The organism is Dermabacter sp. p3-SID358, assembly GCF_025147465.1.
In the GTDB taxonomy this organism is placed as follows: Bacteria; Actinomycetota; Actinomycetes; order Actinomycetales; family Dermabacteraceae; genus Dermabacter.
The window spans coordinates 57,672-138,962 of the sequence record NZ_JALXOZ010000004.1 but is presented as its reverse complement, the minus strand read 5'-3'; the positions used below and the strand labels follow the sequence as shown (position 1 = coordinate 138,962).

At 61.9% G+C, this 81,291-nt stretch carries 75 protein-coding genes, 3 tRNA genes and 1 pseudogene (1 of these 79 cut by a window edge); 24 read left to right on the top strand and 55 right to left on the bottom strand.

Annotated elements, in window-relative coordinates; translation table 11 throughout:
* Window positions 1–20: 20 nt before the first annotated feature.
* Both M3B90_RS03460 and M3B90_RS03455 read right to left on the bottom strand, forming a co-directional pair.
* Window positions 21–377 carry an iron-sulfur cluster assembly accessory protein gene (locus tag M3B90_RS03460; RefSeq protein WP_055088151.1) on the bottom strand — a complete coding sequence of 119 codons (357 nt, stop codon included), beginning with the start codon at window positions 375–377 and terminating at the stop codon, window positions 21–23.
* 100 nt (window positions 378–477) lie between these two features.
* Window positions 478–1,851, bottom strand: a complete 1,374-nt coding sequence (locus tag M3B90_RS03455) for a dipeptidase (protein WP_259888649.1) — start codon at window positions 1,849–1,851, stop codon at window positions 478–480.
* Window positions 1,852–1,983: 132 nt separating this feature from the next.
* Between M3B90_RS03455 and M3B90_RS03450 the strand changes: the two genes are divergently transcribed.
* The gene (locus M3B90_RS03450) at window positions 1,984–2,583 is read left to right on the top strand and encodes a DUF3043 domain-containing protein (protein ID WP_259888648.1); all 600 of its coding nucleotides are present in this window, start codon (window positions 1,984–1,986) and stop codon (window positions 2,581–2,583) included.
* A gap of 75 nt (window positions 2,584–2,658) precedes the next feature.
* Here the strand turns inward: M3B90_RS03450 and aspS are convergent, their stop codons facing one another.
* Entirely contained in the window at window positions 2,659–4,470 is a 1,812-nt protein-coding gene (aspS, locus tag M3B90_RS03445) for an aspartate--tRNA ligase (RefSeq protein WP_259888647.1), read from the bottom strand.
* Between the two features lie 793 nt (window positions 4,471–5,263).
* On the opposite strand from aspS, the gene M3B90_RS03440 reads away from it, so the two are divergent.
* Complete coding sequence (locus tag M3B90_RS03440; protein WP_259888646.1) at window positions 5,264–7,180, top strand: DEAD/DEAH box helicase; 1,917 nt, start codon at window positions 5,264–5,266, stop codon at window positions 7,178–7,180.
* 135 nt (window positions 7,181–7,315) lie between these two features.
* Here M3B90_RS03440 and M3B90_RS03435 read toward each other — a convergent pair whose 3' ends face one another.
* A complete protein-coding gene (locus tag M3B90_RS03435; RefSeq protein ID WP_259888645.1) occupies window positions 7,316–7,669 on the bottom strand; it encodes a sigma factor-like helix-turn-helix DNA-binding protein in 354 nt (117 codons plus the stop codon).
* 149 nt (window positions 7,670–7,818) lie between these two features.
* Here M3B90_RS03435 and M3B90_RS03430 point away from each other — a divergent pair, with 149 nt between their 5' ends.
* Window positions 7,819–7,983 (top strand): hypothetical protein, encoded by a 165-nt coding sequence (locus M3B90_RS03430; RefSeq protein ID WP_259888644.1) that lies wholly within the window; start codon window positions 7,819–7,821, stop codon window positions 7,981–7,983.
* 14 nt (window positions 7,984–7,997) lie between these two features.
* Window positions 7,998–8,834, top strand: a complete 837-nt coding sequence (locus M3B90_RS03425) for an SDR family NAD(P)-dependent oxidoreductase (RefSeq protein WP_259888643.1) — start codon at window positions 7,998–8,000, stop codon at window positions 8,832–8,834.
* Here the strand turns inward: M3B90_RS03425 and M3B90_RS03420 are convergent.
* Window positions 8,831–9,571, bottom strand: coding sequence for a hypothetical protein (locus tag M3B90_RS03420; RefSeq protein ID WP_259888642.1), 741 nt, complete (start codon window positions 9,569–9,571; stop codon window positions 8,831–8,833). The genes M3B90_RS03425 and M3B90_RS03420 overlap by 4 nt on opposite strands.
* A gap of 511 nt (window positions 9,572–10,082) precedes the next feature.
* Here M3B90_RS03420 and M3B90_RS03415 point away from each other — a divergent pair.
* The 4 genes from M3B90_RS03415 (at window position 10,083) to pepT (ending at window position 14,381) form a co-directional block, all read left to right on the top strand.
* Entirely contained in the window at window positions 10,083–10,763 is a 681-nt protein-coding gene (locus M3B90_RS03415; RefSeq protein ID WP_259888641.1) for a hypothetical protein, read from the top strand.
* 34 nt (window positions 10,764–10,797) lie between these two features.
* On the top strand, window positions 10,798–11,424 hold the full coding sequence (locus M3B90_RS03410) for a hypothetical protein (protein ID WP_259888640.1): 627 nt from the start codon (window positions 10,798–10,800) through the stop codon (window positions 11,422–11,424).
* 108 nt (window positions 11,425–11,532) lie between these two features.
* Window positions 11,533–13,104, top strand: coding sequence for an AbgT family transporter (locus tag M3B90_RS03405; RefSeq protein ID WP_259888639.1), 1,572 nt, complete (start codon window positions 11,533–11,535; stop codon window positions 13,102–13,104).
* Between the two features lie 23 nt (window positions 13,105–13,127).
* Window positions 13,128–14,381, top strand: a complete 1,254-nt coding sequence (gene pepT, locus M3B90_RS03400; protein WP_259888638.1) for a peptidase T — start codon at window positions 13,128–13,130, stop codon at window positions 14,379–14,381.
* An 84-nt stretch (window positions 14,382–14,465) separates the two neighbouring features.
* Here pepT and M3B90_RS03395 read toward each other — a convergent pair whose 3' ends face one another.
* The 15 genes and pseudogenes from M3B90_RS03395 to M3B90_RS03325 all read right to left on the bottom strand — a co-directional run bounded on the left by M3B90_RS03395 (window position 14,466) and on the right by M3B90_RS03325 (window position 29,638).
* A complete protein-coding gene (locus M3B90_RS03395; RefSeq protein WP_259888637.1) occupies window positions 14,466–14,957 on the bottom strand; it encodes an LPXTG cell wall anchor domain-containing protein in 492 nt (163 codons plus the stop codon).
* Window positions 14,958–15,091: 134 nt separating this feature from the next.
* Window positions 15,092–17,119, bottom strand: a complete 2,028-nt coding sequence (locus M3B90_RS03390) for a S9 family peptidase (RefSeq protein WP_259888636.1) — start codon at window positions 17,117–17,119, stop codon at window positions 15,092–15,094.
* A gap of 136 nt (window positions 17,120–17,255) precedes the next feature.
* A pseudogene (locus tag M3B90_RS03385) lies at window positions 17,256–18,445 on the bottom strand (IS3 family transposase); the annotation flags it as partial.
* 242 nt (window positions 18,446–18,687) lie between these two features.
* Window positions 18,688–18,760: transfer RNA gene (locus M3B90_RS03380), tRNA-Ala, on the bottom strand.
* Between the two features lie 44 nt (window positions 18,761–18,804).
* Complete coding sequence (locus M3B90_RS03375; protein ID WP_259888635.1) at window positions 18,805–19,446, bottom strand: histidine phosphatase family protein; 642 nt, start codon at window positions 19,444–19,446, stop codon at window positions 18,805–18,807.
* Window positions 19,446–19,835, bottom strand: coding sequence for a ribosome silencing factor (gene rsfS / locus M3B90_RS03370; protein ID WP_259888634.1), 390 nt, complete (start codon window positions 19,833–19,835; stop codon window positions 19,446–19,448). Before rsfS ends, M3B90_RS03375 begins: the two co-directional genes overlap by 1 nt.
* A complete protein-coding gene (locus M3B90_RS03365; protein ID WP_259888633.1) occupies window positions 19,832–20,773 on the bottom strand; it encodes a hypothetical protein in 942 nt (313 codons plus the stop codon). Before M3B90_RS03365 ends, rsfS begins: the two co-directional genes overlap by 4 nt.
* Window positions 20,760–21,368, bottom strand: coding sequence for a nicotinate-nucleotide adenylyltransferase (nadD, locus tag M3B90_RS03360; protein ID WP_259888632.1), 609 nt, complete (start codon window positions 21,366–21,368; stop codon window positions 20,760–20,762). Before nadD ends, M3B90_RS03365 begins: the two co-directional genes overlap by 14 nt.
* 10 nt (window positions 21,369–21,378) lie before the next feature.
* On the bottom strand, window positions 21,379–21,588 hold the full coding sequence (locus M3B90_RS03355) for a hypothetical protein (protein ID WP_259888631.1): 210 nt from the start codon (window positions 21,586–21,588) through the stop codon (window positions 21,379–21,381).
* Between the two features lie 88 nt (window positions 21,589–21,676).
* A complete protein-coding gene (locus M3B90_RS03350; RefSeq protein WP_259888630.1) occupies window positions 21,677–22,957 on the bottom strand; it encodes a glutamate-5-semialdehyde dehydrogenase in 1,281 nt (426 codons plus the stop codon).
* Window positions 22,958–22,995: 38 nt separating this feature from the next.
* Window positions 22,996–24,168 carry a glutamate 5-kinase gene (proB, locus tag M3B90_RS03345; RefSeq protein ID WP_259888629.1) on the bottom strand — a complete coding sequence of 391 codons (1,173 nt, stop codon included), beginning with the start codon at window positions 24,166–24,168 and terminating at the stop codon, window positions 22,996–22,998.
* Window positions 24,168–25,706 carry a GTPase ObgE gene (gene obgE, locus M3B90_RS03340; RefSeq protein ID WP_259888628.1) on the bottom strand — a complete coding sequence of 513 codons (1,539 nt, stop codon included), beginning with the start codon at window positions 25,704–25,706 and terminating at the stop codon, window positions 24,168–24,170. Before obgE ends, proB begins: the two co-directional genes overlap by 1 nt.
* A gap of 149 nt (window positions 25,707–25,855) precedes the next feature.
* Window positions 25,856–26,110: a 50S ribosomal protein L27 gene (gene rpmA / locus M3B90_RS03335; protein ID WP_055088258.1), complete on the bottom strand. Its 255-nt coding sequence runs from the start codon at window positions 26,108–26,110 to the stop codon at window positions 25,856–25,858.
* Between the two features lie 33 nt (window positions 26,111–26,143).
* The gene (gene rplU / locus M3B90_RS03330; protein ID WP_016664727.1) at window positions 26,144–26,452 is read right to left on the bottom strand and encodes a 50S ribosomal protein L21; all 309 of its coding nucleotides are present in this window, start codon (window positions 26,450–26,452) and stop codon (window positions 26,144–26,146) included.
* A gap of 243 nt (window positions 26,453–26,695) precedes the next feature.
* Window positions 26,696–29,638, bottom strand: coding sequence for an Rne/Rng family ribonuclease (locus M3B90_RS03325; RefSeq protein WP_259888627.1), 2,943 nt, complete (start codon window positions 29,636–29,638; stop codon window positions 26,696–26,698).
* Between the two features lie 515 nt (window positions 29,639–30,153).
* On the opposite strand from M3B90_RS03325, the gene M3B90_RS03320 reads away from it, so the two are divergent.
* The 5 genes from M3B90_RS03320 to M3B90_RS03300 are packed head-to-tail and all read left to right on the top strand — an operon-like array spanning window position 30,154 to window position 37,568.
* On the top strand, window positions 30,154–31,728 hold the full coding sequence (locus tag M3B90_RS03320; protein WP_259888626.1) for a cytochrome ubiquinol oxidase subunit I: 1,575 nt from the start codon (window positions 30,154–30,156) through the stop codon (window positions 31,726–31,728).
* A 19-nt stretch (window positions 31,729–31,747) separates the two neighbouring features.
* On the top strand, window positions 31,748–32,836 hold the full coding sequence (gene cydB / locus M3B90_RS03315; protein ID WP_259888625.1) for a cytochrome d ubiquinol oxidase subunit II: 1,089 nt from the start codon (window positions 31,748–31,750) through the stop codon (window positions 32,834–32,836).
* 7 nt (window positions 32,837–32,843) lie between these two features.
* A complete protein-coding gene (cydD, locus tag M3B90_RS03310) occupies window positions 32,844–34,562 on the top strand; it encodes a thiol reductant ABC exporter subunit CydD (protein WP_259888624.1) in 1,719 nt (572 codons plus the stop codon).
* Entirely contained in the window at window positions 34,559–36,409 is a 1,851-nt protein-coding gene (gene cydC / locus M3B90_RS03305; protein WP_259888623.1) for a thiol reductant ABC exporter subunit CydC, read from the top strand. The genes cydD and cydC overlap by 4 nt, the downstream gene beginning before the upstream one ends.
* Window positions 36,387–37,568, top strand: a complete 1,182-nt coding sequence (locus tag M3B90_RS03300; RefSeq protein ID WP_259888622.1) for a sensor histidine kinase — start codon at window positions 36,387–36,389, stop codon at window positions 37,566–37,568. Before cydC ends, M3B90_RS03300 begins: the two co-directional genes overlap by 23 nt.
* Window positions 37,569–37,583: 15 nt before the next feature.
* Here the strand turns inward: M3B90_RS03300 and M3B90_RS03295 are convergent, their stop codons facing one another.
* A complete protein-coding gene (locus tag M3B90_RS03295) occupies window positions 37,584–38,174 on the bottom strand; it encodes a response regulator transcription factor (protein WP_259888655.1) in 591 nt (196 codons plus the stop codon).
* Window positions 38,175–38,579: 405 nt separating this feature from the next.
* Between M3B90_RS03295 and M3B90_RS03290 the strand changes: the two genes are divergently transcribed.
* Window positions 38,580–38,930, top strand: a complete 351-nt coding sequence (locus tag M3B90_RS03290) for a type II toxin-antitoxin system RelE/ParE family toxin (RefSeq protein WP_259888621.1) — start codon at window positions 38,580–38,582, stop codon at window positions 38,928–38,930.
* Window positions 38,931–38,935: 5 nt separating this feature from the next.
* Window positions 38,936–39,241, top strand: coding sequence for a helix-turn-helix domain-containing protein (locus M3B90_RS03285; RefSeq protein ID WP_259888620.1), 306 nt, complete (start codon window positions 38,936–38,938; stop codon window positions 39,239–39,241).
* 37 nt (window positions 39,242–39,278) lie between these two features.
* Here the strand turns inward: M3B90_RS03285 and mutM are convergent, their stop codons facing one another.
* From mutM to M3B90_RS03255, 6 genes are read right to left on the bottom strand one after another with little or no spacing between them, the layout of a single operon-like run.
* On the bottom strand, window positions 39,279–40,241 hold the full coding sequence (gene mutM, locus M3B90_RS03280; RefSeq protein WP_259888619.1) for a bifunctional DNA-formamidopyrimidine glycosylase/DNA-(apurinic or apyrimidinic site) lyase: 963 nt from the start codon (window positions 40,239–40,241) through the stop codon (window positions 39,279–39,281).
* A 7-nt stretch (window positions 40,242–40,248) separates the two neighbouring features.
* Complete coding sequence (gene rnc / locus M3B90_RS03275; protein WP_259888618.1) at window positions 40,249–40,998, bottom strand: ribonuclease III; 750 nt, start codon at window positions 40,996–40,998, stop codon at window positions 40,249–40,251.
* Window positions 40,995–41,618 carry a DUF177 domain-containing protein gene (locus M3B90_RS03270; protein ID WP_259888617.1) on the bottom strand — a complete coding sequence of 208 codons (624 nt, stop codon included), beginning with the start codon at window positions 41,616–41,618 and terminating at the stop codon, window positions 40,995–40,997. Before M3B90_RS03270 ends, rnc begins: the two co-directional genes overlap by 4 nt.
* Window positions 41,615–42,130 carry a pantetheine-phosphate adenylyltransferase gene (gene coaD, locus M3B90_RS03265; protein ID WP_259888616.1) on the bottom strand — a complete coding sequence of 172 codons (516 nt, stop codon included), beginning with the start codon at window positions 42,128–42,130 and terminating at the stop codon, window positions 41,615–41,617. Before coaD ends, M3B90_RS03270 begins: the two co-directional genes overlap by 4 nt.
* Window positions 42,131–42,139: 9 nt before the next feature.
* Window positions 42,140–42,721, bottom strand: a complete 582-nt coding sequence (rsmD, locus tag M3B90_RS03260; RefSeq protein ID WP_259888615.1) for a 16S rRNA (guanine(966)-N(2))-methyltransferase RsmD — start codon at window positions 42,719–42,721, stop codon at window positions 42,140–42,142.
* 2 nt (window positions 42,722–42,723) lie between these two features.
* The gene (locus M3B90_RS03255; protein WP_259888614.1) at window positions 42,724–44,973 is read right to left on the bottom strand and encodes an ATP-dependent DNA helicase RecG; all 2,250 of its coding nucleotides are present in this window, start codon (window positions 44,971–44,973) and stop codon (window positions 42,724–42,726) included.
* Between the two features lie 214 nt (window positions 44,974–45,187).
* Between M3B90_RS03255 and rpmB the strand changes: the two genes are divergently transcribed.
* Window positions 45,188–45,379, top strand: coding sequence for a 50S ribosomal protein L28 (rpmB, locus tag M3B90_RS03250; RefSeq protein WP_065247957.1), 192 nt, complete (start codon window positions 45,188–45,190; stop codon window positions 45,377–45,379).
* 148 nt (window positions 45,380–45,527) lie between these two features.
* Here rpmB and M3B90_RS03245 read toward each other — a convergent pair whose 3' ends face one another.
* Genes M3B90_RS03245 through M3B90_RS03235 form a run of 3 tightly spaced genes read right to left on the bottom strand, consistent with a single transcriptional unit; the run spans window position 45,528 to window position 48,317 of the window.
* On the bottom strand, window positions 45,528–46,178 hold the full coding sequence (locus tag M3B90_RS03245; protein ID WP_311199930.1) for a class I SAM-dependent methyltransferase: 651 nt from the start codon (window positions 46,176–46,178) through the stop codon (window positions 45,528–45,530).
* A gap of 18 nt (window positions 46,179–46,196) precedes the next feature.
* The gene (thiL, locus tag M3B90_RS03240; protein ID WP_259888612.1) at window positions 46,197–47,225 is read right to left on the bottom strand and encodes a thiamine-phosphate kinase; all 1,029 of its coding nucleotides are present in this window, start codon (window positions 47,223–47,225) and stop codon (window positions 46,197–46,199) included.
* Window positions 47,226–48,317, bottom strand: coding sequence for a GNAT family N-acetyltransferase (locus M3B90_RS03235; protein WP_259888611.1), 1,092 nt, complete (start codon window positions 48,315–48,317; stop codon window positions 47,226–47,228).
* A 66-nt stretch (window positions 48,318–48,383) separates the two neighbouring features.
* On the opposite strand from M3B90_RS03235, the gene M3B90_RS03230 reads away from it, so the two are divergent.
* Entirely contained in the window at window positions 48,384–48,914 is a 531-nt protein-coding gene (locus M3B90_RS03230) for a DUF3515 domain-containing protein (RefSeq protein WP_259888610.1), read from the top strand.
* An 18-nt stretch (window positions 48,915–48,932) separates the two neighbouring features.
* Here M3B90_RS03230 and M3B90_RS03225 read toward each other — a convergent pair whose 3' ends face one another.
* The 5 genes from M3B90_RS03225 to leuC form a co-directional block, all read right to left on the bottom strand.
* Entirely contained in the window at window positions 48,933–50,033 is a 1,101-nt protein-coding gene (locus M3B90_RS03225) for a D-alanine--D-alanine ligase family protein (RefSeq protein ID WP_259888609.1), read from the bottom strand.
* Between the two features lie 48 nt (window positions 50,034–50,081).
* Window positions 50,082–50,660: a hypothetical protein gene (locus tag M3B90_RS03220; RefSeq protein ID WP_259888608.1), complete on the bottom strand. Its 579-nt coding sequence runs from the start codon at window positions 50,658–50,660 to the stop codon at window positions 50,082–50,084.
* 33 nt (window positions 50,661–50,693) lie between these two features.
* On the bottom strand, window positions 50,694–52,010 hold the full coding sequence (murA, locus tag M3B90_RS03215) for a UDP-N-acetylglucosamine 1-carboxyvinyltransferase (RefSeq protein ID WP_259888607.1): 1,317 nt from the start codon (window positions 52,008–52,010) through the stop codon (window positions 50,694–50,696).
* 117 nt (window positions 52,011–52,127) lie between these two features.
* Window positions 52,128–52,739 (bottom strand): 3-isopropylmalate dehydratase small subunit, encoded by a 612-nt coding sequence (leuD, locus tag M3B90_RS03210; RefSeq protein ID WP_259888606.1) that lies wholly within the window; start codon window positions 52,737–52,739, stop codon window positions 52,128–52,130.
* Window positions 52,740–52,771: 32 nt separating this feature from the next.
* On the bottom strand, window positions 52,772–54,208 hold the full coding sequence (gene leuC, locus M3B90_RS03205; protein ID WP_259888605.1) for a 3-isopropylmalate dehydratase large subunit: 1,437 nt from the start codon (window positions 54,206–54,208) through the stop codon (window positions 52,772–52,774).
* Between the two features lie 146 nt (window positions 54,209–54,354).
* Between leuC and M3B90_RS03200 the strand changes: the two genes are divergently transcribed.
* Window positions 54,355–55,074: an IclR family transcriptional regulator gene (locus M3B90_RS03200; protein ID WP_259888654.1), complete on the top strand. Its 720-nt coding sequence runs from the start codon at window positions 54,355–54,357 to the stop codon at window positions 55,072–55,074.
* A 27-nt stretch (window positions 55,075–55,101) separates the two neighbouring features.
* Here the strand turns inward: M3B90_RS03200 and M3B90_RS03195 are convergent, their stop codons facing one another.
* The 11 genes from M3B90_RS03195 to M3B90_RS03145 all read right to left on the bottom strand — a co-directional run bounded on the left by M3B90_RS03195 (window position 55,102) and on the right by M3B90_RS03145 (window position 65,350).
* Window positions 55,102–55,920 (bottom strand): universal stress protein, encoded by an 819-nt coding sequence (locus tag M3B90_RS03195; RefSeq protein ID WP_259888604.1) that lies wholly within the window; start codon window positions 55,918–55,920, stop codon window positions 55,102–55,104.
* 126 nt (window positions 55,921–56,046) lie between these two features.
* Window positions 56,047–56,119: transfer RNA gene (locus M3B90_RS03190), tRNA-Glu, on the bottom strand.
* A 76-nt stretch (window positions 56,120–56,195) separates the two neighbouring features.
* Window positions 56,196–56,267 (bottom strand) — tRNA-Gln (locus tag M3B90_RS03185).
* A gap of 137 nt (window positions 56,268–56,404) precedes the next feature.
* The gene (locus tag M3B90_RS03180) at window positions 56,405–57,565 is read right to left on the bottom strand and encodes a hydroxymethylglutaryl-CoA synthase (RefSeq protein ID WP_259888603.1); all 1,161 of its coding nucleotides are present in this window, start codon (window positions 57,563–57,565) and stop codon (window positions 56,405–56,407) included.
* The gene (locus M3B90_RS03175) at window positions 57,562–58,623 is read right to left on the bottom strand and encodes a hydroxymethylglutaryl-CoA reductase (RefSeq protein WP_259888602.1); all 1,062 of its coding nucleotides are present in this window, start codon (window positions 58,621–58,623) and stop codon (window positions 57,562–57,564) included. Before M3B90_RS03175 ends, M3B90_RS03180 begins: the two co-directional genes overlap by 4 nt.
* A complete protein-coding gene (fni, locus tag M3B90_RS03170) occupies window positions 58,616–59,701 on the bottom strand; it encodes a type 2 isopentenyl-diphosphate Delta-isomerase (RefSeq protein ID WP_259888601.1) in 1,086 nt (361 codons plus the stop codon). Before fni ends, M3B90_RS03175 begins: the two co-directional genes overlap by 8 nt.
* Window positions 59,694–60,815 carry a phosphomevalonate kinase gene (locus M3B90_RS03165; RefSeq protein ID WP_259888600.1) on the bottom strand — a complete coding sequence of 374 codons (1,122 nt, stop codon included), beginning with the start codon at window positions 60,813–60,815 and terminating at the stop codon, window positions 59,694–59,696. Before M3B90_RS03165 ends, fni begins: the two co-directional genes overlap by 8 nt.
* The gene (gene mvaD / locus M3B90_RS03160; RefSeq protein WP_259888599.1) at window positions 60,812–61,804 is read right to left on the bottom strand and encodes a diphosphomevalonate decarboxylase; all 993 of its coding nucleotides are present in this window, start codon (window positions 61,802–61,804) and stop codon (window positions 60,812–60,814) included. Before mvaD ends, M3B90_RS03165 begins: the two co-directional genes overlap by 4 nt.
* The gene (mvk, locus tag M3B90_RS03155) at window positions 61,801–62,973 is read right to left on the bottom strand and encodes a mevalonate kinase (RefSeq protein WP_259888598.1); all 1,173 of its coding nucleotides are present in this window, start codon (window positions 62,971–62,973) and stop codon (window positions 61,801–61,803) included. The genes mvaD and mvk overlap by 4 nt, the downstream gene beginning before the upstream one ends.
* Window positions 62,970–64,397: a glutamate--tRNA ligase gene (gene gltX, locus M3B90_RS03150; RefSeq protein ID WP_396122445.1), complete on the bottom strand. Its 1,428-nt coding sequence runs from the start codon at window positions 64,395–64,397 to the stop codon at window positions 62,970–62,972. Before gltX ends, mvk begins: the two co-directional genes overlap by 4 nt.
* Before the next feature lie 161 nt (window positions 64,398–64,558).
* Complete coding sequence (locus M3B90_RS03145; RefSeq protein ID WP_259888597.1) at window positions 64,559–65,350, bottom strand: fumarylacetoacetate hydrolase family protein; 792 nt, start codon at window positions 65,348–65,350, stop codon at window positions 64,559–64,561.
* Window positions 65,351–65,543: 193 nt separating this feature from the next.
* Between M3B90_RS03145 and M3B90_RS03140 the strand changes: the two genes are divergently transcribed.
* The 6 genes from M3B90_RS03140 to M3B90_RS03115 all read left to right on the top strand — a co-directional run bounded on the left by M3B90_RS03140 (window position 65,544) and on the right by M3B90_RS03115 (window position 71,338).
* Window positions 65,544–66,464 carry a 3-methyladenine DNA glycosylase gene (locus M3B90_RS03140; protein WP_259888652.1) on the top strand — a complete coding sequence of 307 codons (921 nt, stop codon included), beginning with the start codon at window positions 65,544–65,546 and terminating at the stop codon, window positions 66,462–66,464.
* 107 nt (window positions 66,465–66,571) lie between these two features.
* The gene (locus tag M3B90_RS03135; protein ID WP_259888596.1) at window positions 66,572–67,405 is read left to right on the top strand and encodes an endonuclease/exonuclease/phosphatase family protein; all 834 of its coding nucleotides are present in this window, start codon (window positions 66,572–66,574) and stop codon (window positions 67,403–67,405) included.
* A 34-nt stretch (window positions 67,406–67,439) separates the two neighbouring features.
* A complete protein-coding gene (locus tag M3B90_RS03130; RefSeq protein ID WP_259888595.1) occupies window positions 67,440–69,998 on the top strand; it encodes an RNA helicase in 2,559 nt (852 codons plus the stop codon).
* Window positions 69,995–70,513 (top strand): PTS sugar transporter subunit IIA, encoded by a 519-nt coding sequence (locus M3B90_RS03125; RefSeq protein WP_259888594.1) that lies wholly within the window; start codon window positions 69,995–69,997, stop codon window positions 70,511–70,513. Before M3B90_RS03130 ends, M3B90_RS03125 begins: the two co-directional genes overlap by 4 nt.
* A 38-nt stretch (window positions 70,514–70,551) precedes the next feature.
* Window positions 70,552–70,791 carry a hypothetical protein gene (locus M3B90_RS03120; RefSeq protein WP_259888593.1) on the top strand — a complete coding sequence of 80 codons (240 nt, stop codon included), beginning with the start codon at window positions 70,552–70,554 and terminating at the stop codon, window positions 70,789–70,791.
* 82 nt (window positions 70,792–70,873) lie between these two features.
* Window positions 70,874–71,338: a hypothetical protein gene (locus M3B90_RS03115; RefSeq protein WP_259888592.1), complete on the top strand. Its 465-nt coding sequence runs from the start codon at window positions 70,874–70,876 to the stop codon at window positions 71,336–71,338.
* Window positions 71,339–71,350: 12 nt separating this feature from the next.
* Here M3B90_RS03115 and M3B90_RS03110 read toward each other — a convergent pair whose 3' ends face one another.
* From M3B90_RS03110 to ilvD, 9 genes are all read right to left on the bottom strand, one after another.
* Window positions 71,351–71,800: a hypothetical protein gene (locus M3B90_RS03110; RefSeq protein ID WP_259888591.1), complete on the bottom strand. Its 450-nt coding sequence runs from the start codon at window positions 71,798–71,800 to the stop codon at window positions 71,351–71,353.
* A 4-nt stretch (window positions 71,801–71,804) separates the two neighbouring features.
* Complete coding sequence (locus M3B90_RS03105; protein ID WP_259888590.1) at window positions 71,805–72,029, bottom strand: hypothetical protein; 225 nt, start codon at window positions 72,027–72,029, stop codon at window positions 71,805–71,807.
* A gap of 722 nt (window positions 72,030–72,751) precedes the next feature.
* Entirely contained in the window at window positions 72,752–74,365 is a 1,614-nt protein-coding gene (gene cimA / locus M3B90_RS03100; RefSeq protein ID WP_259888589.1) for a citramalate synthase, read from the bottom strand.
* 44 nt (window positions 74,366–74,409) lie between these two features.
* Window positions 74,410–75,492, bottom strand: coding sequence for a branched-chain amino acid aminotransferase (locus M3B90_RS03095; RefSeq protein ID WP_259888588.1), 1,083 nt, complete (start codon window positions 75,490–75,492; stop codon window positions 74,410–74,412).
* A gap of 42 nt (window positions 75,493–75,534) precedes the next feature.
* Complete coding sequence (locus tag M3B90_RS03090; protein WP_259888587.1) at window positions 75,535–76,590, bottom strand: 3-isopropylmalate dehydrogenase; 1,056 nt, start codon at window positions 76,588–76,590, stop codon at window positions 75,535–75,537.
* A gap of 50 nt (window positions 76,591–76,640) precedes the next feature.
* Window positions 76,641–77,663 carry a ketol-acid reductoisomerase gene (gene ilvC, locus M3B90_RS03085; protein WP_259888651.1) on the bottom strand — a complete coding sequence of 341 codons (1,023 nt, stop codon included), beginning with the start codon at window positions 77,661–77,663 and terminating at the stop codon, window positions 76,641–76,643.
* Between the two features lie 137 nt (window positions 77,664–77,800).
* Complete coding sequence (gene ilvN, locus M3B90_RS03080) at window positions 77,801–78,331, bottom strand: acetolactate synthase small subunit (protein WP_055088327.1); 531 nt, start codon at window positions 78,329–78,331, stop codon at window positions 77,801–77,803.
* A gap of 2 nt (window positions 78,332–78,333) precedes the next feature.
* Complete coding sequence (locus M3B90_RS03075; RefSeq protein WP_396122441.1) at window positions 78,334–80,103, bottom strand: acetolactate synthase large subunit; 1,770 nt, start codon at window positions 80,101–80,103, stop codon at window positions 78,334–78,336.
* A 203-nt stretch (window positions 80,104–80,306) separates the two neighbouring features.
* Window positions 80,307–81,291, bottom strand: the 3' portion of a protein-coding gene (gene ilvD, locus M3B90_RS03070) for a dihydroxy-acid dehydratase (RefSeq protein ID WP_259888585.1). The gene runs 848 nt beyond the window's last position; 985 of the gene's 1,833 nt are visible here — the last part of the coding sequence; its start codon lies beyond the right edge, outside the window; its stop codon occupies window positions 80,307–80,309.

Here is an 81,291-nt window from a genome sequence, read left to right as displayed (position 1 = left end):
TCGCTCAGAAAGACCGGCGCTCAGGCGAAGGAATCTCCGCACGCGCACGAACTCGACGCGTTGGGGTTGTCAATCGTGAACCCCTGCTTCTCGATCGTGTCCGAGAAGTCGATCGTCGCACCGGAAAGGAACGGGATCGAGTTCTTGTCCACAACGACCTCTACACCACTGAAGTCCACGGTCGCATCGCCTTCGAGGAGGCGCTCGTCGAAGTAGAGCTGGTAGATGAGCCCCGAGCAGCCCCCGGGCTGGACAGCGATGCGAAGGCGCAGGTCGTCGCGACCCTCCTGTGCGAGCAGCTGCTTGACCTTGTCGGCAGCAACGTCGGTGAGGGTCACGCCGTGGGCCGGAGCCGTCTGCGTTTCAGTCGTAGTCATGGTTCCTCCGTTGAATCGGGGTAGGTGGCGCTGAAGCAACCTTACGCGGGTAGGCCTCGCGCGGTCTATGCCGCGTGGGCGCCCCCACGTCGCGAGCCGCTCAGGCGGTTTCCTTGGGGTCGAGCTCGGCAGCACCGAGCAGGATGAGTGCTTCGGCGACGCATACGCGTTCGAAATCGCCGAGGTGGAGTGATTCGTCCACACCGTGCGCCCTCGAATCCGGATCTTCGACACCGGTCACGAGCACGTCCGCCTTCGGGAACAACTCGAGAAGGTCCGAGATGAACGGGATCGAGCCGCCGAGGCCCGTGTCCACGGGTTCGACGCCCCACGACTCGTGGAACGCGCGGCGCGCGAGATCCATTCCCGCGCTACTCGAGGGAGCGAGGAAGGGCTTGCCCGCGTCGACCTGGGTGAAGGTGACTTTGGCGGCGGCGGGAGTATGCGCTTCGACGTGCTTTTTCAGTACCTCGGCCGCATGGGCGGGATCCTCTCCCGGGGCAATACGAACGCTGACCTTGGCGCGCGCTTTCGATACGAGGGTGTTGGAGGCCTGCTGCACTGGCGGTGCATCAATGCCGATGACCGAGATCGCGGGCTTCGTCCACAGGCGTGACGTGATCGAGCCATCGCCCGCGAGCGGGAGACCCTCGGGAACTCCAGCATCGCGACGGAAGTCCGCCTCGTCCATGTCGACTTCGGGGGCGTCGGCTACGTGGAGTCCCTCGACGGCAATCGTGCCGTCCTCGTTGTGGAAGGTCGTGAGGATGCGCGAGAGCTGCGTGAGGGCGTCAAGTACCGGACCGCCAAACATGCCCGAGTGCACCGAGTAGTCGAGGACCTGAACATCGAGCTCGAAGGCCACGACGCCACGAAGGCTCGTCGTGAGCGCGGGGCGGCCTACGGCCCAGTTCGAGGAGTCGGCAACGACGATGATGTCGCTGCGCATGATGTCCTGGTGCTTCTCGAGGAACGGACGGAAGGTCTCGCTTCCGTATTCCTCTTCACCTTCGACGAACACTACGATACCCACACCCGACTCCTCGAGTTCATCCTTGAGTGCGCGAAGAGCGGTCACGTGCGCCATGACGCCAGCCTTGTCATCGGCGGCACCGCGGCCGTACAGTCGGCCGTTGCGCTCGGTCGCCTCGAACGGCGGCGTGGTCCATTCGGATTCATCGCCCACGGGCTGCACGTCGTGGTGGGCGTACAGCATGACGGTCGGCTTACCGGACTTTGCGGGGCGACGCGCGAGAACCGCGGGGGCGCCACCTTCGACGGACTCGATGCTCACCTCGGGCATGCCAGCATCCTTGAGGAGCGAGGCAACCTTCTCGGCACTCGCCTTCACGTGCGACTGGTCGTAACCGTCAAACGCGATCGAGGGGATTGCGACAAGCGCTTTGAGGTCCTCAAGCGCTTGCGGCTGAAGTGCCTTGACTTTGTCATTAATGGCGTCGACGTTGAGCGACATTCCTCTTCTCCTTCCGCGCGGCGAGCGCGTTACTAATCTTGGCTCCACCGTATCCCTGCAACCGTCGGAATTCCTCACGAAACCCCGTGCCAACCGCGCGAGTCCGAGTTGCGGGAGACTAGAATTGGCCGGGTGAATACCGAGACCCCATCCGAGCACTCCCCTAGCCCCGCACCCGCAGAGCACTCCGCGACAACCCCAAAGAAGGGGCGCCCGACCCGCTCGCGTAAGGAGGCGATTGCCGCGCGCCGCACTCCCCTTGTACCGAAGGACCGCAAGGAGGCGAAGCGACGCTCCAAGCAACAGGATCGCGCCGCCGCCAATCGCGAGCACCAGGCCCTTCTTGCGGGCGATGAGGCGCACTACCCCGTGCAGCACCGAGGCGCCGATCGTCGCCTCGTGCGAGATGTTGTCGATTCTCGCCACAACGTCGCCGAGTATTTCCTGCCGTTTGCGCTCATCGCGATGCTGTTTCCGTTTGCGATGCAGCTCATCGACCCGGTGAAGTTCCAGGTCGTCTCTATCGTGTTCCTCATCGTGCTTTGGGCCGGCATCCTCATCGTCGTGATTGACACGTTCCTCGTGCGCCGCAAGATCCGCAAAGCGCTTATTGAACGCTTCGGAGTGGTCCCCGCCGGCATGGTGTCGTACGGTCTGCTTCGTTCGACTAATATCCGCCCGTGGCGCATGCCAAAGCCGCAGATCAAGCACGGCGAGGATCCGCGTCCGTAAGTCTTCTTCACACGCGAAAAGCCCCCGGACCGAGCCTTGTGTTCGGTGACCGGGGGCTTCGCTGTCAGATTCGGTCTACTTAGCGGCCTCCGACGCCTGCTCAGCCGTCGCCGAGTCCTTATCCTTGGCCTTCTTTTCGGACTTGAAATCGACGCCCGCTTCCTTACGCTGCTGCGGCGTGATCGGCGCAGGGGCGGCGGTCAGCGGGTCGTAGCCGTTGCCGGTCTTCGGGAAGGCAATGACGTCGCGGATCGAGTCGGTCTTCGCGAGGATCGACACGATGCGATCCCAACCGAAGGCGATGCCGCCGTGAGGCGGAGCACCGAACTTGAATGCCTCGAGGAGGAAGCCGAACTTCTCCTGTGCTTCTTCTTCGCCGATGCCCATGAGCTTGAATACGCGCTGCTGAACGTCGGCTTGGTGGATACGGATCGAGCCACCACCGATCTCGTTGCCGTTGCACACGATGTCGTAGCCGTAGCTGAGGGCTGAGGCCGGGTCGGTGTCGAACGTGTCGAGGAACTCGGGCTTCGGCGACGTGAAGGCGTGGTGAACGGCGGTCCATTCGCCGTGGCCAACTGCAACGTCGCCTGCGGCTTCGGCGTCGCCCGCGGGCTCGAACATGGGCGCGTCGACGACCCACACGAACGCGAATTCATTGGGGTCGATGAGACCGAGGCGGTCGCCGATCTCGTTGCGCACAGCACCGAGGAGTGCTCGCGAGCTCTTGGCTTCACCCGCGGCGAAGAACACACAGTCGCCAGCGCTTGCGCCCACCTTGTCGGCAAGGCCGGACTTCTCCTCGTCGGAGAGGTTCTTGGCAACGGGGCCACCGAGCGAGCCGTCCTCCTGGAAGAGAACGTAGGCGAGGCCCTTCGCGCCGCGCTGCTTGGCGAATTCCTGCCATGCGTCGAGCGTGCGGCGGGGCTGCGAGGCGCCCCCCTTCATGACGATCGCGCCCACGTAAGGTGCTTGGAACACGCGGAACGGCGTGTTCTGGAAGTACTCGGTCATCTCGGTGATTTCGAGATCGAAGCGGAGGTCTGGCTTGTCGGAGCCGTAGCGCGCCATCGAATCGCGGTAGGTGATGCGCTTGATCGGGGTTTCGATGTCGTAGCCGATCTGCTTCCACACGTTCACGAGGACCTTCTCGGCGAGCGCGATGACGTCTTCTTGATCGGCGAAGCTCATCTCCACGTCGAGCTGCGTAAACTCGGGCTGGCGATCGGCGCGGAAGTCTTCGTCGCGGTAGCAGCGCGCGAGCTGGAAGTAGCGTTCCATGCCGCCGACCATGAGCAGCTGCTTGAAAAGCTGCGGCGACTGCGGTAGCGCGTACCACGAACCGGGCGCGAGGCGCGCGGGAACAAGGAAGTCGCGTGCCCCCTCAGGCGTCGAGCGTGTGAGCGTCGGGGTCTCGACCTCGACGAAGTCCTCGTTGAGGAGCACTTCGCGGGCAGCCTGGTTGACCTTGGAGCGCAAGCGTAGAGCGTAGGCAGTTTCCGCGCGGCGCATGTCGAGGTAGCGGTAACGCAGGCGCGCTTCTTCGCCGACCTCACTGTGCTCGTCGAGCTGGAAAGGGAGCGGTGAAGCGGGGTTGAGAACCTCGACCTCGCGTGCGATGACCTCGATATCGCCCGTGGGAAGGGCCGGGTTCTCGTTGCCCTCGGGGCGGCGCTCGACCTTGCCGGTCACCTTGAGCACAAATTCATTGCGAAGGTGGTGGGCATCCTCCTCGCGCACGACGACCTGGGCAATGCCGGACGCGTCACGCAGATCAAGGAAGGCCACGCCGCCGTGATCACGGCGCCTTCCGATCCAGCCGGTGAGAGTGACGTCCTGGCCGATGTGATCTGCCCTCAGATCACCGGCGCGGTGGGTGCGAAGCATGAAGAGTCCTTTGACTTCGAGAGGATCGGTCGTGTGCGGCAGCCGCAGGCCCACATGAGAGAGGAACATTGCGCAGAAGGCCGCAATCCGTCCTAGTCTAGCGCGAGCTCCGGAAGGGTGCAGACCGATGGCGCCCCGATCCCAAAAGTGGTGATTTTTGGCTCGAAAACCTCGTATAGAAGATGTGAGGTGGCGATTCTTCACCACTATCGGAGGCGTCCTTTACTGCCGCTGCGGCAAGGGAAGTTGTAAAAGGCGCAAAGTGCAGGGTGGATCGAGGCGGGTCAAGAGGTGGTTCGAGCAGAAAACGGGATGTGGCTCAAGTGAAGGTTGCGACGGCGGCTCAGTCCGAGGTTCACGGGGTGCAACTCGAGAGAAGCCGAGCTGCGGCTCGAGAAGTATGTCCCGACGGTGGCTCGACAATCGTCGGACCCCACGGCTGCTGATTGGTGAACAATCCCGCTCCTCATGATGAGGAAATTGGAATGGTGGAGCCCAAAATTCGGGAGCTAACAGCGTTTTCTTCATCCTTGAGAACGCGGTGAGGCGGGGCGTGACCATTCTCGCCCCGGAACGCCTCCCCGTCTGGCCATTTGTTCCGTATGGTGGTGAAAGCACGTGTGGGCGCTTTCGAGGCGCAAGGAGAGTGGCGCCGAGCCGGACGGCGCATTTTTGGTGTGCGGGAAATCCGCGGGGACGTGCTTGACAAGATGAGGGGCTGATCAGCGGCCCGCAAATGTTCACGTGCGTTATCCGGGGCGAGCGCGTGTGATGGCCCGGAAGGACCCGAAAAATGACGACCGACAACACCGACCGCAACGAAATTGACCTTGAGAATCGCGAAGAAATCGCGGAAGCTCTCGAGATGGACGGCATGGTGGCGCCTGACAACAACAGCGACGCCTTAGAAAGCACAGAAACCATCGACGACCCGAGCGCCGAAGCCGACCTGGAGGAGACAGCTGGCGGCGAGCGCATCTGCTTCGACGATCTCGGCCTTCCGCCCGAGCTTCTCGCCGCTGTACGCGATCTCGGATTTACGCACCCCTCCCCCATTCAGGAGCGTGCGATCCCCGCACTTCTCGAGGGGCGCAGCGTGCTCGGCGTCGCCCAGACAGGTACAGGCAAAACCGCAGCTTTCGGCCTGCCACTCCTTGCCGAGGTACGCCCCTCGGACCGATCGACGCAGGGACTCGTACTAGCGCCAACGCGTGAACTCGCTACGCAGGTGGCGGAGGCCATCCAATCATTCGCAGCAAAGCTCGACGGCGTAAACGTCGTAAGCGTCTACGGCGGCGCCCCCTACGGGCCCCAAGAGCGAGCCCTCGCGCGAGGCGCCCACGTCATCGTCGGCACGCCCGGGCGCGTCATTGATCACCTCAAGCGCGGCAACATCGTGCTCGACCATCTCGCAACGCTCGTTCTCGACGAAGCTGACGAGATGCTACGCATGGGCTTTGCCGAAGATCTGGACGAGATCCTCGGCTTCGCACCCAAAAACAAGCGCATGGCGCTCTTCAGCGCGACAATGCCGCCCGCAATCAAGCGCGTTGCCGAGGAACATATGCCTGACGCCGTAAGCGTCGCAGTTGCACGGCAGTCGACGACCGTCACGAGCGTCGATCAGAAATACGCGGTTGTACCGTTCCGTCACAAGACCGGCGCCCTCACGCGGATCGTGGAAACGACCGAGGCAGATGCGACGATCGTGTTCGTGCGCACGCGAAGCGCCGCAGAGGAGGTTGGCACCGCACTCATTGCCCGCGGGATCGTGGCCGCGACCATTTCGGGCGACGTACCCCAAAAAGAGCGCGAGCGCATCGTTGAGCGCTTGCGAGATGGCTCGCTCACAGTGCTTGTCGCGACCGACGTCGCCGCGCGAGGCCTCGATGTTGAGCGAATCGGTCTAGTCGTGAACTTCGACATCCCCTCGGAGCCGGAGGCGTACGTGCACCGTATTGGCCGCACTGGCCGCGCGGGCCGCACGGGCGAAGCGATCACGTTCGTGGCACCTCACGAGAAGCGCAAACTGCGCAACATCGAGCGCACGACGCGCCACGACCTCGAGGAGATTCAAATCCCCTCGCCGCTCGACGTCTCGCGCCACAAAATGAAGAAGCTTCTCGCGGAGGTTCCGGCGCGTCTTGAGAAAGGGCGGCTCAATCTCTACTTCGATCTCCTGAACGAGTTTCTTGCCGAGAACAACGTCTCGGTTGAGCAAGTCGCGGCGGCCCTCGGTGCGATGACGGTTGGCGACGACGGCCCACGCACGCACGAGGACGACTTTACGGGCGCAAGCTTCCGAGACAAGGGCGGCAAAGGTGAGCGTTCGGACCGCAAGGATCGTGGCGAGCGCAAAGACCGCGGGGAGAAGAAGCCGCGCCGCTCGAGCGCAGGTTTTACAACGTACCGCATTGCCGTGGGCAAGAATCACGGAGTGCGCCCGCAAGCCATCGTCGGCGCCATTGCTGGCGAGGGAGGGCTCAACGGTCAGGACGTTGGAAAGATCGACCTGTTCCCCTCGTTCTCGCTCGTCGAGCTTCGCGACGGTGTCGACGAGGCTGCGCTCGCACGCATCGGCCGCGCACGCGTGGGAGGCAAGCCCATGCGAATCCAGGTGGATCAGGGCCCCAAAAAGGGAGGGAAGTTCAAAACCCGCAAGGGTAAGCACTTCGAGGACCGCGGTGGGAAGAAGTCGAATCGCTGGTAAAGCGGCGATACTCGTCACAGCCTACTCAAACCCCTCTCTGGCTTAGGGTTTCAGGCAATCCTCGCCCTGGATTGTGCCACCCCCGTCGCGCGCAGCCACGTGGGTTTCGATGAGGGTTCCGATTCCGATTCGCGTCTAGTTGCTGAGCTGAGATACGCGTTGGCGCGAGATTCCGAGGATCGCACCGATGTCGTCCTGGCTGAGGCCGTCGGCGCGCATTCTTCGAATGATTGATCGGCGGATTTCGGAGGCCATTTTTGCCGCGGCTTCGGCTTCGGCGCTCGCCTGATCAGCGCCGCGCTTGGCGTCGTCGTACGCGGTTGTGACGAAAAGTTCCTCTTTTTCGCGGCCAGCATCGGCGAGTGCACGTTCCACAAGAGGCGTGATCTGCGCAAACGTTCGGGCGCGCATGCGAATGTTCTCGCCGCCGATCGTGAGTGTCGCGTCCCATTCGCGCCCGCTCCGTGCCGCTTTGACTTCTACCGCCATGCTTCAGTCTCCTTTTCGCGCTCGGCCAGGCCCATCCTGCCATAGGCCCTTGCGACTTAACCGCCATAAAACCTAGCAGTTCGGGGCCTGTGCGAAGCACGCCACCCGGTAGAGTGGAGCCATCACCCCTACCCACGAAGGAGGCGCACATGACCCCGCCAAAGTACGCACAAGCATTCCCGAGCGCGACCGAGTACCAGAACCTCACCGCCGCTAATGCCCGCGTCGAAGCACGAATCGCCGGCAAGGGCGCCATCACTCCCCCGCAGTTCGCTACCCTCCTGCAGGCGTGGCGCCTCCAAAAGCTCGCATGAAAGGCGCGCGGATCATGGGAAAGAAGCTTTCTTCACCGCAAGGGCTCCGCGGAAAAGTCGCGTTCATCACGGGCGCCTCGGGTGCGCTTGGTTCCGACGCTGCCCGGGCTCTCCATGCACGCGGCGTCCGCGTGGCGCTTCTCGGCCGCAACACCGATAAGCTCGAGACACTCGCACGTGAGCTCGGCGGCCCCGAGAAGGCACTCGCGATCGACATGAACGTTCGAAACCTCGCCTCCGTCGAAGCCGCGGCGAAGAGCGCAGTCGAGCACTTCGGCGGCATCGACATTGTCATTGCCGGGGCGGGCATGGTCACAACCGAACTAGTCGAGGACTACTCGGCGACGGGGTTTGTGGACGACATCGACACAAATCTCAATGGCGTGTGGCGCACCATCAAGGCGACGCTGCCCTGTCTTCGCGAATCGAAGGGACACGTGAGCATCATTGCGTCGCTCGCTTCGTTCATCCACATGCCAGAAATGTCCGCGTATTCCGCCTCGAAGGCCGGCGTTCTCGCGCTCGCCAATTCGCTCAGGCTTGAGCTCGATGGAAGCGGAGTCACCGTCGGAACCATCCACCCTTCCTTCTTCGAATCAGCTCTCGGCGACGCTCTTACGAACTCTCCGCTTCTCAGCCGTGCGAGCGGAAACTTCACTGGGCTATTCGCGCCGGTGAAGCGTGAGGACGTCGTCGCTGCGATCGTGAAGAATATCGAACGGCGCTCGCGCGTAGCGGTACTGCCCAGGGCATTTTCGTCTCTCTCACTTGCGCCAGGCCTTGGCCAGCGCGTGATCGAGCCCTACCTCAGCCACAATCTCCGAAGGGGGACCGAAAAGCTCGAGCGCTAATGCGGAACACCCCAGGTCTCATACGCATGATCAAACATTGCTTTTCCGGTTTTGACTGCACTGCGTTCTGACTCGACCCCGGCGGGAGAACCGACGGGGTACTCCACGAGCTGAACGATGAATTCCGGTTTCTTCGGGTCGGCATTCGGATTCATCCCCACGGTGATCACAACATCGACGCTTTTCGCGCCTTTAAAGCGGTCACCATCCGTTTCGGGATTCACCCTTCTCGTGATCCCGCACGCCACCGCATCGTATTCATCAAAACGCACCGCTCCTGCCGGAATTTCCTCGAGGAGCGCTTTGCGTTGCTTGTCCATCAGCGCGGTGTTCTCGATTTTGCAGACGTTGGGCGCTTCCATCCCTTCTTCCGCATCTCCCGTCGTCATGACGATTCTTGAGCCATTTTCTTCGTAGATGAACTGAACTGGCTTGCCCGGATCCGTCTCCTTCTGAGTCCAGCCTTCGGCAGGATCAAACGTTACGCCTCGTCCTATATCAATCGATCCGGAATGCGGTTCGGGGTTTGGTGACGGCTCGGGGGATGGCGTTGGTTCCGGTGCTGGGGTGGGTGTTGGCTCGGGAGCCGGTGACGGCGTCGCGGGCGGCGCGCTCTCAGAGGGTGCCGTGTTTGACGGCGGTTCCCTCTGCGGCGCACTCGCTGTCGCTGTTGTCCGCTGCTCCGAATTGGTGTCATCGTCGCCCATGAGCAAAGCGAAAACAATGCCGATGACCACCAGCGCGATGATGGCAACTATGCACCCACATCCGACCCCCAGCATCAGTGCAACATTGCTATGTTTTCGTTGACTGCTGCCTGACTACTGCACTGCGGCAAACTGATTCGAGCCAGGTTGATAGGTCATCAGCGCGCCCCTTCGTCGGTTTCTCTCACGCTACCAGCGCACGTCACGTTGCGGAGGCGGTTCGCACAATCTCTTGAAGTCCTTGCCCGTCATGATCGACTCTCAGCACGCGCGGGCTGAAACGCTTCCTTAGGGACACCTACGTCGGAGCCTGCCCGAGCCAGCCCTAATACAAGCCCCGTTCGACTAAGTAACTGAAGCACTTTCCCGAACGGGGCTCGTGTACTCCTTCCCCACATAAAGGCGATTGCGAGAGCGGTGTGAATTCAAGATGAGATGCTCCTTTGCCGGCATGGCGCCAATACACCCATCTGACTAGAATGTGATCTGGGCAATGCTTCGGGCCGCACTCGCGAGGCCGTCCATAGATATAGGAGAGACGATGCCAGAACCGCGATCACCTCAAGGACCACCGGGGCACGGGCAGCCGTCGCTTGGGCCTCACAACTCGGGCAGACGCCGCACGGGCCTCTTATGGGCATGCGCCGCCGCAGTCGGTCTTGTCTTCGTTCTCCTCGTGGTCGCGGCAATCGCGATTGCGATGTGGATTGATTCGAATAAAGATTCCGCTGCGCCTGCAACGCCTACTCAAACGTCGAATACCGCAAGCAGCCCAGCGCCGACCTCCGAGGCTCCCGCAGCAGCCACCGGCACCCCCACATCTCCCACGCCGAGCACCGAGGAACCGTCCGAACTGCCAGCAGGGAGCAACCCTCAAACTAAGGAAGAAGCAAAGAGCGCCTTTTACGCTTCCTTGCCTGAGAAAATCGAGAACTGGGAGATCACGGATGTTCGTGGTGACAAGATCTACAAGGACGGTGATCGCCAAATCAGCTTCCTATTCCTGAGTCTTTCCGAGGACTCGTCTAACCCTTCCCTGGGTTACGAGGGAGAAGAGGTGTTTGAACGTGGAAGTTGCGCGCCAAATACCCAGCATCCGGATGCCATCACCTGCCTCATTTTTCCACGGGCAACGGGCGACGCTGCGTACTTCATGACCTCAAGGTCTTCGGACATGGAGGAAATGATCCGTATTTCTCAAGCCGTAATCGCCGGCAAATAACCTTTTGAGGCCTGAACGAAAGCACAGGCTTCTCATGGCCTCATACTCTCAACAACAAAAGAAACCGCTGCGGGTGGTGGGCGTGGGGTGCGCGTGCATCTGTGCCATCATCGCGCTCGCCGTCGTAGTAGTCGGAATTCCCGTTGTGGCGGTCATTGTCAATCAGCCAAAAGCCACTTCGATACCGGATCACGCCCCAATCACGAGCTCGAAGGTAAGCGAGCAACCGTCGGCCCCTGATCCCGCGAACCCCAATCCCAACGGCACGGGGATCCTGAGCCCCACCCCGGGCCGTGCGACGGAAATCTCCGGCGAACCTGCTGAGGATGTGCTCAATCAGCGACTCCCCGACGCCATCGGCGAATGGCAGCTCGCACACATCGGAACGCGCCCCGTGTACCTGCGCGCCGAACAGCGAATCAATGTTTTGAGTATCACCAACACGGACAAGGTCGGCTCAGCAACAGCCGAAAACCCCGCCTTGGGACTCGATGGCGAGCAGGTGATTGAACGCGGCGTATGCGCCCCGCACCCAGGAGGCAAGGGCGGCTTCCAGTGCTGGGTATGGGCCCCGGACGTTCCAAAAACGGTTCTGACCGTCGAAACTCGCGATGCTTCTATGGACGATGTGATCGCTGTAGCCAAGGCGGTGCGAGGGTAAATCCTGCGGGCGAGCCAACAATCGGACACCTCCACAGATTGTCTACAATCAGGGTAGCCTTTCGCGTACCTGGTCTCACTCGGACCGGCGCCATGAAAGGACCCACCTGTGACTGCGAACGCCTCCTCCACTGCACCCCCGCCCAAAGAAGTTGAGCCGAAGGGTTTCCTTGGACTCATCGTGCGAGTTGGCAACAAAATCCCTGACATCACGACGCTCTTCGTCAGCGCCCTCGTCATCGTGCTCGCGATCTCAGCACTTCTATCGCTCGTGAGTTTTGACTACATCAACCCGGCGACTGACGAAAAGATCCAGATCGTCAATATGCTCGCGCCCGATCGCCTGGTTGAGCTCATGGCGACAGCCGTCACGAACTTCGCGACGTTCCCCGCTCTCGGCATGGTTATCGTCGCCACGATTGGCATTGGTATTGCGGACGGCTCCGGATACATCAACGCCGCGCTCCGCAAGCTTCTCGCATTCACGCCGAAATCGCTGCTCACACCGATGATCATCGTGGCGAGCATGCTTTCACACCTCGGCCCAGACGCGGGCTACGTCGTGATCATCCCGGTCGCAGCTTACATGTTCTATGCGGTAGGCAAGCACCCCCTCGCAGGCATCGCCGCTTCCTTCGCCGGCCTCGCAGGCGCCTTCGCTGCGAACTACACGCCATCAGCGATCGATCCTGTAATCCAAGGATTCACGGAGCCTGCGGCACGGATCCTTGATCCGAGTTACAGCGTCAACATTCTCGCGAACTACTTCTACAGCCTCGGTGCAACCTTCACGGTAATTCCCGCACTATGGATCGTCACGGAAAAGTGGGTCGAGCCTTGGCTTCAAAAAAACTTCCCCCTCGACGTCACGTCTGATGACATCGAAAATATCGACATTCCCCTTACCTCGCGCGAGAATCGAGCTCTCGTCATTTCGACGGCTATTTTCGTGCTCGCGGTTATCGGGCTCGTCCTTTCACTCATACCCGCGGATTCGGTATGGCGCGAGCCCGAAACGGGATCACTCACGGCGCCCGAGGCGCCCATCATGAAGTCGATCGTCATGATGATCTTCGTTCTCACGGGCCTCGTGGGGCTGCTCTACGGATTCCTTTCTGGCCGCTTCACGGGACCGAAAGATGTCTCGAAGGCCATGGAAACAATGACCGAGACTCTCGTTCCACTCATCGTTTTCTATTTCTTCGCCGCCCAGTTCATGTGGGTGTTCAACCAGAGTCAGATCGGTTCGCTTCTTGCAGTCTCCGGTGCGGAATTCCTCCAGAACCTCAACCTGCCCCCGCAGCTTACGGTTCTCGGCATCATTCTTTTCGTCGCGTGCCTGAACCTCATCATCACTTCTGCCTCTGCGAAATGGGCAATTCTCGCCCCGATCTTCGTGCCAATGCTCATGGGCGTAGGGATCGCACCCGAACTCACGCAGGCGACTTTCCGCGTAAGTGACTCCGCGATCAACGTCGTGACTCCGATGTTCGCGTTCTATTCGCTCATCATCACCTATTGCCAGCGGTACGTGAAGAAGTCCGGCATCGGCACTCTCTCTTCGATGATGCTGCCGTACTCAATCGGCCTCATGATCACCCTTACAATCACGCTCTTCATTTTCTGGGGCTTCAACATCCCACTCGGTCTCGACTCCAGTTACGTGTACCCGCGCCCGTAGACCACAAAAGAAAGGATTTCACCATGAGCACAAGCTCAATTCAGGACTCCCTCGCCGAGCGCTTCCTTCGCTATTCGGCGATTTCAAGTCAGTCGAATGCCTCGGCGACAACGGTGCCCACGAGCGAAGGCCAGTGGGAACTCGCGCGCCTCCTCAAAAGCGAGCTCGAGGACGCGGGCGCAGAAGAGATCCACCTGAGCGAGACGTGCGTGCTCACCGCGAAGATTCCCTCGACTCTTCCTCAGGGAAGGTCGGCCCCTGCGATCGGTTTTTGCACCCATCTCGACACCGTCGATGTGAACCTCTCCCCCGATGTCCGAGCCCGCGTCATTGACTACCACAGCGGCGACGTGTGCCTCAATGAATCCGAAGGCGTATGGCTACGCGAAAATGACCACCCTGAAATTTCCAGGTACGCGGGCGAACGAATCCTCGTGGCTGACGGCACGAGTGTGCTCGGCGCGGACGACAAGGCGGGGGTGGCCTCCGTCATGGAGGCGGCTGTGCGCCTACTTGAGGATCCGACGGCTCCCCGCGGCGACGTGTACCTCAGTTTTGTACCTGATGAGGAGATCGGGTTGAGGGGCGTGCGGACGATGGATCTCGCACGCTTCCCCGTTCAATACGCTTACACTCTCGATTCCTGCGAGCTCGGCGAGGTCGTGGAATCAACATTCAATGCGGCAAGTGCAACCATCGACATCGTGGGCGTCACAGCGCACCCGATGAATTCGAAGGGAAACATGGTGAACCCGATCCTCATTGCGCACGACATCATCGCGCAGTTCGATCGTCACGAGACTCCGGAACACACGGAAGGGCGCGAATCCTACATTTGGGTGAACGAGATCGAGGGGAACCAATCGACGGCGCGTGTGGGAATTTCGATCCGCGACCATGACCTCGATGGTTACGAAGAGAAGAAGCAGCGGATTCACGACATCGCCGCTCGTGTACTCAAACGTCACCCTCGCGCGAAGGTTACGGTCGAGATTGACGATGTCTACGGAAATATCGAAGACGCGAAGACCGAGGAGAACGCAGCCGCTACCGACAACATCGTGAAAGCCATGGCGGAGCTTGGAATTGACCCGATCAACCTCTCGATGCGTGGCGGAACCGATGGCTCATGGCTCTCGCGCCAGGGGATCTTTACGCCCAACTTCTTTACAGGCGCCCACAATTTCCACTCGGTATTCGAGTTCTTGCCCCTCAACGCATTTGAGAAGAGCTTTGAGATGGTAAATACGCTCATTCGCCGGGCAGCGCAGTCGTGATTGCGCACTCGGCAAGCTCAAGGGCCGGCGGCCTCCCGCGGGAGGTCACCGGCCCTTAGCCTTCACTTTTGTTGCTCGTGGCAATCAGCGATTGCGTGCGGAGCGGACAACGAGCACGCTGCCGACTCCAAGGAGTGCGAGTGCGCCCAGAGCCGCGGCGAGGTAGGCGCTCCCTTCGACGCCCGTACGCGGAAGCGCACCGTGCGGCCTCTGCTTCGCCGGGCTCGAAATGCGGCTCAGCTGAGTGGGCTTCTCGAAGTTTTGCGCGGGTTCTTCAGGTTCGGGCTGCTCATCTCCGCCGTCTTCGCTCACGGTCGAGGTCTCGGCGACTGTTTCGTAGGAGAGATCGATGCCCTCGGATCCCTCCATGTTCACCGGGAGGTTTACTGTGCGGGCGAGAGGGACCTTGACGTTCTCGTCGCCGTCGGCGCCGATGGCGGGAACGGCAAAGCCGAGGCCAAGCGAGCACACAAGGGCGCTCGCCGCGAAGATTGAGGAGGTACGCTTCACGTCAGTCACTTTCTTAGAGGTGAAATGCTGCGGGGTTTGACGGCGCGCCGGGGAAAGTTCACGCATTCCCCATCCTCTTCCTGCTTGGTGAACACCTAGTTACGCGGTGGGGAGCGTTTGCTGAATCAGCTCTCTTATCCGCACGACAAAGCGGCCCGACGGCATCACAGGAACCGTCGAGCCGCTGAGAGGAAGCCGCGCTAGCCGAGCAATTCGGGATACTCGGCCTCAACACCCTTGACGTGGCGATCAACGAAGGCGAGAACCGTCGAGTACCACGTGAAGGCATTATTTGGCGTGAGCACCCAGTGGTTCTCGTTCGGGAAGTAGAGGAAGCGGTGCGGGTTCTCCTCGGGACTCTTCCCACTCGCGCTCAGCAACTCGAACCACAGGCGCAGCCCCTCGCCGATCGGGACGCGGTAGTCCTTATCGCCGTGGATCACGAGCATGGGTGAGACGATTCTGTCGATTGAATCGGCGGGGTTGTACTCGGCGACGTGCGTATCGTCGAGGTGCGCTCCCCAATGCTGCGCCGCGTCGGTCGTATGGCGGAATTGGTCAATGTTCCACAGCGACGCGTGAGTCACGATGCAGTCGAAGAAGTCTCCCGTGTGCCCGGCGACCCAATTCGCCATGTAGCCGCCGTAGGAGCCGCCGAGTGCAGCCTTCTTCGTCTCGTCAATCTCGGGGCGCTCAAGAGCAGCCTTAGTGGCGCGCATGATGTCGTCGAAGGGGCTCCCGCCGAGCTGGTCCCAGCCGCGGTCGATCATCTGCTGACCGTAGCCGGTCGAGATCGCAGGATCGGGCAGCAGCACCGCGTAGCCGCGTGCGACGGCCGTCCACGGGTTCCATCGCCAGCTCCAGCTATTCCACGATCCGAAGGGACCGCCGTGGATCCAGAGCAAAAGTGGCGCGGGATTCTCGGCGCTTGCATCTTTCGGCAAGCACAGCCACGAACGCACGGGGGTTCCGTCCTCGGCTTCGATGCTGAACTCGGTGAGAGCGCCAGGCACCTCGGGAGCCTCGAGCGGGGCGTCGATGCTGCTCACGTCGCGCGTTTCGGGGTCGAGTCGCACGGGAAGCGGTGGCTGATCGATCGCATCCTGAAGTCCCACGAGCGTTCCGTCCCGCTCATCGAGAGCGAGGTCCGTGTAGTGGAATTTCCCTTCGGTGAGGAGTTCGACGGTTCCCTCTTCGACATCGAGCCTGAAGATTCCGCCGCGTCCCTCGTGGTCTGCCGTGAAGTAGAGGCTCTTTCCACACGGAGTGATCGCGGTATATCCGATCCAGTCGGAGAAGTTCGTCGCGGTCGTGGTGCATTCACCGGTTTCGAGGCGGTAAATCGAGTAGGTGAGCTTGAGCGGCACGGTGCGGCTGACGGCCTCCTCACGCGCGAGGAGCAGGTAGTCACCGGCGGGGCTCACTGCCTCGAGCATGTGGTGCACGCCCTCTTCTTCTGCGAGGGTCGTCACCTTCCCCGTTTCGACGTCGATCTTGATCACGGTGCCGAAGGCTTCGGTCCCGCGCACCGTACGAGTGAGCGTCGCGTATACCGAGGAACCGTCGGAACTAATCTGGGCACCCGAAACCCGCTCGTGCGGGGCAAAGTGAGTGAGCTGGCGAAGGTGGAGCTGCGCTTCGCCGTCCTCCGCGTCAAGCGGTTCGGCCACGAAGATCTGGTTCACGGTGGGGCCAAGATCGTGGTCCCAGGCGCGCACGGGGTGGCCGGTGTGCAGGATGCCCGTGAACTTTTTCTCCTCGCGTTCCTTCGCGATGCGAGCGTCGTCTTCCGCGTCTTTCGCGTGCGGATGAACCCCACTCACGAGGGCGATTCGGCCGCTCTCACGAGCGATGCTGAGACCGCCAAAGCCTGCGTGGCGCTTCGCAACAACGCGGGCCTCGCCACCACCGTTAGGGAGGAGGAAGAGGCGCTGTTCGCTATCGTCCTCGCCGGTTTCACGCTTCGCGGTGAAGAGGATGTCGCCCTCGTTCGTAAAGCCCGCGAGGGCTTCGCCCTCAAGCCCGCGGGTGAGGCGACGAGGCTTTGTTACGCTCCCCTCGCCGTTCGGGAGCTCCCACAGCGCGCTCACATATGCGTTGTTCTTCTTGTTAAGTTCACTGCGCACGGCGATGAGGCGGTCGCCCTTGGGCGAAAGCGCGAGTCCCGTAAGTCGCGGCTCTGCGACAAATGCGGTCAGGTCATGAAAAATTGAGTTGCTATCCGTCATGGCACAACCCTAGCCACGATCACCCACACATGTGCTGGGCGTCTCACCGCTCTCGTACGCTGCGAGCGTACGCGTCACGTAAAAAGGAACCCCAGGCTGATTTGAACTGGCCCCCGAAAGTTGGACTGGTTTAACTCTAGGCGGTTAGGGCTTCAAGGGCCTGATCTCGATATTGCATCGGGGTCAGGCCCTTGAGTCGTTGTTGGATGCGTTCGGTGTTGTACCACTGAATGTACTTGTCGATCGCCTGGTTGAACTCTGCGACGGTGGCGAAGACTTCTCCGTGGTACATCTCGGTTTTCAAGTGTCCGAAGAAATTCTCCATGACCGCGTTGTCGTAACAGTTGGCTTTACGGGACATCGACTGAACACCACCGTTGTCGCCGATCAGGTTACGCCACGAGGCGTGCTGGTATTGAAAGCCCTGATCGGTGTGCATCATCCACCCGGGTTCAGGTGCACATGCGGCGAGCGCCTTGGACAAAGACGCAGCGGTAAAGGCTGTCGACGGGGATGTAGCCACTGTGTGAGCGACGATTGAGCGGTCGAACAAGTCCATCACTGGCGACAGGTATACCTTGCGGCCTGCGGCTCTGAACTCGGTGACGTCGCTGACAAAGACGGTATTTGGCTTGTCCGGGGTGAACTTGCGGTCAAGCTTGTTGGCAGCGATGTGGCTGATCGTTCCAGCGTAGAAAACATACGGCCTGTGCTGGCGGATCTTGGCTCGAAGACCCATCTCGCGCATGAGTTTGTAGACGAGTTTGTGATTGACCACCCAGCCCTGGTTGCGCAGGTCTAGCAGCACCCGCCGATAGCCGTAACGATGCTTGTTACGCTCGAAACTTTCCCGGATCGCTTGCTTAAGTGCAGCGTGTCTATCCGGCACGCTGAGTCGTTTTTGATGGTAGAAGAACGTCGACCGTGGGATACCTGCGGCGTCTAAGAGGTGCTCCAAGCGGTGGTGCGACTTGAGGATGACGATCGCCTCGACCTTCAGGCGCGTCCCTGATTCCTCAAGTCTCGCAATTTTTTTAGATAAGCATTTTCGGCTTCTAACCGTGCGACCTGACGGCGCAGCTTCTCCTCTTCGGAGAGCTGCTTCGGCGCGGTCGAGCCCTTGGGTCTGCCCTTCGGCTTCGGTTTCAACGCCTCGTCGCCGCCTTTATGCCATTTCTGCGACCAAACATCTACGAGATGGTCTGACGACAAGCCAAACTCACGCGCAAGATCCATCTTTGTCTCGCCGGCGAAGTGGCGCTCGACAACTTCCTTCTTGATCTCGAACGAGTACTGCTGCTTTATCGGTTTCTTCACAAGACAAAGCCTGCCATGCAGCTGAAACCGCCGATAGAGGGTGCGCGTTGCATCTCTCGAAACCCCGACCACGTTCGCAGCAGCATTGCTCCCCATGCCCTGCTCGAAACACACCACCAACTGCTCGCGCTGATGCTCACTCAGCAAAATTCGTGTCCGCAATGAAAACTGCTCCCCACTAGTCGATAACTGATTTCTCAGTCCAACTAATGGGGAGCAGTTCAATTTTACCTGGGGTTACTTTCCAATTGTGGAGCTAACGGGATTCGAACCCGTGACCTTCTGCATGCCATGCAGACGCGCTACCAACTGCGCCATAGCCCCAAATTTTCGAGCATCGCCGAAGCGACTCCAGCAATATTACATGCTCAGCGGACGGCCGCGAAATTCGGCGGGAGGTTCAGTGACGTGAGCCTCACCCATCCTGCACCTTCACTACGGCGCATAACTTCGACGACCGCCCGGTGGCAGTTATCCATGCTCGCGAGTCCCCGAAAATCGCCTTCACCGGCGCCGATCATCGCGGCGAGGCCGAGCGAGATCGCTGCCCCGTGCGCGACAACGACGACCGTGCCGGACTCGTGACGCGCAGAAAACTCGCGGCAGGCTCCATCAAAACGGCGCGCGACATCGGCCCTGTGCTCAACTCGCGCCTTCTCGAGGCCACTCGATACGCCAGCGCGCCACAGCGCAAACTCGAACGGCCACCCCTTTTCGATCTCGTCGCGGGTGAGCCCTTCCCAGTCTCCGAAACCTCGTTCGCGTAGGCGAGCGTCGGGCACAACCTCGATCCCGTGATGGGTAGCGATCGCCTCTGCCGTGCTTTTCGCCCGTCCAAGCGGCGAGCTGTACACGGCTACAATGCTTTCATCTTTCGCGAGGGCCTCCCCCACGGTGCACGCTTGTGCGAGGCCAGTGTCGTTGAGCGGGATGTCAGAAGCACCTTGGATACGGCCGCTGAAGTTGTAGTCGGTTTGGCCGTGGCGCACAAGAATGAGGCGGGAAGCCATTACTTCTCCTGCGCCTCCACCTCGGGGCCGAGATCGAGGTCGAGATCGATCGTCGGAGCGTCACGCCACAGTCGTTCGAGCGCATAGAACGCGCGATCCTCCTCATGCTGGACATGCACGACGATATCGGTGAAATCGAGGAGGATCCAGCGAGCATCCTTCTCGCCTTCGCGGCGCTTCGGCTTGTAGCCGGCCTTGAACATTTCCGCTTCAACGCCGTTGACAATCGCGTTCACCTGGCGTTCCGAGTCGCCCGAGCACACGACGAAGACGTCGGTGATCACGAGCTGCTCGGAAACGTCGAGCGCGATCACGTTGCCCGCAAGCTTGTCGGCTGCGGCCTGCCCGGCGATTCGGGCCATGTCAATGGATTCCTGGGTCGCTGTCACGAAGCAAGTCCTCCGGCAAAGTCAAAAGTGGCAGTCTCAGGGGTTGCAGCGAGGGCGTTCACGATGCCCGGCCCGATCACTCCGGTCACGAGCAGAACCACGAGCGTGATCGCAATGGCCGCGACGATCAACCACGTGATCCACATACCGATTCCGCCGGACGTTCGGCTCGGGTTATTGAGCACGGTTCCCTCGAAGCGCGCGGCAGGCTTTGGCTCTGGCGCCTGATCGGCGGGAAGATCTCCCACTTCAAGCCATTCGGAAGCGTCAACCGGGTCGTCGCCCTCGGTCGTCTCGTACACCGGGGCGAGCTCGAGATTCGAATCGACAGGCTTGGGAGCAAGAGCCTCAGACGCGCTCGTGTCCTCGGTGTCCGGGTTCTCGTTCACGGAAATCCAAGCCGACGCTTGCGTGCCCTCCGGCGGTTCTGGCTCGGTGTGCTCGACGCCCCGCTCCCCCGATCCGCTTTGCTCGCTCTCGGTTACCGCCTCTGAAGCTAGAACGCTCGTCTGCGGTTCGGTCGGGGGTTCCGATTTTTCTCCGTCGCGGCCAAACAGGGCACCGGGCCACGATCCTCTCCTCGATCCGACGCTCGACGCGGGAAAATCACTGCTCAATGGATCAACGACTTCGACCGTCTCACTGCGGGGCTCAAAGCTTTCGGCGGGAGTTTCCTCCACAGTTACCGTGCTCGCCTCCGCCTCAGTGGCGGATGGCGCCGTCACTGTTGCGCCACGCTTCGCGCGCTTGCCCGTATAGTGCTTGAGCTCGGGGAGTCGATCGTCGGCGAGCGGGGGAATCATTGCCGTGCGGCGCGCATAAAGCGTGAGATTACCCGTCACGCCGCGAGTTGTCGACGCGTTCTGTTCGTCCTCGCTCACCGCTCGTGCGCGGCGTCCGTGACGACGCCCGGAAAGCTGCGGCTCAGTGCCCGTCATGCTCACGTCCTAGATAGAGCTTGTACTTGTTGATGTATTGCACCACGCCATCGGGAACGAGATACCACACGGGTACGCCTCGCATGACGCGAGTGCGACAGTCGGTCGAAGAAATCGCCATCGCGGGAACCTCAATGAGCGTGACTCCGCTTGGCGGAAGACCATCAGTATTGATGTCGTGGCCGGGCCGAGTCACACCCACGAAGTGAGCGAGATCGAAAATTTCGCTGTAGTCCTTCCACGTAAGGATATTCGTGAGAGCATCCGCACCGGTGATGAAGAAAAGGTCATCGCCAGGATACTGTGCGCGGAGGTCTCGAAGCGTATCGATCGTATAGGTCTGGCCCGGTCGGTCGATATCGACTCGCGAAACGGTGAACCTCGGGTTCGCGGCAGTTGCGACGACGGTCATGAGGTAGCGGTGCTCGGGATCGGAAATCTCCTTGCCCGATTTCTGCCACGGACGGCCCGTGGGCACGAAGATCACCTGGTCGAGACCGAAGACCGATTGGACTTCGCTCGCCGCAACGAGGTGGCCGTGATGGATTGGGTCAAAGGTCCCGCCCATCACGCCGATTCGGCGCTTTGCGCTCATACGATGATTCTCAACGAGAAGCGCCGCGGCGGTGTTCGCGCTCTACCTCGGCGACGGTCTTTGCGCTCGACGAGGGTTCCTGGTGAAGGCCGCTAAAGAGCGAGGTGACCACGAGCAAAAGCATGAGGATCACAAAAGCCACAACCCCGAATACTGCCGGGTGCGGACCGTGAGAGTGCGCGGCGGCCTCTTCGGCGAGGATCAGAAAATCAGCGTGCATGCCAGACCTTTCGCAATCGTTCATCCCATCGTGGGGCTATGCCATTGTTCCACAAGTTGCTCCGTGAGCGAGGGTGACGCAGCACAGCTCACGCTCGTACGTGGCCCTCACCTCGCACGATCCACGTCGTGCTTGTGAGCTCGCGAAGCGCCATGGGCCCGCGCGCGTGCAGTTTCTGGGTGGAAATGCCAATTTCCGCGCCGAATCCAAACTCCCCGCCATCACTGAAACGTGTCGAGGCGTTGACCATGATCACGGCCGAGTCGAGCGCGGCAATGAAAGCCCGCTCGCTCGCAATCGACGAGGTGAGGATCGACTCGGTATGCCCGCTCGTATGCTCACGGATGTGGTCGACGGCCTCCTCGAGGTCATCGACGACCTTGATCGAAAGATCCAGCGAGAGATACTCGGTGAAGAAATCCTCGTCATTGGCTTCGACCACACGTGCCTCACACCCATGCAGGATCGTGTACGCACGCGGCTCCGCGTGCAGAACAACAGCTTTTTCTGCGAGTGCGGACGAAAGACGAGGCAAAAACTCGTGCGCGACGCTTTTGTGAACGAGGAGGTTCTCGAGCGCATTGCACACCCCCACACGCTGGGTCTTCGCGTTCACAACGATGTCGATCGCACGTTCAAGATCCGCGCTTTCATCAACAAAGATGTGGGTGTTGCCCGTGCCCGTTTCGATCGTTGGTACGAGGCTCTCCTCGACGACCTGGGCAATAAGACCGGCGCCGCCGCGGGGAATTAGCACGTCCACGAGACCGCGGGCTCGCATTAGAGCCCTCGCACCCTCACGCTCGAACTCGTCGATCGAACTCACGAGATCCTCGGGAAAGCCTTCGGCTTGAAGGGCGTTTCTCATCGACTGAACAAGCGCTCGATTCGTCTCGAGCGCGGCGCTCCCTCCACGCAACACAACCGCGTTGCCCGACTTGAGAGCGAGGCCCGCGGCATCAACTGTGACATTGGGGCGAGCTTCGTAAATCATGCCGATCACACCGAGCGGGACACGAACCTCCGTGAGCGAAAGCCCGTTGTCGAGCACTCCCCCACGCACGACCTCACCGACGGGATCGGCGAGGTCTGCAGTGGCACGAAGCTGCCCCGCAATCGCCGCGACACGCTCCCTCGTGAGGGCAAGGCGATCCCTGAGTCCCGGTTCGATGCCGCTCTCGTCTGCGCGCGCCAGATCGCGATCGTTTGCCTCGAGGATGTGCACGGAATCATCCTCGAGCCGCGCGGCGATTGCGCGAAGAAGAGCATTCTTGCGGGCGGGGGTCTCGTGCGCGATCAGCCTCTGGGCGCGTTGCGCACGCGCGGCACGGTCGCGGACTGCCTCGGTTACCGTGACATTCTCATTCATAAGCACACTTTACAGCGCCTCACGAGAGCGACGAGGCCCTATTTCACGATGACGAGATCGTCACGATGCACGACCGCGTGCACCGCGATGTCGCTTTCATGCGCGGCAATCTCTTCAGACGTGAGCCCCATGATGCGCGAGATGGCGTCGGAAGAAAAATATGTGAGCCCGCGAGCCCGTACACACCCACGAGAATCAGCGATATCCACGGGCGAGCCGGCCGTAAACGACCCCTCCACGCCCGTAATGCCCACAGGCAGAAGCGAGCGCCGCTCCTCCACAACCGCCCTCACAGCGCCGTCGTCCAGCACGAGGGTGCCCTCCCCACGGCTCGCGTAGGTGAGCCACATGAGGCGCGAGCGCCGCCGTCCCGTGATGCGCGCGGGGAAGAACGTGCCGCAATCTTCGCCGGCAAGCGCGGCATCGAAATGCACTGGAATGGTCAGCACGCACGCGGTCCCCGTGATGGTCGCGTCATGCGCGGCGGAAAGCTTGGTGACCATCCCACCAGTTCCGACGGTTGACCCCCTCGAGCCGATTTCCACTCCCGGAAGTCGCGCCGCATCTTTCACAAGCGCGATGCGCTCGGCGCCCGGATCCCTGGGAGGGCGCGTGAACAGACCGTCGACATCCGTAAGCAGAACCAAAAGATCGGCTCCGGTCACTTGCGCCACGAGGCTCGCGAGTCGGTCGTTGTCCCCGAAGTGAATCTCGCGTGTCGCGACCGTATCGTTTTCGTTGACGATCGGAACCGCGCCCGAAGCAAGGAGCGCATTGAGCGATGCTCTCACGTTCCTGTACTTCTCGGGATGGACCATGTCATCTTCCGTGAGGAGCACCTGGCCCACGTGGACGTTGCTCATTCCAAAGGCCTGCGACCATTCACGGATCAACATGCCCTGCCCCACGGAGGCGAGCGCCTGGTTATCAGTGATCGATTCCGGGCGCTGCGAGAAGCCCATAGGGCGTAGCGCCGCCGCTATCGCACCCGAGCTCACGATCACGACTTCACGGCCATCGTGCACAAGTGAGGCGACGGAAGAGGCGAGTGCCCAGATCGCATTCCGGTTGAGGTCTCCCCCGGGAAGGGTGAGCGAGCTCGAGCCGATCTTCACCACGATCCGCTGGGCCGAAGAAAGCGATGCTCGCGAAGTAAGGCGCGCGGGATCGTGAACGCCGTGGCCGATGCGAACCTTGTTGATGCGGGGCATCAGTCGTCCTTCGAAGGATCGGCCCAATGGCCCGACTTACGCTCTGCCTCCATCGCACCGAGGCGATCCATGCGCTCTTTGACGCGAACGCGTCGCACCTCGCGCTTTTCTTGGCGCGTGGGGCGAGTACGCTCCTCGAGCCGCACGTCTGTGCCGCGTTGGCCGAGGAATTCAGCCCCCGTAACCATGGTCGGCTCCCAATCAAACACAACCGCATCCTCACCAGGACCGATCACGACCGTGTCGCCGGCCTTCGCTCCCTTGTTGAAGAGTGCGTCCTCGATACCGAGGCGGTTGAGGCGATCGGCGAGGTACCCCACAGCCTCATCGTTCGCGAATGACGTCTGGCGTACCCATCGCTCGGGTTTATCACCGCGAATGCGGTATACGAGCTGCCCCTCGAACTCCTCGGGGGTGATCGTGAAATCGCTCGAATCGTGATCTTCGGGCGTGAGAGTAATCGTGGGGCGGTCCTCACGCTCGAGTTCGGGGGTTTCCTTGCGCTGCTTCTCCACGAGCGACCCGAGCGTGAGCGCGAGTTCGCGAAGGCCTTTACGCGTAAGCGCGGAAACTTCAAGAACTGGAACGCCGCGCTCGCCCAATTCTTCGCGCACCATGTCCGCCATATCCGAACCATCAGGCATATCGACCTTGTTGAGCACGATGACCGTGGGGCGCTCCATGAGCGGCGGCAAACCGAGCCTGCTCGACTCGCTATCGAGCCTCTCGGCATACGTGCGAAGCTCGTTCTCGATCAGTTCGAGGTCGTGGAGCGGGTTGCGATCAGCTTCCATCGTTGCGGCATCGAGGACGTGCACGATCACGTGGCAGCGCTCGATGTGCCTGAGGAAGTCGAGACCGAGGCCCTTCCCTTCCGACGCGCCGGGAATGAGCCCAGGAACATCGGCCATTGTAAAGCGGAACTGCTCTTGCTCCACTACGCCAAGGTTGGGCGTGAGCGTAGTAAAGGGGTAGTCGGCGATCTTCGGGCGCGCCGCACTCATCGCGGCAATGAGTGAGCTCTTTCCGGCGCTAGGAAAACCTACGAGCGCTACATCGGCAATCGACTTCATCTCGAGAACGAGCGAACGCTCCTCACCCGGCTCGCCAAGAAGAGCGAAGCCCGGCGCCTTGCGTTTCGAGCTCGCAAGGGCTGCGTTGCCGAGACCGCCTTTGCCGCCGCGTGCCGCGACAAACCGTGTCCCTTCACCCACGAGATCCGCGAGGAACGTCCCCTCTTTGTCACGGACGACGGTACCTTCAGGCACTTTGAGTACAAGGTCCGCACCCTTCGTCCCCTCGCGAAAGTCTCCCTTCCCAAATCCGCCCGACTCCGCGCGACGGTGAGGGAGGTGGTGAAAGTCCATGAGCGTCGTGACATTGCGCGAGACCTCGAGGATGACGTTACCGCCGTCGCCCCCGTTGGCGCCGTCGGGCCCCGCGAGAGGCTTGAACTTTTCACGCTTGATCGAGGCGCAGCCATTGCCACCATCACCGCCGGTGATGTGAAGAACAGCGCGGTCAATGAAGGTTGCCATGGTGGCCTTTCGACGCGAGCGGATGCGCGAAGAGCGCTCTTGGCACCAGCCTAAGCTGATCCGCTCTGGAGTGCAGGGAGGTTAAACGTGAGGCGGGGAAGGGCCCCGCTGGGCACTTCCCCGCCTCACCTGTGAAAGTGGGACCGACCTCAGGCCGAGGCCACCACGTTCACCACGTTACGGTCGCGCTTGCGCGCGAATTCGACGACGCCCTCGGTAAGAGCGAAAAGCGTGTCGTCGCCGCCACGGCCAACGCCCTGGCCGGGGTGGAAGCGAGTGCCGCGCTGGCGTACGATGATCTCGCCCGCGCCGACTTCCTGGCCCGCGTAGCGCTTCACGCCGAGGCGCTGAGCGTTCGAGTCGCGGCCGTTCTTCGAGGAGCTAACGCCCTTCTTTGATGCCATGAGTCAGTACCTTCTCTCGATGTTTGAGATCGCTCAGGCGATCTTCGTGACCTTGAGCCGAGTCAGTTCCTGACGGTGGCCCTGGCGCTTTGTGTAGCCGGTCTTGTTCTTAAACTTGAGGATGCGGACCTTGGACCCGCGGAAATCCTCGATCTTCTCAGCGGTCACGGTGACCTTCTCGAGGTCTTCCTTCGCGGAGGTCACCTTGTCTCCGTCAACCAGGAGGACGGGAGCGAACTCTACGGTGTCGCCCGCCTCGCCGGCCACGCGGTTGATCACGATGGTGTCACCAACCGACACCTTCTCCTGACGACCGCCTGCGCGGACGATTGCGTACACCACGTCACTGCTCTTTTCTCGTTTGCTGACAAAATTTGCTCGGTACTTTTCCTCAAACCGCGCGGTTCACCGGGCGGGGCCACGCGACCGATGTCAAGCGTGAATCCGCGAGAACCGCTGCGGGAGGAAAAAGTCTACGGCACGAAATGCACCGACGTATAGCTTACGAAATACCTTCTCCAGATTCAACCGGCGCAGGCGCCACGACCTGGGAAAATAACCGGGAATGCTGTGGAACTCATCACGTCACTCGCGACCGGGATCCTCACTGTGATCCACAGCCGTGGCCCCCGTCTCAGTAGCGACAGAATTGGAAGCCTCGTGGCTCCCAGATTCCTCGCGCGCTTTTTCCGATCCGGGAGCCTTCTTCCCCTCTACCGGCGCGATGACCTGACCGTCAACCATCACCTCGGGAGCCGAGTGCCCCGTGCTCGCCGCGGCGATCGAGGCGATTGTCGCCCTCGCAAGGGCTCGCGATTCTTCGTTTTCCTCGAGCCGGTGCACATCCGATGCCGCTTTCGAATCCACGAGATCTTGGACGGCATCCTTCGCCGAGTTCGCCTTGTCGTCGGAGGAAGAACCCTTTGAGTCACGCCCTTTCGACCTATTCGAATCGCCCTCGGAATTCTTCGACCTTTTCGAGCGCCGACGTGACTTCTTAGGCTCATCCTCGAATGCGGGTGGTTCGTGGTGATGCTGACCGTCGAGATCAATCTGGATGCCACGACCGTTGCACGATTCGCACATGCTGGAGAAGGTCTCAACGAGTCCCGCGCCGACGCGCTTGCGGGTCATCTGCACGAGCCCGAGACTCGTCACTTCTGCGACCTGGTGCTTTGTGCGGTCCCGCGAAAGGCACTCGATCATACGGCGAAGCACGAGATCACGGTTTGCTTCGAGAACCATGTCGATGAAGTCCACGACAATGATGCCACCGATATCGCGGAGGCGAAGCTGGCGCACGATCTCTTCGGCTGCCTCGAGGTTGTTGCGCGTCACCGTTTCTTCAAGCGAGCCGCCCGTTCCCGTGAACTTCCCCGTATTGACGTCGACCACGGTCATCGCCTCGGTGCGGTCGATGACGAGCGAGCCACCCGAGGGCAGGTAGACCTTGCGATCCATCGCCTTCATGAGCTGCTCGTCCACACGGTACTTCGCAAAAGAGTCCTTCTCGCCCACGTGCTTCGTCACGCGTTCAAGAAGGTCGGGCGCGACCTCGCTGATGTACTCGTGGAGCTCCTTATAAACGCTCTCGCCTTCGACGATGAGTGAAGTGAAGTCTTCGTTGAAGATGTCGCGCACGACCTTGATCGCGAGATCCGGTTCTGTCGAGAGGGCCGTCGGGGCTCCCTTCCCCTTTGCGCTCGCCTTTTCGATCTTTTCCCACTGCTTCTGGAGGCGCTCGACGTCGCGCGTGAGCTCTTCCTCGCTCGCGCCTTCGGCAGCGGTGCGCACGATCACGCCGGCATCCGCAGGAACGATCGACTTGAGGATTTTCTTGAGGCGCGAACGTTCCTTATCCGGAAGTTTGCGGCTAATGCCTGTCATCGACCCGCCTGGAACGTACACGAGGTAGCGCCCTGGAAGCGAGATCTGGCTCGTGAGGCGCGCCCCCTTGTGGCCAATCGGATCCTTCGTCACCTGAACGAGCACGGGGTCACCGGCCTTGAGCGCCGACTCAATTCGACGCGGCTGCCCCTCGAGGCCCGCGGCATCCCAGTTCACTTCGCCCGCGTACAGCACGGCGTTGCGGCCGCGACCGATGTCTACGAATGCTGCCTCCATCGAGGGAAGAACATTCTGCACCTTGCCGAGGTAAACGTTGCCCACCATCGACGTGTGAGACTTCTGTGCCACGTAGTGTTCGACGAGGATGTTGTCCTCGAGAACAACGATCTGGGTTCTACCCGGGCGCTCTCGGACGATCATCGTGCGTTTCACGGACTCGCGGCGGGCAAGGAACTCCGACTCGGTGATCGAATGGCGGCGCCTTCCGGATTCACGGCCTTCACGGCGGCGCTGCTTCTTCGCCTCGAGACGAGTCGAGCCCTTGACAGCTTTCACCTCATCGCGGGCCTCGCGGACTCTCACGACGGTGTTGGGCGGATCATCCGGCTGGGGGTCATCGGAGCTGCCCGAGCTCCGGCGTCGGCGACGGCGTCGGCGGCTCGAGGTGCTCGAATCCTCGTCGTTCTCGCTTGAGTCATCCTCACGAGAAGGCTCACCCGAAGAGTCCTTCGCACCCTCCTCGTCGTTACCGTTCGAACTTGAGTCCTGGTCGCTCTTGCCGCCACGCCCCCTACGGCCGCGGCCGCCCCGGCGACGGCGCCTGCGCGAGCTGCGCTGCGAATCATCACTCTCGGAATCACCGGAATTCTCGGTGTCGCTACCGTTTGAATCGGTCGCGTTCTCTTCTGAGGTGTCCTCGTTGGCGTCGCGTTTCTTCGCGCGGCGTTCTGTTCGTGCTGCTTCGCGCGATTCTCGCTCCGCACGCTCGATTGCCGCGCGACGTGCCGCTTCGAGATCAGGCGCCCCGAAGGTGATGTCCACGGAAGCTTCGGCGAACGGGTCACCCGAAGCATCGTCGCCATTTGCCTCGCTCGCCTCGTCACTCAGCTCCGCGGTCGGGGTGGGGGCTTGAAACAGGAGGGAAGCAAAGTCAAGCATGTCGGGGGCCGACGCCTCCTCGCCTACCTCGACGCTCTGGCGGGAATCGGCGAGAGCCTTGAGGTCGCTCGAGAGATCGAAAGGTTCGGTGGTGAGCTCGTCAGGCGCGTCGGTGTCACTTTCGACCTCGATGCTGTCGGAATGAGGTGGCTCGCTCGGCGTCTTCTCGACGGATCCCTGCGGGGCTGCCTCCTGTTCGGGAGATTCGATGCCTGGTTCAGTGGGAGTGTCCACACCACTCGTCGCGGACGATGGCTCTGTAGCGGTCTCTGTTCCCTTCGCCTGTTCGCTTGCACGTTTCGCAGCGAGGCGACGTTCACGTAGGTTGAGAGGCTTTGCGTCGCTCACGACGGCGGAAGCTTGTGACGCGACGCTCGTGTGCGCCGTCGAGGTCGGCACCGGCTGCTCGGCACTCACCGTTGGAGCTCCCGCAGGGGCTCCCGCGACGCGCCGGACTCGTCGTCGAGGGCGCGCGGCGCCCTCTGTACTTGAGGATTCGTTCTGAGGATCCACTTCAGCCATGTGGCTGCTCCGTTCTAGAGCGGCCCAGCGCATCCTGGTGCCGCCATGTGTCATCGCCCGTAGGCGGAAGCCGAATAAACCTCCCCCTTCGCGCTGCTTTGATTTAGCGCTGCGACACCCGGTGCCTTGCGTCACGGCCAAAGCGTGGCCGGAGCGACACCCGAGTAACGGAGGATCCTTTACGCCGGATGCGTCGACGTAAACATCGCCCCCAAGTATCGCATACGAAAGCGCGAATCGCTCGCAGGAAGTCAGCCGTCTTGCCGCTCCCCGGATCGACACTTGCGACTCGCCATTGCGAAGGCATGCGCTCACCCCGAACAGTCGCAGAACTTTTCACGAGTTTTCAATTGCGTAAATAGCGTGGTCAACACGGCGAATCGTTCCTGCCACAGAAGTGATGAGAGGCGTAGAATGGCACGCATCAACGGCGGGCCCAAAGTCCCGTTCCGCTGGCCTTGAGGTTTCTAGCCTGAAGGTGAATCTCCCTGTCCCTCGTCTAGAAAAGGACGCCCATGGAAGCGCTCGATCTCGCGCGGTGGCAGTTCGGCATTACGACCGTCTACCACTTCATTTTCGTGCCGCTCACAATTGGCCTCTCGCTCCTCGTCGCGATCATGCAGACGATCGCCGTGCGCGCGAAAGACCCCGTGAAGGCCGATTCGTGGACGCGCATCACGAAATTCTTTGGTTCGATGCTTATCGTGAACTTCGGTATCGGCATTGCCACCGGTATCGTCCAGGAGTTCCAATTCGGCCTCAACTGGTCAGAATATTCCCGCTTCGTTGGCGACATCTTCGGTGCGCCGCTCGCACTCGAAGGGCTCGCGGCATTCTTCATGGAATCGACCTTCCTGGGCCTCTGGATTTTCGGTTGGAACCGTCTCCCCAAGGGCCTCCACCTGCTCACGATCTGGATGGTCGCGATCGGCACAACCCTCTCGGCATACTTCATCATTGCCGCGAACTCCTTCATGCAGCACCCCGTTGCCGCGGTGTTCAACCCGGAGACTGGCCGCGCCGAACTCGATCCGTCGCAAGGTGGTATTTTCGCCCTGCTCACGAATGTCACGACCCTCGCTGCTTTCCCCCACGTGATCGCGGGCGCTTGGCTCGTAGCTGGCTGTTTCGTGACAGGCATTGCCGCCTGGCACATGGTAAAGAACCACAATCGAGCTGAAGATCAAGCCTTGTCGAGTGAGGATCAAGCCGCCGCAAGCCACCTCGCAAAGAATGTCTGGCGCCCCGCCACGCGCTTTGGCGTTCTCGTTATGGTGCTTTCCGCCGTCGGCTTGTTTGCTTCCGGCGACTTCCAGGGCAAGCTCATGTTCGAGCAGCAGCCCATGAAGATGGCGTCGGCCGAGGCCCTGTGCCACACCGAGACCGGTGCGAGCTTCTCGATCCTCTCGGTCGCGGGCCCTCGTGCGTTCTCGCAGGACTGCAGCGACATCTCACACATCATCGAAGTTCCCTACGTGACCTCGATCCTCGCAACCAACGATCCGAACGCCACGCTCAAGGGCGTGACGGAGCTCAACGCCGAGTACAAGGAAAAGTACGGCGCAACCGCCGTCGATGCGAGCGGCAAGACCGTCGATGTCGACTACCGACCGAATCTCTTCGTCACCTATTGGTCGTTCCGCCTCATGATCGGCTTCGCCGTTTTCTGCGGCATTCTTGCCGTGTGGGCATTCTGGATCACCAGGGGTAAGGGAGAGAACGCTCGCACGTCGGGATCAAGGTGGTTCGCACGCTTCGCGATTCTCTCGATCCCCATGCCGTTCCTCGCCAACGCCTTCGGCTGGATCTTTACCGAGATGGGGCGACAGCCGTGGATTGTCGCGCCATCACCCGACGGTGACCCGCTCGTGCGTCTGCTCACCATGCAAGGTGTCTCCGGCCACGAAGGCTGGCAGGTGATCGTCTCTCTCGTGGTCTTCACGCTCCTCTACGGTGTGCTCGCCGTCGTGTGGTACTACCTCATGCACAAGCAGGCCGTGAAGGACATCAAGGCTCCCCGCGCCCTCACCAAGAACGAGGGCGCGACACACGAGGAGTTCGAAACACCGACCATCAGCTTTGGCTACTGAGAGAAAGGAGTAGACAATCATGGAAGCAACGTTCCTACAGACCCTGTGGTTCATCCTCGTCGCAGTGCTGTTCCTCGGCTACTTCGTTCTCGAGGGCTTCGATTTCGGCGTCGGCATGAATGTTTTCGCACTCGGCAAGGGTGACGAGAAGCGTAAAAACCAGATCCTCACGACCATTGGCCCCGTGTGGGATGCCAACGAGGTGTGGATCCTCGTGGGTGGCGGTGCCCTCTTTGCGGCCTTCCCCGAGTGGTACGCGACGATGTTCTCGGGCTTCTACCTCGCGCTCATCATCATTCTCGTGGCACTCATCGTGCGCATCTGCGCGTTCAAGTACCGCAACAAAGTCGAGAGCGCATCCTGGAAGTTGGCGTGGGACATCTGCCATTTCATTGGCGGTCTCGTTCCGGCCCTGATTTGGGGCGTCGCTGTGGGCAACATCGTGCGCGGCGTCAACATGGAGGCGAATGCCGGAGGTAAGAGCGTCGTCACTGATTCACTCTTCGACCTTCTCAACCCATTCGCTTTGCTCGCTGGCGTTGTGTTCGTGCTCCTTTTCTGGCTGCACGGCACCCTTTTCCTTGCACTGCGCACAACTGACGGAGTGCGTGAGGACGCAAATAAGCTTGCGGGCATCATCGTGTTCCCCACGATCCTTGCAGCGGCAGCATGGGTCCTTTGGGCCCAGATCGCTTACTCGAACAACGCGTGGACGTGGATCCCGCTCGTGATCGCGGCTCTCGCCCTCATCGGCGCACTCGTCCTCAACCGGGCTCGCCGCGAGGGCCTCGCGTTCACCTCGACATCCGTAGCTATCGCCTTCGCGACGGTCATGGCCTTCGGGGCAATTTTCCCGAATGTGCTCCCCGCGGCTAATGATCCTGCGCTCTCACTGACCGTCATGAATGCCTCGAGCACCGAGTACACTCTTCGCGTCATGACGATCGCAACGGTGGTCCTTCTGCCAATCGTTCTCGCCTACCAGGCTTGGGCCTACTGGGTGTTCCGCGCGCGTGTGACTGGCGAGGGTTTCCCGGCCGCCCACGCGGCGAACCTCGCACGAAAGGCGAAAGAGGGCTACCGCGAAGCCTTCAACACGGAAAGCTAAAACACTTTTGGCAAAGCGACAGCCTCCACTTGATCCGAGACTCCTCCGCCACGTCTCTAGCGCTCGCGCGCATGTTATTCGCACCGTTGTCTTGGGCCTCGTGGAGGCTGTTTGCGCTATTACAACCGCATGGTGTGTGGCTTCGCTCGGCGAAGCCCTCCTCGCGGAACGAACGTGGCCGCATGAGAATCCTCTACCGCTCGCGATCCTCACAGCTGCGCTTCTTTTGCGTGCCTGTGCAGTGTGGTACACGCAAGCCACGGGACATCGTGCGGCTACGGACACGATTGGTGAGCTCCGGCGCGCCGTTGTCGAGAAGAACGCCGCTCTCGGTCCACGCGGGCGAGCGAATCAAGCAGCGTCGACCGCGACCCTTGCCACTGCGGGTCTCGAGAACTTGCGCCCCTACCTCACGGGCTACGTTCCCCAACTTGCGCTCTCGGCGACAGTTACCCCGCTCGCGCTCATCGCGATCGCCGTGTGGGACCTGACGAGCGCAGTCGTCGCCTGCATCGCTCTCCCCCTGATCCCGATCTTCATGATCCTCATCGGGAAGATGACAGAGGGGTCCTCGGCGCGCTCCCTCGCAACGATGCGCAACCTGTGGTCGGAGACCCTTGATCTGGTCGAGGGTCTTCCCACGCTTCGGGCTCTCGGACGTTCCAAAGGCTCCGAGAGGATCGTCGCGGATCTCGGCGCTCGCCACAAGAAGTCCGCGATGACAACCCTCGCGTGGGCGTTTCTTTCGAGCTTCGCTCTCGAACTGATCGCCACCCTTGGGGTCGCGCTCATCGCGGTTTCGATCGGCCTTCGTCTTGTGAGCGGCAGCATGGAGCTTTTCCCCGCAATCGCCGTTCTCGTGCTCGCGGCCGAGGTGTACCTCCCTTTGCGCCTCGTGGGCCAGCAATTCCACGCGTCAACCGACGGCCTCGCCGCCGTCGATGCCACTTTCGAGGTGCTCAACGCTCCCACGGTCGGGGAGGCGGAACGAGGCGAAGGTTCACAGTGCCCGGCTACTCCCGATCTTTCGACCTCAAGCATCGTTATCCAGAACTTGAGCGTCGCCGGACGTGAACGGCTCGCACCCGCCGACCTCACGTGCACGATTCACCCAGGTGACATCACTGCGCTGCGAGGTGCGAGCGGGGAGGGCAAGTCCACGTCGATCGCGGCAATCCTTGGTCTCCTTGCACCTACATCGGGGTCCATCGCCTTCCTCGCTGCCGATGGCGCCGTTACTCCCCTGGAAGCAGTCGAGAAAGAAGGCCTGTGGGCGCAAATCGCGTGGCTCCCGCAGCGCCCGGTCGTGGGGCCAGGCGCTCTCAGAGAAATTCTTGAACAGGCGCTTCCCACGGGTATTGAACCGGCGAGTACGGAAGCACATGACCTCATCGAGGGTGCCGCGCGCGCGACGGGCCTTCACACGCACGTCGTTGGCGTGCACGGTTGGGATGTCGAACTCGGCCGCGGCGGTACCGGGATTTCCGTCGGTCAGCGCCAACGCGTGGCTCTGACGGCTGCACTCCTCGAAGCGAAGCCCTTCGTGATCCTCGATGAACCGACCTCTCACCTCGATGGGGAGAGCGAAGCGATGATCGTGCGTTTTCTCGAGACTCTGCGCGAGCGTGGCTCGAGCGTACTCATGACCGCCCACAGGCAGGCGCTTCTCGATATCGCGGACCAGGTCATCGACGTGCACGCCGAAGATGCGGCGGTGGTCTCGTGAAGTTCTCGACCCGCGCTCTTACGCGAATGCATGAGCTCATGGAGATCGGCCCGCGCCAACTCACCGCGGCGGTCGCGGCGGGCACCGCAACCCTCGGGAGCGCTTTCGCCCTCGCCGTGGTCTCCGGTTACCTCATCACGAAGTCATGGACGATGCCGCCTGTCCTCGACCTCAGCGTTGCCGTCGTTTCCGTACGCGCGCTAGGTATCTCCCGCGGCATTTTCCGTTACTTTGAACGTCTGCTCACTCACGATGCAGCCCTCACCGGAGTTTCGCGCCTGCGTACCAACGTGTACGCAGGTCTCGCGAGCGCGCCACCTGCGATCGCTGGGCGACTGAAGCGCGGAGACCTGCTCGCGCGTATAGGCGATGACGCCGAGGACATGGCAAATGATGTTATCCGCGCGGTTGTTCCGTCCCTCGTCGCTCTCTTCATGGCGGTTGCCGTACTCGCGACGATCGCCCCCTTCTCTCCCTTGGCGGCACTCGCGATGCTCGCGGGGCTAGTCTTCGCCACTGTGATCGCGCCGCTCCTCGCTTTCCGGGCAGCCTTGAGAACCGAGCGCGATCTCGTCGAAGCACGCGCCCACCTCAATACGCTTTCTCTTTTCGCTCTCGATTACGCCGATGTCCTGCGCGTCAAGGGCCAGTGGCACGACACTCTCGCCGACTTCGAAGCAGCGCAGACCCGCTTCGATAAAGCGCTCGACAGGGCAGCCATTCCCTCCGCATTCGCGCGTAGCAGCACCCACATCGCGATGATCCCCGCACTTCTGGGGTCGATCCTCGCCGCGGGCGGCGTGTACAACCTCGAGACCTCGGGTGTCCTCGGGGGTTTCATGGGCCACTCTGCCGGCATTATCGGCGTCATTATCCTCGCGCCCCTGTCAAGCTTCGAAGCGGCGTCAGTTCTTCCGCAAGCAGCGAGCCAGCGCGCCCGTTCGATCGTTGCAGCCGAACGTCTTGCGGCGCTTGATCCGGGGAGCGCTCCCGTTGCCTCGTCACTCGAGACTCAGAGGAGCTCGAGCGTGCGCGATGCTCTGCGGGCTGCGAGTGAAGAGGCGCAGTCTGCTATCGAACGCCCGGCAACCGTCGGAACCGCGAACAATGCCGCGGTCCCCGCACCGGTACGCCACGAACGCCCAGCGCCTGCCGCGCTCACCGCTAGTGCACTCACAACCGGATGGAGTGCTGATCGCCCGCTCGCCCACGACCTGGAGCTGAACTTTTCCCCTGGAAGCCGCGCTCTCGTGTACGGCGCCTCGGGGCGGGGAAAATCGACCCTTGGTCTCACCCTCGCTGGTCTCCTCAAACCTCTGAGCGGCGAAGTGGCCTACGGCGACGTTCCTCTCTCCTCGCTTGATTCGGCTCGGCTCGCCTCTTGCGTGACGTTTTTTGCGGAGGACGCTCACGTGTTTGCGACGAGCGTGCGGGAAAACCTTCGCGTGGTGCGGGGCGACTTGACGGATGAAGAGATCACCCACGCTCTCGCCCTCGCGGGCCTTGATTCGTGGTTGGCCGCTCTACCCGCCGGGCTCGACACGATCCTCGGAAGTGGCGGCGAGGATGTTTCCGGAGGTGAGCGACGAAGACTGTTGCTGGCCCGCGCAATCGCGCACGGCAGCCCCGTGACGATCCTTGACGAACCAACCGAGCATCTCAACCTCGATCTCGCTTCCGAGCTCATGGAGGGTATCCTCACCCCCGGTAGGTTTTTCGCCGAAGATGCCGCGGTCATCGTCATTACACACGACCAGCGCTTCAGGAATGCGGGCGCAAGCGTGATTGACCTCGATGATCTCGGCACGAATGAAGGGAGCTGCCATGTCGAACGCCACGCGAATTAGCGAGCTGACGGCGGCGGTGCTTAATGCCGAGGACCCGGACGATCTTCTCGATCTTCTGGCCGACACGGCTTTCGACATCCTCGCCCCGGACTCGCTTCTTGTACTTCTCCCGCTCGACGATTCAACGTGGGTATGCGAGCTCGCGCGCGGGCGTTTCGCGGGCGAACTACTCGGCACCTCCGTGTCACATGCGTCGGGAGATTCCGACTCGGCGCGCCTGCCGTTCGTTCTCGACTACGACTCCCCTGAAACGCTTGAGAAGCTCACGTGGGGCGACCTCACGAGGGCTCTCGCCGGCGAGCGGCTCGGCGATGACGAGATTGTGCACTCTGAAATCTCGGCGTTTCCCATCGATGCCGGGGCCGCGCGCCGGGGCTTGCTCGTGGCCGTCCGGTTGACGAGTGTGGGGTCCGACGCCAGCTCGGCCTTCACCGAGGCCGAATCCGTGAGCGCCGCTTCGCTCGCCTCCCTGTTTTCATTCGCGCTTAATGGCGCAACTGGAAGAAGCGCAATCGAGGACGATCTCAACAATGAGCGCAACCGCATCGCTCGAGACCTTCACGATCTCGCCATCCAGGAGCTTTTTGGCGTGGGAATGCAGCTCGAGACCGTCATGGCCCAGGCGGCTCGCTTTCGCGAGTACTCCGACGAGGGACCCGTCGCAACGAGCCTGAAGGATTCGGTTGCGGGCATCGAGCGCTCCATTGCGGAGATTCGCGGGATTGTTCAGTCGCTGCGCAACGAAACCGTTGACGTGACGCTCTCCCAGCGGCTTCGTCACGAATGTGGACTCGCTATCGCGGGTCTGGGCTTTGTGCCTTCGCTTCAGCTCAATGCACCGATCACCTCGCTCGATGCGATCGAGGGTGAACTCAAGGAAGACGTCGTTGCGGTCGTCAAGGAATGCCTCGCGAATGTTGCGCGCCACGCTCACGCGAGCGCCGTATCCGTGAGTATCACTCTCTTCGACGAAGGCGTGGATACGGTCATCCAGGTGAATGTAAGCGATAACGGGCGTGGAATCGACCCGAGCATCACGCGTCGATCGGGGCTGGCAAACATGGGAGCGCGAGCACGTCGTCACTTGGGCTGGGTTGATTTCTACAGTCTCGACCCAGGCACGATGGTGAGCTGGCGAGCGACGCTCGGCGTCTCTTAAACCGAAGGGGCGGTACTACTTCCAGTCGGCACGACGGCGTGCAACGACCCACGCGGCTACTTGAGTACGGCGCTGGAGGCCCATCTTGTGAAGGATGCCAGTGATGCGATTCTTGACGGTCTTTTCGGCAACGCCGAGTTGATCCGCGATCTCGCGATTGGCGAGGCCGTCGCCGATGTACTCCACGATGCGTCGCTCAACCGCGGAGAAATCGAACTCCTCTTCGCTCGTTCCTCCCGCGGGCCACGCGGTTTCTCCGTTCGCGACATTGATGATCGTCGAGATAATTTCGTTTGAGCGAACTGACTTGAGAAGGAGACCGGAGGCGCCTGCCGCGCGGGATTCTCGAATCGCTGCTTCGTCATTGAACGACGTGAGAACGAGCATCGTCTGGTTCTCGTTTTCTTTGCGGGCCGCGTTCATGACGTCAATGCCCGTGCCGTCGGGAAGCTGGAGGTCCGTGACGAGGATATCGGGCTGCACTGCGGGGAGCCGACGCTTGGCTTCGCTCACGGTGCTTGCTTCAGCGACAACGCTGAGTCGCGCATCTGCATCGATGACGGCAACGATGCCGCGACGCACAACTTCGTGGTCATCGACAATCATGACGCGGTACTGTTCGCCGCTTACTTCGCTCACGCGCTACTCTCCAGTTCGGTTGTTCGAGGTCGTCACAGTCACTAACAGGACATCTTAGCCGAACAGGGACCAAATGCCCCGACGAAACGGCAAGTCGTACGCATATGCGGTTTACCCGGTCTGAGAAACGAGGATTGCCATATGTCAACGACACTCGGTGCCGCTGCGGCTCGGAGTTGCTGCATTCGTGGAAGCTTCCGCCGTGGGCGGTCATCACGATTGGTGAGACGGGCTGGTTGCCCCTTTAACGTGTTGAGCGCAGGCGCTGGCAATAGGGGCAGTAGTGGCTCGATTGGCACTCAAGCCGCGTTACCTGCATTCATCAAGGACCCCACTTCCATCACAGAACCTCCAAGGTCTATACTCGATCGCGTGTGGACCGTTGACATCAGTTTGATCGTCGATTGGCTAAAGACGCTTGATCGCGACTCACGAGAGCAAGTGGTGGCGGCAATCGAGCTCCTAGAAGCGCATGGCCCGCAACTCGGGCGTCCACTTGTGGATACGGTGCGGGCTTCACGTCATCGCAACATGAAGGAGCTCCGCCCAGGGTCGTCTGGACGCTCCGAACTGCGAATTCTGTTCGCTTTCGACCCAAAGCGAGCAGCGATCATGCTGGTCGCCGGCGATAAGGCAGGGAACTGGACCCGCTGGTATAGGAAGAACATCCCCTTGGCCGACGATCTGTTCGACGAACATCTTCACAGATTGAAAGGTGAGTAGCCGACTTGAACACGACACTGAAGGACTTCCTCGACGAGTATCCCGTGGATCGGGAACGAGTTGAGGAGCACAAAGAGCGAATGCTTGCCGAAGTTCGGGCTTACCGTCTTCGCGAGCTTCGGGAGCAGCAGGGCCTCACCCAAGCTGAGCTAGCGGAGCGGATCGGCGTTGGCCAGCGCCAGGTCTCTAAGATTGAGCGAGGAGACCTTGAAAATGCAAAGGTCGGCACGATTCGTCGATACCTCGAAGCCGTTGGCGGCGGGCTCGCTATCGAATATGTCTCGGGCGACGAACGAGTTCAGGTCGCCTGAATTTTTCGGTGCAGCCGCGGCCCCGCCAGTCGCACATTTAGCGCGCGCGCTGGCAGTAGGGGCAGTAGTGGCTCGAGCGGTTCTGGAATTGGACTCGCACGAGTGGCCGGCTGCAGCGCGGGCACGGGGTGCCGTGCTTTCCGTAGGCGTTGAGTGAGCGCGCAAAGTATCCGCTCCGCCCGTCAACGTTGACGTAGAGCGAATCAAAACTCGTTCCACCCACCTCGAGGGCACGCTGCATGACACCTCGGCACGCCGTGAGCAACTCGCGAATCTTTCTACTCGAGATCCCACTCGCGGGCCGTGCATAGTGGAGCCGCGCCTCCCATAGCGCCTCGTCGGCGTAGATATTGCCCACGCCGCTCACGGTGCCCTGGTCGAGGATGACCGCCTTGATGGGGGACTTTCGCGTGCGTATGCGACGAATGAGGCCGGGCTCGTCGAGCGCGGGGTCTAGGAGGTCGCGGGCGATGTGCGCAGCGCTCTCGGGGATGGCTGGAAGATCCGTGCCGACACCAGCCGCGAGACCATCCGGTGTGGGGACAAGAGAACTCACGTGCATGCCGCCGAAGATTCGCTGGTCGAGGAAATCGATCCGGGTGCCGCCGGTCATGTGCACACGGATCCGCAGGTGCCTCTCCGGGTCGCTTGCTGGTCCTTCTCTTAGCGGCAGTTCTGACGCTTGCGCGGATTGAGTGCTCTCCCCCGCGTAGACGCGAAGCTGACCGCTCATTCCAAGATGCATCACGAGGGCCTCACCGATTGAGCTCGGGCTCGACGTGGTGCGGCGAGCGTCGGAAAGGGGCGCCCAAAGAAACTTTCCCCTTCGCGCAACCTCCCGGATTTCCCGTCCCTCGAGCGTGCGCACGAAGGCTTCTGCGCCGCCCGCGTGGCGCTTGAGCGAGCGTTCCTCGCGCACTTCAACGCGCTCGATCACGCGGCCGACCACAAACGGCTCGAGGCCGCGTCGCACAACCTCGACTTCGGGAAGTTCGGGCATGAAGCGCCTAATCCTCGAACATCGTGAAGGTTTCGCCGCGCGCGCTGTAGTAGCCGAGAACGGCGCAGCGGGCGGCCTCCATTTCGGCACCTTTCTTGCTCGTGCCCTCGCCCGTGCCCGCGAGCGAATCGCCTACGCTTACGTGCGCTCGGAATCGCTCGGCATCGCCTTCGGTCCACTCCTCGTAAGTGTAGGTAGGAACGGCGCCAAGGAGCGCACCGATCTCCTGAAGCCGGGACTTGTAGTCGAAGGCGCCGAGCATGAACGTGTCGTCGTCGAGAATCGGTGAGAGAAGCTCGAGCACAAACACGCGCGCCGCTTCCGCGCCAAGACTCAAGTGCACGGCGCCGATGATCGCTTCAACTGCATCCTCAAGAACGGAATCGCGATCGCGCCCGCCCGTAAGCGCCTCGCCCTTGCCGAGCTTGAGGTACGCGCCGAGGTTGTGTAGTCGTGCAATGTGCGAGAGGGCACGCGTACTTACGACCGTCGAGCGCCGACGAGAGAGCGATCCCTGGGGCGCATCGGGAAAGGCGCGGTAGAGATGATCAGCCACAGCGAGGCTCAAGACGGCATCGCCGAGGTATTCGAGGCGCTCGTTTTGCGGGCACTCATCGTGCTCGAAGCTGTACGAGCGGTGCGTGAGCGCGAGGTCGAGCAGATCGGGATCGAGCTCGCCTTTGAGCGGAAGCGAAGCGATCAGTTCCGAGCGATCCTCGAGGTGGGGAACTGCCTTCCGTTTGCTCTTGCGGCTCACTCTTCGCCGCCTTCGCTTTCCTCATCGTTCTCGAGAAAACCGGCGAGCGCGGCGAACCGCGGGTCGTACACCACGTGTTCGTGTTCCGGATCCTCCTCCATGCGCATTCCGCACTGTGGGCACAGGCCCGGGCAGTCCTCGCGGCACAGCGGCTGATAGGGCGCGGCCATCGCGAAGGCATCGTGCACGAGAGGACCGAGATCAATCACGTCGCCCTCGAGAACGGGGACGTCTTCACCTTCGAGCTCCGCGGGAACCTTCTCGGGATAGGTGAAGAGCTCGTCGAAACGCACATCGAGGTGTTCCTCAATGGGGTCGAGGCAGCGCGAACATTCGGCGTGGACGTCGGCGCTCGCCGTGCCCGTCACGTAAATTCCTTCGTCGACAGATTCGAGGCTCGCGTCGACCTCGATCTCGTCTCCGGGCTTCACGGCGAATTCCGGGTCACCCACGGGCTGTTCGGATGAGGCCGTACGGGTGATGCTTCGCTGCGAGCCGATTTTATGAATGAGATCGACCGCGTCGATCTCCAGGTCGAGGCCCGCGTTGAACGGCTTCTCGGCCTGGGCCTCTTTCTTGCTGTGGAGGCGCTCTGGGCGCCGGCCCTTCGTATCGGTCATGACTGCTCCTTAGAGTCTGCGGCGGAATGGGCATGTGCGGCCTCGAGGGCGCGAGCGGAAGGGTCGGGAAGATATGGCGTGATATCGCCACCGAGCGCGTAGATCTCGCGCACGAGCGAACTTGACACATGCGCGAGTGCGGGATCGGTCAGCAGGAAGAGCGTGTCGAGCAAGCCGAGATCCATGTTGGCGCGTGCCATGGATTCTTCGTAGGCGAGGTCCTGGGCGTTCCTCAGCCCCTTGACGAGGTGGGTCGCGCCGAGCTTCTTCGCGCCATCCACGAGGAGGCCAGCGGGCAGTTTCTCAACGCTCGCCCTACCGGCGAGGCCCTCGCTCTCGAGGGTCTCACGGATCGCCTCGCAGCGCGCGTCGAAGGGGATGCGCGCATTCTTATGGGGATTATGGGCAACGGCGACAATTACGCGATCGCTGAGCGCATGCGCGCGTCTCACGAGATCGAGGTGGCCGAGCGTGAACGGGTCGAATGAGCCCGGAATGAGCGCGGTGAGCATGCGTTAAGCCTACCGGCTCGCCTCCGTGATCGCTGGGTCGAGGTAGGTGAAGTATTCGACTCTCGTGTCGCCGAAATCGCGGTGTCCTTCATCCACGAAGTGCGCGGGTAGCGGGGTCTTCTCGCTACGAGCGGAGCGTTCGAGAACGATCGTCGCCTCGTCGGCAAGTTGGCCCGCCTCGCCTAGCCCTGTCACAAGGCGCGCGAGTTCGCCCGTCGCAACGGAGTAGGGCGGGTCGGCAAACACGAGGGCGAAGGGCCCTTCGGGCCGCGGTCCGACGCTTGCCTGGCCACATTCGACCCTGAGAGCACACTCGATGCCGAGCGTACGGGCGGCCTCGCCGATCGCTTTCGCCGTTGGGCGATGAGCTTCGACGAGAACGGCGAAGTCCGCTCCGCGGGAGAGCGCCTCGAAGGCAAGAGCGCCGGTACCCGAGAAAAGGTCGAGCACCGAGGCACCTTCGATGACTCCCCAGGCGTCGAGCCTCGAGAAGAGTGCTTCACGCACGCGGTCGCTCGTGGGTCGCGTGCGATTCGTGGGAGGCGATGGCACGGGGCGTCCACCGAGCCTTCCAGCAATGATGCGGGGCATGATCAGCTCCTTTCGAGGTCGTCGACACCGCGGGTGCTGTGGCGAGCGATCGCGGCATCGAGCGCGTCGAGTTCGCCCGGAGTAGGCGGTTCGAGGCTACTCGTCGTGAGGGAGCCGCGTGCAAGCGCCTCGGTCACAAGCGCATCTTCGCGGGCTTCGAGGATCATGCGCGCGTCGCGGCCCACATCAAGGAACCGCACGGCAACGGAGGTGCCTGACTGGATATCTCCCACGAGGTCGCCACCGCCGCGACGCTCGAGATCAAGCTCGGCGAGGGCAAAACCATCCGTCGTCCCCGCAAGTTCCGTGAGCCCGGCGTGCTGCGCGCTCCCCCGCCCAAACTGCGTCGCAAAGAACGCGATGCCGGGCTGCTCCCCGCGCCCGATACGACCGCGAAGTTGATGGAGCTGAGCGAGACCAAAGCGTTCGGCATCGAGCACGATCATGACGCTTGCGTTCGGAACGTCAACGCCTACTTCGATCACGGTGGTCGCGACAAGCACATCGATCTCGCCGGCGGCAAAGGCCTCCATCCGCTCGCGCTTGAGGTCGCTCGATAGTCTGCCGTGGAGTTCCTCGATACGGACAGGTTCGAACCCCGGTTTCGCACGAAGTGTCTCGAGCGTCGGGGTCACTGCGTGGAGAGGGTGGTCGATTCCGAGGGAGAGCACGGGAGGGGCGCCAGACGCTTCGACTTCACCGACTTCAGCCGCCTCATCTGGGTCGATGCGCGGGCACACGACAAAGACCTGGCGTCCCGCTCGGATCTCTTCGAGGGCGCGTTCCCACATGCGCTCACGCCATACATCGTCCCCGAGGGGAACGACGAAGGAGGAAACGTCGGCGCCTTCGCGCGGACGTCCCTTGAGCGTGAGCGAATCGAGGTCGCCTACGAGAGCAAGAGCCGCCGAACGGGGAATCGGCGTCGCTGTCATGACCATCATGTGTGGGCGAAGCTCCCCCGGCCCCTTCATGCGGAGCTGGCGACGGTGATCCACGCCAAAGCGGTGCTGCTCGTCGATGATCACAAGGCCGAGCTTCAAGAAATCAACGTTGTCGGTCAAGAGTGCGTGAGTACCCACGGCGATTCCTGCTTCGCCGCTCATAAGATCGAGAAGGCTCTCTCGGCGCTCGGAGGCTTTCTGTGCGCCCACGAGGAGCCTCACTCGCGTAGCCGCCTCATGTGCATCGAGGTGCCCGCGGCGTGCAAGATCACCGAGCATCGTCGTGATTGTGGAGTAGTGCTGGCGGGCGAGAACTTCTGTTGGAGCGAGGAGCACAGCTTGGTAGCCGGAATCAACGGCGCGAGCCATGGCCCGAAGCGCAACGACAGTTTTTCCTGAGCCCACATCGCCCTGGAGGAGCAGCGACGTGGGATGCGACTCGGCGATCCGCTCGGCGATCTGCTCCCCAACCTCCTCTTGCGACGGCGTGAGTTGAAAAGGGAGGCGCTCGTCGAGGGCGCGGCTGAGGGCCCCGTACGTCGCGAGGGCCGGCGCGGAATCTGCGACATCCTGCGCTCGCCGCCTTGCGAAGATCGACTGGATGATGAAGGCCTCCTCGAAGCGGAAGTACCTCAGGGCACGCTCGACATCCTCACTTTCGTGGGGTGCGTGAAGGAGCCGCGCAGCTTCGTGAATGCTCGGCAAGTTGCGCTCGCGCCTGATCGCCGCGGGGATCACTTCGCGAAGGTCGCTCGCGTGTCTCAACGCCTTGGCGAAAACCGCGCGCATGAGCTTCTGCGTAGCCGAGCCTCGAAGGGGGTACACGGGAGCTGGCTCGAGCGCCTTCGCAATATCGCGCTCTTCCTCCGCAGAAGGGTTCTCCGCGAGAAGCACGTAATCGGGGTGGGCGATTTGGTTCTCACCTCGATACCGCGAAACGGTTCCACTCACAAGGACCCGCGTGCCCTCGCGTAGGCGGCTCATGTGCCAGCTCACGAGGTGGGCCTTGAAGAGGAAGAAGGTCAGTTGGATGCTCTCTCCCTCGTCATCGCGCACGCGCACGTCGAGGAGGGTCCCCCTGCGGTTTTTCATCGTGCGCTCGCGCGTGCGCTCGACGGTCACGATCACGGAAATGTCTTCGCCCTCGCTCAAGTGTCGAAGGTCGCGAAGGGGGCCGGGCGCGGCGTACCGGCGAGGCGGAATCCGCACGAGGTCTTCGAGGTCACGTGCCCCGAGCCCGCGCGCGGCAGCACTCTCCTTTGGAGTGAAGAGGCCTGCGGGGAAACCGTCGGCCTTCGCCTGAACCACGCATGCTCCTTCCGCGCCGCCGTTACTCACCGCATTCTCTCACGCCCCGCGGTGCGGTGTGGCTGACTACACAGGGGATATAAGCGGGCCCCTATCGCTCTTCTCGCGCGAGTGGGCTATGCTTTTGGGGTTGCCCAGCGCTACGCGGCTCGACTCGCTGCATGAGCCTCGGCGCACAAGATCAAGTACGTTAGCGATTATTCAGGAGAACACCGTGGCTTCCAAGTGTGACATTTGCGCCAAGGGCCCGAGCTTCGGCAAGAGCGTTTCCCACTCGCACCGTCGCACCTCGCGCCGCTGGAGCCCCAACATCCAGTCCGTGCGCACCGTGATTGGCGGCACCCCGAAGCGCCTCAACGTGTGCACCTCGTGCCTCAAGGCCGGCAAGGTTCAGCGCGCCGCCTGAGCATCCGGGCACTGCCCGAGCGAATACTTATGAAGGGACCTCCCCTCGGGGAGGTCCCTTTTCGTATTCCTCGACGCGTACGCTTCTGCGCGCTGACACCTTCCCCCACCGAGATCACCGGAGGAACCACACAAACGGCAGGGCTCACTTATTCGGAAGCGGGCTTCGGGGAGATCACGACCGCAAATCCCGGATCTTCGCTCGCAGGCCGAAGATCCCATGTCGAAAAGACCTGCGGGTCATCGAAACCGGCCGCGGAGGCATCCGCGACATAGCTCTCGAGCGAGTACCCGCGTGCCGTACCAAAGCCTGAAACGAGGCGACCTCCGGGGCTCAGTAGCCTCGCGAAGTTCTCGAGCACTCGGCGCCTATCGCTCTCGGCGATAAAGGAGACGACGTTGCCCGCCGCGACGATGACGTCGAAAGAACCGAGGAAACCCACCCCGAGAATCTCGCAGGATTCCGCGAGATCGCCCGTGAACCACCGCGGCCCGGGGGATGTTCGCTCGGCGTGTGCCACGAGAGTGGGGTCGAGGTCAATGCCCACAACATCGTGCCCACGCTTAGCGAGTTCCGCGCCCACGCGGCCTGTTCCGCTTCCGGCATCGAGAATCCTCGCGCCACGCGGCGCGAGTGCATCGATCAACCGCGCCTCGCCATCGATATCCTTGCCCTCCTCTCGCATACGCTCCCAGCGTTCGATGTACCACTGAGAATGATTCGGGTTGCGCTCGAGGTTGCGGGTCCACTGGGACTTTCCGGGCGATCCGGGTGCGGGATTTGTCGGCATGATCGGCATGGAAGGCATTTTCCTACCCTAAAGGGAAAAGTGGTCCCAACCATGCAGCGCAAGCGGGGAGCCGTCGAGCACAACGCCGCCCTCGCCCTCGCATGCATTCACGCGGCCGATTTCACGAAAGTCGGCGCGCACCTCGGCGCTGTTCTTCCATATCTGCGCGGGGAAGGTCGCGAGCATGAGGTGTTCCTCCCCAGAGCCGAGAACCCACTCCATGGGGTCCACGCCGAAGGCTTCGGCGAGAGGCGCGAGGAGAGCGCGATCGTTCTCGAGCGCCGCGCGCGAAAGGTCGAGATTCACTCGGCTCGCACGGGCAATCCGATTCGCGTCGCGCACGAGGCCGTCCGAGATGTCGATCATCGCGCTTGCTCGGCGCCCCGAGCCCCATCCCGCCGTGATGGCGGGTTCGGGCGCAAGGTGCCACGAGAGAGCGCGTTTTGCGAGGCGCGTAACCTCCTCTCCCAGGGCATCGAGGTCGGGCAAAGTACCGTCGGACTTCCCAAGTACCTGAGCGAGACCAGCGCTACTGAGCCCGAGCACCTCCCCACCCACGGCGAGAACATCGCCTGCCCGTGCACCCGTGCGGAGAACAGCCGTGCCGGGCGCTGAAAGCTCACCGATGGCCGTAATCGAGATCGTAAGGTCGCGCGCAGTACCGAGATCCCCGCCGACGACCGAAGCACCGACTTTGCGAGCTTCCTGCGCGATTCCTTCGGCAATTCCTTCAAGAATCTCGATCGAAGCGTCCTTGCTCGCGAGGACGGTCGTGAGCAACCAGCGAGGCTTCGCCCCCATCGCTGCCACATCTGCGAGATTCTGCACCGCGGCCTTGCGGCCTATGCTCACGGGATCGGAAATCCCGAGGATGAAGTCGTAGCCCTCAACCATGGCATCGGTCGTGAACACGAGCTCGCCCGAGGCGCGCACGACGGCGCAATCATCGCCCGGGGCGACGACGATATCGTCATCGTGTTGCTCAAAGAACGGGAAAATTCGGGCGAGAATGCCCGATTCGCCAAGTTCGCCGAGGCTCCGTTCGTGCTCCGGCACTCAGATCTCCCTGAGCTTGCCTTCGAACGCGAGCTCTTTCGCGACCGCGCGATAGCCAAGGCGTTTGTTCACAGCATTCATGTGCGTGTTGGTGTGGTTCGTGTAGGTGCGGATCACATCAACTTTCGGCGCAGTCTCGGTCAAAAGGCGATGCGTCATGAGCTTGAGCGCGAGACCAAGGTTGTGGCCACGATGCTCGGGCATCACAACGGTAATGGCCTGCTCGGCAAGCCGCGAACCATCCTCGCGAAACATCACGTACGAGGTGCCAGCAAAAGTTCCGTTCGGGGCGAGGGCGGCAGCTGTAAGGCGTTGATAGCCACGCGCGGCACTTCTCGCTTCGATCTCACGCACTCGCTCCTCGTCGTACTGGGGCGTCTCGAGCTTGGAGTCCTCGTTCGGCGCATCAGTACCCATCTGATTGAGCAGCACGCACCATTGCTCCATGTGCTCTTCCGGCACATCGCCTTCCCACGTAATGATGCGGTACTTGCCAAGAGAGGCCTCAACCTCGACGTGGAGATCCTCAACGAGGTCACGATCGAGTGGGAGTGAAACAGTGCTCACGACCTCCGTGGCGACCTTCTTGAGCCCGAGCCGGGCCGCAATCCTCGAGGCAGGAAGTTCATTTTCCTCCTGGGTCGAATCCACGTGGGCGAGTGCGTAGCCAAAACCTTTCGGGCGAGCCTCGCTCTTGATGATTTCCCGGAGAGCATCCGTGAGCATCGTGCCGATGCCCTTGCCTCGCCACGCGGGATACACGACAAGGTCGATCTCTTGTGCGTCGGTGTTCTCGATAAGCGGGAGCTCAAGCTCGGCAAGACCCGCGATCATTCGGGCGCCTTCGAGACTCTCGACTTCCGCCACGATCTGGTATGAACGCTTTTGGTCGCTGTCCTCGTGTTCCACCCGAAGCTCGGCGGGTGTACGACGCTCGTGGGAGCCACAATATTCTTCATCGAGAACGCGGTAAAGATCCCAGTACTGCTTCAATTCAGCATCGCTCGAATGATCGAGCATACGCACCGTGACATGCGGCCCTTCGGGGAAAAGCTGCTCGGTGCGGGGCGTGAGTGCGTACTTCTCGCTCATGGTCACCAAGATTATCAGCTTTCGTCCAGGCACTCACTCTTCGGTCAGAGAGTTAGGGTGGTGTTCATGATTCGCACGCCCTCGGTTCTGGCACCCCTGCGCATCACTCGCCGCGTAATCGCCAGTGTACTCGCACTAGGGAGTGCCCTTTCGCTGGTCTCGTGCGCCGGCGTAGCTGTGCCAACACCAGAAGCCGACCCCGCGAATCCCCTGTGCGCGGAGGTCATCGTGGCGCTTCCTGACGTGCTTCTTGGCCTCGACCGCAGTGAAACCACGGCTCAGTCAACAGCCGCGTGGGGCTCCGGCGGTGCCACGATCGTGCTTCGATGCGGCGTTACCCCTCCCCCGCCCACAACCGACCTATGCACGACAATAGCCTCGCGTAACGGCACGGAGATCGACTGGATCGTCAAGGAAGACGACAAACGAGGGGTCGTGCACATGACGACCTACGGCCGCGAACCCGCCGTTGACCTCACCATTCCTCGCGAGGTTGCGCCGGATCAGCCGAGCGCCGCGGCGATCGATCTCGCGGGCCTCATCTCGCAGATTCCGCAATCGGGAGGGCGCTGCCTCGCATTCGAGGACTTTGAGTAGGGCACGACACGATCGCGCCTAGCGAAGCCCCACGCTGCGCTCGAGAGCATTGTCGATCAGGCACCCAATAAGGTCGGTGTAGGAGAGCCCCATGTTTTCCCACAGCACGGGGAACATCGAGATTTGCGTGAAGCCCGGCATCGTGTTGACCTCGTTGACGATGACCTCTCCAGCCTCGGTCACAAATACGTCCACGCGCGCGAGCCCCTCCAATTGGAGTGCCTTGAACGCTTGCGCGGCTACCTCACGTACCGAGGAAATATGCGCCTCGGGGATCGATGCAGGGATATCGATAGTGACCGTTCCCTTGCCGAAGTACTTCGATTCATAATCGTAGAACTCGAGATCACTACCGATCACGACCTCACCGGGGAGGCTCGTGCGCGGCTCCTCACCGCGCACACCTTGAAGCACGCCGCACTCAACCTCGCGACCTTCAACACCCTGTTCGATGAGAACCTTTGGGTCGAAGCGGAAGGCCTCCTCGAGCGCGGAGTCAAGTTGCTCGAACGCCTCCACCTTCGTGACACCGAAACTCGAGCCCGCACGAGCAGGCTTCACGAAGAGCGGGAAGGTGAGCCCAGCGATGCGTGCGTGAAGATTCTCGCGCGGCTCGCTCTCGTGCGCCACGATGCCTCGCGCGACGTTGAGTCCCGCACCCTCGAGGATGCGCTTCGTGAACTCCTTATCCATCGACACGGCCGAGGCGAGCACGCCCGAGCCAACGTAAGGGACATCCCACAATTCGAAGAGGCCCTGGATCGTGCCATCCTCGCCGTATGGGCCGTGAAGAAGCGGAAACACCGCATCGATATCGGCAAGGTGCTCTATGCGCCCACCTTCACGCACGACGCGCAGCTCAACCTTTCCCTGACCGAGGCGCGACTGCTGGAGGATGATCTCGTCGCCCGAGTCGGGAACGTGCGGGGCAGCACCATTCTTAATCTGCCAGTGCTCGGGATCCCCCGTCACCTCGACAAAGCGTCCCTCGCTCGTCACACCAATAGGCACGACACTGAAGCGAGAGCGATCAATCTGGCGAAGAATTCCACCTGCAGTGACGCACGAAATGCCGTGTTCGCTCGAGCGACCGCCAAAAATCAACGCGATGGTGTGCACGTGGGCTCCTCTATTCAAATCGAACCGAACGCGAAAGCAGCGCGCTCGTCACTTCCGCAATGTGAGCTGGCGATTGCGGCGGATACCGCGCGTGAGACCCGCGCGGCGAGGCTTACCAGCCGTGAGCTGCGCGGCCTCGCGGCGTCGCAGGGTCGCAGGAGCGCGCTTGGCGAGCGTGTGGATCGCCGAGGCGTGCATCATGCGACGCGGCCCGAAAGTGAGGCGGCCCCGAATAGTGCGGTACTTGACCGCGGTCGTGATGCGCACGAGGTCGCCCCCGGGTTCAACGGCAACACCGATGCGGATCGTGAGCGCGGGGGTGTCATCGACGATGAGTGCTTCCGAACCCACAACCTCACTCACAAAGCGCTCACGCTCGGGCGGGGGAACGAGGTCGAAGAGCCGAATGATCTCATCGCGCACGGCACGCGCTCCGCGGGATGAGAGAGTCGCATTCTCGTGCGAAAAGATCGCTTCGGCCCACACACGCGGATCTGGTTCATCCACGCCCTTGGTAGGCACGATCACCACATCGCAGTAGTCCGGCAGCGGGATTTCGCGAAGCGCGAGCGAGGTGTACCGCTCCTGGGACGCATCGCTCACGTGCACGGCAAGATTCTCGTTCACCGGTGACTCCTCATCTCGCGCGTTGATCGGTTCTCACTCTTCCCAAAACTCGGCGCCGAGCTTTGTGAGCTTGTCCCTGAACGATTCATAGCCTCGATCGATGAGGTCGATGCCGTGAATTTGCGAAGTGCCGTCGGCAGCGAGCGCCGCAATGAGGTAGCTGAACCCGCCCCTGAGATCCGGGACCGTGATCTCCGCGCCCTTGAGCGGACGCGGGCCGTTCACAACCGCCGAGTGGTTGTAGTTGCGCTGGCCGAAGCGGCAACGCGAGCCGCCAAGGCACTCGCGATACACCTGGATCTGCGCACCCATGTCGTTGAGCGCGCTCGTGAAACCGAGGCGGTTTTCGTACACGGTTTCGTGGACGATCGAGATTCCATGCGCCTGCGTGAGGAGCACAACGAGCGGCTGCTGCCAATCGGTCATGAAGCCAGGGTGGACGTCGGTCTCGATCGCTGCGGAGGAAAGCCCTTCGCCCGTGTCGTAGAACCGAATGCCGTCGTCATGGATGTCAACGCCGGCACCAATCTTGCGCAGAACATTGAGGAACGTGCCCATGGCCTTCTGCTCGGCGCCGCGGACGAACACGTCGCCGTGGGTCACGAGCGCGGCGCACGCCCAGCTCGCGGCCTCAATGCGATCGGGGATGCAGCGGTGTCGGTAACCGTTCAGTTTCTCGACTCCTTCGATCACGATCGTGCGATCTGTGCGAAGCGAGATAATCGCGCCCATTTTTTGGAGCACCGCAATGAGGTCCTCGATCTCGGGCTCCACCGCCGCGTTTTCGAGCTCAGTGATCCCTTGCGCGCGCACGGCTGTGAGGAGCACCTGCTCTGTCGCGCCGACGCTCGGATATTCGAGGCGAATCTTTGCGCCACGAAGCCCATCGGGCGCCGTGATGTAGATACCGTGTTCACGCTTATCGACATGCGCGCCAAAATTACGCAGAACGTCGAGGTGGTAGTTGATCGGACGAGTGCCGATGCGGCAGCCACCGAGATCCGGGATCACAGCTTCGCCAAGACGGTGAAGCAGGGGGCCGCAGAAAAGGATCGGAATTCGTGAGCTCCCCGCGTGGGCGTCAATGTCGGCCACGTGCGCGCGCTCGACGTTAGACGGGTCCATGTGAAGCGTGCCCGCCTCCTTATCGCGCTCGATCTTGACGCCGTGCACGCTGAGGAGGTCGCTAACGATCCTCACATCGCTGATATCAGGAACACTCGTGAGGTAGCTTTCGGTCTCGCCCAGGAGCGCTGCAACCATGGCCTTCGAGACCAGGTTCTTCGCACCTCGAACGGTGATTTCACCCTCGAGCGGCTTCCCGCCACGCACATAGAAGCTTGAGGTCATAGTGGAGTTGATTCCCTTTCCGGGCCGAGCCCACAGGTAACCGTCTCACCATACCGAACAGCCCTTTGAAAAGAACTGCACACGCGCCCGTGTACGCCGAGGGCGCAATATCGCCCGCTATCGGCTATCGGCAGTGAACGCGGGAAGGGTCTTCGGGAGCCACGAAGGGCGGCGCTTCTCGAATTTAGTGATGTCCTCTTCGTGGCGCAAAGTGAGACCGATGTCGTCGAGCCCCTCCATGAGACGCCAGCGGGTGTAGTCGTCGATCTCGAATGAGAAGGTCGAATCAGCAACCTCAACCACGCGGTTTTCGAGGTCAACGGTGATGTCGGTGCCCGGCGCGTTTTCGAGGATTTTCCAGATCTGCTCGATGTCGGATTGGGCGAGAACTGCGGCCACGAGGCCCTGCTTGCCAGCATTTCCGCGGAAAATATCGGCAAAACGGCTCGAAAGTACGGCCTTGAAGCCGTAGTCACGAAGCGCCCACACCGCGTGTTCGCGCGAAGAACCAGTGCCAAACTCCTCACCCGCAACGAGCACGGAGCCACGTGCGTACGGCTCGCGGTTGAGTACGAAGTCCGGGTCCTGGCGCCACGCGCTGAAAAGGCCATCGTCGAAGCCCGTCTTCGTCACGCGCTTGAGGTACACGGCGGGGATAATTTGGTCTGTATCAACGTTCGAGCGACGCAGCGGAACGCCTACGCCTGTGTGCGAGATGAACTTTTCCATGGTGTGAGTCCTTTCCTAACGTCCGTGGGCACTCAGACGAGCACCACGGCGTCGGTTTCTCCAAGATTGTCAAGATCAGCGGGCGACGAGAGGGTTCCGCGCACGGCGGTCGCTGCCGCCACAACTGGCGACACGAGGTGGGTGCGTCCACCCTTGCCCTGACGCCCTTCGAAATTACGGTTCGAGGTCGAGGCCGAGCGCTCACCAGGAGCTAGCTGGTCGGGGTTCATGCCGAGACACATCGAACACCCCGCATTTCGCCATTCGGCGCCGAAGGCGAGGATGTCTTTGTCGAGCCCTTCGGCTTCCGCCTGGAGGCGCACGCGCGCCGAACCCGGAACGACGAGCACCCGAACGTTCGGGGCCTTCTTGCGCCCTCGAATCACCTCGGTGAAGGCGCGAAGGTCCTCGATGCGGCCGTTCGTGCACGAGCCCATGAAGACCGTGTCGACGCGAATATCCTTGAGCGGAGTACCCGCCTCGAGATCCATGTATTCAAGCGCGCGCTCACATGCAGCCTTCGAGTTCTCGTCGGCGAAGTCCTCAGGCGAGGGGACGTTGCTCGTGAGCGGAAGCCCCTGACCGGGATTTGTGCCCCATGTGACGAACGGTTCGAGTTCATCGGCATTGATCACGACCTCGGCATCGAAGACCGCGTCGTCATCGCTCCTCAGGCTCTTCCAGTACTCGACTGCCTCGTCCCACGCCTCCCCCTTCGGCGCGTGGGGGCGACCCTTGACATACTCAAATGTCGTCTCGTCGGGCGCGATCATGCCCGCGCGGGCGCCCGCCTCGATCGACATGTTGCAGATCGTCATGCGGCCCTCCATCGAAAGGCCCCGAATCGCTTCACCGCGGTACTCGAGAACGTAGCCCTGACCGCCGCCCGTACCGATCTTTGCGATGACCGCGAGGATGATGTCTTTTGCGCTCACTCCGGGTTTGAGCGAGCCCTCCACGTTGATCGCCATGGTCTTGAAGGGCTTGAGAGGCAGGGTCTGGGTGGCGAGCACGTGCTCGACCTCAGACGTGCCAATGCCGAAGGCGAGCGCGCCAAACGCGCCGTGGGTCGAGGTATGCGAGTCACCGCAGACGACCGTGATGCCAGGCATCGTGAGACCGAGCTGCGGACCCACGACGTGAACAATGCCCTGGTCAACGTCGCCGAGTGAGTGGATGCGTACGCCAAACTCCTCGGCATTCTTGCGCAGGGTGTCGATCTGGGTGCGGCTCGTGATGTCGGCAATCGGCTTATCGATATTGACGGTCGGCGTGTTGTGGTCCTCCGTCGCGAGCGTCTGGTCAACGCGGCGAGGCTTACGCCCTTCGAGGCGTAGCCCTTCGAAAGCTTGGGGCGAGGTCACCTCGTGAAGAAGGTGGAGGTCGATGTACAGAAGGTCGGGCTCGTTTCCTTCGCCCTTGCGGACGACGTGGTCCTGCCAAACCTTTTCCGCGAGAGTTCCCGCCATGTGTATGACTCCTCGATCGTTGTCTCCCCGCGTCACCCCTTCTGTGAGGGCGCGCGACTCGTTGAGTCCAAGTTTCACGGACGCCCGAAGGTGAAGCGTTCGCATTTCAAATCTCGAGACGCTAGTCTTAGTCCATGAACATTCAGATGGAAGAGGGAAGCGGCGTTGGCGTCATCGACAAGGCCGCCACGGTACTTGGGGCGCTCGAAGCAGGCCCCGCGACGCTCGCGAATCTCGTGAGTACAACCGGCCTCGCACGCCCCACCGCACACCGTCTCGCGGTCGCACTCGAACATCACAGGCTCGTCGCGCGCGATATCCAAGGGCGCTTCATTCTCGGCCCGCGCCTGACCGAGCTCGCCGCAGCTGCTGGCGAAGATCGCCTCCTTGCCTCCGCTGGCCCCGTCCTCGCCGAGCTTCGTGACCACACCGGCGAATCCGCCCAGCTCTACCGCAGGCAGGCCGACCACCGAGTATGTGTTGCCACGGCCGAACGGCCTAGCGGCCTTCGTGACACGGTCCCCCTTGGCTCCACTCTCACGATGCGCGCGGGATCCGCCGCGCAGATCCTTCTCGCGTGGGAGGAGCCCGACAGACTTCACCGCGGCCTCCACGGTGCGCGGTTCACCGCCTCGATGCTGTCCGCTGTGCGACGTCGCGGGTGGGCCCAAAGTGTGGGTGAGCGAGAGTCGGGCGTCGCTTCCGTGAGCGCGCCGGTGCGAGGCCCGAGCGACCGTGTCGTTGCGGCGCTTTCAATTTCGGGCCCAATTGACCGCATGACACGACAGCCAGGGCGCGTGCACGCGGCCTCGGTGATCGCCTACGCAGAAAAGCTCAGCGAGCTCGTGCGTCAGACTGGGGGATGACCGCCTCCCCCAAAGGAGTGGGAGGGTCTATCGCCGCTCGAGCCACACGGGGGTATTCGCGTACTGCAAAAATGCGGTATTCGACACGACGGGCTGCCGTTCGAGCTCGTCATTCTTACCGCGCGCGTTCGCGACGATCAGGCGTGTACCCTCGCTGCGCTGAATGAGCTCCTTCGCGGTGTGCTGGCGACCGTACTCGGTGATCTCGACCTCAACCGCGGGCGCAACCGCGCGCAAGTATCGCTGCGCGCTTTCGAGGATTCCCGCCCATTGTTCTTCGGGGATCACGATCGACGGAATCACTCGCACGCCTGTACCGTAGATCTTGGCGAACTCAGCCGCGCGGTCGAGGGCTCGCTCAAAAGCCGTTCCGCCGTCGTAGAACACCGCGACGGGGCCATCAGCGGCAATGTCGCCGCGGACAACGACAATCGAGCACTTCGAACGTGTGAGCAGTGCCGAACTCGTCGAGCCCACGATGAGCGAAAGGAAGCGCCCGAGCCCACGTGACCCTACGACGAGCGCATCCGCGCTCTCCGACTGCTGAATCAGGACATCAACGGCGCGACCGTCAACGATTTGGGTCGTCACTTCGCAGCCGGGCGCAACCTCATACGCGATCTGCGCAGCCTCATCCAGCAAGCGCTGCGCCGCAACCTTGAGGCCCGAACCGCTCACGCCAGGGACAGGGTCGACATCAACGCCCATGAGCGGCCACACGAAGGCATGAACAAGATGCAGGGGCTTTTTGAGAGCGAGCGCGTTTCGCGCGGCCCAACGGATTGCGTGATCGGATTCCTCAGTGTCCTCTACGCCGACAACGATGCGGCCTTCATTTGCACTCATGGTTTTTCCTTCCACGGCCGGGCTCACGCTTTTGTGAGCCAAACTCCCTGCTGGCTTTAAGGATACGCCGGAAAGGTCCCGAGTACGAAAAAGCCCGACCACTGAAGTGGTCGGGCTTTTACTCTGTACCCCGTACCGGATTTGAACCGGTGTTACCGCCGTGAGAGGGCGACGTCCTAGGCCGCTAGACGAACGGGGCCTTACCTCAATGAGGCCGTAGAAACTTTAGCAAAACTGCTGGTTGTTTCCAAATCCAGGCCGTGTGACCTGCATCGCTGGGGTACCAGGACTCGAACCTAGAACAACTGAACCAGAATCAGCCGTGTTGCCAATTACACCATACCCCAAGGGACTCGCTCGGCGAACCGAACGAAATACAACAATAGTCGAGCCCCAAGGGCCCGGCAACTTTTCGAGTCCCATTGTGGAGGCCTTCACACGAGAAGAGTTCCGACGGTTGCCGAGCCAGCGTCGAACCTCCTTCTTACGCCTTTTCGTACGCCCGAATTGAGTCGCGCACCCCAGCGAAACGGAACGGGCCTCGCCCTTCCACCCGCGTCTCGAAGTCTCCCGTTCTATCCGCCCGAGTATGGCGCTCGCGATACTCTGCGTAGTCGATTTCCCGACGTGCATCGAGCTGGGCCGTAAGCGCGCCGGGGCGGAGATGATTGCGGTACCCCTCAATAAGCGTGCCGGCAAAGAACTCCGCTACGGCGCCGGAGCCATAGCTGAAGATCCCGATGCGCTCCCCCGCCTCGAGCTCGGCGTGTTCCAGGAGCGAGAGGAGCCCCATGTAGACCGATGCGGTATAGGTGTTGCCCAGGCGACGGTTGAGAATCATCGTCTCTTCGAGCGAAGAGACGGCGTTTGCAACCGATTCGGCACCCGCGTGCTTCGCGAGAGTTTGCATGGCCTTCGCCGCCATTTTCGTGAACGGCTGGTGGAAGCACACGCGCGAAAGATCGGCAAACTTCGCTCCCCCGCGACTCACATAGTCGTCGTAAGCGGAGATCACCGCACGCAGGTACACGGTCACGGAAAAGCGGCCATCAACAAGTGCGGTCGTGCGATCATTCGGTCGCCAAAAGTCGTGGACGTTTTCGGTAAACAGACCTGAGGCAGGCTCAATGGCCATGATCGCCGGATCGGCGCACACGAGCATCGCTAAGGCACCTGCACCCTGGGTCGCCTCACCGCTCGAGTCAAGTTCGTAGCGAGCAATATCGCTCGCGATCACGAGGACCTTCTCCCCCGGGTTTCGGGCGACGATGCCGAGCGCAAATTGGAGCGCCGCGGTCGCCGAATAGCACGCCTCTTTAAGCTCCAGGACTCGGGTGTTTTCGGAAAGCCCAAGAAGCTCATGCACGTAAATGCCCGCGGCCTTCGATTGGTCGATTCCGGTCTCGGTCGCGAAAAGCAGCGTGCGGATGTCCCCCGCACCGTGTCGTTCGATGATGGGGGCCGCCGCGCGGGCCGCGAGAGTCACGATGTCCTCGTCCTCGCACGGGACGCTCATCTCGTGTTGACCGATGCCGCGCAGGTACTTCCCGGCGCTCGTGCCTTGCGCCTCGGCGAGGGCGGTGAGTGGGAGGAAGAGCGAGGTTGTTGCCGCTGAAATATCGGTGATGCCGATCGCGCGGGTCATCGCGAGCTCCTTTCGAACTGGACGTGGGCGGCCATGAGCTCGCCCGGATTGGTCTGCGCCGCCATGAGGGAAAGCTCCCCGCAAAGCACTGTCGCCGCGGCAAGCCCCGCGAGCCGGCGTGCATTTTCCCCGGGTTCGCGTTCTTCACGGCAGCCGAGTCGCGCGAGATTTTCGCTCACAAACTCAAGGCCCTTGCCATTGCCCACAGACCCAACGATGAGATGAGGGATCGTGCACGAGAAGTAGAGATCCTCACCATGAGCACCACGGCGCTCAAGGTGGGTAATCCCCTGGCTTCCTTCGACGATGTTTGCCGCGTCCTGGCCGGTCGCGAGATAGAAGCCGAGCAGCATGTTCGCATAGTGGGCGTTCGCACTCCTAAGCGAGCCAGCGGCGATACCGCCCACGAGATTCTTGCGCACGTTGAGATCCACCATGCGTTCGGCACTCGTGCGGAGTCTACGCCGGAGCACCTCTTCGGGCAGGGTGATTTCAGCAACGACATTTTTGCCACGGCCGCGGATGCCGTTGACCGCGGAAGGCTTCTTATCGGTGCAGTAATTACCGGAAATACTCGCGTATCGCAGCGCGGGCTCGCGGCTCGCGATGTGAGGCATGAGCGCGTCCGCGGCGAGAGTCACCATGTTGTGGCCGGCGGCGTCACCCGTCAGAAATTCGAGGCGAAGGTAGAGAAGGTTGCCCACGATCTCGGGGGCGACATCGATGAGGCGCGCGAAACGGCTCGTCGAGGATACAACTTCTTGGAGGACGGGGAGGTCCGCACACACACGCTTCGCTGCTTCATGAGCCTCAGCGGCCGAATCTGCTTGGAATAGGATCGAGCGAGTCATCCGCTCGTCCACGAGGGTCGTGCGAATCCCGCCCTCAACAAGACGCGACACGGTCGCACCCCGCTTGACCGAGGGAAATAGGGTCGTCTCGTAGGTCGCGAGGGGAACCTCGACCTCTCCTTCGGCAACGTTTCCGCTGATCCTGAGGGGGCCGAGCCACTTCATGGGAATGTGGGCGAACAATCCCTGATCGTTTTTGTCACTCATGCAAACCTCCACTCACCTTGCCGCTTCGTCGCGCGAAATGGGAAAGATCAAAGCCCCTCGCATCCGCGTACTCGCGCACTCTGCCCGTGAGAAGAAGATCCGTGCGCGTGAGCGCGGGAACGTTTCGCGCCCCCACAAGAGCCATCATTGAGCGCAGCTGTCCCTCCCACACACGGATTTCGCGAATGAGGGCATCAGGGCCACTCTCACGCACGATCGCGAGAAAACCACCGGCAACGCCTACCGCTTTTGCACCGAGTGCGAGAGCCTTCAGGACATCGAGGCTCGTGCGCACCCCGCCGCTCGCGAAAAGCGGTACACCCGTATCCCGCGAGGCACCCCGCGCATCGATGAGGCTTTCGACCGCACTCTGGCCCCATCCGTTCAAATGGGAGAACTGATCGTCCCTACGCGCGCTCTCGATCCGCGCAAAGTCGGTTCCACCATTGCCCGCGACATCCACGTACGCAACCCCGAGTGACGAGAGGCCGCGAACCGTGTCTCCCGTCATTCCGAAGCCCACTTCCTTGACGATGACGGGAACGTCCACGGCGCGCGCAATCGCCTCGATACGCTGCGGCCAGTGCTCAAACTCGCGATCCCCCTCGGGCATCACGATTTCTTGCACGGCATTGACGTGAATCTGGAGGGCATCCGCGTCGATCAGTTCGATCGCCTCGCGCGCCTGCTCAGGGCTCGCGTTCGCCGAGAGGTTCGCCATGAGGAAGCCATGGGGGTTTTCATCACGAAGAACGGTAAAGCTCGGCGCGCACGCGGGGTCCTTGAAATATGCGCTCATCGATCCCGATGCCATCGCGATGCCGGTCTCCGCGGCCGCGATTGCGAGAGCTTGGTTGACTTTTCCGGTGAACTCACTTCCGCCGGTCATGCCGTTGATGTAATACGGCAGCGTCCAGGTACGGTCTGCGATCTCAACCTCGAGACTAACCGTGTCCACGTTCACGGCGCTGAGGGGGTGGTGGACGATGCGCACATCGTCAAAATCCCTCGAGCGGCGACGCGCGGTCTCCTGCTCCATCGCGAGCCGCACGTGGTCGTCTTTGCGTGAACTACTCATGGGCGCCTCCTCGTTCTTCCTTCGTGTCTCGTTGGCGGTGATCGGGGTCCGACGGCTCCACGCTCACATCGAGCGCCATCAGCCCCGACGAGTGCCAAGCCTCCCTCACGGAATGCGCGACTTGGGCATTGGGGGCGAGGGCAATGACGCAGTCCCCACCACCGGCTCCCGAGAATTTAGCGGCCGCACCACATCTCGCAGCGATCTCGGCCATGAGCCTCAAGTCGGGAGTTTCGATACCGAGGGCCTCTTCGCCTCCCGCGGCCCTATCGAGGCCGCGAAGTTGCGCGAGAACGGCAATGAGTGTCGCCATTGCGGCGTTTGCGTCTCCCGCGCGCAGTTCGCTCGCGAGACGCTCGACGTGGGCGGCGTTGTCGCGCTTAAAGGCGTCGAGATCGACGCGTCCCTCACGCGCGGATTCATCCACCTGGGAAACGAGCGAACGAGTTGAGGCCGGCGCGCCGCTCCAGCCGATAACGACCTCGATCTCACCCGGAACGTCGAGGATCTCCAGTGCGAGTCCCGGCCAGTCAGCTGCGATCGCGGCCCTGACGCCTTGGTGCACACGGAGCTCGCGCACGGCCTCGCGGTCGAACGAGCGGTACAGCACCCAGCCGCCGAGAACGCTTGTGGCCACATCGGCGCACGAGGCGCGCACGTTGCCCTCGAGAACGGCAAGGGCGGAGAGTTTGAAAAGGTCGAGCGGCGAGACGCGCTCGTCTAGTGCGCGAAGCACGGCGCCTATCGTCGCGACGACCACCGCCCCCGAAGAGCCGAAGCCGTACTTGCGACCATCTGTTTCTTCGAGTGTCGACGAGAGGTGAATGTCGAGGGAGGGAAGCGAACCGAGGTACTCCTCGAGTACGCCAAGCGCGAGAAATACGGGCTCGCGTGGCTCCACGACCGCGTCACCCACGTGAGCGGGCTCGTAATCGCGTTCTTCCCCCCATAGCTCGCTTTCGACGCGCACGCCCCTAGCCCGGCGCACGGGAAGCGCTCGGGCGGTGATGGCGCGATCGACCGCGATCAGCACCGCGGGGTTGCCTGGATGCACAACCCCGTATTCGCCCGCGACAAAAAGCTTGCCGGGCGCGCGGAAGGCAAATCCGCTCATGCTGCGCTCGGGCGCTCCCCCTCGTCGAGGAGGTAGGCGCCAGGGCCGGAGTTCGAAACGTGCATCTTCACGTCTTCGATCCTCTCACGCAGGGCGTGAGCCACGAGCGAAGCCTCGCGTGAGCGACACAGAATCTTCACGTTGGGCCCCGCGTCGGCGCTTGCGTATGCCTCGAGCCCGTCCTCGCGCAGCTCCTGGACCGCATCGAAGATCGCGAAGCTCCTACTCGTGAGGTAGCGAAGTGGAGGCTCGGCTCCGAGCATCGATGCGTGCATGCGCAGTGCGCTCATTTCGGCGATCTCACCAAGGCTCGTGAAGTCCGCTCGCTCCACGGCGCTCGAGGCACGCTCCACAAGCGCGTTATTCGACGACACCCATCCTTCGAAGTAGGGCGAGGTTGTGACCGTGTGGTTCATCCCGGCGCGGCTACCGATCTTTTTGCGCGCGCTCGAAATCACAGAAACGACCATGGCGAGAGGTTCGCCCTGCCATTCGAGGCGTTCCGCGACACTCGTCTCGTCACTCGTCCCCTTGTTCCAGCGCACAAGTCCTCCAAAAATTGAGCGACACGCTGAGCCCGAGCCTCGGCGTGCGAGGCGCGAGAGCTCCGCATCGCTCAGTGAGAGACCATAGGCGGCACTCGACGCTTTCGCGAGAGCCGCGAACGCGGCGGCGCTCGACGCGAGCCCAGCAGCCGTCGGAACGGTATTTGTGGACGTGACCAGCGCGTGAGTGCCCGTTCCCGCCCGTTCGCGCACAAGATCGAGAACCGAGCGAACACGCGCAGACTCGTCCCCGGAGAGTTCCACTCCATCGAGCATGACCCGATCCATTGGATCGTTGGTCAGCTCAACCGTCGTCGTTGTGGGGAAAATATCGAGCGTGAGCGAAAGCGAGCCCGTCGCGGGAAGGTTGAGCCTTTGATCGGCTTTACCCCAGTACTTCACGAGAGCGATGTTGGGGTGGGCAACGGCAGTAGCGCGCGTCATGGTCGCTCCTCACACGTCGGGTTGATTGCCCAGACATTCTTGGCGCCCGCCGAAGAAAGCGCCCGCGTGAGTGCGGGTACTGCGCCGTGGGAAGGGGCGAGTGCAATGATGCACCCTCCCTGGCCACCGCCCGTGAGTTTCGCGCCGAGGGCTCCCGCTTCGCGCGCTGCTCCTACGAGGTGCTCAAGTCGCGGATGCGAAACCCCGAGCTCAGCGAGGATTTGCTGGCAGTCGTTCATCGCACGGCCCACGCTGCTCATATCGCCGAGGCGGAGAGCTTCACGTGTCGTGTGCGCAAGGGAGGCGATGGTTTCGAGTGCAACGTCCACGAGTCGTCCGTCGTGTTCACGACGCTCGCGTATTCCTCGCACCGCATCGAGGGTATGCCCGGGAAGACCCGTGTCGGCAACGACGAGCGCGGGCGTCTCGGCGAGATCGAGGGGCTCCGCCTTACCAGCCTGGAACCACAGAGGCCCCTTCGCCATGGTCTGGTAGGCGTCGAGCCCGCTCGGGGTGCCGTGGGCGATGCGCTCGACGAACTGCACCAGTTCGAAACGTTCCTCACTCGTGAGCTCGTGACCGTAGAGGCGTGCAACGGCAACGGCAATCGCGCTCGCCATCGCGGCGCTCGAGCCGAGGCCACGTGCGGTGGGAATGCTTCCCTCAACCGTGACCTCGGCGCGCCCGGGCTTTTCGCCTACGTGACCGAGAATCGTCCTCAGAGCGGACTGAGCGAGCTCGTCCTCGGCCTCTTCCGTATCGACATCGAGGTAGATCGCCCCCGTCGAGGGATCGCCCACGGTTGCGATGCGCCGCTTGCCACGGCGCTCCCCCGTTCGTGAGGAGGGAACATCGAGGGTAAGACCGCTCTCGAAGCGCACCTCGCTTCCCGGGACGGTCTGGTCATCGAACGCGAAGCCCTCGGTGAGTGAATACGAACCGCTGATGGTCCCAAACCCTTCGGCCGAGACCGACCCCTCGATACGGCCGGCGTTTGCGTCAACGGAATCGGGGTAGGGAAGAAGGCGAGCGGTCGCCTTGAGCTCCAGGTGTCGTATGGGAAATGCGATCGCGGGATGCCCGTACACGACCGCGTGCTCGCCAATGAGGATCGTCTTGGCGTGCGCGCGGCCGTGCCCGGTCGCGTATTCGAACTTTTCTTCGCTCACCGCGATGCGAGAAGTTCGGCGAACGAGGTCAGGCGAGCAATGGTCGAGTCGTAGCCGAGAAGCTCCATCGACTCGAAAAGCGGCGGGCTCACGCGACGGCCCGAGATGCCCGAACGCAGCGGGCCAAACGCGAGCCGAGGCTTGACACCCATTCCCTCGATAATGGCGGCACGTAGGGACGATTCGAGCTTCTCGGTCGTAAAGTTGTCCTTGCCGCCTTCTTCGATGACCTCAATCGCGCGACGCACCACGGAAACTGGATCATCACCGAGTTTCTTGAGGGCGTCCTCTTCGATCACGAGGTCGGCGTCGTCGATGAACAAAAAGCGCACCATCCCCGGCGCCTCACCGAGGAGGTTCATGCGCGGTTGCACGAGAGGTGTGGCCTTCGTGAGAAGCGCACGCTGATCCTCGGTGATCGGCGTGGAGACCACGCCTGCTTTCTCGAGGTAAGGGATCATGCGCTCGGTGAATTCTGCCTCGTCGAGCATGCGCATGTGGTCGGCGTTGATCGCGAGCGCCTTCTTGTAGTCCACGCGCGCGGGGTTCGGATTAACATCGGCAACGTCGAATTTCGCCACGAACTGCTCTCGCGTGAAGATGTCTTGGTCGCCGCTGTAGCCCCAGCCGAGAAGTGAGAGGTAATTGATCATGCCCTCCGGCACGAAGCCCTCATCGCGGTAGAGGAAGAGGCTTGATTCGGGGTCACGCTTGGAGAGTTTTTTGTTGCCCTCGCCCATGACATAGGGAAGGTGCCCGTACTCGGGCGTGAACTCGGCAATGCCGATCTTCTTGAGCGCTTCGTAGAGCACAACCTGGCGGGGGGTCGAGCTGAGGATGTCCTCGCCGCGCAGGATGTGGGTGATGCCCATGAGCGCATCGTCGACGGGGTTCGTGAGCGGATAGAGTGGCTGGCCATTCGCGCGCACGACCACGTAATCGGGGGTCGAGCCTGCCTTGAAGGTGATTTCGCCGCGCACAAGGTCGTTGAACGTGATGTCTTCGTCCGGCATTCGCACGCGCCACACGGGCTCGCGCCCCTCGGCGCGGAAGGCGGCTTTTTGCTCTTCGGTGAGGTCGCGATCGAAGCCGTCGTACCCGGATTCTTTGGGCCGACCCGCGGCAATGTGGCGCTGCTGGATTTCCTCGGGAGTCGAGAACGACTCGTAGATGAATCCGCCGTCTTTCAGTTTCTGGATGACGTCCTGATAAATCTCGCCGCGCTGGGATTGTCGGTAGGGGCCGTCATCCCCGCCCGCGTCGACGCCCTCGTCCCAGGTGATTCCGAGCCAGCGCATCGCGTCGAGGAGCTGGTTGTAGCTTTCCTCACTGTCGCGTGCTTGGTCGGTATCTTCGATGCGGAACACGAGCTTGCCACCCGTGCGCTTCGCGTAGGCCCAGTTAAACAGTGCCGTACGCACCATGCCGATATGGGGTGTGCCTGTCGGCGATGGGCAAAAGCGCACGCGCACCTCGTCATGGCCGCGTGTGCTGTCGAGTGTGGGGAGGGTCGCGAGATCGATGTTCTCAGCGCTCACGTGATTGTTCTCCTTTGGGAGGTTGGCGGGGGATTCCCGGGATGGTGTTAGGCCTCGAGGTCTTCGGGTGTCACGACGCGGTTGGTCAGGGTGCCGATCCCATCGATCTCGATCTCGACGGTTTCGCCAGCCTCGAGAAGGCCGACGCCCGCGGGGGTTCCGGTGAGGATGACATCACCGGGAAGAAGTGTGGTCGAGCGCGTGATCTCCTCAATGAGTTCGGGGATCGTGAGGAGCATGTCGGCACTCGTCGCGTCTTGTTTGACTTCACCGTTCACGAGCGCGCGAATGCGGGCGTTGGCGGTATCGAGGTCGGTCTCGATCCACGGACCGAGTGGGCACGACGTGTCGAACGCCTTCGCGCGGAACCACTGCGACTCCTCGCGCTGGGCGTCACGCGCCGTGAGGTCATTCGCGCACGTGTAGCCAAGGATGACGTCGGAAGCGCGCTCGGCGGGAACGTTCTTCGCGAGAGTTTTGATGACCACCGCGAGCTCGGCCTCGAAGCCCAGTTCTTTCGCGTAGGAGGGGTAGATGACCGGGTCGTTCGGGCCGATGACGGAGGTGTTCGGCTTGAGGAAAAGCAGCGGGCTCTCGGGGGCCTCGCTTCCCATCTCACGCGCGTGTTCGGCATAGTTTTTGCCGACACCAACGACCTTGGAGCGGGGAATAACCGGGGCGAGGAGGCGAACATCCTCGAGCGGGAGAATCGTGCCATTCGGCTGAATTTGGGTGTAGAGCGGGTCTCCCGTGATCCCGTACACCATGTCCACGCCGTCCTTTTCTTGGACGATACCGAACATCGGGTTCGAGCCGGTGGTGAATCGTGCGATGCGCATGGCTCCAGTCTAGTAGGGCCTTTCGTCTCTCACGGGCACTCGCGCTATGCCCTTGCCCACCCCTCACTCTTTCTTCACATCCGTGTCTCCGCCCCCTCGCGATCCGCGCGGTGCTCGCGCGTAGGCTTGAGAGGTGTCTCCTCTCTCGCTTCACTCAGGCTCATTCGCCGCTCCCACACGTCTCACCACCGTCATGACAGCCGGTGAGGTGCAACGTGCGCGCGCTGCTCATGAGGAACGTGCCGATCGTTTAAACGCCCCTCACCGCGAGCGCAAGGCACGGGGCGAAAAGCACCCTATCGAGGACTTCCTGCACACCTACTATCCCTTTAGCCCGGGACAGCTGCGGCGATGGCACCCGGGTTGGCAGGTGGGGTACGAAGTCTCGGCGGATGCACCCCTTCGGGATCAGGGAGATGTGGACTCCGACGGTTGCCGGCGCTGGTATCGCGACGTGAAGGATGCATCGAGCGGCACAACGGGCGAGGTGCGTACGGCTGATCTCGAGCGTTTCGTTCGTGAGCGCGGCGATGCGGCCATGTGGATTCACCGCCTGCTCACCAACTCGAGTTTCGCCGAGAAACCGGGAAACTTTTCGTGTTTCGGGCTTCACGAGTGGGCGATGGTGTACCGGCTTCGGCCAGGCGAGAAGCGCCACGAGTCGCTCCCCTTGCGCCTCGGCGCCGAGGCAACTAACCGCGTCGTGGAAGCAAACCGCCTCGTGTGCTCGCACATCGACGCGTTCCGCTTCTTCACGCCCGAGGCGGTCCCGCTCAATGCGTCGCATCCCACGCGCGAGAGGCAACCCATGCGTGATGATCCTGCGTGCCTCCACGTGGGCATGGATCTCTATAAGTGGTCGATGAAGCTCGCGCCCCTCCTGCCGAGCGATATTGCCCTTGACTGCTTTGAGCATGCACTCGACCTCAGAATACTCGACATGGAGGCCTCCCCCTATGACTGCCGGGGTTACGGGTACGGGGTCGTGCCGATCGAGACTGAGGAGGGCAAGGCGGAGTATGTGAGACGTCAGCGTGCGCTCGCCGAGCGCTCTGATGCGCTTCGCTTACGAATCCTCGCAGTGCTCGACCCGCTCGCTCCCTTGTTCGCTTGAGCCACCCACACGCCGAGTCAAGAATCTGCGCCCCCTGCCTGCACTGAACTTCGGACACCCCGCTGCAAACGCCGTTTTTCTCTGGTGGGACGGGGCACAATGGTGCCATGCCCCTTCTCTCGCACACGCCACAATCCCCGCCAGCTTCCGGAACCCGCGTGCGCGTCGCGACCTTTAACATCCATCACGGCGCAAACTCGCGCAATATCCTCAACCTCGAGGCCACGGCGCGTGCGCTTGAGGCGCTCGAAGCCGATGTCATCGGCCTGCAGGAGGTTGACCGCTTCTTCGGCACTCGTTCGGATTTTGTTGATCAGGCGGCGTGGCTCGCGGATCGGCTTCAGATGCACGCGGAGTTTGCCCCCACGATCGACCTGGATCCGTCGCGCCGCTCCGCCGAGCGCGTAGGCATAAACGTGCGACGCCAATACGGGATCGCCGTGCTCTCGACCTACCCGATTCTCGCGTCGCACATGGCGCGTCTCCCCGAGAATCGTCTGATCGAACGCCGAGCGGTTTTACGCACGCGTATTGACGCCGATGGCGTCCCGTTCTCGTTCTCGGTCACCCATCTCGCACTCGGCCCTGCGAGGGTGCGCCGCGCACAATTTCACGCTGCCCGCGAGGTCGCTTTCGAAGACGAAGAACCAGCAATCCTCGTGGGCGACCTCAACGCTGCACCTTTAGTTATGCGCGACTATTCGGTCTTTACAAAGGACCTTATCGACGTGTGGGCTGCAAAGCACCGGTTCCCTCTCGCGAAGCGCTTTCTCGGCCGCACGAACCCCGTGCTTCCCGTCCCCGCAAGGCGCATCGATTACATCCTCTCGAGCCGCGACATCCGGCCGGTCTCGGCGAAAACTCATCGCACTCACGCCTCGGACCACCTCCCTGTCGTCGCCGAACTCGAGATCCCTCACCCCGCCCCGCAATCCGCATAGCCGGCAGCCTGCAGTGGGCTGACACAATGGAGCCATGCCACTTCTTCACGATTTTCTCCCCACGGACTCGAGCGAAGACGCGATCGTTGAGGGCTTCATCGCGGCGCAAGCCGAGGTAGGCCGCACGCTCTATCCCCACCAAGAGGAAGCACTCCTCTCGATCGCCGCTGGGGACCACGTGATCGCCGCGACTCCCACGGGCTCGGGAAAAACGACAATCGCCTACGCGGCTCTCTATGCCGCGATGGCGCGAGGGGAAAAGGCGTACTACACCGCTCCCATCAAGGCGCTCGTGAGCGAGAAGTTCTTCGACATAGTCTCCATGTTCGGTGCCGAGGCCGTGGGAATGATGACGGGCGATTCATCGGTCAACCACGAAGCACCCATCATCGTGTGCACGGCGGAGATTCTCGCAAACCACGCACTTCGTGACGGCGAGATGAGCGACATAGGGCTCGTCGTCATGGACGAATTCCACTTCTACGACGACTCGCAGCGAGGCTGGGCGTGGCAAGTGCCGCTCATCGAGCTTCCAAAGACCCAGTTTGTGCTCATGAGCGCTACCCTCGGCGACGTGTCCTTCTTCGAGAAAGATCTCGAAGAGCGTACGGGCCGGAACGTGAGCACAATCGCGAACGCCGAGCGTCCCGTTCCGCTCGACTTCCGCTGGGTAACAACCGACCTTCCCGAGACGATCAAGGAGATCCTCGAGAATCGCGACGCGCCCGTCTACATCGTCCACTTCACGCAAAAAGACGCCCTCGAGCAAGCGCAGCACCTTCTCGGCACAAAGATCCTTACACGCGAAGAAAAAGACAAGATCCGCGAGCTCATAGGCGATTTTCGGTTCTCGCGCGGTTTCGGCTCGATCCTCTCGAAACTCGTGCGCGAAGGCATCGGCGTGCACCACGCGGGCATGCTCCCCAAGTATCGCCGCCTCGTTGAACGGCTCGCGCAATCGGGCCTTCTCAAGGTCATTGCTGGCACCGACACGCTCGGCGTTGGCATCAACGTGCCGATCCGCACCGTGCTCATGACCGGACTCGCAAAGTTCGACGGACGCCGCCAACGCCTGCTCAACACACGGGAGTTTCTCCAGATCGCTGGTCGCGCCGGGCGCGCGGGGTACGACACCGTAGGGCACGTCGTCGTTCAGGCCCCCGAATGGGCCGTCGAGTTTGAGAAAGAAAGGGAACGCTTCGCGAAGCGAGCCGAAACGGGCTCGAAACCCAACAACGCGAAGAAGAAGAAGCAGCGCGAACCTAAAATGCGCGTTCCAGAAGGCCGGGTGAACTGGACCGAGGAGAACCTCAGGAAGCTTAGTGAAGAGCAACCGTCGGAACTGAAACCCCACATGGCGATGACGAGCGCAATCCTGCTCGCCCTCATTTCCCGCCCGGGAAGCGCCCTCGAGGCTGCTCGACACCTCATCGACGAAAGCCACCAAACGCACGCCCAGAAATTTGCTCTCAAGCGCCGTGCTCTCGAGCTATTTCGCGGCCTCAAGGAAGCGGAGATCATCACGGTGCGCGACGAGCCCGATCACCTCGGTCGCACCGTCACACTCGTGGACGACCTGCAGTGGGACTTCCAAATGAATCAGCCGCTCGCAGCGTTCGCTATCGCGGCCCTCGACATCCTTGACGAGGATTCGCCGAGCCTCACAATGGACTCGGTTTCGATCATCGAAGCGATCCTCGAAGACCCGTTCCAGATTCTCCTCGCCCAGCAAAATGCGGCGAAGAGTGCGCTGCTCGCCGAGCTCAAGGCTGACGGCGTCGACTACACCGAACGCATGGCGCGCCTCGACGAGGTCACATGGCCGAAGCCCCTCGAGGAAGAACTCACGGCAGCCCTCGAGATCTACGCGAAGAATCGCCCATGGATCAACGTGCACGACCTCTCCCCCAAGAAAATCGTGCGCGAGTTCTACGAGACGGGCGCGACGTTCAGCGAGTTCGTCTCGCGTTACAAGCTCATGCGCTCGGAAGGCATCGTGCTGCGCTATCTTTCCGACGCCTACCAGGCCCTCCGGCGTACCCTCCCGGTCGAGCTGCGAACCGAAGAACTCGAGGATGTGATCGAATGGCTCGGTGTGCTCGTGCGCGGCGTCGATTCGTCCCTGTTGGATGAGTGGGAAGCGCTCACAAACCCCGATGACGATGAAGACGCGGCAAGCGAGCTCCGCCCCGATTCGCCTCGTTCTTTGAGCGCGCAAACCAAGGTTCTTACGCAAATGGTACGCGCTGCGATGTGGCGCCGAGTCGAAGACTTCGCGTTCGAGCGCGAAGAGCAGCTCGGCGACCTCGACGGCGAAAGTGGTTGGAACGCCGACCGTTGGGGCGAAGCCATGGACGACTTCTACGACGCGCACGATCACGTCGTGATCGAGGATCGTGCCCGCGCCCGCCAATACCTCCGCCTCGAGCAAGAGTCGAAGCGTTGGCTCGTCACGCAAACGATCGTCGATCCCGAAGGCGATCACGACTTCGTGATGCAGGCGATCGTGGACCTCGAGCGGACCGACGAGGAGGGCGAGCTCGCGCTCACCCTCGAGTACGTCGGGGACATCGTGAAGGCGCCCTGGCCGTGACGTGGCCACGCCTATACGTGCTCGACGTCCCGAAAGATGAGGGCACGAGCTTCGCCTCGCTCACCCGGTTCGTAGCGAGCCACCTCGAGGCCGACGGATGCGTGACGTCGTCGTGGGTCGAGGCCGTACTCGCGCGCGAGCAGCTCTACCCCACCGGCCTCCCGCTCGAACCGCCCGTCGGGATACCCCACGCTGACACGACCCACACCCTCAAGGACGCACTCGTGGTGGCAAGGCTCACTACGCCACTCGCGTTCGGTGCAATGGGAGATTACGACGCCGCAGCGCTCCAGGTACGCCTCGCCGTCTTTATAGTCGCCGACAACGGGACGGCCCAGGTCGAGGCACTCGAAAGGCTCCTCAGCATCCTTAGCGACGGCGCGCGCCGCGAAAGGCTCGAAGCCGGCTCGGCCGAGAACGCACGGCGGTCCTTCGAAGCGATGCTCGAACAACTCGCCGCACTCACCACAGCCCCCGACAAACCCCCACACCCGCGAAAACCGGGACAGACCTGATCCTTCAAGCCAAAGCCAACCGTGAACGCGCTCAGCGCATGCGCGCCCTCTCCGACGAGCTGGACGGTATCAGCGTCGAAGAACTTGAACGCCACGCCCCGTCTTACATCCAAGGCATCCGCGTCCTCTACGACGCAGCAGGTACCCCCCAACGCGACGAAACAGCCTTCCGCCACGCCCTCAAAACCGCACACCGCGCCCACAAACGCGGCCAACGCCTCAAAGACAACCTCATCATCGACGCATACGAACACGCCTACCGCATCGCCAATGCGTAGCGCACACGGTCGTCAGGCATAGAATGGGGTTTTCTGGTAGGAAAAGTTTGAGCTGGCGCTATCGCGTTTCAGAGGGGGGCCGGTGAAGAAAAAGCTGTGGTCAACGATTCTGGCTTGCGGATCCATCACTCTTCTCTGCTTGCCCCTTCAAGGTTGCGGTCACGACCTAAGCGCGGAGCTGGGGCTGGATGCCGATGATTCGCCGCAAGTACTGTCGGAAGCCTGGGGGATTGACGTCCCCGCCTCTATGACTACTGAAGAGCTTTACAGCAGCGATATAGGGTTCACGGGCGACGGAGATTATCTACGCGTAATGAAGCTGCCCAAGGCAGACCAAGTTGGGATGTGGGCTCCAGCTAACTTCCAAGAATCACCAGATGAATGGGTTGGTACGACCGTCATCACCAACTCGAACGCCCCATTTAATCTAGAAGATTTAAATGATATGAAGTGCCTTCCCGTCACCAAGAGGGAAGATGGATCTCATCTGATGCTCTGCTACAGCAGAGCATCAGATGATTACTATTCCTTCGAATCGATATTTTAAATCAATCCCTCTTTAAACGCTAATCACCACTGGGTATGGCCTGATCACCCCACGCTTCTGCGCGAGCGCCATCACTGCCACAACCTTATTAGTAACGCCTTTATATTTGGTTTTCGGGTCGAAGTCATAGACATCGTGGATTGTGAAGTTATAGTCCGTGGGGGACTTCTTTTTGTAATCAAACCTTTTGATGGAGTAGTAGAGGTCTACCCCGTACTTTCCGCCACTGTTAAGGGCGAAAATGCTAGAGCCGCTGACTGCCTTCGAATTCCTTAGGCGGGCGACTACTGGGCTGGATTTTGCTCGCGAGCCGTGACGCGGACGGTATGCGGATGAATTCTTCTTCTTCGCCCTAAGCAGCAGTTCGGCTGACAGCATGTATCCCCCCGCTGTGAACGCTGCAATTACAGAATTCACAGCGGAGCCAAGAATGTCTTCCTGTGCGACTTCGTAGGGTTTCACATTCCTAGACGTCTGCTCCGGAGCGGGGGGGCCTGATCTTCTGCAGTTCCGCTTCAACCGAGGTTCCCTTTGCGGCGAGATCTTGGTCAATCTCCTCGATAACCCGATGGATGAGCTTCAGCTCCTCATCTGTCAGCGAATCATCGGCTAGGGCCGGCTGCAAAAACACAAGAGGCAAACTTGCCCCCAATAGACCAATGGCGGTGCGCCTAGTAACTGTTTTAGACACGATGTTTTCTCTCCTTTGAGTAATTACCAACGCTCCCGAAGTGACCCCCGGGATGACGCACAGCGAGTCGCACAAGTGCCCCCAAAAATCGCTTCCCCTGAAGAGTTAGGATGTGAGAACACTGAAAAAGTCCCTTGCGAGACGCCAAATGCCACCCTCGGTCGGTAGTGGCAGCGTGAGAGTCGCACGCACTCCTCGTTCTCGTCGGCTTCAGTGATTCCGTAGCGGCATCTGATTGTGGCAACGCTGTCGTCATCCGACATAGAACACATTCGATAGACGTCTAAAAGTGCGATTGTCCCGGGACCCGGGAAACCTCCGGGAAGTTCGCGTGCGGTCTGATTGGGTACAGGGCAACGAGACGCGCGGTCGCATCCTCCTCGCCGTCTCCAGTAGCTATAGCGATACCGGACTTATACCACCCCACCGCAATATCTCGGAAGAAGTGGGCTGCACTCCCCACACCGTTACTACGCACGTAGCGACGCTCCGAGAAGCTGGCTTGCTGCCCGCGAGTAGGGGTGGAAATGCCATAAGCATAGAACGGTTCCCCCTCCCCCTAGAGAGAGCACATGGCTTCCACCCTTCTTCACACCCCACCACCACGGGCCTCCCGGCTCCCCTTCCGCCCTTCTCACTGCGGGCTTGAGATGCGGTCCCGCCTACCGCTGGCGCTGCTATCCATTCAGGGTCCACAAGCTGAAAGACCTCGAAGCGCTCCTCTAACGCGGTGCTCCGCCCTCCCGCGCGGGCGTCACGCCAAGCTTGTGAAGGCCATACCAGTAGGCATCAAAGAGCGCCTCCCACGACGCCTCGATGATGTTCGGGCCCACGCCGACGGTCGTGAAGCGCCCAAACGGCGCCTGGCTCGTGACAAGGACGCGGGTCGTCGCATCCGTCCCCTGCTGAGAATCGAGGATTCGCACCTTGAAGTCCACGAGGGCGAATGAGGCGATTTCGGGGTAGGTGTCCATGAGCGCTTCGCGCAGCGCTTTATCGAGCGCGTTCACGGGGCCGTTGCCCTCAGCGATGGTGACGCTGCGCTGACCAGGTGCTGTGCTGAGGCGCACCGTCGCCTCCGATTCGAGCGAGCCATCGCGAAGCTGATGCGACGACGTGCGCCACGACTCAACCTCAACATAGGTCGGCAGATCCCCGAGGACGTGGAGCACGAGCATCTCGAAGGACGCGTCCGCAGCCTCGTAGCTGTATCCCTCGGCCTCGCGTCCCTTGACAGTCTCCGCGAGCAGCGCAAGCGTCGCATCCTCGCCCGAGAGGTCGTATCCGAGCTCGCGTCCCTTGAGCTCGATCGAGGCCCTGCCGGCCATGTCCGAAATAATCATGCGCATGTCGTTTCCCACGACCGTGGGATCCATGTGCTGATAGAGATCGGGATCGACCCTGATCGCGCTCGCATGGAGGCCAGCCTTGTGCGCGAATGCGCTCGCCCCTACGTAGGGGGCGCGCGCCGGCGCGGGAATATTCGCGATCTCGGCAATGGCGTGGGCGATTCGAGTGGCGTCGCCGAGCTGCTCATCTGTCACGAGGGTGCGCCCGAGCTTGAGCTGAAGATTTGCGAGAACCGGGATGAGGTCGGCGTTTCCCGTGCGTTCGCCGTAGCCATTGACGCAGCCCTGCACGTGGACCGCGCCAGCCTCCACCGCAGCAATCGTGTTCGCGATTGCGCATCCCGAGTCGTTATGCATGTGGGCACCGAGAAGACTGGGGGCGAGCCCTTCCCCCTCGAGGCGCGCCCGCACATCCGCGTAAATCGCGCTCACCTGGTGCGGGAGCATGCCACCGTTCGTGTCACACAGGATCACGACCGCGGCGCCGGCCCGCAGAGCCTCGGAAAGGACGCTCACCGCGTAGTCAGCGTCGTGAGAGTATCCATCGAAGAAGTGCTCGGCGTCAATGAACACCTCGCGATCGTGAGCCCGCAAGAACTCGACACTCTCGCGCACCATTGCGAGGTTTTCCTCGGCGCTCGTGCGAAGTGCCGCCTCGACGTGCCGCAGATCAGACTTCGCGACGAGGGTGACCGTCGGGGCTCCCGAATCCACAAGTGCACGAAGCTGAGGATCGTCTTCCGCTGAGCTGTTCTTCTTACGTGTTGCCCCGAAAGCTGCGAGTCGGGCGTTCGTGAGCTCGAGCTCGCCTCGTGCACGTGCGAAGAATTCGGTGTCTTTCGGGACCGCGCCGGGCCAGCCTCCCTCGATATAGGTCACGCCGAGTTCGTCAAGGAGCCGCGCAACCTGGAGCTTGTCCTCGACGCTCAGCGTGAGCCCCTCCTGTTGAGAGCCGTCGCGAAGGGTCGTGTCGTAGAGGTGAAACACTGCCGTGGCCTCCGGGTGGTGCAGGAAAATGAAGAAAGGGTGGGCTAGACGAGCCGCGTGAGCCAGCCGTGGCGGTCCTCGAGGCGGCCATATTGGATGCCCGTGAGCTCCTCGCGCAGCGACATCGTCACCTCGCCGCTTCCGCCATCGCCGATCGTCCACGTGGACTTTTCGTCACGCAGCTCACCGATCGGGTTGATCACGGCGGCGGTGCCGCACGCGAACATTTCGGTGACGCGGCCCTCGGCAATATCGGCCGTAAGGGCCTCGTAGTTGACGGGTTCCTCGCTCGGTCGAAGTCCGCGATCGGCCGCGAGCGTGAGGATCGAATCGCGCGTCACACCCGGGAGGATCGAGCCCGTGAGGGTCGGGGTGACGATGCGACCGTCGCCATAGACCACGAAGATGTTCATGCCAGAAAGCTCGTCGATGTTCGTGTGGGTCTCCGAGTCGAGGAACATGACCTCGTCGGCCCCTTTTTCTGCGGCTTCGTACTTTCCCTGAAGCGAACTCGCGTAGTTACCACCGCATTTCGCGAAGCCCGTACCGCCTCGCCCAGCACGGGCCGCGAGCGGCGAGACCCACACAACGAGCGGCTGAATACCACGCGGAAAGTAGTTGCCCGCGGGCGAAGCAATCACGTAGTAGTCCACGGTGCGCGAGGCGCGCACCCCAAGGAAGTTTTCCGAGGCAAACATAAATGGGCGTAGGTAGAGGCTCGTTTCACCGCCCTCGGGCACCCAGGGCTCGTCGGCGCTCACGACCCCGCGAAGCGAGGCGAGAAAATCCTCGGTCGAAATCTCGGGGAGGGCGAGGCGCCTCGCCGAATTCTGGATGCGCGCGGCGTTCTTCTCGGGCCGGAAGGTCCACACGCTACCGTCGGCGTGGCGGAAAGCCTTGAGACCTTCAAAAATCTCCTGAGCGTAGTGGAAAACCGCCGCGGCGGGTTCGAGCGAAAGCGGGCCGTACGGGAGGATCTCTCCCTCGCCCCACCCTTCGGTCTCGGTCCAGCGCTGGTGGGCCATGTAGTCGGTGAAGTTGTCACCGAATCCAGGGTCCTTGAGAATCCGCTCGCGCTCTTCGCTCGAGTTTCGACGCGGAGCCGAGCTTGCGCGGTACTCACCCATGGGTTTTCTTTCCTCTCACATGCTTTCGTGGATTCTCCCAGTTTACGAGGCTGCATTCTCCTTTTCTCGCACAGCCTTCGCGATCGCGTCCCCGACCTCAGCGCACGTCCGGGTCGAGCCCGGATTTTGAGCGAGATCCTCGGTCACGGCTTCGCGGATCTTGCGCGCGGCGGAGTCCTCACCACTCGACTCGAGAAGGAGCGCGACGGAAAGAATCGTCGCGGTGGGATTCGCGATGCCCCTGCCTGCAATATCGGGGGCGCTCCCGTGCACGGGCTCGAACATCGAGGGGAACCCGCCCGAGGGATTGAGGTTTCCGGAAGCCGAAAGGCCGATGCCGCCCGAGATCGCGCCCGCGAGGTCGGTAATGATGTCGCCAAAGAGATTGTCGGTCACAATCACGTCGAAGCGCGAGGGATCCTGCACGAGATAGATCATCATCGCGTCGATATGCGAGTAATCGACCTCAACATCGGGATATTCGGGGGCTACCTCGTCCACGATACGCTTCCACAGGCGGCCGGCGTGCACGAGCACGTTGTGCTTGTGCACGAGAGTGAGCTTTTTCCTGCGTTTCTTGGCGAGCTCGAACGCATAGCGCACGACGCGCTCAACGCCGTGGGCCGTATTGATTGAGACCTCGGTTGCGACCTCGTGCGCACCGCCCTCGCGTAGGGAGCCGCCTGCTCCGACATAAGCACCCTCGGTCCCCTCGCGCACAACGACGAAGTCGACCTCTCCTGGGTTCGCGAGCGGGGATTGCACGTGCGGGAAGAGGCTCGTGGGGCGGAGGTTCACGTAGTGCTCAAACGCGAAACGCAGCTTGAGCAGAAGTCCGCGCTCGAGTACGCCCGAGGGCACGCTCGGGTGTCCGACGGCGCCTAGCAAGAGGGCGTCGTGGCGTTTCAGCGAGTCGAGGTCGGCGTCCGTGAGGGTCTCGCCGGTCTCGTGCCAGCGACTCGCGCCGAGGTTGTATTCAGTCGTGACGAGGTCGCGCCCCGTGCCTTCAAGTGCCGCCCGAAGAACCTTGAGGCCCTCGGGAACAACTTCCTGCCCGATCCCGTCCCCGGGAATGACGGCGAGGTCGAGTGTGCTCATGGTTTCTCCTTAGGTGGCGCTAGCGGTGTGGCACGGGGCACAAGAGCGGATCAGCGCTCTGCCGTGCCCTCGGTGTAGTCGGAATCGAGCTGTTCGGCGCTCCACGAGAACATCGTGCGAAGCTCCTTGCCAACCTTCTCGATCGGATGCTCCTGCTCGCGGGCGCGCAGCTGCTTGAACTCGGAAGCGCCTGCCTTCTGATCGTCGACGAAGCGCTTGGCGAAACTACCGTTTTGGATGTCATCGAGAACGGCCTTCATCGATGCCTTGACCTTGTCATCGACGACGCGCGGTCCCGACACGTAGTCGCCGAACTCGGCGGTATCGGAGATCGACCAGCGCTGCTTCGCGATGCCCCCCTCGATCATGAGGTCAACGATGAGCTTGAGCTCGTGGAGCACCTCGAAGTAGGCGATCTCGGGCTGGTAGCCGGCCTCGGTGAGAGTTTCGAAGCCCGCCTGCACGAGGTGGCTCATACCGCCGCACAAAACGGCCTGCTCGCCAAACAGATCGGTCTCGGTTTCCTCCGTGAAGGTCGTCTTGATCGCGCCCGCGCGGAGCCCTCCGATCGCTTTCGTGTAGGAAAGGGCGAGCGGCCACGCCTCACCCGACTCGTCGTTCTCTACCGCGACGATGCAGGGAACGCCGCGCCCCGCAACGAATTCGCGCCGCACCGTGTGGCCCGGGCCCTTTGGAGCAACGAGCGCGACGTCGACTCCCTTAGGAGCCTCGATGTAGTTGAAGCGAATGTTGAAGCCGTGAGCGAAGAACAGCGCGTTGCCGCTCTCGAGGTTGCCCGCGATCTCGTTCTCGTAGATATCTGCCTGATACTGATCGGGGGCGAGGATCATGATGACGTCGGCCCACTTCGCCACCTCAGCGACGGTGTCGACGGTGAAACCCTGTTCCTCGGCCTTAGCGCGCGACTTCGAGCCGTCCTTGAGACCGACGCGAACCTCGACACCCGAGTCTCGAAGGTTGAGTGCGTGGGCGTGGCCCTGCGAGCCAAAGCCTACGATCCCAACTTTCTTCGACTGGATGACTGCGAGATCGGCGTTGTCGTCATAAAACATTTCCGCCACGGTGAACTCCTTCGGTTCTCATGTGTGAATCGGTTAAGGGCAGCTTAGCCGCCTCGTGTCTTACTTTGTGGATACGTGTCTCATATTGAGAAACTTCGTGAAACAGGCGCCGTCGGATTTCCCACGCTCTACCCGAGCAGCGCGCGGTCCGTGATCGAGCGCGGCCCACGGCCAATCGCCACAGCACCCGACTTGACGATTTCCTTGACCCCGAACTGCTCGAGCATCGAGAGCATCGCCGAGAGCTTGTCGGCCGATCCCGTCGCCTCGATGGTGACAGAGTCGGAGGCCGCATCAACGACCTTGGCACGGAACATCTGCACGATCTCGAGAACGGATGTGCGGGTTTGATTGTTTGCCTTGACTTTCACGAGCACGAGCTCGCGCTCGACCGACTGGCGCGGCTCAAGCTGCACGATCTTGAGGACGTTCACGAGCTTGTTGAGCTGCTTCGTAATCTGCTCGAGCGGCATCTGGTCAACCTCAACCACGACCGTGATGCGCGAGATTCCCTCGTGCTCCGTGGGTCCCACGGCGAGTGAGGCGATGTTGTAACCACGCCGCGCGAAGAGCGCCGAGACGCGCGTGAGTACGCCCGGCTTATTCTCAACGAGGACGGACAGCGTGTGGTTCTTCTCCGGGTCGCGCGAAAAGTCCATGCTCAGATCTCCCTCTCCCATTCGGGCGTCATGCCCTGCGCGATTTGAATCTCGTCATTGCTCACGCCCGCGGGCACCATCGGCCACACCATGGCGTCAGCGCTGACCTGGAAATCCACGACCACGGGGCGATCGTTGATCGCCATCGCCTCGTTGATCGTTCGGTCGATGTCCTCGTCCCTTTCGCAGCGCAGGCCCACCGCGCCGTACGCCTCGGCGAGCTTCACGAAATCGGGAATGCGGCGCGTGCCGTGCCCAGTGTTGAGGTCAGTGTTGGAAAAACGCTGGTCGTAAAACAGGTTTTGCCACTGGCGCACCATGCCGAGCGAGGAGTTGTTGATCACCGCGACCTTAACGGGGATGTCATTGAGCACGCACGTCGCGAGTTCCTGGTTCGTCATTTGGAAGCAGCCGTCGCCGTCGATCGACCACACGACCTTGCCCGGCTGGCCAACCTTCGCGCCCATCGCCGCGGGGAGCGAGTAGCCCATCGTGCCAAGGCCACCAGAGTTGATCCACGAGTACGGCTCTTCGAAATCGATGAACTGGCTCGACCACATCTGGTGCTGTCCCACGCCGGCAACGAAGATCGATTCGGGCCCGCTGATCGCGCTAATGCGCGAAATGACGTGCTGGGGAGCCGTGTATCCATCGGCCGTCGCGGTCCACCCGAGCGGATAGTTTTCGCGAAGGGATCGCATGAGCTGCCACCAGGCCTCGTAGTCGCGCTGATCGTCTTCGGCGAGGCGTTCGTTCAGCTCTGAATGGAGGGCACGCGCGACGTCGGCGGCGTCGCCCACGATCGGAACGTCCGCAACGCGATTCTTTGAGATTTCCGCCGGGTCGATATCGGCATGCACAACTTTGGCACCGGGCGCAAACGTATCGAGTCGCCCCGTCACGCGGTCATCGAAGCGCGCCCCGAGCGCGATGATGAGGTCGCTGCGCTGAAGCGAGGCGACTGCCGCGACATCACCGTGCATGCCGGGCATACCGAGATGCTGCGGGTGGGAATCGGGCAGGGCACCGCGTGCCATGAGGGTCGTCACGAAGGGCGCGTTTGCCGCCTCCACAAGGGCGCGCACCTCGTCGCTTGCACGCGAGCGAAGCACACCACCGCCAAGGAGAAACACGGGTCGCTTAGCGTGCACGAGCAGCTCAACGGCCTCGCGGATCTGTTTAGCGTTCGGGCGGCCGGGAACTCGATAGCCGGGAAGGTTCAGCTCCTCGGGCCACTCGAACTCCGTCTCCGACTGCTGCGCGTCCTTCGTCACGTCAACGAGTACGACGCCGGGCCGCCCCGTCGAGGCGATGTGGAACGCCTGCTTGATCGCGAGCGGGATGTCATCCGCGCTCTTCACGAGAATGTTGTGCTTCGTCACGGGCATCGTCATGCCCACGATGTCGGCTTCCTGAAAGGCGTCCGTGCCGATGAAATTCGAACCTACCTGACCGGTGATGACGACCATCGGGATCGAATCCATTTGCGCATCCGCGATCGCGGTAATCAGGTTCGTTGCGCCTGGTCCCGAAGTCGCGATGCACACCCCGACTTTGCCCGTCGCATGGGCGTACCCGCTCGCGGCGTGCCCCGCGCCCTGCTCGTGGCGCACGAGGATGTGCCGAAGACGTTTCGCATCGAGAAGCGGATCGTAGGTGGGCAAAATAGCGCCGCCGGGGAGGCCAAACACGACCTCCACTCCCGCCGCCTCGAGCGACATAATGAGCGACTGCGCTCCCGTGACTTTTGCAGCCATGACGCCTCCAACCATTCACTGACGAAAAAGCCCCTCGTTCCTTGTGGGAAGTCGAGGGGCGCGGCTTATCGTGCGGGGGCGTTAGCCGCGCCCGGTAACGATAAGAAGGATGCTTTGCATGGGAGTAAAACTACACGCTCACTCATCTTGAAACGGAAAGGTCCATATTTTGGGATCCGACGGTTACCGGACACCGTCGGCCCCACTGCGCACACCGTTTACGGAAGCGGCCGACGGGTCGCGCCGAACGTAGCCGAGCGCACGTGATGCGCATAGACCTTGAGTGCCTGGCTCACCTCGCGGCGGCGGTTCTTCGGGCGCCACGGGAGCGGGCCGCGCGCCTCGCGGCGGCGTTCGAGCTCGCTTTCTGGAACATCGAGCGTGAGCTCACGCTTGTGCACGTCGATGACGATGCGGTCCCCCGTCTCCACGAGACCGATCGCGCCGCCTTCTGCTGCCTCCGGGGAGATGTGGCCGATCGAGATACCCGAAGTGCCGCCCGAGAAGCGGCCGTCGGTGATCAGCGCGCAGGCCTTGCCGAGGCCCCGTCCCTTGAGGTAGGAGGTAGGGTAGAGCATCTCCTGCATGCCCGGCCCACCCTGGGGGCCCTCGAATTGAATGACGACGACATCCCCCTCCTTGACGGACTTGTCGAGCACCCGCTGGACTGCCTCCTCCTGGGACTCCACAACAAAGGCGCGCCCCTCGAAATGAAAGAGCTCCTCGTCGATCCCCGCGCTCTTGATCACAGCGCCGTCGGTTGCAAGGTTGCCGCGAAGCACGCAAAGCCCGCCGTCCTTCGTGTGCGCGAACGGGACGGAGCGGATGACCCCGCTCTCCGGATCGAGATCGAGCTCTTTCCAGCGCATATCCTGGCTAAACGGCACGGTTGTGCGTTTCCCGCCGGGCGCGGCGCTAAAGAGGGTGAGTGCCTCGTCGGGGGCCTCCCCTCCGCGGATATCCCACGCGGCTAGCCACTCGCTAAGCGAGTCGGCGTGGATCGCATGCACGGAGTGGTCGAGGAGACCCGCGCGATCGAGCTCGCCGAGAATCGCGGGAATACCGCCGGCGCGATGAACGTCTTCGACGTGGGCGAAACCGTTCGGGGCAACCTTCGAGAGGCACGGGACGTTCCGCGAGATGCGGTCGATGTCGTCGAGAGTAAAGTCCACCTCACCCTCGATCGCCGCGGCGAGGATATGC

Bases quoted from the DNA above. Each gene is read 5' to 3' on its own strand.
- M3B90_RS03165 (WP_259888600.1), bottom strand. From the start codon at position 60,815: ATGAGCGGATTTGCCTTCCGCGCGCCCGGCAAGCTTTTTGTCGCGGGC.
- M3B90_RS03295 (WP_259888655.1), bottom strand. From the start codon at position 38,174: ATGATTGTCGATGACCACGAAGTTGTGCGTCGCGGCATCGTTGCCGTC.
- M3B90_RS03135 (WP_259888596.1), top strand. From the start codon at position 66,572: ATGCCCCTTCTCTCGCACACGCCACAATCCCCGCCAGCTTCCGGAACC.
- ilvN (WP_055088327.1), bottom strand. From the start codon at position 78,331: ATGGACTTTTCGCGCGACCCGGAGAAGAACCACACGCTGTCCGTCCTC.
- aspS (WP_259888647.1), bottom strand. From the start codon at position 4,470: ATGCTTCGCACCCACCGCGCCGGTGATCTGAGGGCAGATCACATCGGC.
- coaD (WP_259888616.1), bottom strand. From the start codon at position 42,130: ATGCTCACCGCGCTCATTCCGGGCTCATTCGACCCGTTCACGCTCGGC.
- M3B90_RS03195 (WP_259888604.1), bottom strand. From the start codon at position 55,920: ATGAGTGCAAATGAAGGCCGCATCGTTGTCGGCGTAGAGGACACTGAG.
- M3B90_RS03440 (WP_259888646.1), top strand. From the start codon at position 5,264: ATGACGACCGACAACACCGACCGCAACGAAATTGACCTTGAGAATCGC.
- ilvC (WP_259888651.1), bottom strand. From the start codon at position 77,663: ATGTTTTATGACGACAACGCCGATCTCGCAGTCATCCAGTCGAAGAAA.
- M3B90_RS03140 (WP_259888652.1), top strand. From the start codon at position 65,544: ATGACAGCCGGTGAGGTGCAACGTGCGCGCGCTGCTCATGAGGAACGT.
- M3B90_RS03390 (WP_259888636.1), bottom strand. From the start codon at position 17,119: ATGACGGATAGCAACTCAATTTTTCATGACCTGACCGCATTTGTCGCA.
- obgE (WP_259888628.1), bottom strand. From the start codon at position 25,706: ATGGCAACCTTCATTGACCGCGCTGTTCTTCACATCACCGGCGGTGAT.
- M3B90_RS03075 (WP_396122441.1), bottom strand. From the start codon at position 80,103: ATGGTTGGAGGCGTCATGGCTGCAAAAGTCACGGGAGCGCAGTCGCTC.
- rpmA (WP_055088258.1), bottom strand. From the start codon at position 26,110: ATGGCATCAAAGAAGGGCGTTAGCTCCTCGAAGAACGGCCGCGACTCG.
- M3B90_RS03415 (WP_259888641.1), top strand. From the start codon at position 10,083: ATGCCAGAACCGCGATCACCTCAAGGACCACCGGGGCACGGGCAGCCG.
- M3B90_RS03300 (WP_259888622.1), top strand. From the start codon at position 36,387: ATGTCGAACGCCACGCGAATTAGCGAGCTGACGGCGGCGGTGCTTAAT.
- rsmD (WP_259888615.1), bottom strand. From the start codon at position 42,721: ATGCCCCGCATCATTGCTGGAAGGCTCGGTGGACGCCCCGTGCCATCG.
- gltX (WP_396122445.1), bottom strand. From the start codon at position 64,397: ATGGTGCGTACGGCACTGTTTAACTGGGCCTACGCGAAGCGCACGGGT.
- M3B90_RS03130 (WP_259888595.1), top strand. From the start codon at position 67,440: ATGCCACTTCTTCACGATTTTCTCCCCACGGACTCGAGCGAAGACGCG.
- M3B90_RS03145 (WP_259888597.1), bottom strand. From the start codon at position 65,350: ATGCGCATCGCACGATTCACCACCGGCTCGAACCCGATGTTCGGTATC.
- leuD (WP_259888606.1), bottom strand. From the start codon at position 52,739: ATGGAAAAGTTCATCTCGCACACAGGCGTAGGCGTTCCGCTGCGTCGC.
- M3B90_RS03350 (WP_259888630.1), bottom strand. From the start codon at position 22,957: ATGAATGAGAATGTCACGGTAACCGAGGCAGTCCGCGACCGTGCCGCG.
- nadD (WP_259888632.1), bottom strand. From the start codon at position 21,368: ATGAGCGCAAAGCGCCGAATCGGCGTGATGGGCGGGACCTTTGACCCA.
- mvaD (WP_259888599.1), bottom strand. From the start codon at position 61,804: ATGACGCGCGCTACTGCCGTTGCCCACCCCAACATCGCTCTCGTGAAG.
- M3B90_RS03200 (WP_259888654.1), top strand. From the start codon at position 54,355: ATGGAAGAGGGAAGCGGCGTTGGCGTCATCGACAAGGCCGCCACGGTA.
- pepT (WP_259888638.1), top strand. From the start codon at position 13,128: ATGAGCACAAGCTCAATTCAGGACTCCCTCGCCGAGCGCTTCCTTCGC.
- M3B90_RS03425 (WP_259888643.1), top strand. From the start codon at position 7,998: ATGGGAAAGAAGCTTTCTTCACCGCAAGGGCTCCGCGGAAAAGTCGCG.
- M3B90_RS03430 (WP_259888644.1), top strand. From the start codon at position 7,819: ATGACCCCGCCAAAGTACGCACAAGCATTCCCGAGCGCGACCGAGTAC.
- proB (WP_259888629.1), bottom strand. From the start codon at position 24,168: ATGCCCCGCATCAACAAGGTTCGCATCGGCCACGGCGTTCACGATCCC.
- M3B90_RS03460 (WP_055088151.1), bottom strand. From the start codon at position 377: ATGACTACGACTGAAACGCAGACGGCTCCGGCCCACGGCGTGACCCTC.
- M3B90_RS03270 (WP_259888617.1), bottom strand. From the start codon at position 41,618: ATGACCGATACGAAGGGCCGGCGCCCAGAGCGCCTCCACAGCAAGAAA.
- M3B90_RS03245 (WP_311199930.1), bottom strand. From the start codon at position 46,178: ATGCCGATCATGCCGACAAATCCCGCACCCGGATCGCCCGGAAAGTCC.
- M3B90_RS03455 (WP_259888649.1), bottom strand. From the start codon at position 1,851: ATGTCGCTCAACGTCGACGCCATTAATGACAAAGTCAAGGCACTTCAG.
- M3B90_RS03180 (WP_259888603.1), bottom strand. From the start codon at position 57,565: ATGACCCGCGCGATCGGCATCACCGATATTTCAGCGGCAACAACCTCG.
- M3B90_RS03355 (WP_259888631.1), bottom strand. From the start codon at position 21,588: ATGCACGCTGATTTTCTGATCCTCGCCGAAGAGGCCGCCGCGCACTCT.
- mutM (WP_259888619.1), bottom strand. From the start codon at position 40,241: ATGCCCGAACTTCCCGAAGTCGAGGTTGTGCGACGCGGCCTCGAGCCG.
- fni (WP_259888601.1), bottom strand. From the start codon at position 59,701: ATGAGTAGTTCACGCAAAGACGACCACGTGCGGCTCGCGATGGAGCAG.
- M3B90_RS03435 (WP_259888645.1), bottom strand. From the start codon at position 7,669: ATGGCGGTAGAAGTCAAAGCGGCACGGAGCGGGCGCGAATGGGACGCG.
- M3B90_RS03325 (WP_259888627.1), bottom strand. From the start codon at position 29,638: ATGGCTGAAGTGGATCCTCAGAACGAATCCTCAAGTACAGAGGGCGCC.
- M3B90_RS03235 (WP_259888611.1), bottom strand. From the start codon at position 48,317: ATGAGCGAGAAGTACGCACTCACGCCCCGCACCGAGCAGCTTTTCCCC.
- leuC (WP_259888605.1), bottom strand. From the start codon at position 54,208: ATGGCGGGAACTCTCGCGGAAAAGGTTTGGCAGGACCACGTCGTCCGC.
- M3B90_RS03410 (WP_259888640.1), top strand. From the start codon at position 10,798: ATGGCCTCATACTCTCAACAACAAAAGAAACCGCTGCGGGTGGTGGGC.
- M3B90_RS03375 (WP_259888635.1), bottom strand. From the start codon at position 19,446: ATGGCTTCCCGCCTCATTCTTGTGCGCCACGGCCAAACCGACTACAAC.
- cydB (WP_259888625.1), top strand. From the start codon at position 31,748: ATGGAAGCAACGTTCCTACAGACCCTGTGGTTCATCCTCGTCGCAGTG.
- M3B90_RS03395 (WP_259888637.1), bottom strand. From the start codon at position 14,957: ATGCGTGAACTTTCCCCGGCGCGCCGTCAAACCCCGCAGCATTTCACC.
- M3B90_RS03120 (WP_259888593.1), top strand. From the start codon at position 70,552: ATGCGCGCCCTCTCCGACGAGCTGGACGGTATCAGCGTCGAAGAACTT.
- murA (WP_259888607.1), bottom strand. From the start codon at position 52,010: ATGACCTCAAGCTTCTATGTGCGTGGCGGGAAGCCGCTCGAGGGTGAA.
- M3B90_RS03090 (WP_259888587.1), bottom strand. From the start codon at position 76,590: ATGAGCACACTCGACCTCGCCGTCATTCCCGGGGACGGGATCGGGCAG.
- M3B90_RS03320 (WP_259888626.1), top strand. From the start codon at position 30,154: ATGGAAGCGCTCGATCTCGCGCGGTGGCAGTTCGGCATTACGACCGTC.
- M3B90_RS03230 (WP_259888610.1), top strand. From the start codon at position 48,384: ATGATTCGCACGCCCTCGGTTCTGGCACCCCTGCGCATCACTCGCCGC.
- M3B90_RS03095 (WP_259888588.1), bottom strand. From the start codon at position 75,492: ATGGGTGAGTACCGCGCAAGCTCGGCTCCGCGTCGAAACTCGAGCGAA.
- M3B90_RS03175 (WP_259888602.1), bottom strand. From the start codon at position 58,623: ATGAGTGACAAAAACGATCAGGGATTGTTCGCCCACATTCCCATGAAG.
- M3B90_RS03365 (WP_259888633.1), bottom strand. From the start codon at position 20,773: ATGACGGGCACTGAGCCGCAGCTTTCCGGGCGTCGTCACGGACGCCGC.